Below are 115343 nucleotides of genomic sequence, written 5' to 3' on the forward strand. Positions count from 1 at the left end.
TGAGGAACTGATTCGCGACATCGGAGAAGGACTTCTTCTGCACGTCGACGCTCGCGTTGAGGCGGGCCATCGTGGGCGCATCCAGTTTCGCCGACAGCGCGTTGAGCAGCGGCCCGAGCGTGGGGTTCGCATCGAGCGTCGCCTTGCGGACTACGGGCGTCAGCGCATACGACGGGAAGTAGCCCTTGTCGTCCTTCAGCAAGACAAAGTTGAAGGCGGGAACGCGGCCATCGGTGGCGAAGACGAGCGCGACATCCACTTGATGATCCTTGAGCGCCTGATACGTGAGGCCCGTATCCATGCGCTTGACATCGCCCTGGCTGAACTCGAAACCGTATTGCTTCTGCAACGGACGCAGACCGTCAGGGCGCGCGTAGAACTCCGAGTTGCACGCGAACGTGAGTTCCTTGCCGCCCTTGATCGCCTTCGCGAGATCGCTCATCGTGACGATGCCGAGCTTCTTCGCTTCGTCCTGGTTCATCGCGAATGCGTACGTGTTGTTCGCTTTCGACGGGTTCAGCCACACGAGGCCCTTCGCCGCATCGAGTTCCTTGACCTTCTTGTAGGTATCGTCGGGCGAGAGGCGGTCATTGACCTTGTTGTAGGTGATGAGCGACGTGCCCGTGTATTCCCAGTACACATCGACCTGACCGTTTTCCTGCGCCTGACGCAGCACGGCGCTGCCCATGCCGTCCTTCTTCGTCACGGTGAAGCCCTTCGCTTCGAGATAGCGTGAGGTCATCTCGGCCATCAACTGCTGCTCGGTGAAGTTCTTGCCGCCGACCACCACCGATGCGGCGCTCGCGGTGAAGCTTGCAAACATCGAAATAAGGATGCCGAACGATACGGAGAATAACTTTTTCATGGTCTCTCTCACTGTTGCGAATGCGGGTTGATGAGTCAGGTTTGGGGATTCACGCCGCGCGATACCAGCATGCGCTGCATCTGGCCGATGAACGCGTCGGTGAAAATCGCGAGCAGCGCGGTCGGGACGGCGCCCGCGAGCAGCATGCCGAAGTCGTTCAGATCGATGCCGGTGAAGATCAGTTCGCCGAGCCCGCCGCCGCCGATCAGAAACGCGAGCGGCGCCGTGCCGACCGTGATCGCCAATGCCGTGCGAATGCCCGCGAAGATCACATAGAGCGCGTTGGGAAGCTCGACGCGCCAGAGAATCTGCCAGGGCGTCATGCCCATGCCGGTCGCGGCTTCGATCAGCGCGGGCGGCACCGCGCGCAGGCCTTCGTATGTGTTCAGCGCAATGGGCAGCAGCGTAGCGACCCACAGGCCGAAGATCGCGGGCACCGCGCCGATGCCCATCACGCTCATTGCGAGGGCGAGCAGGGCGAGCTTCGGCACGGCCTGTCCCGCGTTGAGCGACTGCATCACGATGGCCGCGCCGCGTTTCTGCGACGGACGGCTCAGATAGACGCCGGCCGGAATCGCGACGATGATCGCGAGCACGCCCGCCACGGCGACCATCATCATCATGTGCAGCCCCTGATACACGATGTCGCTGCGATACTGATCGATGCTCGCCCACCAGCTATCGGCGTGCGCCTGCGTGCTCAGCGCAGCAAGGAGCGCGGCTGACAATACGCGTTTCATGCGTGTTCTCCGGCGGGCAGCTTCAACATGTCGACGATGCGCTGCTGGCTCACATAACCGACGAAGCGGCCGTCGTCATCCACGGTGGGCAGCCACGAAGCGCCGTTCGCGAACATCGTCGATACGACGGTGCGCAGATCGTCCTTCTGGCTCGCGGTGGCCTGAACGGGAAGCGCGTGCGCCGCGGTGACCGGCCCTTCGACATTCAGCAAGCGGTCGATGGTGAGACAGCCGTGCGGCTTGTCGGCGGCATCGACGAGCACGATGCGGTCGATGCCGTGCTTCTCCATCATCGCCCTGGCGCGCGCACTGTCTTCGCCGACGCGCACGATGCAATCGCATGCGGAAAGCGCATCGCGGGCGCGCAACAGACGCAGACGCTTCAACGCGCGATCCGTGCCGACGAAACCCGCGATGAACGGCGTGGCGGGCCGCGCGAGAATGTTGTCCGGCGAATCGAACTGTTCGAGATGACCGTTGCGGAAGATCGCGATCTTGTCGGCCATCTTCACGGCTTCATCGATGTCGTGGCTCACGAACATGATCGTCTTCTTCACCTGCTTCTGAATGCGCAGGAATTCGTCCTGAATCAGCTCGCGATTGATCGGGTCGATGGCGCCGAACGGCTCGTCCATCAGCATGACGGGCGGATCGGTGGCGAGCGCGCGCGCCACGCCGACACGTTGCGCCTGGCCGCCGGACAGATCCTTCGGATAGCGCGTGAGATAGGTTGCGGGATCGAGCGCGACGATCTCGAGCAGTTCCGCCGCGCGGCGGCGCGTCTTCGCCTTGTCCCAGCCGAGCAGCGTCGGCACGACGCTGATGTTTTCCTCGACCGTCATGTTCGGAAAGAGGCCGATCTGCTGAATCACATAACCGATGCGGCGGCGCAATTCGACGACTTCGAACTCGTCGGTATCGCGCCCTTCGAGATAGATCTTGCCCGACGTGGGACGCACGAGACGGTTGATCATCTTGAGCGTCGTGGTCTTGCCGCATCCCGACGGCCCGAGCAGCACGCAGATTTCGCCCGCGCCCACTTCCATGTTGATGCCGTCGACGACCGGGCTCGCCGCGCCGTCATATCGCTTGGTAAGGTTGGAGAGCTTGATCATGATTTATTGCGCGTGTCCGGTTTGTTTGCGAAAGCCCGTCATGGCGGTGAGGCGCAGCGCGAGGCTGGCTGCGCGCGAAGGAGCGCGAAGTCCCTTCGGCGTGAGCCAGCGCTGCACCCACGAGAGACCGATATCGGCGGCGATGGCGAGCACGCTCACGAGGATCGCGCCTGCGATCAACTGGCGCGGGTCCGACTGCGAAATGCCGCGACTGATGAGCTTGCCGAGACCGCCCGCGCCGATATACGCCGCGATCGCCGCGATGCCCACGTTGATCACGACCGCCATGCGCACGCCGGCCATGATGATCGGCAGCGCGATGGGAATCTCGACCTTGCGCAGACGCTCGCCGGTGGTCATGCCCATGCCGCATGCTGCTTCGCGCAAGGCCGGATCGATGTTGGTGATCGCGGTATAGGTGTTGCGCACGATCGGCAACTGCGAATAGAGGAAGAGCGCGATGACCGTCGGCAGAAAGCCGATGCCCTGGCCGATCACGGAGAGGACGGGAATCATCAGGCCGAACAGCGCGACCGAGGGAATCGTCATGATGATCGCCGCGACATACAGCACGATCTTCGCGAGGCGTTCGTTGATCGTGATCGCGATGCCGAGCGGCACGCCGGTCAGGATCGCGAGCCCGACGCCGACGCCGACGATCTCGATGTGCTCGCCGGTCATCCTGGCGATGCTCGCCAGGTTGTCCCAGATGAAGGCAAGGGTTTCCACTATGTCTCCTGAGCTCCTTCGTTGAAGAGCCGTGTCTATGTTTGGGTCCTGCTATGGCCTAAACGATAGAGCGGAGTGGGGACATAGGGCTACCATCGACCCGACATTGTTTGTCACGAAAACGCCATGGCGTACGCGTGACCTAATTTTATCGTTTTAAATCAATTGCATACGAAACTACGTCGGCTGTACGGTCTGGTCATTGCGATGCTGCGTTGCGGCGAACGCCGATACCGCGCCATGCGAGCGCTGCAAGCGAAGCGGTGACGAACAATGCAAACAGATAGATGCCCGCGGGGCCGGCGCGACTCATCACGAACGAAGCCGCAATCGGGCCGATGCTTCCGCCCAGCGCGAAGGTCAACAGCAGTCCGGCGCTGACGGCCACGCGCTGACGCGGCGCGATCCAGTCGTTCGCATGGGCGACCGACACGCCATAGATCGTGAAGATGAGACTCACGTAGAGATACGCAACGGGCTGAACGAACGCTGCGCCATGAAACACGAAAAGCGTCGCGCTCGCGAACGTCAGCGCCGAAGCGATCGCGCAGATCACGCGCTTGCGGTCGAACCTGTCCGACAGATACGCAAGCGGCCACTGCGGCAGCAGCGCCGCAATCAGCGCGACGCCCATGAAGCTCGATATTTCTTCGACGGCATATCCGGCGCCCCGCATATAGACCGGATAGAGCGCATAGAACGTGCTGTTGAGCAGGCCCGATGCGAAGCATCCCCATAACGCGAGAGGGGCATCGCGCCAGAGCGTCGGCAGTGCCTTGAGCTTGGTTTTCGGCGGCGCTTCGAGCGGACCGGCCGGCTCGGGACGTTCATCGATATCGGCGACGGACACGCGCGCGAGACTCGCCGGCACGAGCGACAACGCGAACAGCGCGGCCACGAGACTGAACAGCTCGAAGCCGTTCGAATTCGCCACGCCGATGAGAAACTGCCCCGCGCCGACGCACAGATAGGTGGTGATGGAATAGACGGAGAACACGCGTCCGCGAAAGGCATTGGGCGCGACGCCGTTGAGCCAGCTTTCCATCACGGCGAAGATGCCGACAAGCGAGAAGCCCGTCATGAAACGCAGCGCCATCCAGACGGGCGGCTGGGACGTGACCGCATAGCCGAGCGCGCTCGCCGCAGCGAGCGCCGCGAAAACCGCGAACGCGCGATGATGCCCGACGCGCGCGATGATCGCCGAGCCGCGCCACGCGCCGAGCATGAAGCCGGTGTAATAGGCGGCCTGCACGAAGCCGATCGTCGCCGAGGGGAAATTCGCGTGCACCATGCGCAACGCGACGAGCGTGCCCAGCAGTCCGTTGCCCATGACGAGCAGCGCAAAGCCGAGCAATAGGCTGGCGATGGACGAAACGATGCGGCCAAAAGGAAGCCCGGCGTCGATGCGCTTATCGCATTCACCCGCCGGACTCATGCTGCCCAGTTCTTCAGTGCTCACGCTTTCGCCTCGAATGAATGCGCGCCGGATCGACGGCTCACTATAAGGACGGAGCGGCGCAGGCGTGTAGCACGGCAGCGACATCGGCTTGCACGCACGCGGCATTGTGCGGCGCTCGCGGTCAGGCGCGCGGTTTGCTCAACGATCGGTGACATCATCCTGTCATACGGAAATGGACCAATCACTGAAATGCCTGAGGGACAGAATCGCGAAGCAGATCGCGGAGCGTGAGGCAGCGCTCGTGCCCTTGCGCGAGGGCGCGCAAGAGGCCCGCACGAAACACGATCGCGAACGCATTCTTCTGACGCTCGCGGTGCTCGAAGACGAGCTTGCGGGCTGGAAGAAGATCGCGGCGCGCATCGAGCAGTCGGTTATGTTCGAGCCGCGGAATCATCGCGCGATCCGTATGCCCGCGTTACGATAACTCCACGTATCCGCCTTTCGAACCCTCCGACACACGCGTGCGCATTCCGGTCAAAATGATCGGATGCGCGCGTTTTCCATGGAGAACCACATGTCCGCATCCAACGGCCACAACGGCACGCCCGTCTGGTTCATCACCGGCTGCTCGACCGGCTTCGGCCGCGAGCTCGCCTGCGCCGTGATCGACAAGGGCTGGCGCGCTGTCGTCGCCGCACGCGATCCCGCGAGCGTCACCGATATCGTCGAACGTGCCGAAGGCCGCGCAATCGCGGTGCGTCTGGACGTCACGCACGCCGACGAGATCCGGTCCGCCATCGACGATGCCCACGCCGCGTTCGGTCATATCGACGTGCTCGTGAACAACGCGGGGTTCGGCTATCTCTCGGCCGTCGAAGAGGGCGAAGACGACGAAGTGCGCGCGATGTTCGAAGCGAACTTCTTCGGCGCAGCCGCGATGATCCGGACCGTGCTGCCGCGTATGCGCGAACGCCGCTCGGGACATATCGTCAACATCACGTCGGTGGGCGGTCTCGTCGGCAATCCTGGCAGCGGCTATTACGCGGCGACGAAGTTCGCGCTGGAGGGCCTCGGCGAAGCGCTCGCGCGCGAAACCGAAGGACTCGGCATCAAGGTCACGGCGGTCGAGCCGGGCCCGTTCCGCACGGACTGGGCGGGCCGGTCGCTCAGGCAGACGCGCAAGCCGATCGACGATTACGCGCAGACCTCGGGCACCCGGCGCGCGGCCATCGCGGAGCGCAGCGGCAGGCAGCCGGGCGATCCGGCGCGCGCCGCGCAGGTCATCATCGAAGCGGTCACGTCGCCCGAGCCGCCGGGGCATCTCGTGCTCGGCGGTCCCGGGCTGGAACTCGTGCGCGCCAAACTGGCGAAGCTGACCGCCGAGATCGACGCGTGGCAGGCGCGCAGCGAGTGGACCGATCATCCGGGACAATGATCATGAAGCGGCTTCGCGTGGAAGAACAACATATCCTTTCGCTCGTCGCCGCCGATGCCGCCGCGCTTCACGTCACGCCGCCGCACGTGCGTTTCGTGACGGGCTGCGCCGGGCCTTGCTACGAGGCCTTGTTCAATCGCATCGAAGTCGATCGCGCCACGCTGGCGCTGCCGGAACCGTTGCTTCGAATCGTCGTCGCGCATGAAGTCGGGCACGCGACGCAACGCAGAACGATGCTGCTCGATTTCGCATGGACGGTGCTGTCGGTGATGGCGCTGCTGGCGATACCCTGCATCGTTTTCGCGACTTCATCGGATGAAGACTTCTGGCGCGTGAGCGTCCCCGGATTCGGATTCGTGGTGGCGTTTTTCGCGTGCGGGAAAATCTGGCGAATGCGTAGCGCCAAACGCTCGGCCGCGTTCGAACTCGATGCGGACGCGAAAGCCGCGGCGCTTTGTGGCGCGGCATCCGCGCTGGCGGCGCTCGAAGTCATGGCGACGCGCGGCCATATCGACGCCGCGCGCCTCGACGCCATGCGGGCGCGTCTCGAAGCGGCCTGATCTCGCGCCGGGCGGCGCCAAAAGAAATGCACGGGCGTCCGTAACCGGATGCCCGTGCATTTTTATGATCAGTGCCGCGTTATTGCCGCGTTATTGCCGCGTTATTGCGTTTGCGATGCGGGCGGCGTGGTCGACTTCTTGTGATGCTTCTGGCCTTTCTTGTGATACGCGGGGCGCGGCTTGTTGTTCGGGTAGTCCGCCGCCGCGAACGACAGCGTCGGAGCCGCGAAAGCCGCCAGCACCAGAAGCACGAGGGATTTCTTCAAAGACTTTTTCATCGGAGACTCGCTTGGAGGAGATGGCCTTAAAAAGGGCAAAGCAACGCGTGGGCCGCCGCTTCGCACCGTAAGAAATATAAGACTCGATATTCCGGTGCAACTAGGGGAAAACCGGCTCGATCATGCTCATGCGTTTGTGATTCAGGCCGCGGCGGCGCGGTTCCTCCGCGTCGGGCGCTGCTGAGGCAACAGTATATTGCACAAAAAAGTGCAATTCATCGATGCGGGCGCATAAGACGTTGACGCAACGGCATTTTTGTCGATTTGCACTGCTTCGACAGATGTGCATCTGCTGCCTGTGGTCCGCGACAAATGTCATCGACTGCATCTACTATCGTGCCTGCTCTCAACTCAGGGACGATCCAGTGAAAGAAGACGACATCCGCAGGAATGCCTTCGCCATGCCTGTGCACAATCCCGCTTACCCGCGTCCGCCGTTCCGCTTTCTCAATCGCGAGTACTTCATCATCTCTTACGAGACCGATCTCGACGCGTTGCGCGCCGTGGTCCCCGAGCCGCTCGAAGTCGACAACGGCCTCGTGCATTACGAATTCATTCGCATGCCGGATTCGTCCGGCTTCGGTGACTACACCGAAAGCGGCCAGGTGATCTCGGTCATCGATCCGGATGGCAGGAAGGGCAGCTATACGCACGCGATGTATCTCGACGACGAAGGCCCGATCGCGGGCGGCCGCGAGATCTGGGGCTTTCCGAAGAAGCTGGCGTCGCCGCGCCTTTCCGTCGATGGCAAGGACACGCTGCTCGGCACGCTCGACTACGGCTCGCAGCGTATCGCGACGGGCACAATGGGCTACAAGTATCGTCCGCTCGATCTCGAAGCGGAGCGCAAGAAGCTCGCCGATACGCCGAACTATCTTTTGAAGGTGCTGCCGCATGTCGATGGCACCGCGCGCGTGTGCGAACTCGTGCGTTTCTTTCTGCGCGACGTGAGCGTGCTCGGCGCGTGGGAAGGCCCCGCCGCGCTGGAACTGCATGCGCATGCGCTTGCGCCCGTCGCGGATCTGCCGGTGCGCAAGGTGGTCGGCGCGCGGCACGTCATCGCGAATCTCACGCTCGATATCGGCGAAGTCGCGTACGACTATCTCGCGCCGCCGGACGAACTCAGGCTCGCCGTCAATCAATAACTTCGCATCACTTCGACAAGGGAAAGACACATGGCACTGCAAGGAAAAGTCGCGCTCGTCACGGGCGCAGCGAGCGGCATCGGCGAAGAGACGGCGCGCAAGCTCGCGGCCGATGGCGCGGCGGTCGTGATCGCCGATTTGAATCTCGCGAATGCGCAGAAGGTCGCGGACAGCATCGTCGCGGCGGGCGGCAAGGCGATCGCCGTATCGATGGACGTGACGAGCGAAGACGCGGTGAACGCCGGCATCGAAGAGACGGTGGCGAAGCTCGGCGGCATCGACGTGCTGGTGTCGAACGCGGGCATTCAGATCGTCGCGCCGATCGAAGAGTATGCGTACGCCGACTGGAAGAAGATGCTCGCGATCCATCTCGACGGCGCGTTCCTCACGACGAAGGCCGCGATCAAGCACATGTACGCGTCGGGCAAGGGCGGCTCGATCATCTATATGGGATCGGTGCACTCGCATGAGGCATCGAAACTGAAGTCGGCGTATGTCACGGCGAAGCACGGCTTGCTGGGACTCGCGCGCGTGGTCGCGAAGGAAGGCGGACCGCGCGGCGTGCGCGCCAATGTGGTGTGCCCGGGTTTCGTGCGCACGCCGCTCGTCGAGAAGCAGATTCCCGAGCAGGCGAAGGCGCTCGGCATTTCGGAAGAAGAAGTCGTGAAGAACGTGATGCTGAAGGAAACGGTCGATGGCGAATTCACGACTGTCGCCGATGTCGCGAACACGGTCGCATTCCTCGCGGGATTCGAATCGAATGCGCTGACGGGGCAGTCGGTCGTCGTGAGCCACGGCTGGTTCATGCAATAAGGAGAATCCATGCGCCGCAGTCAACGCAACACACTCATGCAGGCGAACCACGTCGCGCTGCCGGACTACGATGACGTTTGCCTCGTGCTGCAAGGCGGCGGCGCGCTGGGCTCCTATCAGGCCGGCGTGTTCGAAGGGCTCGCGGAAGTCGGCGTCGATCCGACATGGACGTCGGGCATTTCCATTGGCGCGCTGAATACCGCGATCATCGCGGGCAATGCGCCCGAGCACCGCGTGGCCGCACTGCGCGGATTCTGGAACACGATCTGCCAGCCCGCCGATCTGATCGGGCATGTCGGCGCGTTCGTGCCCGCGGCGTTCGGCTTCGCCAACATCGGCCGCAAGTTTTCGAGCATGTGGGCGGCGGCGCGCGCGCTGACCGAAGGGCAGAGGGGCTTCTTTTCGCCGCGCGTGCATGTGCCTGAACTCGGTCCGGGCACGAAGAGCAAGCGCCCGAACGAGGTGAGCTACTACGACACGTCCGCGTTACGCGCGACGCTGCTGCAATTCGCCGATTTCGACCGTATCAACGATGGCGCCATGCGTGTGTCGGTCGGAGCGGTCAATGTGCGCACGGGCAACCTCGTCTACTTCGACAATACGAAGATGCGTCTCGCGCCCGAGCATTTCATGGCGTCGGGCGCGCTGCCGCCGGGATTTCCCGCTGTCGAGATCGACGGCGAGTTCTACTGGGACGGCGGTCTCGTATCGAATACGCCGCTGACGGAGATCATCCGCGAAAGTCAGCACAAGGACACGCTCGTATTTCAGGTGGATTTGTGGAGCGCGCGCGGCACGTTGCCGGGCGATTTTCTCGACGTGAGCGAACGCACGAAGGACATTCAGTATTCGAGCCGGACGCGCGCCATCACCGATTTCGTTTCGCATAACCAGAAGCATGCGCGGCTCATCAAGGAACTGCTGGAGCATATTCCCGAAAAGACGCGGCGCTCGCATCCGCTGTTGCGCGAGGCGCAGAAAGTCGCGGATGGCGGCGCGGTGAACGTCGTGCATCTGATCTACAAGAACAAGTTCTTCGAAGGGCATTACAAGGACTACGAGTTCAGCAACGACACGATGGACGAGCACTGGGCGAGCGGGCTGGAAGATATTCGCCGCTCGTTCGCGCATCCTGAGTGGTTCGAGGTGCCGAGTCATGATCTGGGCTTCGTCACGCATGACGTGCATCGGTATGAGCCCGCGCCGCAGGCGACGGCGGAGATGCCGAAGGCGGTGGCGAAGAAGCTGGTCGATGTGGATGAGGTGGAAGGCGTTTGAAGCCGGCGCGGGTTTCCATTAACCTGATCAGCCTCGTTACGATGAATCGAGGCATCCCATGACCAACTGGAAACCCGCAACCTACCCCTCCATCAGCCCGTACCTCATCTGCGAAAATGCGGACGCGATCATCACCTTCCTGCAAAGCGTCTTCGAAGCCGAACTGGTCCGCCGCTTCGACCGTCCCGATGGCTCGCTGATGCACGCCGAAGTGCGCATCGACGACAGCATCGTGATGATCGGCGGCGGCGCGACGGATCAGCAAGCGCCGGGGCCGCATATCCACGTCTATGTGCGTGACGCTCAGGCCGTCTACGATCGCGCGATGCAGAACGGCGCGCAAAGCGTGCAGACGCCCACGCGCAAACGCGCCGACGACGACTTCAGAGGCGGCTTCCGCGACGCCGCCGGCACGACGTGGTGGGTCGCCACGCAATGACCGCTCAACGCTTTTTCCTCTTCGCGCGCGCCGCGGATGCGCCCAGACTGTCGCGCAACGCGTTCGTCAGCGTTTTCAGGAACTGATCGACCGCGGGCGGCAGACGGCGCTCGCGCATCACCGTGACCTGCAACAGGCGCTCGTTGAGCAAGGGCTCGTCGATGGGCGTGGCGACGAGCGTCGGCGGGCCGGGATCGCCTTCGAGCGCGACTGCGCTGCCGAGCGTGATCGCGCCCGTGAGCGCGGCGAAATGATGCATCGCGCTCGAATTGTTGCTCGTCAGGACCGGCTCCAGATGCACGCCGCGCGCCGAGCAGCACCAGTCGATCAACTGGCGCACGGTGGTGCCGCGGTCGAGCACCGCAGTGGGGTACTGAAGGACGTCGTCGAGCGTGATGCTCGCTTTGCCCGCCAATGGATGCGTCGGCGGCAGCAGCGCGCAGACCGGCGCCTTCACGCTGTATTCGATGCTCAACGCCGTCGATGTCGATGTCGAGAACGCGAGCCCCACATCGACTTCGCCGCTCGTCACCCAATGCTCGACCTGCCCGGGCGTACCTGAACGCATCACGAAGCGCGTGCGCGGATGCTCGCGATAATGCGTCGCCATCACGCTCGGCAAAAAGCAGCGCGTGAAACCCTCCGTGCAGCCGATGCGCACGATCCCGAGCCCGAGCGCATGCATCTCCGATATCTCGGCGAGCACCGCGTCGCCATCCATCAACGCGCGGCGCGCGTGCTGCACGAGCAATTCGCCCGCTTCGGTCAGGATCATGCCGCGCGCCATGCGCTCGAATAGCGGCGTGCCCGCCTGTTCCTCCAGCTTCGCGATCTGCCGGCTGATCGCCGACACCGCGACGTGAAGCTGTTCCGACGCCGCCGCGAGCGAGCCCGCGCGCGCGACTTCCACGAAGTATTTGAGTGCGATGCCATGCAGCACGGCGTGTCCCCGAGCGTTGCCTTTTTGGCAATGCTAGTCGCAAATATTGAAATTGTCGCGAATTTTTGATGTTCCTAGACTGGCCGGAATCGCAATGAACATTTTTCCGGAGACGTCGTGAAAGAACCCCAGAACATGCGCGAAAACGCGATCGCCATCGCTTGCAAGACGTTTGATTCGGGCGCGTTTTTCGCGGATTTGCAGCGCCGCGTCGCGTTTCGCACCGAGAGTCAGAACGGGCGCAATCCCGCGCTGAACGCCTATTTGACCGATGAAATCAGCGACGCGCTCGCGCGCCTCGGTTTCGCGGCGCAGGTCGTCGAGAACCCCGTCGCGGGCGGGCCGCCGTTTCTGATCGCCGAGCGTCACGAATCCGATCGTCTGCCGACCGTGCTGACCTACGGCCACGGCGATGTCGTGCGCGGTTACGACGAGCAGTGGCGCGCGGGCCTGAAGCCGTGGGAGATCGTCGTCGATGAAGACCGCTGGTACGGCCGCGGCACCGCCGACAACAAAGGCCAGCATTCGGTCAACTTCGCGGCGCTCGCTGCCGTCCTCGAGGCGCGCGAGGGCAAGCTCGGCTACAACGTGAAGGTGATCTTCGAGACCGGCGAGGAGATCGGCTCACCGGGCCTCGATGAAGTCTGCGCCGCGCACAAGGACGCGCTCGCGGCGGATGTGTTCATCGCTTCCGACGGGCCGCGCGTGTCGGCGGAACGTCCGACGCTCTTTCTCGGATCGCGCGGCGGCGTGCCGTTCGAGCTGACCGTCGATCTGCGCGAAGGCGGCCATCACTCGGGCAACTGGGGTGGCGTGCTGCGCAATCCGGCCGTCGTGCTGTCGCACGCAATCGCGAGTCTCGTCGATCGCAACGGACGTATCGCCGTCGAAGGATTGCGTCCGCCGCCGATTTCCGATGCGGTGCGCGAAGCGCTCGCCGATATCGAACTGGGCCGCGACGAAAGCTCGCCCGATATCGATCCGACCTGGGGCGAGCCGGGCCTCACGCCGACCGAACGCGTGATCGGCTGGAACGCGCTCGAAGTGCTCGCGATGAAATCCGGCAACGCCGATGCTCCCGTCAACGCGATTCCGCCGTTCGCGAAAGCGGTGTGCCAGTTGCGCTTCGTCGTCGGCACGGACTGGCAGAACCTGCAAACGCATCTCGAACGCCACTTCGCGGCGCATGGCTTCACGGAAGTCAAAGTCAGCGCGACGCGCGGCACGCCCGCGACGCGTCTCGATCTCGACGATCCCTGGGTGCACTGGGCGCTCGATTCGATGCGCGCGACGACCGGCAAGAAGCCCGCGCTGCTGCCGAACCTCGGCGGCACCGTGCCCAACGACGTCTTCGCGACCACGCTCGGCCTGCCGACGCTGTGGGTGCCGCACTCGTATCCCGCGTGCAATCAGCACGCGCCGAACGAACACGTGCTTGCGCCCGTGATGCGCGAATCGCTCGGGCTGATGGCGGGCCTCTGGTGGGATCTCGGCGAGATGGGCGCGGCGATCGTCGCCGCGCGCAACGCCCGTTGACAAGCCACTTCACATCCACGCGGACATCATGAACAAAAAGCCTCTGAGCCTGACACAGATCGTGCTCGCGACTTCGGTCGGCAATGCGCTCGAATGGTTCGATATCGCGATCTATGCGTTCTTCGCGGTGTATATCGCGAAGAACTTCTTCCCGGCCGCGAACGAGACGGCGTCGATGCTGCTCACGTTCGGCTCGTTCGGCGCGTCCTATCTGGTTCGGCCCATCGGCGGCATGGTGCTCGGCGCGTATGCGGACAAGCGCGGACGCAAGGCGGCGCTGATGATGTCGGTCGGTTTGATGATGATCGGCACGGCGATCATCGCGGTGATTCCGCCTTACGCGTCGATCGGTCTGATCGCGCCTGCGGGCGTGTTCATCGCGCGCCTGATTCAGGGCTTCTCGGCGGGCGGCGAGTTCGGCGCGTCGACGGCGATGCTGATCGAGCACGCACCCGAGCGGCGCGGCCTGCTCGCGAGCTGGCAGTTCGCGACGCAAGGGCTTGCGACCCTGCTCGCATCGATCTTCGGCTTCGCGCTCGCCAAGCTGATGCCCGCCGCCGAACTCGCCGCGTGGGGCTGGCGCATTCCGTTCTTCTTCGGTTTGCTGATCGGGCCGGCGGGCTTGTACCTGCGACGCTATCTGGAAGACGCGACCGATTACACCGAGGCCGAGCACACGGCCACGCCGGTCCGCGATGTCTTCACGCAGCAGAAGTCGTTGCTGCTCGTGTCGATCGGCGCGCTGACGGTATCGACGGCGGTGAACTACTTGTTGCAGTACGTGCCGACGTTCGCGATCCGCGAGTTGCACCTCGATGCATCGACGGGTTTCGCGGCGAGCACCGTCGCGGGTCTGATGCTGACCGTCGTCACGCCGTTCGCGGGGCATCTGTCGGACAGGATCGGCCGCGTGAAGCAGATGTCGACGGCGGCGCTGCTGCTCTTCGTGACGGGCTATCCGGCGTTCGCGTATGTCGTGTCGCACGTGTCGGTGCCGGCGTTGTTCGCGCTTGTCGCGTGGCTGGCGTTGCTCAAGGCGATCTATTTCGGCGCGCTGCCGGCGCTGATGTCGGAGATCTTTCCGGTATCGACGCGCGCGACGGGCATGTCGATCGGCTACAACATCGGCGTGACGGTGTTCGGCGGATTCACGCCCGCGATCATCATCTGGCTGCTGAGCGCGACGGGCAGCAAGGCCGCGCCGAGCTTCTACATGATGTTCACGGCGGTGATCAGTCTCGCGGCGCTGGCGGCGGTGAGCCGCGGAAAAGGGCCGATGAGGACGGCCGGCGCGGCGGCCTGAGCCGCGCATCCATCACTGCTCCAGTGAGCGAAGCAGTCTCGCGAGGTTGGTCGGATCGACATGAATGATCCCGCCTCGCGGACTGTCGATATCGGCGATCAGCGCGAGCGACAGCGCGACCGTCACCGGCAGCACCAGCACGAGCAGGCCCCACCGCAGCCTGCCTTTCGCGCCGTAGCCCTGCACCGCGCAGCCGCACAGTGCGATCACGATCATCAGAACCCACGCGCCGAGCGGAATGCGATTGTTGCGTGCGGCCTCCGAGTAGTCCTGCGAGTTGAGCACGTCGTTCATGCCGGCCACGACGAGCGCGCCGATCGGCGTCGGCATGTCCTTGCCGACCTGCGTCGCCATCTTCCATAGCGCCGACTGAAGTTCCGCCGTGTCGTGATTGACGCGCGCGAGTTCCGCCGGGTCGCGCGTCCGGTATTCGGCCAGCCGCAGGCGCACGTAGCGGGCCAGCGCGGCTTTCATCGGCGCGCTCATGCGGGCATCGGTCAGATCCGCGCGGGCGTATTCGGTGCCGATCGCATTGGCTTCGCCTTCCTCCAGATTCTTGCGCTGGTCGTACCGGTTGACGGCCATCGAAAGGCTGAAGCCGATGAGCAACGCGAGCAGCGTCAGCGTCGACGTCTGCACGACGCCGAAGTCTTCGCGTTCGTCGGTGGGGAGCGGCGCGAGGCGTCGCAGGATGAGCGCGCCGAAGACGACCGCCGCCACGAAAACCAGTATCAGAACCACGAACAGAATGTCCGGGTGATCGACGAATGCCGCCATGCGATCTCTCCTGGAAAGAGTCTCCATCGCTATCGATATTTCAATTGCGGCCGTTCGCGGATCGATTAATTCAATTGCAACCTCCGCGCGATAGCGATGTGAGATTTTGTCTTTCCAATATGCGATGAAAACCGCATTCCGGATGACTTTAGCGCACAGGGCTGTGAGAAAAAATCGACCCATTTCGGCGTTTCCACCTATGTCTCGCGTCCCTCCCGCGATGGTCTACTCATCACACCAGTTGACCACACCCGTGCGCTACGTCTGGAGGAGACATGAACGTTGCAGAAACGCAGTCCGTCGAGCGATCGGCGATCAGAAAAGTGTCGTGGCGGCTCGTGCCGTTCGTCGCGCTGATGTTCTTCATCAACTTTCTCGACCGGACCGCGATCTCGTTCGCCGGCCCGAACGGCTTGACCAAGGATCTCGGTCTCACCGCCGCGCAGTTCGGTTTCGCGGCGGGCGTGTTCTTCATCGGCTATATCGTGCTGGAGATTCCCAGCAATCTCGCGCTGCACAAGTTCGGCGCGCGCCGCTGGCTCGCGCGAATCATGGTGACGTGGGGCATCGTCGCGCTGCTCTTCACCTGGGTCAGCAGCGTGAACGGGCTCTATACGCTGCGCTTCCTGCTGGGCGTCGCCGAAGCGGGTTTCTTTCCCGGCGCGATTCTGTTCCTCAGCATGTGGGTGCCGGCGAAGCATCGCAGCCATATCCTCGCGCTCTTCTATCTCGCGCAGCCGCTCACGATCGTCATCGGCGCGCCGCTCGCCGCGCTGCTGATCGAAGCGCACGGCCTCTTCGGTCTTGCCGGCTGGCGCATCATGTTCTTCGGCGTCGCGATTCCGGCGATTCTCGTCGGCGTGATCGCGTGGTTCTATCTCGCCGACAAACCCGCCGACGCCAGATGGCTCACGACCGCCGAGCGCGACTGGCTCACGACGAGCCTCGACGAGGAAGACCGCGCGAAAGGCGCATCGGCGAGCAAGGGCCACGGCAGCCCCGTCGCCGCGCTGATGAGCGGCCGCGTCTGGCTCTTCGCGCTGATGTACTTCGGCCTGATCTACGGTCTCTACGCACTGGCGTTCTTCCTGCCGACGATCATCGGCGGTTTCGAGGCGCGCTTCGGCACGCACTTCAACGTGTTCCAGAAGGGTTTGATCACCGCGATTCCGTATCTGCCCGCCGCCATCGCGCTGTTCCTCTGGAGCCGCGACGCGACGAAGCGCGGCGTGCGCTCGTGGCATATCGGCGTGCCGGCGCTGATCGGCGCACTGAGCGTGCCGCTCGCGATGCAGATGGGCTCGCCTGCCGCGACCATCGCCGTGATCACCGTGACGGCCTGCGCGATCTTCTCCGCGCTGCCGAACTTCTGGGCGCTGCCGGCGCGCTTCCTGTCGGGTGCGGCTGCTGCTGCGGGCATCGCACTCATCAACACGGTCGGCAATCTCGCGGGCTTCGTCGCGCCGTACATCACCGGCATGGCGAAGGACGCGACGGGCTCGTACCAACTGCCGATGCTGATCGTCGGCGCAATGATGCTGATGTCGGCCGCGCTCGCGTTCGCCATCGGCCGCACGCGAGAGGAACGCGCGCCCGACGCCGTCGCGGCGAACGCACATTGAACACTCACCTCACACTGGAGTCATCGAAATGAAAGAAAAGATCGCGTTGTTCGGAGCAGGCGGAAAGATGGGCGTGCGCCTCTCAAGCAATCTGCTGAAGTCGGACTATCGTGTCGCGCATGTCGAGCCGGGCGCGGCCGGACAGAAGCGGCTGAAGGATGAACTCGGCATCGAATGCGTTTCCGCCGATGCCGCGCTCGACGGCGCGCAAGTCGTGATTCTCGCCGTGCCCGATACGCTGATCGGCAAGCTCTCGCACGAGATCGCGCCGAAGCTGTCGCCGGGAACGATGGTGATGACGCTCGATGCCGCCGCGCCTTTCGCCGGCCATCTTCCGGATCGCAAGGACCTGACGTACTTCGTCGCGCATCCGTGCCATCCGATCATCTTCAACTACGACCTCGACGAGAAATCGCTGCACGATCACTTCGGCGGCGCGCACGCGAAGCAGTCGATCGTCAGCGCGTTGATGCAGGGTCCGGAGGAAGCGTTCGATCTCGGCGAAGCCGTCGCGAAGGTGATCTACGCGCCGATCCTGCGTTCGTATCGCCTGAGCGTCGATCAGATGGCGATCCTGGAGCCGGGTCTCTCGGAAACCATCTGCGCGACGCTGCTCTACGTGATGCGCGAGGCGATGGACGAGACCATCGCGCGCGGCGTGCCCGCACAGGCGGCGCGCGATTTCCTGCTCGGCCACATGAACATACTCGGCGCGGTGATCTTCAACGAAATTCCCGGCGCGTTCTCCGATGCCTGCAACAAGGCGATCGAGTTCGGCAAGCCGCGCCTGATGCGCGACGACTGGAAGAAGGTGTTCGACCGCGAGGAAATCGCGGAGAGCATTCGGCGCATCACCTGAAGCGAGGAACTGACCGTGAGCGAACGCATCCACGCAACTTACTGGCTCGAAACCGGCGTCGATCCGCGCATTGCCGCCGAGACCATCGCGGGCGAGCAGTCGAGCGGCACCTTCATCGCGCTGCCCAACGAGACGCCCGAACTCAAGGCGCGTTCGGGCGCGCGCGTCGAACGACTCGACGTGCTGGACTACAGCGAGACGCCGAGCCTGCCGGGCGGCGCGGCTTCGAAGTGCTACACGCAATGCGTGCTCGAACTTTCGTGGCCGATCGAAAATTTCGGGCCGTCGCTGCCGAATCTGATGTCGACGATCGCGGGCAATCTTTTCGAATTGCGCCAGGTGTCGGGCTTGCGTCTGACCGGCCTGCGCCTGCCCAAGTCGTTCGCGGCGGCGTATCCGGGGCCGGCGTTCGGCATCGAGGGCACGCGCAGGCTGTCGGGCGTGACGCACGGGCCGCTCATCGGCACGATCATCAAGCCGAGCGTCGGGCTCTCGCCGGAGGAGACCGCCGGGCAGGTGAAGGAGCTGGTCGCGGGCGGCATCGACTTCATCAAGGATGACGAACTGCAAGGCGACGGCTCGCATTGCCCGTTCGATGAACGCGTGCGCGCGGTGATGCGCGTCGTGAACGATCACGCCGAGCGCACCGGCAAGAAGGTGATGGTCGCGTTCAACGTGACGGGCGATCTCGATCAGATGAAGCGCCGCCACGATCTCGTGCTCGAACAGGGCGGCACGTGCGTGATGGCGGTGCTCAATTCGATCGGTCTCGTCGGCATGACCGAACTGCGCAAGCACAGTCAGTTGCCGATTCACGCGCATCGCGCGGGCTGGGGCTATCTGACGCGCGCCGAAGCGCTCGGCTGGGACTATGCGCCGTGGCAGATGCTGTGGCGTCTCGCGGGCGCGGATCATCTGCACGTGAACGGCCTGCGCAACAAGTTCAGCGAATCCGACGAAAGCGTGATCGCGGCGGCGCGCGCCGTGCTCTCACCGGTGATGGACGAAGCGCCGTTGACCGCGATGCCCGTCTTCAGCTCGGGACAGACCGGCTTGCAGGCGGCGGACACGTATGCCGCGATCGGCTGCGCGGATCTGATTCACACGGCGGGCGGCGGCATCTTCGGGCATCCGGGCGGCGTGGCGGCGGGCGTCGAGGCGTTGCGCGAGGCGTGGGTCGCGGCGATGGAAGGCGTGCCGCTCGCGCGTCATGCCGAACGCAATCCCGCGTTGAAGCGCGCACTGGAGTTCTGGAAATGAGCACGCAATGGCCCGATGGCCTGCTGCTCGCGTACTACGGCGACGACTTCACCGGTTCCACCGACGCGATGGAAGCGATGACCGCCGCCGGCGTGCCGACGCTCCTGTGCCTGCAAACGCCCACGCCCGAACTGCTCGCACGCTTTCCCGACGTGCGTTGCGTCGGGCTCGCGGGATCGTCGCGCGGGCGCAGTCCGCAGTGGATGGACGACGAGTTGCCGCACGCCTTCGCGAGCCTCGCCGCACTGGGCGCGCCGATCCTGCAATACAAGGTCTGCTCGACCTTCGATTCATCGCCGCACACGGGTTCGATCGGCCGTGCGATCGATATCGGCGTCGGACACATGCGCGGGAAATGGTCGCCGATGATCGTCGGCGCGCCGCGTCTGAAGCGCTATCAGGCGTTCGGCAATCTGTTCGCTTCGGTGGACGGCGAGGGCCATCGGCTCGATCGTCATCCGACGATGTCGCGTCATCCCGTCACGCCGATGAGCGAAGCGGATTTGCGCGTGCATCTGCGCGGGCAGACCGAGCGGCACATCGGCCTGATCGATTTCGTGCAGTTGCGTGCGCCGGATGTTCGCGAACGCCTGAACGCGTTGACGAACGACGATGCGCCCGTCGTCATGATCGACGTGCTCGATGAAGAGACGCTCGCCGCCGCCGGAAAGCTCGTCTGGGAAGGGCGCGGCGAAGGCGTGTTCACGGCGTCGTCGTCGGGATTGCAATATGCGCTCGCGGCGCACTGGCGCGCGAACGGGCTCGTGCCGCAGACGCCGGGCCTGCCGGTTGCATCGCCCGTCGATGTGATCGCGGCCGTCAGCGGAAGCTGTTCGCCGGTGACGGCGGGGCAGATCCGCTGGGCGCGCGACAACGGCTTTCGCGTCGAGCGCCTGGACTTGCGCCGCGCACTGGATGCGCAATCGCGCGAAGCCGAAATCGAACGCGTGGTCGGCGTCGCCATCCGCGCCGTGAGCGATGGCCGAAGCCCGCTCGTCTTCAGCGCCGAAGGCCCCGACGATCCCGCCGTGCTCGCGTTCGACGACATCGCGTCGCAAGCCGGACTGAGCCGCGCGGAAGCGGCGCGCCGCGTGGGCGAAACGCTCGCCGATGTGATGCGCCGGCTGCTCGATCGCGCGCCGTTGCGCCGCGTCGTCGTCGCGGGCGGCGACAGTTCGGGCGAAGTGGCGGGCAAGCTCGGCATCACGGCATTGAGCGTCGCGGCGGGCATGGCGCCGGGCGCGCCGCTGTGCCGCGCGTGGTCCGGCGATGCCGCACGCGACGGCCTCGAAATCGTGCTGAAAGGCGGCCAGATCGGCGGCGCGTCGTTCTTCGGAAACGTGCGGGACGGCGCTTCGTGAGCGGAGGCTTCGTGATAAGGTCGTCGGCGGGATTCATCGAAGACAGGCATTTCCGATGGCTGACATCATTCAGCGGCGCAAGCTGTATCAGGACGTACTCGACCGGTTGATGGCGCGCATCCGCTCGGGCGAGATCGCGCCCGGCGCGCAACTGCCTTCCGAGCGCGAGTTGATGGAAGCGTATGGCGTCGGGCGCCCCGCGATCCGCGAGGCGCTGCAGACGCTCGAGCGCTCCGGCATCGTCGAGATCGCGCATGGCGAGCGGGCGCGCGTGGTCGTGCCGACGGCGCAGAGCCTTATCGCGCAAATCGCGATCGGGACCATGCACCTGCTGCGCACGCAGCCCGACATGCTTGAGCATCTGAAAGCGGCGCGGCTCTTTCTCGAAACGGGCACGGCGCGCATGGCGGCCGAAAAGGCATCGGAAGACGACATCGCGCGGCTCGTCGAGCGCGTCGAGGCGCAGCGCGCGGCGGTCGATGACCGCGATGCGTTTCTCGCCTGCGACATGGCGTTTCATCGCGAGATCGCGCGGATCACGGGCAATCCGATCTATCCGTCGATCGTCGAATCGATCTTCAACTGGGCCGCCGAATACTATCGGCCGATGGTGCGCGCGCCCGGCGCCGAATCGTTGACGCTCGCGGAACACGAACGCATCGTCGAGGCAATCGCCGCGCATGACGGCGACGCCGCCGCCGACGCGATGCACGCGCATCTCTCGCGTGCGAGCGCGCTCTACGGCACGCTCATCAAGTCCTGAGCGCTTCGCCGTCGCGCGTGCGCAGGAACGCGGTCATCTCCTTCAGGCTTTCGTTCATCGCTTCGATCAACCAGCGTTCCAGTTGCGCGACCTCGGCATGTGCGCGCAGATGCGGCGCGACCCACAGCACGAGCTGGCGCGGACCCGGCGCGAAGCCGAACGGCGCGACGAACTTGCCGGACATGAGATCGTTCATCACGAGCAACTGCGGCACGAGCGCCACACCCAGGCCGCACACGGCCGCCTGGATCAGCAGATAGAAGTGATCGTAGGCATCCGCGCCCGCACCGGCGAGCGGCGCTACGTCGGTCGCGCGATACCAGTCGGTCCACGCTTCGGGGCGCGTGCGGGTGGATAGCAGCTTCGCGCGCGCGAGATCGGCGGGGCTTGTCAGGCCGATCGACTGCGCATACTCCGGCGAGCACACCGGCCCGATCCATTCGTCGATGAGCGTGCGTGTGATCGCGTCCCTCGGCGGTTCGATCGTGTTCGCGCGAATCGCGACGCTGATCTTGTCGCGCACGAAATCGATCTGATCGTAGTTCATGTTGAACTTGAGCTCGGTCTGCGGATAGCGCCGATGAAACCCCGCGATCCGCGGAATCAGCCAGTTCATCATGATGGTCGCGGAGCACGACAGCGTGAGCGGCTCCGGCTTCAGTTGCTCGATGCTCGCGTCGATGAGATTGAACGCGGTCGTGAGGCCTTCGGCGAGGCGTCTGCCTTCGGGCGTCGGATCCGACGACTGCGCCGAGCGCACGAGCAGCGTGAGCCCGAGCGTGTCCTCCAGCGCCTTCACCTGCCGGCTGATCGCGCCATGCGTGACGCACAGCTCCTGCGCGGCGAGCGTCATACTGCGCAGGCGCGCCACGGCTTCGAACGCGCGCAGGGCGTTCAGCGAAGGGCGCGGGGTCTGCATGGTCTCCTCCCGGTGTGGTGCCGATTATTTCCCGTTTCGATACGGGCAAGCCGATTGTAGACGGCACGGCGTCTTTGTATCGCACTGTATCCGCACTGAACGCCGACACACGCCGTTTCATAACCGGCTTTCCACGAAACAAGCCAGATACGTCCGCCGGTTTTAATACCTCCAAGCCCGAACGATTCGCAACACAAGGCGGATCGACAAGACGGACTTCCATTACATTCTCTGGAGGTAAATCATGAAAGTCATTCAATCGCTCATCGTCGCTGCCGCTGTCGCGCTTCCGGCTTTCTCGTTTGCGCAGTCGAACCAGCCGGTCACCCGTGCGGAAGTGCGCGCGCAACTCGTCGAATTGCAAAAGGCCGGCTATGACCCGGCGAGCGACCAGACCCAATATCCGCAAAACATCCAGGCCGCCGAGGCGCGCATCGCGGCCGCGAAGGGCCTGAACGCATACGGCGCGCCGGCGAGCGGCAATGTCGACTCGGGCGCGCGTTCGGATACGAGCGTCATCGGTCTCGGTCCGGTTTTCGCGAAGCCGTAAGCGCGCGGATTCAGCCGCTTTCAGGAGCCCGGACGGAGCGCCCGTCCGGGCTCGATGCGTTTGCGCGAATAACGCGTTACGTCTCGAAATTACCGCCTCGCAGGCGATACACTCTCGCTTCAAAATCCCGATTTCGCCGGCATGTGACGTGCTGCGGAATGGCGGACGCGGAAAATGGGTATCATCCCTTTCCGCCCCGACGCGGATTAAGCCGAATGTAACAACGTATCGCAATTTTTCGAGTGCGACGCCATTGATTTTCGAGGCGCATATGCCCACAGACGTAGACATCATCACCGACGAACAGATCGCGTCGATCGCCGATCGCCTGACGCAAGAAGGCCGCAAGGTCACCCCCGTGACCGTCTGGACGGAAGCCGGGGGCGGCTCGGTCGTCGCCATCGCGGCGGGCCTGCAGCGCTGGCGCGAGGCGCATTCCCCGGACATGCCGCAGCAGCAGGCGCCGACCGGCCTCCCCGACGACCTCGCCGAGACGCTCGTGAACGTCGCGCGGCGGCTCTGGACCGTCTCGCGCGACGAAACCGAACGGATGTCCGGTCAGCGCCTGTCCGTCGTGAGCCAGCGGCTTTCGACCGCGCTCGCGGAGCGCGACGAGGCGCTCGCCGAGTTCCAGAAGACCGGCGACGAGGCCGCGAAGAACCGCCAGCAAACAACGGAAATGTTGAGCGCGTTGCGGGCATCGGAAGACTCGGTCGCGCGGTTGCGCCAAGAGTTCGAGGCAGCCACGGAACGTGCGCAGACGGCCGAGTCGCGCGTCGAGGAAGCGCAGCAGCGCGCATCGGCGGAACAGGCGCGACTGGAAGCGCTGAATGCGTCGCTCGACGAAGAGCGGCGCGCGAAAAACGCGCTGAACGAAGACGTCGCGCGCATTGCGCAAGAGCGCGATCAGGCGCGGCAGGACCATACGGAACTGCATGCGTCGATGTCGGGCAAGGACGAAGCGCTCGCGCGTATCGCCGGAGAACTCGATCAGGTGCGTCAGCAGCACGGGAATCTGCACGCATCGCTCGCGGGCAAGGATGAGGAACTCGCGCGTATCGCGCAGGAACGCGACCAGGCGCGTCAGGATCACGCGGAACTGCATGCGCTGATCGCGGGCAAGGACGACGAGCTCGCGCGCATCGCACAAGAGCGCGATCAGGTGCGCGAGCAGCACGAAGCGTTGAGCCTCGCATCGCAGGAAAAATCGGCTGAAGCCGAACGCTGGTCGCAGGATGCGAACGCCGCACATGCGCGCGCGCAGACTGCCGAAGCGCAGGCGAGCGAAGGCCTCGCGCGCGTCGCGGCGCTGGAAGCGGAGTTGAACGAAGCGCGCGGTGCGCTCGCGGCCGAGCGCGAGAACGCGGCTACGCTGAAGACGGAGATTTCGGCGCATCGCGATCACGCGGGGCGTGTCGGCGGCGAGCTGGACGAAGCGCGCAAGCAGATCAGCGCGCTGATGGAGCAGAAGGCCGAGCAGGGCGCAGAACTCGCGCGCGTGTCGAACGACGTCAACGCGTTGCGCGAGCGCGCCGAGACCGCCGAGAAGAACGCGACCGATCTCGCGAAGCGCCTGGTCGAGAAGGAGCAGGGTGAAGAGTCGGAGCTTGCGTCGCTGCAGCGTCAGATTTCGGCGCAGGCGAAGGCGCATTCGAAGGCCTACGACGACCTTCGCGCCAACGCCGAGCAATGGGTCACCTACGCGAAGGACTTGCGCCAGCGTCTCGATGTGGCCAACGAGAAGATTCTTTTCATCGATGCCCGCAGCACCGGCGAAGTCGCGCTGATGCGCAGGCTTGCGGTCGAACTGGAGCGCATGAAGCCGGATCACGAACTCGTGTTGCGCGAGGCGCAGCAGAAGGTGATCGGAGACAAGATGGCGCAGCAGCTCGCGCAAAAGGGCTATCGCTACGATCCGGCCACGGCGGTGATGTCGAAGATCGAAACGTGATCCTCATGTGACGATGGAAACGCGGACCCTCACCGTAACGATCGATCGCGACTGGCGTGAGCTCTACGACGCGATCTGGCGTCCGGAAGTCTTTCCGACGTGGGCGTCGGGACTCGCACAGTCGACGCTCGACGACATGGGCGACCACTGGCGCGCCCGCGGTCCCGAAGGCGACGTGACGATCCGCTTCACCGGTCACAATGCGCTCGGCGTGATGGATCATCGCGTCGGCCTGCCGAACGGTGACGAGGTCTACGTGCCGTTGCGCGTGTATCAGAACGGCGCGGGCGCTGAAGTGGCGCTCACGCTGTTCCGCCAGCCCGGCATGTCCGACGAGCAATTCGCCGCCGATGCCGACTGGGTCCGCCGCGACCTCGCCGCGCTCGCGGCGCGTTACGGCTAGCATCCGATATCGCCGTCAACGAAATGCCGGGAGCGGTAGCCGAGATGAACGAGCGCAAGAAGAAAACCGCGTCGGACTGGGTGAAACGCGCCGAGCCGACCGAAGGCATCGAGCGTATCGAAGCGTGGTTCGGCGGCAAGGCATACGGCCTGCACCGGCACGACACCTATGCGATCGGCCGCACGCTCGCGGGCGTCCAGAGCTTCAACTACCGTCGCACGCTTCGCCATAGCGTGCCAGGCCAGACGATGGTCCTGCATCCCGACGAACTTCATGACGGGCAAGCGGGCACCGGTGAAGGCTTCCGCTATCGCATGCTGTATGTCGAACCCGCGCTGATTCAGGCGATCCTCGGTGGCCGCGCGCTGCCTTTCGTCGAAGGCGGCGTGACGACGGATGTGCGCGTCTGCCGCGCGACGGAAGCGCTGCTCCAGCGCACGGAGGGCGCGCTGCCGCCGCTCGAACCGCTCGAACAGCACGACGCGCTGACCGAACTGGCGCTAGCACTCGCGCAAGCGTCCGGCGGGCAAATGATCGCCGATAGCGGCGACTATGCGAGCGCCGCGCGCGCACAGGAATTTCTCCACGCGAACTGCGACCGCATCATCACTCTGGATGAACTCGAACGCGTGACGGGTCGCGACCGGTTCGCCCTGTCGCGCGATTTCCGCAAGTTTTACGGCACGAGCCCGTATCGCTATCTGACGATGCGCCGGCTCGATCTCGTGCGCCGTCTGATGCTGACCGGCGCATCGCTCGCGGATATCGCGGCCCATGCGGGTTTCGCCGATCAGAGTCACATGACGCGCCAGTTCACGCGCGCGTTCGGCATGCCGCCCGCGCGCTGGCGGGCGATCGCACGCGGCGCGGAGTCGCGCTAAACCGCGCACGATCGTTCAAGACGTGCGCGATGTGCGGGCGTTAGCCTCGGCTGATTCATCGTCCAGGTCAAGGAGCTTCGCCATGACATCCACACCCGTTTCACGCGGTCAGCGTATCGCTATCGATCCGCTCGACAAGGCGCGCAAGATCGAAGGCTTCTGGCAGCAGCGCGTGATCGCCGAAATGAACGACTACCAGTTCAAGGTTGCGCGTCTCGAAGGCGATTTCGTCTGGCATCGTCATGCCGATACCGACGAGACGTTCATCGTCCTCGAAGGCGAATTGCGCATCGACTTTCGCGACGGCGCGATGCATCTGCGTGCGGGCGAAATCGGCATCGTGCCGAAGGGCGTCGAGCACAAACCCTATGCGGCGCGCGAAGTGAAGATCATGCTCATTGAGCCGCGCGGCGTCGTGAATACGGGCGACGAGCGCAACGAGCGCACCGCGCCGAACGATCTCTGGATCTGACGCCGGAAAGCGGCAATGAGCATGCTTGAAAGCGGGTCCCGTCGGGACTAGGCTTGGGCGATGGTCCGTCATTCGCATTCGGACCGTTCACTCGCGCGAGGCCCGTATGACCGCGAACGCTGCGCCATTCGATACCGAATTGACCCGTGTGCTCGGCTGCCGTTATCCGATCGTTTCCGCGGGCATGGGCGGCCCCGCGCGTGCAGAACTCGCGTCGGCGGTGTCGAATGCAGGTGGCTTCGGACTGCTCGGCATGGTGCGCGAATCGCCCGAGACGATCGCGAACGAAGTCGCCGCCGTGCGCGCCGCGACGGATCGGCCATTCGGCGTCAATCTCATTCCGGCGGGCACGAAGCCCGGCCTGCTGGCCGCCGAACTCGACGCATGCCTCGAATTGCGCGTCCCGGCGATGTGTTTCTTCTGGGACGTCTACCCCGATATCGTCGCGCGTGCGAAGGACGGCGGCGCGCTCGTGCTGTATCAGGTCGGCTCGCTCGAAGACGCGTTGCGCGCGGAAAAGGCGGGCGCGGACGTGATCGTGGCGCAAGGCGTCGAGGCCGGCGGGCACGTGCGCGGCTCGACCGGCATCATGACGCTGCTGCCCGAAATCGCCGCGCATATCGGCGTGCCGGTGGTCGCATCGGGCGGCATCGCGACGGGCGCGGGGCTCGTCGCGGCGCTGGCGCTCGGTGCGAGCGGCGTGCATTGCGGCACCGTCTTTCTGCCGACGCACGAATCCTATGCGCACGACTATCACAAGCAACGCGTGATCGATGCGCGCGCGGGCGACACGATCCACACCGACATCTACGCGATCAACTGGCCCGCCGGCTCGCCGGTGCGCGTGCTCGCGAACAGCGTGACGGATGCGGCGCGCGATCATCTCTTCGGCAACGATCCCTATGCGCTGCCGCGCGAGGTCATCGCGCATGACGAATGGGGGGCGGTCGAAAAGTACAGCACGATTTCGCCGCTGCGCTCGACCACGGGCGATATGGAAAAGATGGCGCTCTTCGCGGGGGAATCGTCGGCGCTGGTGAACGAGCGGACATCGGCGGGCGAAGTCATCGAACGTCTGATGCGCGAGGCGAACGAGGCGCTCGACGATCTGCTCGCGCGGCGCGACAAGAGCCTGAACATCGGCGGCGGCGAGTGACGAACGGCCATCGGCCCGACAAGCTATCATGTGCGCATTCCAAAACATGCCGCACGGGCTGGAGAATCATATGGCTGGACCTCAGGAAAGCGTCAGCATGGCGTTGTTCTGCGACTTCGAAAATGTCGCGCTCGGCGTTCGCGATGCGAAGTACGAGAAATTCGATATCCGGCCGGTGCTCGAACGCCTGCTGCTGAAGGGAAGCATCGTCGTCAAGAAGGCCTATTGCGACTGGGATCGCTACAAAGGCTTCAAGTCGGCGATGCACGAGGCCAGCTTCGAAATGATCGAGATTCCGCACGTGCGCCAGTCGGGCAAGAACTCGGCCGACATTCGCCTCGTCGTCGATGCGCTCGATCTCTGCTACACGAAATCGCATGTCGATACCTTCGTCATCATCAGCGGCGACTCCGACTTCTCGCCGCTCGTGTCGAAGCTGCGCGAGAACGCGAAGAAGGTGATCGGCGTGGGCGTGAAGCAATCGACGTCCGACCTGCTCGTCGCGAACTGCGACGAGTTCATCTTCTACGACGACCTCGTGCGCGAGCAGCAACGCGCGATCGCCAAGCGCGAGCAGCGCGAATCGAAGCGCACGCCCGACGAGGAACGGCATCCGAAGCAGGAGACGGAATCGCGCAAGTCGCAGGCAATCGCGATCACCGTCGAGACTTTCGAGGCGCTCGCATCGGAGCGCGGCGAGAGCGGCAAGATCTGGGCGTCGGTGTTGAAGAGCGCGATCAAGCGCCGCAAGCCGGGCTTCAGCGAAACGCAATACGGCTTTCGCGCGTTCGGCAATCTGCTCGATGAAGCGCAGTCGCGCGGTCTGCTCGAAGTCGGCCGCGACGATAAATCCGGCGCGTTCGTGTTTCGCTCCGCGCAGTCCGCTCAGGTCGCGGCTGTGGATGTGAGGCAGGCCGAAGCACAGGCCGCACCGAAAGAACACGAAAGCGCGGGAAACAGCAGGCGACGCGAGAAACGCGGCGCGAGGAAAACCGAGTTCGTGGCCGCGCCGGAGCCCGTCGTGTTCGAGGAAGAAGTATCGACGCCGGTCGTTCCGAAAGAACACGAAGGTTCGGCGAACAGCAGGCGCAGAGAAAGACGAGGTGCACGGAAAGCGGCTCAGGCAGCCGCGCAGGAAGACGCCGTGTTCGTGGAAGAAGCGCCCATGCCGGTCGAACGCGAGATGTTCGAACCGCAGGTTGAACCTGCGCCCGAGCCCGCACCCGCGCCCGCGCCGAAAAAACCCGCTACGCCGCGTCGCGCGCGCAAGACTGCTGCGAAGCAGAGCGATGCCGATGCATCGAACGAAGGCGTCACGACGGTTGCCGAAACGGCGAAGCCGCCGCGCAAATCGTCCTCACGCGGTAGTCGTTCGCGCAAGGCCGTGGTCGAGTAACCCGATATCGCTTCAACCGGTACGCTGCTCCGCCGACACCGACGCGTCTCCTTGCTCACGCGCCGCCGCATGTTCTTCGGCGCGCCAGCGCTTGCGCGAGCGATACATCGTCGCGACCGCGATGCGCGCCATCTTCACCCAGCCCGAGTGGCGCGGGTCCGCGAGCATGCTGAGCGCGCGCGCGTAATCGAGCGTGAGGCCCGGCGTCCAGGCCATCGTGGCGGCGCGCTTTCGCACTTGCGCCGCGACCCATAGCTCGGGCGTCGCCATGATGCGCACGAGCGGCTTCCATCCGCCGCCCTTGCCCCATACGCGCGCCGACGCGCCCTCGATCGCCGCTTCCAGCGCCCGCGCCACGGAACTCGAACAATTGCGATATGTGAGGTTATAGGTCGTGTCGCGCTGATACGTCTGCCAGAAGCGCGCGAGCCTCACCGGATCGTAATTGCGGATGCGCACCTGCTGCGTCGACGGACACCACGCTTTCGACTCGGTCTCGTAGTCGGGCTGAAAGAGGCCGGGCACGTCGTTCTCGCGCGTCGCGCGCAGCGTGCGGGTAAATTCGTTCGGCGAACGGTCGATCTCGACCGCGGGATACAGGCTGATGTACACGCCTTCGGGCGTCTCCAGCGCCGCGTGGCCGGTCGAAATGGTGCCGTTTCTGTCGATGGCGGCGATGTATCGATCGACGATCAACTGCCGCTTCGTCTGCGATTTCGCCGTGCCGACCGGCGTCCACACGTGCACGGTCAGCGCGGCTTCATCGGGCGCGGGCGGGCCGTCCCAGACCGCGCCGGCGAACGAGGGCGCGGCGGACGCCGGTTCTTCCTGCGCATTCGCGCTCGATTCGCCATCGACGGCAGGATTCGCCGCCATGCGCCGCACGCGCGCCGCGAGCAGGATCATGTTCCAGCCGCCGAAGAAGAGGCCGAACGCGACGCAATAGGCGACCGTTCCCGCGTAGTGATCGGGATAAGGCTGATAGAAAAAGATGGCGATGGCGATTTCGAGCACGCCGCCTGCCATCGCGAGGCGCCACTTTCGAAAGCGGACCACGCGCGCGGAGACGATCTGCAAGGCGCCATCGACGAGAAAGAGCGTGCCGAAGATGAGCGACAGCACGAAGTTGCCGTGCTCGCCGCCGAACAGCACGAGCAGCGCCGAGAGGCAGAACGTCGTGCCTTTCACATAACGCAGCTTGCGCTGGCCGCCCATGCCTGTCCATGCGACGGCGAGCGTGGCGAGGCCTTCGAACAGCATCATCAGCGCGAAGGGCACGATGGGAAAGTAGAGCGAACCGTCGAGCGCATCGGTGAAGATGACGCCGCCGAGCGCGATGCTGAGCAGCCCGAGCGTCAGCACCGCGCGCCATCGCGTGCGCAGATAGTCGACGCCGAGCAGAATCATCACGAGCCGAACCATCGATTCCTCCGTCTGATCATTCGATGCCTTGTGCGGGAGATGCGCGGCCACACACTATATAAGGCATTGACGGCGAAAGCGGCAAGAACGGGAAAACCACAGACGAATGCGCGCGGCTGCCGTGCGGGAACACGACAGCCGCGCGGTCACGTCATTTACTGCACCGCATGCTTCGCGGCATCTTCGATGACCGCCGCGACCTGCTGCGGCTTCGATTCGTACACGGAATGGCTCGCGCGCGGAATGACCGTCATGTGACTATGCGCGCGCTCGTAGTACCAGCGTTCGAGCTCCGGATTGATGATCTTGTCGCTGCCGGCCACGATGCCCCAGCTCGGCTTCGACGTCCACGCCGCGGCCGTCAGCGGCGTCGAGAAGACTTGCGCCGCCGTCAGAATCTGCGAGTGCGATTCGAACCGGGCCTGCCTGAGCGGCAGATCCGCGGCGAAGTCTTTCGGGAAGACGGCGGGATTCAGATACGTGTAGCCATCCGCTGTCTTTTCGACGGCGTCCGTCTGCTTCGCGAGAAAGCTGGGCGTCTTTTTGCCGAGCGCGCCTTCATCTTCGCCCACGTTCGGCGCATGCGCCGCGACATAGACGAGCCCCGCGACCTTCGGATGCACGCCCGCTTCCGTGATGACCGATCCGCCATAACTATGGCCGACGAGGATCGCCGGACCGTGCTGCAGGTCGAGCACGCGTTTGGTCGCGGCGATGTCGGCTTCGAGCGATGTCAGCGGTTCCTGCACCATCGTGACGTGATAGCCGTCGCGGGTCAGGATGTCGTAGACCGGCTTCCATCCCGAGCCGTCGACCCACGCGCCGTGAACGAGAACGATGTTTTTGACGGGCGCGTGGGCATCGGCGGCCGGGGTGGCATCCTGAGCCATTGCGCCGGTCGATGCGAACACACCGGCCGACAGCGCCAGCATCGACGCTGCTTGAAAGATTCGCTTCATGAAGGACTCCGCTTGTGCGAATGAGAGATCGTCGATCCGGACGCGCGGATCAGCTACCGAAGAACGGCTGGCAGAAGTCGATCGGCCCGACGCACGTGTTGTTCATCGATACATGTTTCGGCGCGCTCGATGCGCTCGTGCCGGTTTGCACGCCGCCGTAGGCCTGCATTGCGCCGGCATGTTGCGTGGCGACCTTCGCTTCCGCTGCCTGAATGTCCGACGGGTAGTACGGATCGCTCGCGAGCGCCGGGTTATAGCCTGCCTTTTCGACGGCGACGAGATCGGCGCGGACCTGTGCACGCGTGACGGGAGCGTTCGATTGCGCGAATGCGAGAGCGGGTGCGGCGAGCGTGGCGGCAACGAGGGTGAAGCTGACGAGATACTTTTTCATGTTCGACTCCGGGTGGATAATGATGAAGTTAATCTGGTATCCGAAATAAATATTTTTTTCGGTTTCCGTTGATAAGGCCGTTGGTCCGTGTTCATGCCGCGACCTTGACGACACTTTATCGACCGGTGCGCGCCGCGACTACACCTACGAAGGAGCGTGCCTGCAGCCGTTATCGGTGTATCGGCTAAACGTTCGCATGGCGCGCACAGCGGCGCTTCAACCGTGCGACGGTATTAAATGCGACGTCCGGATGAGCCGTCTCATCCGCGCGTGTTAGACGCTTATACGAAGGTGTTATCGCTTCGCCGATATCAAACCTTGATATAGGTTGAATCAACCATCAGGCGATGTCGTCAACCGTATGTACGGCTAGGCGCGTGGTTTCCGTTTGATTAACTTGGAGTCGTCGCGATGCCGGTCATCGATCGGCCGCACAGGCTTCAGTCAAGCAACGGACCTATCATGAATCTCAATCTCCTTTCGCATTCCGCGACGCCCGCGCGAGCGCCATTGATCGAACTGGAAGACCGGTGGCGCAGCCCGGCCGCCGTCCAGCCCGCGCGGCGTATCACGATGGCGCGCTGGCTGCATCATGGCGAATCGCCGCTCGAAGTGTCCAGCGACGGCAGCGGCACGTTTCATTGCGTCAGCCTGAATCTGAAGTGCGCGTCGCTGATCTTTCATCATGCGGGCCGCAAGCTGCTGCACGGGCGCGTGCCCGCGGGCGTCGTGCAGGTCACCGCGCCCGCGACACGTGTAAGCGCGGTGTTCCAGTCGGCGATGGACGTCCTGCATCTCTTCGTGCCGCAGGAAGCGTTGGCGGAGTGCCATGACGATCTCTTTCATCGTCCCCATGCGGGCGATATCGTTCTCGACGATCCGAAGCTGATTCGCGATCCCGCGCTCGAACGGCTCGGCCAGACGCTCGCCGTGTGCAAGACCGAAGGCGCGGCGCTCGGCAGCATGTTCATCGAGAGCATTGGTCTCGCGATCGTGTCGCGGCTCGTCGCGCGTCATTTCGCGGCGCCCGTTGCGCGCGGACGCGAGCCATCGGCGTTGCCGCAATGGCGCATCAATCGCGTATCCGAATTCGTCGATGCGCATCTCGCGGAGAACATCAGCCTCGCGGATATCGCGTCGAGCACGGGTCTCACGCGCATGCACTTCGCCGCGCAGTTCCGCCGCGCGACAGGCATGCGTCCGCACGAGTACCTGCTGCAAAAGCGCATCGAGCGTGCGCAGCAACTGCTGCGCACATCCAGGCACAGCATGCTCGATGTCGCGCTCTGCTGCGGCTTTCGTTCGCAGGCGCATTTCACGACGGTCTTCAAGCGACTTGTCGGCGCCACGCCGAAGCACTGGCAGACGAACACGCTCGACGCCGCGTGAGCGGAGCGATCAACGACTTTCTTCGATAAGGAGCCGGACATGGCTGAAGCTGCAATCGCACTCGATCCGTGGGCGCAGACGATCTTTCAACTGACGTCGCTGAATGACGGTGTGAACTTCGGGACGCCTTCGGCGAGGCGTCCCTTCACGCAAACGGGCGAGCGCCGCGTGACCGTGAAGCTGATCGAACGTCCGTCGACGACGACGGCGACGATCGAATGGCGCGACTCGACGCGCTGCTGCTACGGCGATCAGGTGTGGCGTGCGATGCGCGCGCGCACTGCTGGCGTGTGCGCGATGAGTGGCCGCGAGATTCGTCCGGGCGACCAGGTCTATGGGCCGAATCCGCGGCCGGTGCCGAGCAATGCAGGGGCGATGATTCTGGCGTCGGTGCTGGATCAGGCGGCGTCGTTGTGAATCGCTGATGCGCGCTGCCGCGAACGATCGGTCATTCGCCCGTGCGCATCCACAACGCTTCCACCAGCACCAGAAACGCCGACAGACTGATGGTCAGGATCGGCCAGAGAACATGAAACATCGCCGTCATCGCAAACTGCGCGCGCGACAGGTCGATTACGTGATCAGGCATATCGGACGTCTTCGCGTTGAGGTTCGACGATCGTGCGCGCGACTCTCACAGGCACCGACTTGTACGACGGCGTGCGGCTCTGCGGATCGAATGCGTAGAGCGGCACGAGCGGATTCACTTCCGGGTAGTACGCGCCGCAGCAGCCATCGGGCAGCGAGTATTCCACGGCCTTAAAGTTGCGGATCACGCGCTCGATCCCGTCATCGGCGATCGCGAAGATATCGACGCGATCGCCCGCATGCAGTCCGCGCTTCGTAAGCTCGCGCGGATTCATGAAGATCACGTCGCGCTGGCCGAACACGCCGCGATAGCGGTCCGAATGCGAATAGAGCGTGGTGTTGTACTGATCGTGGCTGCGCATCGTCGTGAGCGAGAGCGCATCGGGATCAATCGGTGCGGGGTCTTCGTCGAGGCCGTCGAAGACGAGAAAGTTCGCGCGGCCGGTGTCCGTGTTCCACACGCGTTCGCGCGCGGACGACGTCAGATGAAAGCCGCCCGGCACGCGAATGCGCGCGTTATACGCCTGGAAGATCGGGAACACGATCTCGATCGCATCGCGGATGCGGTCGTAGTTCGCGACGAGATGTTCCCACGGCACGCGCGACTGTTCGCCGAGCGTCGCGCGCGCGATGCCCGCGACGATGGCCGGCTCGCTCAGCAGATGCGGCGATGCGGGCTCGTTGCGCCCGGCGGACGCATGCACCATCGACATCGAATCCTCGACGGTGATCGATTGCGGTCCATCCGCCTGAATATCGATTTCGGTGCGGCCGAGGCAAGGCAGAATCAGCGCGTCGCGGCCATGCACGAGATGACTTCTGTTCAGCTTCGTCGCGATATGCACGGTGAGGTCGAGCTCGCGTATCGCGCCCTGCATGCGCGCCCAGTCGGGAATCGCGGCCGCGAAGTTGCCGCCGAGCGCGACGAATACTTTCGCTTCGCCGCGCATCATCGATTCGAGCGTCGCGACCACATCGTTGCCATGCTTCTTTGGCGGTGTGAAACCGAACGCGCGCTCGATGCCCGCGATGAGCTGCGCATTCGGCTTCTCCGTGATGCCGACCGTGCGATTGCCCTGCACGTTCGAATGCCCGCGCACCGGACAGATGCCCGCGCCCGGCCGTCCGACGTTGCCGCGCAAGAGCGCGAGATTCGCGATCTGCTGCACGGCTTCGGTGCCGCGACGATGCTGCGTGATGCCCATGCCGTACACGAGAATCGCATTGTCAGCGCGCATGTAGACGTTCGCGGCATTCGTGAGCGCGTCGCGCGTGAGGCCGGAGTGGCGCTCGATCGCGTCCCAGGGTGTAGCGCGCAAATCCGCGAGCAATGCGTCGATGCCGCGCGTATGGCCTTCGATGAACGCGATGTCCAGCACGCGCGGCGCGTCGCCGAGGATGGCTTCATCGTCCGCTTCGACGATCGCCTTCATCATGCCCTTCAGCGCGGCCACGTCGCCGCCCACGCGCACCTGATAGAGAAACGAGCTGATGTTCGTGAAGCCGAGCGTCGCCATTTCCACCGGGTTTTGCGGCGACGCGAAGCGTTCCAGCGCGCGTTCGCGAAACGGATTGAACGATACGATCTTCGCACCGCGCCGCGACGCCGAATGCAGATCGCTCATCATGCGCGGGCTGTTCGTGCCGGGATTCTGGCCGAAGATGAAGATCGCGTCTGCATGTTCGAAGTCTTCGAGCAGCACCGTGCCCTTGCCGACGCCGATCGATTGCGGCAAGCCCACGCTCGTCGCTTCGTGACACATGTTCGAGCAGTCGGGAAAGTTGTTGGTGCCGAACTCGCGCACGAATAACTGATACAGAAACGCCGCTTCGTTGGATGCGCGCCCGGACGTATAAAAATCCGCTTGATCGGGATGATCGAGCGCATTCAGATGACGACCGACGAGCGCGAAGGCCTCGTCCCATTCGATCGGCACATATCGGTCGGATGCGGCTTCATAGACCATCGGATGCGTGAGGCGGCCCGCCATTTCGAGGTCGTAGTCGTTCCACGCGGCAAGCTCGGACACGCTATGCTGCGCGAAGAACTCGGGCGTGCAGCGCATCGCAGTGGCTTCCCATGCAACAGCTTTCGCGCCGTTCTCGCAGAACTCGAACGACGACGTATGTTTCGGATCGGGCCACGCGCAACCGGGACAATCGAAGCCTTGCGGCTGATTCATATGCAGGAGCGTTTTCGCGCCGGACACGGGAATGCCCTGAATCTTCAGTGCCTCGCCCGTAGCCTTCAGCGCGCCCCAGCCGCCGGCGGGTTCGCCATAGATGCGGATAACTTTCTTTTCGCTCATGTCCTTCGCCTCGCAATCGATGCAATTCGTTGATTGCGATGATCGTCGTTCGGCGTGAGGCGGCTTTGCGTAATCGCGCGCCGCATTTGCGAAGCGCACGGGCGCCGCGCAGGCATAAAGTTTCCCGCCTCCGGGCCGATAGCGCATAAGGAACCAGGCGCCGCGCACCGTCGCGGCGCGGGCCACAGCCGAGTCGGGGCGCACGAAAAAGCAGTCGCAAAAGACTGATACGAAACGAGAGAGGGCCGATGACTGGTGTCTACAATCCGCTGCTGGTCAGCCTGTCGCTCGTGGTCGCGTTTCTCGCGTCCTACACGGCGATGGAGCTGTCCGGCGGCCTGAATGCGCTCGCGAGCGCGAAACGCCGCCCGGCATGGCTCGCCGGCGGCGCGGTGTCGATGGGCGTCGGCATCTGGTCGATGCACTTCATCGGCATGCTCGCGTTCTCCCTGCCGATCGCCGTCGGCTACGATTTTTCCATCACCGCTGCGTCGCTCGTTCTCGCGATCGGCGTGTCGTTCATCGCGCTCGCCACCGCGAGCCGGGGCGCGCTGTCCAGTTCGCGCCTCGTCGTGGCCGGCTCGATCATGGGCGTGGGCGTCGCCGCGATGCACTTCACCGGCATGCACGCGATGCAGATGTCGCCGGGCATCGACTACACCGTATGGAAGCTCGTGCTCTCCGTGGCGGTCGCGATCGTCGCGTCGATGGCGGCGCTCTGGCTCGCGTTCACGCTGCGCGCATCGGATGTCGAGAACCTCGTCGTCAAGCGGCTCGGCGCGGCCGTCATCATGGCGATCGCGATCACGGGCATGCACTATCTGGGCATGGACGCGGCCAACTTCGCGCCGGAGAGCCTGTGCCTCGCCGACGCCAAGCTCGACGCGAACTGGCTCGCGCTCGTCGTCACGGCGATGTCGTTCACGGTGCTCGTCGGCACGCTCGCCTTGCTCGGCTTTCATACGAGCAGCCTGTCGATTTCACTGAAGCGCGCGAACCGGCAACTGCATTATCTCGGCACGCACGATGCCCTGACGAACCTGCCGAACCGCCAGCAGCTTTCCTTGCGCATCGCGCAGGCGATCGCCGACAGCGCGCGCCGCGCGTCGCCGTTCGCGGTGCTGTTCATCGATCTCGACGGATTCAAGTCGATCAACGATTCGCTCGGTCACGGCGTGGGCGACGATCTGCTCCAGGTCTGCGCCGAACGCTTGCGCCAGGACCTGCGCCGTACCGATATGGTCGCGCGGCTCGGCGGCGACGAATTCGTGATCGTCGTCGAGAACGCGGCGGAGATATCGTCCGCCGTTGCGGTCGCCAATGGCGTGTTGCGGCGGCTGTCGCAGGAGATCGTGGTCAACGGTTTGCCGCTGCGCGTGAGCGCGAGCATCGGCATCGCGTTTCATCCGCGCGACGGCGCCAATGCCGAAGAAGTGCTGCATAGCGCGGACGCCGCCATGTACGCCGCCAAGCAGAGCGGGCGCAACACGTACCGCGTGTTCGAGCCGCAAATGAATCACACCGCGCTCAGGTCGCTGATCCTGCAGCGCGACCTGCATCGCGCGTTGAGCGACGACGAATTGAGCCTGTCGTTCCAGCCGAAGTTCAGCGTCGCATCGCAATCGGTGACGGGCGTCGAGGCGCTGATTCGCTGGCGTCATCCGGAGCTCGGCGAGATCGCGCCGCTCGAATTCATTCCGATCGCGGAGCGCTCGGGCCTCATCGTCGAGATCGGCGACTGGGTGTTGCGCGAAGTGTGCCGCAATATAGCGCGATGGGATGCCGATGGACTGCCCGCGATTCCCGTATCGGTGAATCTGTCGCCGATCCAGTTCAACGTGCCCGATCTCGTCGCGCGCATCGACGCGCTGATCGGCGCGGCGAGCGTGCAACCGTCGCGCCTGATGTTCGAGATCACCGAAACGACGGCGATGCAGAACGTCGAAAAGACGAGCCATACGATCGAGGCGCTACAGGCGCGCGGCTATGCCGTGGCCGTCGACGATTTCGGCACCGGCTATTCGAGCCTCGGTTATCTGCAGCGTTTTCGCTTCGACCAGATCAAGATCGACGGCTCGTTCGTGCGCGATCTCGATGCCGCGGGCAAGCGCGGCAGCGCGTTGCTGTCGGCGGTCGTGACGCTGGCGCGCGCGTTGCAGATCGAGGTCGTCGCGGAAGGCGTGGAGACGGAATCGCAATTCCGCACGCTCGGCGAGCTCGAATGCGATCAGATGCAGGGCTTCTTGCTGAGCCGCCCGATGCCCGCGGCGGAACTTCCGGGGTTCCTGAGCGGGATGGCGGGACGTATCGTCGGGGCGGGGCGCGTGTGCGTCGCGCCTGCCGTGTAAGCGGCGATCTCTACGTTCTTGCGCGCGCGAAGCGTTTGAAAAGCGCACGCCGCCATACGGTGCGGCACGGCGCAAGTCGCTGAATCGGACCGCCGTGCATACGCTAAAACACCGGTCGCATCGACAAGACCCGCATTCGATCGCCATGAATACTCCTTCCATACGCGGCACATCCGCCGCGTTATGCGCCGCGCCGTGCATGAACGGCGCCGCCCGATCCAGCATCTCGAAGGAGTCGAAGCAATGGCCACATTCACACTGAAAGACGGAACCGAACTGTTCTACAAGGACTGGGGCTCGGGCCAGCCCGTCGTCTTCTCTCACGGCTGGCCGCTCAACGCGGACGCGTGGGATTCGCAAATGATGTATCTCGCGGAGCGCGGCTATCGCGTGATCGCGCATGACCGGCGCGGCCACGGCCGTTCAAGCCAGCCGTGGGACGGCAACGACATGAGCCGCTATGCGGACGATCTCGCCGAACTCGTCGATCATCTCGACGTGAAGGATGCTGTGTTCGTCGGCCACTCGACGGGCGGCGGCGAAGTCGCGCGCTATATCGGCCGTCACGGCACGAAGCGCGTGAAGAAGGCGGTTCTGATCTCGGCGGTGCCGCCGCTCATGCTCAAGACCGAAGCCAACCCCGGCGGCCTGCCGCTCTCCGTGTTCGACGATATCCGCAAGGGCGTGATCGGCAATCGCTCGCAGTTCTTCAATGATCTGGCGACGCCGTTCTTCGGCTTCAATCGCGAAGGTGCGAAGGTGTCGCAAGGCACGATCGACTGGTTCTGGCTCGCAGGCATGCAATGCTCGATCAAGAGCGCGTACGACTGCATCAAGGCGTTCTCGGAAACGGACTTCACCGAGGATCTGAAAAAGATGACGATCCCGACGCTCGTGCTGCAAGGAGACGCCGACCAGATCGTGCCGATCGACGATTCCGGCAAGCTCTCCGCGAAGATCGTCCCCGATGGCTCGCTCACGATCATTCCCGGCGCGCCGCACGGCATGTGCACGACCCACGCCGATACGGTCAACGAGTACCTTCTCGCGTTCATCCGCAAGTGAAGGAGCGCGTCATTGCATCGCGTCTTCCACGAGTTCGATCCAGTGACGCACGCCGGTGCGTCCCGCTCCCGCGAGATGCGTCTGACAGCCGATGTTCGCCGTGACGATCATCTCGGGCGCGCCGCTTTCGAGCGCGTCCAGCTTACGGTCGCGCAGTTGCATCGATAGTTCGGGCTGAGTGATCGAGTAAGTGCCCGCCGAGCCGCAGCACAGATGCGCATCGGGGACGGCGGTCAGATCGTAGCCGAGACGCGTGAGAATCGCTTCCACCGCGCCGCCGAGCTTTTGCGCATGCTGCAACGTGCACGGGCAATGAAACGCGATGCGGCGTCGCTCGGAGGACTTGAGCGCATCAAGCGGCTCCGCGCCGAGCACTTCGACGAGATCGCGCGCCAGTTCGCTCACGCGCGCAGCCTTCGCCGCGTATTGCGGATCGTCGCGCAGCAAGTGGCCGTATTCCTTGATGAACGCGCCGCAGCCGCTCGCGGTCTGCACGATGGCTTCCGCGCCCGCTTCGATCGCGGGCCACCATGCGTCGATATTGCGCCGCGCGCGCATCAGTCCCGCTTCCTGCGCGTTGAGGTGATAGTCGGTTGCGCCGCAACAGCCCGCGCGTGGCGCATCGATCACGCTGATGCCGAGACGATCGAGCACACGTGCCGTCGCCGCGTTGGTGTTCGGCGACAGGGAAGGCTGCACGCAGCCTTCGAGCATCAGCACGCGACGCGTGTGACGAGCGGCCGGCCGCGACTTGGCCGCGATTGTCTTCGCGGGAATCTTCTGGCGCAACGCGGCCGGCATCAGCGGACGCGCGATACGGCCCGCCTTCAGGAGCGCATCGAACACGGCAGGGCGCGGTATCACATGACGCAGGCCGTGGCGCAACATGCGTTCGCGTGCGGGACGCGGCACGCGACGTTCCAGTTCAGCGCGGCCGATATCGAGCAGCGCGTGATACGTGACGCCCGAAGGACAGGTCGTTTCGCAGTTTCGGCACGTGAGGCATCGATCCAGATGCAACTGCGTTTTATCGGTGACGGGCTCGCCTTCGAGCATTTGCTTGATGAGGTAGATGCGCCCGCGCGGGCCGTCCAGTTCGTTGCCCAGCAACTGATACGTCGGGCATGTCGCGTTGCAGAAGCCGCAATGCACGCACGAGCGCAGGATGTCTTCCGCTTCCTTCGCACGCGCGAGTGTCTTTGCTTCGTCGCTGAGATTCGTTTGCATATCGATGCCTGTCGATAACGTCAGTAGTCGGCGTACATCCGGCCGGGATTGAACACGCCGTGCGGGTCGAGGCGCTGCTTCAACTGCCGATGAAAACGCATGAGCGGTGCGGCGAGCGGATGAAACGGATCGGCTGCGGCGCCCGGCGTGAAGCACGTCGCGTGTCCGCCCGCCGCGCTCGCGATGCCGCGAATGACATCGGCGCTCGCATCGCTCTTGAGCCAGCGTTGCGCGCCGCCCCAGTCGAGCATCACGGCGCCGGGCATGTCGATGAGCGGCGTATCGTTCGGCAAGGACAAGCGCCAGAGCGGGCGATCGTCGCTGAAGAAGGGCAGACGCTGATCGCGCAGAGCGGACCAGAACTGCGCGTCGAGATGTTCTCCGCCGATGCGATCCGTCGCCGCGCGCACCGAGCCCGCGCCGCCTTCCAGGCGCACATGCAGACGGCCATCGACATGACATGCGCCGCTCACGGGCAACGCCGCCTTGCGCCAGGAAGCAAGCTCGCGCATCGCCTCGGCTGCATCGAGCGCGAGCGACAGACACCGCGTTTCACGCGGCTTCGGCAGCACTTTCAACGACACTTCCGTGATGAGACCGAGACAGCCGAAGCTGCCGCTCATCAAACGCGAGACGTCGTAACCGGCGACGTTTTTCATCACCTGTCCGCCGAAACGCAGATGCTTGCCTTCGCCGGTGACGATGCGGCAGCCGAGCATGAAGTCGCGCACCGATCCTGCCCACGGCCGGCGCGGACCCGACAATCCCGCAGCAACGGCGCCGCCGATGGTCGCGGCTTCATCGAAGGCGGGCGGCTCGCACGGCAGCATCTGACCGGCTTCGTCGAGTATCGCGTTCAATTCGGCGAGCGGCGTGCCCGCGCGCGCCGTGATGACGAGTTCGCTCGGGTCATAGCTGACGATGCCGCGATGCGAGCGCGTGTCGATCTCGTCGCCGTGCACGGGCCTGCCGATATGCGCCTTGCTGTCGCCGCCGCGGATACGCAGTGGCCGCTTTCGCGCGATCGCGTCTTGCACTTGATCGACGAGTCGCGCGCTGTCGTCGATGGAGATGAGGTCGCGTCGCATCAGAAGCGCTCCAGTTCGGGATGAGGCAACGCGCCGTGATGCACATGCATCGCGCCGAACTCCGCGCAGCGATGCAGCGTCGGCACGTTCTTGCCGGGATTCAAAAGCCCCGAAGAATCGAATGCGGCTTTCACGGCATGAAAGAACGTGAGTTCGTCGCTGTTGAACTGGGCGCACATCTGATTGATCTTCTCGCGGCCGACGCCATGCTCGCCCGTGATGCTGCCGCCCACTTCGACGCACAGTTCCAGAATGCGCGCGCCGATTGCTTCGGCTCTGTCCATTTCGCCGGGCGCGTTGGCATCGAAGAGAATGAGCGGATGCATGTTGCCGTCGCCCGCATGGAACACGTTGGCGACGCGCAGTCCGTATTGCGCCGACAGATCCGCGATGCCGCGCAGCACGCGCGACAACTCGCGGCGCGGGATCGTGCCGTCCATGCAGTAGTAATCGGGCGAGATGCGGCCCACCGCCGGAAATGCGTTCTTGCGGCCCGCCCAGAAGCGCTGGCGTTCGGCCTCGTTCGCGGCGAGGCGGATCTCTGTCGCGCCCGCCGTGCGCAGCAATGCTTCGACACGCGCGCAGTCTTCGGCGACATCGGATTCCGCGCCATCGACTTCGCATAAGAGCAGCGCCTCTGCATCCACGGGATAGCCCGCGTGGATGAAGTCCTCGGCGGCGCGGATCGCGAGGTTGTCCATCATTTCGAGGCCACCGGGAATCACGCCTGCCGCGATGATCTGCGCGACGGCATCGCCGGCTTTCTCGATGTCGTCGAAGCTGGCGAGCAGCACCTTCGCGCTCTGCGGCTTCGTCAATAGCTTGACGGTCACTTCGACCACGACGCCGAGCATGCCTTCCGAGCCGGTGATGAGCGCGAGCAGATCGAAGCCGGGTGCATCGAGCGCTTCGGAGCCGAGCGTGAGACGTTCGCCGTCGATCGTCACGATTTCCACGCGCAGGATGTTATGGACCGTCAGCCCGTACTTGAGGCAATGCACGCCGCCCGCGTTCTCCGCGACGTTGCCGCCGATCGAACATGCAATCTGCGACGACGGATCGGGCGCGTAATAGAGGCCGTGCGGCGCGGCGGCTTGCGAGATCGCGAGATTGCGCACGCCGGGTTGCACGCGTGCGATGCAGGCTTGCGCATCGACTTCGAGGATGCGGTTGAATCGCGACATCACGAGCAGGATGCCTTTTTCGAGCGGCAACGCGCCGCCCGAGAGACCCGTGCCCGCGCCGCGTGCGACCACCGGCACGCCGTGCGCGTTCGCATACTTGAGCAGCGTCTGAACTTCGTCGATGGTGCCGGGGAGCGCGACGAGCATCGGCGTGATGCGATAGGCGGAGAGACCGTCGCATTCGAAAGGACGCAGGTCTTCTTTTGCGTGCAGCAGTTGAAGATCGGGAAGCAGCGCTTGCAGATCGCGCACGATCGCGGCTTTGTCGTGATCGGCGAGCGGCCCGTCGAGCCTTTCGTCGTAGGCGTAGGTCATGCGGTGTCTCCGGTGGGACGCGGGTTCGTGCCCACGTGTGCTTTGTGGCGATTCTTCCGGGTCTGCGACATCATGTCGATGGTTTTTCCACTGGTATTACCAGTTTTTGTGACGGGCCGTTATAGCGCGGATCGACGAATCTCATGCCGAAAAAGGCGAAAGGCAGGCAGATGACCGAGCGCCGTGCTACGATTTCGCAGTGGTAATACCAGTGGTGAGCGCGATGAAAGAAGCGGAAGAAAGCAAGCGGAAGCTGGCGGACGTGGTGGTCGAGCGTATCGAGGCCCTGATCGTCGATGGCGTGCTGAAGGTCGGGCAGACGCTGCCGTCCGAGCGGCGGCTGACCGAGAAGCTCGGCGTTTCGCGCACCGCGCTACGCGAAGGGCTGAAGATTCTGCGGGCGAGGGGACTGATCGAAACCTCGCAAGGCAAGGGCTCGTTCGTCGCGAAGCTCACGGCGGAGCCCGCACAGTCGCCGATGATGCATCTGCTCGGATCGCAACCGCGCACGCTCTACGATCTGCTGGAAGTGCGCGAAATGCTGGAAGCGGAGGCGGCGAGGCTCGCCGCATTGCGCGGCACGCAGGCCGATCACATCATGATCCGGCGGCGCTACGAAGAACTCGTCGCCGCCGATACGCACGACACCGATGCCTCCACCCACGCGCGGCTCGATCACGCGTTTCATCTCGCGATTTGCGAGGCGTCGCACAACGCGGTGCTCGTGCATACGCTCGGCATGTTGAACGATCTGATGCTGAGCGCGGTGTTCGCGTCGGTGAACAATCTCTATCATCGCGAGCCGCAGAAGCGCCAGATCGATCGTCAGCATGCGCGCCTGTACAACGCCGTTACCGGCAAGCTGCCGGAGCAGGCGCGGCGTGCGGCGAGTCTGCATGTCAAGAGCGTGCGCGAGAGTCTCGCCGAGATCGAGCAGGAGGAAGAGCGGCTGGTGCGCTCGACGTTGCGGCTGGAAGGGTGGGCGTGATGGCGTCGGCTCTCACGGCGCGATCCAGCCACGCCGAATCGGCCACGACAACACCTTCCGGTAGAGCGCGATCAACCACTGCATCAACGCATCGCCCATGCGCGCCCAGAGCGGCGCGATGACCGCATACGCCACGCAGGAGACGCCCACCGCGCCCGCCATATCGAGCGGAAAATGCACGCCGATGCGCACCCGTGCCCAGGCAATCATGACACCCGCGAGCGCGACCAGCCGTCCGCAACGCCGAAGCCCCGCAAGCAGGAACGTCAACGCGACGCTTGCAAACAATGTCGCGTGATCGCTCGGAAAAGATGAGTCCGGCGCGTGCTCGATGAACGTATGACCGAGACCGATCATGAACGGCCGCGGATGCATCCAGAGCACGCCGATCAACTGATTGAACCCGAGTGCGAGGAACGCGACGCAACACGCGCGAACGGCCGCGCTTCGTTGAAGGCTATCGCCGGATAGCCATAACAACGCGAGTAGCGCCGGGATCAGATAGAGAAAATCATTGGCGATAGTCACCGCGATTTCGATTTGCCATCGCGGTGTGGCGGGCGTCGCGTTGATCGAGAGGAACCACGCGTGGTTCAGCGCTTCGAGTGTATTCATGCGGCTGATCGTAGCGGCCGAACCTTATGTGACACTTAGCTGAGCGGTACACTCGTCTCAACGCTCCGCCTCATCATGCTCCACCCCCACGAGCCGCGCCCCGAGCCGCCGCGCAAGCGCCTCGCCGCCGCGCTGCATCACATAATCGTGATTCCACTTGAAGACCGGCCGCGCAATAGGCGCAAGCAGATTCATCCATCCGCGCCCGGTGCGCACGCGCCACTCATATCGCACGATGGTCACATCATCCCGCGATGAAAAGCGCCATTGCCCCGAACCTTCGACATCGCCGGTCGCTTCTCCTTCGAGCGACACGAGCGGCTCGACGCGCGTGACACGCATGTCGAAGCGCACGCGATACGGCAAGCGCCCCTTCCATGTATAACGATGCAACGCGCCGACGCCATCGCGCGCGCCTTTTTCCACTTCGATCACGCGTTCGACACACGCCCACCATTGCGGCCACGCCGCCGGATCGTGGATGGCGTCCCATACCGACCGAAGCGGCAACGCGATCTTCCAGACGGTAACGAATCGATATTCGCTCGCGCGCACGATCGCCTCATTTTGCCTTCGAGTTCTGCGCGATCGCTTCGTCGGTTTCCCAGCCGCCGCCGAGCGCGCGGAACAGGTTCACCTGATCGATCGCGACCTGTCCTTCGGCAGCCGCGACCTGTGCCGCGACGCCGGTCAATGTGCGCGTCGCGTCGAGATCGTTGAGAAAGGACTCGCGGCCCGCGCGATACAACTGGTTGGTTTCATCGGCCGACTGGATCGCGGATTTATACGCGGTGCGCAATGCATCGGCGCGCGTGGTGTCGGATGCGTAGGTCGCGAGGCTGCTCTGGGTTTCCTCCAGCGCCTTCAGCACGACGCCGTCGAAACGTGCGAGCGCGCCGCTCGTCGCCGCTTCGGCCTGATGCACGCGGGCGCGTTGACCGTTGATCGGAAAGCTCCAGCTGATGAGCGGCCCGAACGCCCAGCGATTCGTATTCGCGCCGAACAGGTCTTCGACGACGCCGACCGATCCCACCGACGCACCCAGACTCACCGACGGATACAAGGCCGCCGTCGCAACGCCGATGCGCGCCGTGGATGATGCAAGCTGCCGCTCGGCCTGACGCACGTCGGGGCGACGCTTGAGCAGCGCCGCGCCATCGCCGACAGGAATCGGCGCGCGCAGTTTCGGCAGCTTCTTGCAGGCGAGGGCGGCCTTCGGCAATTCGGCAGGCGCACGCGCGAGCAGCATCGCCAGCCGATATTGCGCGACGCGGCGGCGCGCGACGAAACGCGGAATGTCGGCGGCGAGCGTATCGGCCTGCGTCTGTCCGCGCGTGACTTCCGACTGATTGCCGCGGCCCGCGTCGCGCAGGCGCTGCGTGAGCTTCACGCGCTGCTTCTGCAAGTCGAGCGACTTTCGTGCGATATCCAGCTCTTCGGCCGCCGAGCACGATTCGACATACGCGCGCACGACATCCGCGACCACCGTGATGCGCGCAAGGTCCTGCGCGGCTTCGACGGCTTCATCGTCCGCGTTCGCCGCTTCGACGCCGCGCCTGAGCTTGCCGAAGAGATCGATCTCGTACGAAATGGAAAGATCGAGCGCGCCTTCGTTGACGACCGGAATCTTCTCAGTCAACAGATACTGTTCCGCCGATTCCTGCGCGCGCTGAAACGCCGCCGATGTCTTGCCCGAGAATCCGCCCTGCTGATTCGCGAATTCGACTTCGGCCCGCGAGCGTGCGAGATTGGCGGCGGCCACGCGCAGATCGGTGTTCGATGCGAGCGCGGCGGTCACGAGTTGATCGACGACAGGATCGTCATAGAGGCGCCACCATTTGGCCGGCACTTCGCCTTGCGTGACGGGCGCCTGATTCGCGCCGTCGATGGCCGCGTTCGCATAGGGCGCGTTGAGCGCGGCGTTCTCGGGCAGCGTGTAGTTCGGTCCGACCGTCGTGCAGCCGACGAGCACGATGGCGGACGAAGCGGCGAGGGCGATCGCTCTCATTGCGACGCGCCCGACACGCTCGAAGTCGGCGCAGGCGCGGACGCAGGCGACGTTTCCGACGCCGCGCGCTTGCCGATCTTCGGCCCGATGCCGCGCACCGACACCGTCGCGGTGCGGCCCGCGATCATGCGAAAGTCCGCCGGGATTTCATCGAGCGTCACACGCACCGGAATGCGCTGCGCGAGACGCACCCAACTGAAGGCGGGATTCACGTTCGGCAGAAGACTCGAACTTTGCTGACGGTCGCGATCCTCGATCGCCGCGACGATGCTCTGCACATGTCCGCGCAGGATGCCGGCCTCGCCCATCACCTTGATATCGACAGGCTGGCCGATATCGATCCCGCCCAGCTTCGTTTCCTCGAAATAGCCATCGACGCGGAACGAATGCATATCGACCACCGACAGCACCGCGCGTCCCGACGCCACGTATTCGCCCACGCGCGGCGCGCGATCGTTGAGATAGCCGTCGACGGGACTGAGAATCTCCGTGCGCTGCAGATTGAGGCGCGCCGTATCGATCGCGACTTCGGCATCGGCGAGCGCGGCGGTCGCCTGCTCGACGCGCGAATGCGTTTCCTCGACGACTTCCCGCGCGACGAGATTGCCGAGCGCGCGATTGCGCGTATCTTCGCGGCGCGCCTGATCGAGCGTCGCGCGGCGTTGCTGCGCGGTCGCCTGCGCGTTGCGCAGCGCGAGCGTGTAACGCGCCTGATCGATCACGAAGAGGACATCGCCCTTCTTGACCTGCTGGTTGTCCACGACCTTGACGTCGGTGATGAGGCCGGACACGTCGGGCGCGACCTGGATCACGTCGGCGCGCACGTGACCGTCGCGCGTCCACGGCGCGAACATGTAGTAATCGACGAGCTTCCACAACACGACGCACGCAATCGCGACGACGATGAGCGTAAGCAGAATCTGCCCGAGAGAGAACCAGGTTTTTTTCACGAGATGAGCCGCTGCGAAACGATGACGACAAAGCCCAGCACCAGAACATAGATGCCGAGATCGAAAATGGAACGGTGCCACACGAAGCGGTAGAAGCCGACGCGCGCGAGCACGGTGCGGATCGCCAGATTCAAAAGATAGGCGATGAACATCAGCACGAGCACGGCGGGCACGAACACGCCGAGAATGTCGATTTCGCCGATCATGTGTGGCGTTCCGATGAAAGTGGAAGGGCGAAGATCATGCCGGCTCCTCGCGCGGCGGCATGCCGTTCGCGGCGTCGGGCTGCGTCTGCGTCGCGGGCGGATGCAGCGACAGGCGCATGCCGACCAGCGCGTGCAGCGTATCGCGCAGCCATTTCTCCGCGACGACATCCTGCGACTGCGTGATCGCGCGTGACGTGACCTGAGCGCTCGTCGCATCGATGCTGCGAATGAGTTCGACGGGCACCGGCTGACGCGCGCGGCGCGCGATGCAAAGCTCGAAGTAATGGCGCAAGGCGTCGAGCACCGAGTCTACCGACGTCTGCAATTCGGCCGGCAGCTTGCGGCGCGTGCGGCGCAGATCGAGCGCATTCAGCGCGACGCGGAAATCGCGGAAGCTTTCGATCGACGGATGACGATGCGAGTCCGTCGCGGCATGGCGCGGCAGGAGTTGCATCAGCCTGTCGAGCATGCGCGCGTAGAGATCGCGCTGATCCGCGATGACTACCGTCGGCGACGCGCTCACCACGATATCCGCCCACGCCGATCGCGTGAGCCGCGCGGCGGCGAGTTCCGCGCCGAAAGGGCGCGTCATGCGCGTCCAGATGAACGCGAAGAGCAGGCCCGCGACACCCGCGAGATTGCTGTTGATGAACACGAAGAAGTTCGCTTCGTAGGCGCTCTGGATGCTGATGAACGTCGCGGTATTCACGGCGGTGAGCATCGTCACGAGCGTGAAGCGCGGCCGCGGAATGAGCGTGCCGATGATGAGAAAGGGCACCGCGAAAATCAGCACGAGCATCGGGAAGTCGTGCACTTTCGGCAGCACGGCGAACACATAGAGGCCGGCGAGCACGACGCTCAGGCAGGTCGCGAGAAAGAACGTGAACACTTGCGGCGCGGGCTCGTCGAGCGCGGCGAAGAAGCAGCACGCGACGGCGGCGAGCGTCACGGCGCCGGCGCCGTCGTTCCAGCCCGATTCGATCCACAGTCCGCACGCGACGATGATCGCGCTCACGGCGACGCCCGTCGAAAAGAGCATCATGCCGCGATCGAAAAAGCGCGCCGTGCCGCCGAGACGCCAGTGACGAAAGTGCGGACGCCATTCGCTCGTCTCGTTGAGAATCGCGGCACGCAGCGCGCGAATGTCCTGCCATACGTCGATGACCTGACCGAGACGCCACAGCGCATTCGAGAGCAACGCGCCGTCCGCACTCGCCAGCGCTTCGACGGATGGCCGCATCGCCTGGATGCGTTCGCGCAGCGCATCGGGCTCGCGCTCGTCTTCGACATCCTGTTCCGCACGCGGCATGGGCTTCCCGACCCATGCGGCCACATCCTTCAGGAGTTGTTCCAGGCCTTCGGGATGCGCGCCGTGCTTGGCGATCAGTTCGATGAGCGGATCGGCCATCGACGAAATCAGCGGCAGAAAGATTTGCATGCGGCCCTGCAACGCGCGCGCGCGGCGGATGATATCGGGCCGCGTGTGATCGTAGGTCAACTGGCTCAGCAGGAGTTCGAGGCCGTTGACCGTCGCCGCGAGCCGCTGGCGCGCCGCCGAAATCGATGCGCCCGCGATATGTCCCGAGAGCGTCTCGCAGGCATAGAACGCGGCATCGCGGAACCATGCGTCCGTTCGTTCGATGAGCGTCGGCGCGAGCCGGCTCGGAAACACCGCGCTACCGACGATGCTCGCCGTCACGATGCCGAGCAGAATCTCTTCGGTGCGGGTGATCGCGAGATCGAAGACGGTCGTCGGGTTGGTGACGGCGGGCAGCGCGATCAGCGGCAGTGTGTAGCCCGCGAGCAGGAAGACATAGCTGCGCGCGCTGCGGTCGAACATGGAGAGATAGAGCAGCGTGCCCGTCCATAGCGCGACGATCACGCTGAAAAGAAACGGCGACTCGACGAAAGGCGGCACGATCAGCACCGCGCCCGCCGCGCCGATCATCGTGCCGAGCGCGCGATAGAGCGCCTTCGAGCGCGTCGCGCCGACGAACGGATTCGACACGATATAGACGGTCGCCATCGCCCAATAGGGACGCGGCAATTCGAGCGCGAGGCCGATATACAGCGCGATCATCGCGGCGGCGAAGGTCTTCGCGGAAAAGAGCCACTCGCGCGCGGAAGGAAAGGCCATGGCGCTATGCTCCGCGCTTTGCCGCCGGGCGGGCCGGCTTCGTGGTGTCGTCGAGCGCTTCGAGCGCGGCGAGCAGCTTCGCATCCGGCGACGTGCTGAACGCATTGAGCACGCGCAAGGTCGTTTCGAGATCCTCGCGGCTCACGCCTTTCAGAAGCCGCGCGCGCAGCGTGACGAGGCGCTCTTCCATGCGCGCGGTGACCGCGCGGCCTTCATCGGTGAGCGTGATGGTCTTCGCGCGCTTGTCTTCCGGATCTTCGTCGCGTCGCACGAGGCCTGCCGCGCAAAGCTGATCGAGCAGCCGCACGAGCGACGGCCCCTCGATGCCGACATGCTCCGCGAGCGTCACCTGCCGCACCGCCTCGCCGAGCCGGTTGGCCGTGAGCAGCGGCACGGCGCATGCTTCGGACACGCCGTACGAGGCGAGCACGCCGTGGCTCGTGCGGCGCCAGCGTCGCGCGGCAAGCACGAGCGTGCTGCTCACGGAGCGGCGCAGAATGTCGAGTTGGGTCATGCGGCCGGATTATAGCGAGAAGTATATTCGTTAGCATGCTATCGACTTATGTTTTTTCTTTCAGATTGCGTACGCTCAATCGATGGCTGGGCACGCAAATTGTCGTGCTATCTTTTCGGCTCGACCCTTTCGCCCGCGCCGCCATGCCGATCGCCTATCTCCGGGGCCTGACGTCCCCCAGCCGCACCGATTCCGCCAACCGGCGCCTGGGCTGCGCGCTCGCCTTCGTCGCGGGCGCGGCGAATGCCGGCGGCTTTCTTGCGGTCGGGCAATACACGTCGCATATGTCGGGACTCGTGTCTTCCATCGCCGATAACCTCGTGCTCGGCCAGGTCGCGTTCGTCTTTTCCGCGATCGGCGCGGTCGGCGCATTTCTGAGCGGCGCCGCGACCTCGGCGGTGCTCATCAACTGGGGACGGCAGCGGCGCGCGCACAGCGTGTTCGCCACGCCGCTTTTGCTCGAAGCGGCGCTCCTGCTCGTGTTCGGGATGCTCGGCGCGAATCTGGAGACGCATCGCGTGTGGGACGTGCCGCTGACGGTCGCGCTGCTGTGCTTCGTGATGGGCCTGCAGAACGCGATGATCACGAAAATCTCGAAGGCCGAAATCCGCACGACGCACGTGACCGGTCTCGTCACCGACATCGGTATCGAGATCGGCAAGAGCCTGTACTGGAATCGCGGCATCGCGCGCGACGATGCCGGTTACGTGCGCGCGAATCACGGGCGGCTCGTGCTGCTGAGCTCGCTCTTCGCGATGTTCATTCTCGGCGGCTTCGCGGGCGCGATCGGCTTCGCGCATCTCGGTTTCGCCACGACCGTGCCGCTCGCCGCGTTGCTCTTGCTGTTCTCGTCCGTGCCGCTCGCGGACGATCTCGCCGCGGGCAGGCGTCGCGCGCAGCGTTAAAGCGCCGTCACGGCGCTTCGGCAGCCTGCGCGACGATCCAGTCGCGAAAGAGCCGCATGCCGTGCGAAAGCCGCCGCGACTTGAGCCAGGTGAGCCAGTAGCCGCCGGTCTTCACTTCGATATCGAACGGCTGCACGAGCAGGCCCGCCTGCAACTCGCGCACGAACATGCGCGGCGGCGCGAGCGCGACGCCCGCGCCTTGCACCGCCGCTTCCACCATCAGACGCGACGAATCGAAGACGGGGCCGTTCATCGTCCATGCATCGAGACCGGCGGCGTCGAACCAGTTGGTCCAGTCGTCGGCGCGATAGGAACGCAGCAACACTTCGTTCGCGAGATCGGATGGCTTGCCAAGGCGCCGCGCGATATCGGGCGCGCACAACACGGCGAGCGGCGCATCGAGCAGCAGCGCGTTGTGCGTCGCGGGCCAGATGCCCGCCCCGAAGCGGATCGCGAAGTCGAGTCCTTCCGACGCCGGATCGACGAGATTGTTATGCGTGAGCAACCGCAACTCGACAAACGGATGCGTCTCGCGGAACGCCTTGAGCCGCGGCATCAGCCAGCCGACTGCGAACGTCCCGACGACGCCCACCGTCAGCACTTCATGAAAATGCCCGCCTTCGAATTGCTTGAGCACGGCTTCGATGCGGCCGAACGCATCGCTCAGCACGGGCAGGAGCGCGCGGCCTTCGTCGGTGACGTTCAGGCCGCGCGGCAGACGTCTGAAGAGCGGCGTGCCGAGCCGTTCCTCGAGCGCGCGCACTTGCTGGCTGACGGCTGCCTGCGTCACGTTCAGTTCCTGCGCGGCACGTGTGAAGCTCAGATGCCGCGCCGATGCTTCGAACGCGCGCAGCGCATTCAGGGGGAGATGAGGGCGCATGGTTCGCATAAGATTTTCTATTGCGTGCGGCAAATTATCCTCGATTGTCGAAGCGCGAAAAAGAGCGGATATTTCGCTTCGTTCCAGACAAGCAAACCAGAACGAAGGATCAAGACAATGAAGTTTCGTGCGCTGAGTCTTTTGGCGACAGCCATTTTTTCTTTCGGCGCGATGTCCGGCGCCGCGTTCGCAGCCGATAGCGACACCGCGAAGATCAGGCGGACGGTCGATGAAACGATCAGGCCGCTGATGGCGCTCAATGGCATCGCGGGCATGGCCGTGGGCGTCGTGGTGGACGGCAGGCCGTATGTGTTCGATTACGGCGTGGCGTCGAAGGCGACGAAGCAGCCCGTCACGCGCGATACGCTCTTCGAACTCGGCTCGGTCAGCAAGACGTTCACCGCGACGCTCGCGTCCTACGCGCAGATAGAAGGCGACCTTTCGCTGAACGATCCGGTGAGCAAACATCTGCCGTCGCTCGACGGCACGGCGTTCGGCAAGGTGACGCTGTTGAATCTCGGCACGCATACGCCGGGCGGCTTGCCGCTGCAAGTGCCCGACGAGGTTCACGACAACGCTCAACTGATGCAGTACTTCAGGACGTGGCGTCCGGCTCAGCCGCCCGGCACGATCCGCACGTATGCGAATCCGGGCATCGGCACGCTCGGGCTGATCACGGCGAAGAGCATGAACGCGGACTTCGACACGCTGATGCAAACGCGCCTCTTTCCCGCGCTTGGGCTTACGCACAGTTATATCGACGTGCCCGCTTCGAAGCAGCGCGATTATGCGCAAGGCTATGCGAAAGACGACGCGCCGATCCGCATGAAAGGCGGCGTGCTGTCTTCCGAGGCCTACGGCGTGAGATCGACGGCCGCCGACATGACGCGCTTCCTGCAGATCAACATGAACATGGTCCACATCGATCCGGCGTACCAGCGCGCCGTCGATGCGACGCACACGGGCTATTTCCAGGCCGGTCCGATGACGCAGGATCTCATCTGGGAGCAGTATCCGTGTCCGGTCGCATTGCAGTCTCTGCTCGACGGAAACGCAGCGGCGATGATCATGAACGCGACGCCCGTCACGCGTATCGATCCGGCGCAGGCTCCGCGCGATGACGTGTGGATCAACAAGACAGGCTCGACCAATGGCTTCGGCACCTACATCGCGTTCGTGCCGAAAGAGCGCGTGGGCATCGTGATGCTGGCGAACCGCAACATCCCGAACGAAGAGCGCGTGAAGGCCGCGTACGCGATCATCACGTCGCTCGTCAATGGCCGCTAGCCATGCGCTGATTCGTCCATGCAGTAAAACGTGCGGCGTATCTCCAGCGATCAGGCAATGTGCGACCGCACATCGAAATAGCCCGCAACATATGCATCCGGCTTTTTCGTCGCGCCGTATGTAGCTTTGGACGCCGTACCCTCATGCCTTCAAACAGGTCTTTCGATCCGGCCTCCGCTTGCTTATCGCCAGCGTGAGCGCATCGTCGGACGGCATCTTTGGCCTTTCGCCCGCGCCTTGTTCGATTCATCCGAAAGTTATGGGAGAAAGGTCATGCCGAATGCGAAGCTTCTTATCGACACACTGGATCGCCGCGTCGAGCGGCGCGAGCATCGCCGTCAATTTTTCAGGAACGCGGGAGGGCTCGGGTTGGGACTGGTCGGCGGCACATTGATCAGCGCGTGCGGCGGCGGCTCGGGCAATAACGCGAACGCGAGTCCCACCGCGCCCACCGACGCCGAGATACTCAACTTCGCGCTCAATCTCGAATACCTGGAATCGCAGTTCTATTCGTTCGCGACGACCGGGGCGGGTTTGCCCGCGAGCATGACGGCCGGCGTCGGGACCGCGGGAACGGTCATCGGCGGACAGCAAGTGCCGTTTCAGGACCCGGTCGTGAAGGCCTATGCGAACGAGATCGCGAAGGACGAACTCGAACACGTGACGTTTTTGCGTTCCGCTCTCGGCGGCTCGGCGGTCGCGCAGCCTGCGATCGATGTCGGCGGGACCGATCCGAACGGCGCGTTCTCGATGGCCGCGCGCGCGGCGGGTCTGGTCGGCGCGGGCGTCGCATTCAATCCTTATCAGAACGACAACAACTTTCTGCTCGGCGCGTTCATCTTCGAGGACGTCGGCGTGACCGCGTACAAGGGCGCTGCGCCGCTCATCAGCAACAAGACCTATCTCGAAGCGGCCGCCGGCATTCTGGCCGCCGAGGCCTATCACGCGGGTCTCGTGCGCACCGTGCTCTATGCAAAAGGGATCGAGATGGCCGGCCTCGTCGCGGGCGCGAATGCGATATCGAAAGCGCGCGGCAGTCTCGATCATGTCGGCACCGACGATCAGGGCATCACCGGCGCGACGCCGGGCACGTCCAATATCGTGCCGCTCGACGACAACGGCCTCGCGTTCAGCCGCAACTACGCCAACGTGCTCAATATCGTGTATCTGACGAGCACGTCGGCGACCAAGGGCGGCTTCTTCCCGAATGGCGTCAACGGCACGTTGCAGATGAGCGCGTAGCGCGAAGGAGCGGGGCATGTCCCCGCTGATGCATCGTGATTCGCAACGGCTCATGACATACTTCGCCATTGGCCTTTGCACGTCACGCGAATGCGGATCGATCCCTACAGTCTCGAACTCTTCATCTCGGTCGTCGAGGAAGGATCGATCGCGCGCGCGGCGAGCCGCAGTCACATCGCACCGTCGGCATTGAGCAGGCGCATCGCGGATCTCGAAGCGGCCATCGGCGTCGCGCTCCTGATCCGCTCGCCTGCGGGCGTGCAACTGACCGAGGCGGGGCAGCACGCCTATGCGAGCGCGCGTTCCATTCATGGCCAGCTCGAAGGCATGGCGCGCGAAGTGCGATCGATGAGCGGCCAGATCGCGGGCGTCGTGCGCCTGCATGCGAACGCATCGGCGATCGTGGGCTTTTTGCCCGAGCGACTGACGCTGTTCAAGACGCGCTATCCGCTCGTCGAGATCGCGTTGACGGAACAGATCAGCGACGAAGTGATTCGCGCCTGTCTCGACGATCGCGCGGACGTCGGCATATCGGCGAGCACGAAGACGCATGCGGGCCTCGACACGTGGCACTTCGCCGACGATCCGCTGATGGTCGTCCTGCCGCCCGCTCACGAACTCGCGCAGGCGCAGCGCCTGAGCTTCGCCGAAGTGGCGCGCTTTCCGCTCGTCGCGTTGCAGGCGGGCGGATCGCTCGATCAGACGTTGAAGGAACACGCCGATGCCGCGCGCGTGCCGCTCAACGTGACCGTCACCGTCAACAGCTTCGACGCGCAATGCCGCATGGTCGAGGCGGGTCTAGGTATCGGCATCGTGCCGACGAGCGCGGCCTCCGCCTTCGCGGGTTCGCGCAACTTCGTGCGCGTGCCGCTTGCCGAAAGCTGGGGAAGCGGCCGCTGCCTGCATGTGCATGCGCCGCGCAAGTCCACGCGCCTGAAGGCCGTGCAGGCGCTCATCGATACGCTCGTCGAGTTCGAGGGTTAACACGGACATCGCATCTCGCGATGCCCCCTGTGCCGAACCAACACTTCGCAAACGCGCATGAGTGCGTCTAGATTGGCATCGGAGGAGAATGCGATGGCCAATCTGGAAGTGAGCGGGCGAATTCTGTTTCTTTGCGCGGACCCGGCGAAGATCGACCGGCAACTCGCGGGCGAAGACCTGACGCCCGAAGAAGCAGGCGCGCTGCGCGACGACGTTTCCACCGACGAGATCACGCCCATCAGCGTGCTCACGCGTTTCGACGAGCGTCTCGGCCAGTGTCCTTACGTCGGTTTTCATGCGGGCGGGCGCAATCCTGTCGGCATCGATGGCGTGCGTGCCGGCGGCTTTCAGGTGACCGTGGCGGGTACGCGCTACGGCAAGGGTTCATCGCGCGAACATAGCCCGCTCGCGGAATATCACGCGGGCATACGTCTCGTGATCGCGCGCAGCTTCGAGCGGATTTACCGGCAGAACGCGGACAATCTCGGGCTTTTCACGTCGACGGATTTCGGTTTGATCGAGCGCATCCGGCGCGGCGAGGCGATCGACATCGATGAACTTGTCGCGGATCGCGATCCATTGGCCGCGGCGATCCTGAAGAGCGGCGGCCTGCTGCGCTATGGAAAGCTGCACATGCAGCGAGTGAGCATCGGCGAAACATCGGTCGATGACACGCCGCGCACGCTCGTCGAAAAGATCCTCGCGCGCCATGCCTTGACGACCGATGTGACGAACGCGTCGCTGGAACCGGGCAACGGCATTTTCGTGCGCGCCGACTGGCGTTTCATCCACGAGTACTACACCGGCATGGCCGCGCACATGCTGCACGCGACCTTCGGACGTCCGCTCGCGCTGCACGACTCGCAAACGATGCTCGCGTTCGAGGATCATCTTTCGTATTCGCATCGCAGCGAGCTGCATGTGCGTAACGGCCTGCTGCCGAACGTGCGCGAGTTGTCCGACGCGCATCGCGCTTTCGCGCATGACTACGATGTGTGCAATCACGGCTATCTGAACGAAGCGAACAGTACTATCGACGAAGGCTCGGAAGGCATCTCGCACGCGATGATGGCCGAGCGCTACGCGTTGCCGGGACAGGTCGTCGTCGGAACGGATTCGCATACGCCGCATAGCGGCGCGCTGGGCTGCGTCGCGTTCGGCGTCGGCACGACGGACATGGCGAACGCGTTCGTCACCGGCGCGGTGCGCATGACCGTGCCGCAATCGCTGCGTATCGATCTGCATGGTCCGATTCCCCCGGGCGTGACGGCAAAGGACATCGTGCTTCATCTGCTCGCGGACGCGCGCATTCGCGCGGGCGCGGGCGTCGGCAAGGTGTTCGAGTTCGCGGGCACGGCCATCGCGAGCCTGTCCACCGACGAGCGCACGACGCTCACCAACATGACCGCCGAACTCGGCGGCTTCACCGGCATCGTCGCCCCCGACGATGAAACCGTGCGCTTCCTGAAGGAACGTCGCGGCATCGACTTCACGATCGAGCCGTGGATGAAGAGCGATGAAGGCGCGCGCTACGCCGATGTCATCGCGATCGATTGCGCGCGTCTCTCGCCGATGCTCGCCGCACCCGGCGATCCGGGCAATGGCATCGCGCTTGCCGCGCTCGATGATCGGCCATGCGTCGATATCGCTTACGGCGGATCATGCACGGCGGGCAAGCGCGAGGACTTCGATCACTATCACGACGTGCTCTCGTGGGCGGCAAAGCGCGGCCTGCGCGTGCCGGACAACGTGAAGCTCTATTTGCAGTTCGGCACGCAGGACGTGCGAGACTATTGCGTCGCGCAAGGCTATGTCGATGCGTTCGAGCGCGTCGGCGCGATTCTGCTTCAGCCGTCGTGCGGCGCGTGCGCGAACTGCGGGCCGGGTTCGTCGACACAGGCGGAGCAGGTCACCATCAGCGCGATCAATCGAAATTTTCCGGGCCGGTCCGGTCCGGGGAAGGTGTGGCTCGCCAGCCCGCCGACGGTCGCGGCGAGCGCGTTGCTCGGCCGCATCGCATCGTTCGCGGAGTTGCAGCAGCGCTTCACGAAGTAAGCACGATCGAGCCGCCATCGATGCGGCATCAAAATACATACAGGAGACGACAATGGCCATCATGCAGGGCACCTCGGGCATGCCCGACGCCGCCGGCCACGCGCTATCGAATGCGCCCGCCATCGCGGATACGGCGGGCATCTCGGCGCGCCTCGACCGGCTTCCCGCGACGCGCGCGATATGGAAGCTCATCTTCCTCCTGAGCCTCGGCTTCTTCTTCGAACTCTACGATCTGCTCTTCACGGGCTATATCGCGCCGGGTCTCGTGAAGAGCGGCATCCTCACCGCGACGACCGCGGGCCTGTTCGGCACGACGGGTGTCGCGAGCTTCATCGCGGCGTTGTTCTGCGGGCTCTTCATCGGCACGATCGCTTGCGGCTTTCTCTCGGACCGTTATGGACGTCGCGCGATCTTCACGTATTCGCTGCTCTGGTACGTCGCCGCGAATACCGTGATGGCGTTTCAGGACACGGCGCTCTGGCTCAACTTCTGGCGCTTCGTGTCGGGACTGGGCATCGGCGTGGAGCTGGTGACCATCGGGACATACTTGTCGGAGCTTTCGCCGAAGCATTTACGCGGCAGGGCGTTCGCGGTCTGTCAGGCGGTCGGGTTTTCAGCGGTGCCGGTCGTCGCATTTCTTTCGTATCTGCTCGTGCCGCGCGCGCCGTTCGGCCTCGACGGCTGGCGCTGGGTCGCGCTGGTCGGCGGCGTGAGCGCGCTCTTCGTGTGGTATTTCCGGCGCAATCTGCCGGAAAGCCCGCGCTGGCTTGCGAGCAAGGGACGCTTCGACGAAGCCGATGAAGTCCTGCGCCGCCTCGAAGACAAGGTTTCGGTTCAGTACGGCAAGCCATTGCCCGAGCCGGGCCCGTCCGACCCGATCGCGAAGAAGGCCGGTTTCGCGGACATGTGGAATCCGCCATACCGCAAGCGCACGCTGATGCTGATCGTATTTCATATCTTCCAGACGGTCGGCTTCTACGGCTTCGCGAACTGGGTGCCGACCTTGCTCGTCAAGCAGGGCGTGACGGTCACATCGAGCCTGCTCTATACCACCGTAATCGGACTGGCCGCGCCCATCGGACCATTGCTCGGTTACTGGATCGCGGATCGTTTCGAGCGCAAGCATGTGATCGTGTTCATGGCGGGCGTGAACATCGTCGCGGGCCTTCTGTTCAGTCAGGCGTCGGCGGCCGTGATGATCGTGACGCTCGGCGTGTTGCTCACGCTCGCGGGCAACATCATCTCCTTCACCTATCACACATATCAGCAGGAGCTTTATCCGACGGCGATTCGCGCCCGTGCGGTCGGCTTCGTGTATTCGTGGAGCAGGCTGTCGGCGGTGTTCAGTTCGTTCGTGATCGCATTCGTGCTCAAAGAAGCGGGCGTGACCGGCGTGTTCGGCTTCATCGCGGGCGCGATGCTGCTCGTGATGCTGTCCATCGGATTGATGGGACCGCGCACGCTCGGACGATCGCTCGAAAGCATCTCTCACTGAGCGCGCATCGCGCGTGCGTCAAGGTTGCATCAAGCGCCGCACGCGTGAATCAGGAACTGCTGCACGGCGGTCGAAGGGGCGCTCAGCGTCGCGCCCTTGCGCCAGATCATGCCCGCTTCCATGTGAGGAATGGCGTCGTTCACGGGCCGCGCCTCGATGCGCTTGCCTTCGAGCGACCACGGCCGAAACACCATGTCCGAGAGCACCGTGACGCCGAAGCCGTGCGCCACCAGCCCGCGCAGCGCCTCCATCGAACTCGTGCGAAACGCGATGTTCGGTTCGAGGCGCTTCTTGTGCCAGTAGCGCATCGTCGATTGCTCGCCTTCATCGACGGTGATGAGAATGTAAGGATGCGCGGCGATATCCTTCAGCGATACCGCCTGCTGCTGCGCGAGCGGATGCGAGGGCGCGACCCACAACTGCCGGCGCGAGCGCATCAGCACCTGAGTGTCGAAGCGATTCGGCCGCTGCAGATTCGATAGCAGCACGACGCCGATATCGACATCGCCATTCGCCACCGCTTCTTCGATTTGCGGCCGCTCCATGTCGCGCAGATCGAAGTCGATGAACGGATACGTCGCACGAAAGCGCGCGAGCAACTCCGGCAAAAAATACCCGAGCACCGTATATGACGCCGCAATGCGCGCGACGCCGCGCATGTCGTGCGCGCGAAACGGCGGCATGTGCATCGCGTCGCGAGCGGCTTCGAGCACGCGGCGCGCGTGGTTATGGAAGTCCTGGCCATCGGGCGTCAGCGCCACGCCTTGCGGCATGCGCTCGAACAGCTTGGTGCCGAGCGCGCTTTCGAGCGCCAGCACCGCGTTGGTGATCGCCGATTGCGATACGTGCTCGTTGGCCGCCGCCATCGAGAACTGGCCGGTTTGCGCGGCGGCCACGAAATAGCGCAATTGCCGGAGCGTGAGATCGAAGGCCATCTGATTTTCAGATACCAGAGTTGTTTATTCGTGATTTTACGATGTCGAATCGGCTTTCTATACTCGGCAAAAAACAAAATTCCCTTTCCCGGAGACGAGCCCCGATGAATGCACCCGACCGCGCCGCGCTAGAAGCCGCGACCATTTCCCTGGACGACAAATACACGCTGGAGAAAGGCCGCGTCTATATCAGCGGCACGCAGGCGCTCGTGCGTCTGCCGATGCTGCAAAAGGCGCGCGATCGCAAGGCCGGGCTGAATACGGCGGGCTTCATTTCGGGCTATCGCGGCTCGCCGCTCGGCGCGCTCGACCAGTCGCTGTGGAAGGCGAAGCAGCATCTGAAGGATAACGACATCGTGTTCCAGCCGGGCGTGAACGAGGATCTCGCCGCGACATCGATCTGGGGCACGCAGCAGGTCAATCTGTGGCCGGGCGCGACGCGCGACGGCGTGTTCGGCATGTGGTACGGCAAGGGCCCCGGCGTGGACCGCACCGGCGACGTCTTCAAGCACGCGAATTCCGCGGGCTCCGACAAGCACGGCGGCGTGCTCGTGCTCGCGGGCGACGATCACGCGGCGAAGTCGTCGTCGGTTGCGCATCAGTCGGATCATGCGTTCATCGCGGCGGGCATTCCGGTGCTGTATCCGTCGAACGTGCAGGAATATCTCGACTACGGCCTGCACGGCTGGGCGATGAGCCGTTATTCCGGCCTGTGGGTCGCGATGAAATGCGTGACCGACGTGGTCGAATCCACCGCTTCGATCGACCTCGATCCGGAGCGCGTGGAGATCGTCACGCCCACCGACTACGCGATGCCCGAAGGCGGCCTCAACATCCGCTGGCCGGATTCGCCACTCGCGCAGGAAGCGCGTCTGCTCGACGAAAAGTGGTACGCGGCGCTGGCCTACGTGCGCGCGAACAAGCTCAATCGCGTCGTGATCGATTCCGACAAGCCGCGCTTCGGCATCATCACCGCGGGCAAGGCGTATCTCGACGTGCGTCAGGCGCTCGTCGATCTCGGTCTCGACGATGAAACCTGCGCGCAGATCGGCCTGCGTGTGCTGAAAGTGGGCTGCGTGTGGCCGCTCGACGCGCAGGACGCACGCGCATTCGCGACCGGTCTCGAAGAGATTCTCGTCGTCGAAGAGAAGCGGCAGATTCTGGAATATGCGCTGAAGGAAGAGCTGTATAACTGGCGCGAGGACGTGCGTCCGCGCATTTACGGCAAGTTCGACGAGCGCGACAACGAAGGCGGCGAATGGTCCGTGCCGCGCGGCGACTGGCTGCTGCCCGCGCATTACGAGCTATCGCCCGCGCTGATCGCGAAGGCTATCGCGCGACGTCTCGCACGCGCCGATCTTCCCGCCGATGTGCGCGCCCGCATGCTGTCGCGCGTCGAAACGATCGAAGCGAAGGAGCGCGAGGCGATCAAGCCGCGCGTCGATGTCGAGCGCAAGCCGTGGTTCTGCTCGGGCTGTCCGCATAACACCTCGACGCGCGTGCCTGAAGGTTCGCGCGCGCTCGCGGGCATCGGCTGCCATTACATGTCGATGTGGATGGACCGCAAGACCGAGACCTTCAGCCAGATGGGCGGTGAGGGCGTCGCGTGGATCGGCCAGATGCATTTCTCCGGCGACAAGCACGTGTTCGTCAATCTCGGCGACGGCACGTATTTCCATTCGGGCTTGCTCGCGGTGCGCGCGGCTATCGCGGCGAACGCGAACATCACATACAAGATTCTTTATAACGATGCGGTCGCGATGACCGGCGGCCAGCCCGTCGACGGCGTATTGACGGTGCCGCAGATCGCGCATCAGGTCTTCGCGGAAGGCGCGAAGCGTATCGTCATCGTGACGGACGAGCCGCAAAAATACGATGCGAATGTCGCGTTGCCTCAGGGCGTGAGCGTGCATCATCGCGACGAGCTCGATCGCATCCAGCGCGAACTGCGCGATACGCAAGGCACGACGATCCTGATTTACGACCAGACCTGCGCGACGGAAAAGCGCCGCCGCCGCAAGCGCGGCACGTATCCCGATCCCGCACGCCGCGCGTTCATCAACGATGCCGTGTGCGAAGGCTGCGGCGATTGCTCGGTGCAATCGAACTGCCTCTCCGTCGAACCGATGGACACGCCGCTCGGCACGAAGCGCAAGATCAATCAGTCGTCGTGCAACAAGGACTTTTCGTGCGTGAAGGGCTTTTGCCCGAGCTTCGTTACCGCTGAGGGCGCGCAGGTTCGCAAGCCGAAAGCGGCGGGCGGCGCAAAGCCCGATTTCGATAGTTTGCCGTTGCCGGCATTGCCCGCACTGTCGAAGCCTTACGGCATTCTCGTGACGGGTGTCGGCGGAACGGGCGTCGTGACGATCGGTGGATTGATCGGCATGGCGGCGCACATCGAGCGCAAGGGCGTCACGGTGCTCGATATGGCCGGTCTCGCGCAGAAGGGCGGCGCGGTGCTGAGCCACGTGCAGATCGCGCCGGAGCCGCAGGCGCTGCATGCGACGCGCATCGCGACAGGCGAAGCGCGGCTCGTGATCGGCTGCGATGCGATCGTGTCGGCATCGAACGATGTGCTCTCGCGTACGCGGCATGGCATCACGCAGGCCGCCATCAACAGCGGCGCGACGCCGACCGCGGCCTTCGTCACCGATGCGCAATGGACCTTTCCCGCAGCGCAGACGGAGCAGGCGCTGTCGGACAGCATCGGCGCGGGCTGCGCATTCATCGATGCCAACGCGCTCGCGCTGAAACTGCTCGGCGACACGATCTATTCGAATCCGCTGCTGCTCGGCTTCGCATGGCAGAAGGGCTGGTTGCCGCTCGAACTGGCGAGCCTCAAACGCGCGATCGAACTGAACGGCGTCGCGGTCGAGAAGAACTGGCTCGCGTTCGACTGGGGCCGCTACGTCGCGCAACACGGCGCGGGCGATCTGCTCAAGTCCACGCAACATGCGATCGTCGTGAAGATGCCCGAGTCCCTCGAAAACGTGATCGCGACGCGTGAAGCCTTGCTGACCGCGTATCAAGGCGAAGCGTATGCGCGCTCGTATCGCAGTGTCGTCGAGCGTATGCGCGAGAAGGAAAAGGCGCTGAACGCGAAGCTGCCGCTCACGCGCGCGGTCGCGGTGAATCTCGCGAAGCTCATGGCCTACAAGGACGAATACGAGGTCGCGCGTCTCTACGCCGATCCCGCGTATCTCGACAAGCTGCGCGCGCAGTTCGAAGGCGAACCGGGCCGCGATTACAAGCTGATGTTCCATCTCGCGCCGCCGCTCTTCGCCAAGCGCGACGAGCACGGTCATCTCGTGAAGAAGACCTTCGGCGCATGGATGCTGCCCGCGTTCCGCGTGCTGGCGAAGATGAAAGGCTTGCGCGGCACATCGCTCGATATCTTCGGCAAGACGGCCGAGCGCCGCACGGAGCGCAAGATGATCGCGGATTACCTCGCGCTCGTCGATGAATTCTGCGCGACGCTCGATGAAGACCGCTTCGACGCCGCGCTGCAACTCGCGAAGCTGCCCGATGAAATCCGTGGCTTCGGCCATGTGAAGGAGCGCAACATGGCGGCGGTTGCGACGAAGCGCGAGCGTTTGATCGAGCGTTATCGGGCGACGGTGAAGATGGCCGCGACGGCCTGATCGGAGACGATAGGGTATCTTTACGCTCGGGGACACACTCGAAGCGTAAGGAGACATCGCATGAACGGAGTATGCAAGCTCGCTGTCGTCGGCATCGGCAAGATCGCGCGGGATCAGCACCTGCCCGCGATCGCCGCGCAGCCAGGATTCGAACTCGTCGCGTGCGCGAGCCGCAATGCGAGCGTCGATGGCGTGCGCAACTATCGGGATATCGGCGAGTTGCTCGCCGCCGAGCCCTCGATCGATGCCGTCTCGCTCTGCGCGCCGCCGCAGGTTCGTTACGAGCAGGCGCTGGCCGCGCTCGAAGCGGGCAAGCACGTCATGCTGGAAAAGCCGCCCGGCGCCAGCGTGAGCGAAGTCGCCGCCCTGGACGAGATCGCGCGGGCGCGCGGCTGCACGCTGTTCGCGTCGTGGCATTCGCGTGCGGCGAGCGCAGTCGAACCGGCGCGCGAATGGCTTGCGAAGAATGCGGACGCGATTCGGTCCGTCGAAGTGCGCTGGAAGGAAGACGTGCGCCGCTGGCATCCGGGACAGCAGTGGATCTGGGAACCGGGCGGCCTCGGCGTGTTCGATCCGGGCATCAACGCGCTGTCGATCGTCACGCGTATCCTGCCGCATGAAGTCGCGTTGCGCGGGGCCACGCTCACCGTGCCGAGCGATACGTCCACGCCGATCGCGGCGGAACTCGATTGCATCGCGACGAACGGCGCGCCGGTGCGCGCGGTGTTCGACTGGCGTCACGGTCCGGTCGAGGAATGGGATATCGATATCGACACGGACGCGGGCCGCCTCTCGATGCGCGAAGGCGGCAAGCGCCTCACCATCGCGGGCAAGGAGATCGATCTCGGACGCGAGCGCGAATATCCCGCGCTATACGAACACTTTCACGCGCTCATCGAATCGAAGACGAGCGATGTCGATGTGCGTCCGCTGCAACTCGTCGCCGATGCGTTTCTCAACGGCAGGCGTATCGAAACCGAAGCATTCGGGCGCTAGGCGGCGCGATATGCCGCGCTGCGTATCGCATTGATCGCGGAGACATCGCCCTCGGGCGCGGCGCTCACGTTCGCGTGCCGCGCAACGAGCGGGATGCGCCGCGTAGTGCCCGGCGCGAGGTGGAACCAGTCGATGCGCGCGAAGTAGTTGGGATCGACCACATGCACCCAGCGCGCAAGCTGCGCCGTTTCGACGACGAGACTCCAGCCTTCATCGTCTTTCTCGACGGTCGCATTCAGGCCGATATCGCGACGCTCGCCGATCGACGGATCGGGGAAATGGAACGCTTCCGACAGCACGTCGCCCGTGTCCGCATTGCGCAGGACGACATGCGTTGCGTCGTGCGCTCGCGGGCCGAAGCGGTATGCATACGCGATATCGAAGAACGCGCCGATCAGCGCATTCGACGACACACGCTGCACGCTGCGCGCCTGCAACACGACATCGCATGAACCGCCCACGACCTTGACCGCGCCTTCACGCAGGCAGGTCAGTTCGACGCGCGCCCGAATCTCGCGCGCGGTCTCGTTGACGAGATGCACGTCGAGGCCGTCGAGTCCTTCATCGAGGATCAGCGCCTGCACCGGTTGCAGCACGCGTGCGAGTCCATGCAGCGCGCTCTTCGGCGCACCGAGCACGTCGATGACGCCCCAGCCCGCACCCGGCCGCACATCGAGCAGATTCCATACGATGCCGCCCGCACACGTCGATCCTTCGCGACGCCACTCCGAGAACACCGCACCGATCACATCGGCGACGACGGCGCGCGATAGCTCCAGATAACGCTCGGGGTTTTCATAGCGCAAGCGCGGCACGTCCATGCGATAAAGCGTTTGCATGTAGTGCTCGCGTACATCGTCGAAGTCCCATGCCGAGCCGGGATCGCGCGGCACGCCCGCTTTCCAGCGCGGTTCATGCGCACGCGGGTTCGGTATGGCGTGTAGCGCGACATCGTCGGGCACGTTGGCGAACGCGAGACATTCCGATGCGAAGCGCACTTGCGCGCGGCGCACGTCATCGAAGGAACGCTGATACGCGGGCACGCCGTAGTAATGCGTGATGCCGCCGCGCGTACCGAACGGCATCGATACCGTATCGCCGGGCGCCGCGCTCGGCGAGTTCACGACGTACGCGACGTCGGGCCGTTGCATCGCGACTGCATTCGGCAGGAGTTCGTTGAAGAGGCGCTGCTGATACGCGTCGAAGGGCAGGCCGAGCATGGCCGCCTGCTGATGCACTTCGCTTCCCCCGCACAGCACCGCGAGCGACGCGAAGCGCCGCGTGCGCGCGAGGAACTGTTCGGCTTCGCGTTGCACGCTGGCGCGAGAGGCTTCGTCGTCGGGATAATCGAAGTTCGCGAACGCGAAGTCCTGCCATACGAGGACGCCGTGTTTGTCGGCGAGTTCGTAGAAGGTGTCGGACTCGTAGAGCGTGATGCCGCTCACGCGAACGATGTTGAGTCCCGCATCGCGAACCAGCTGGAAGATGTGGTCGAGCTTCTCGCGCGATGCATCGAGTGCAACGATATCCGCCGATGTCCAGCACGCGCCGCGCGCGAACACGGGCACGCCATTCACGACGAGCTGAAAGCCCTGCTTGTCCGCGCCGCGATCGACTTCGATCGTGCGAAAGCCGACTTCGCCGAGCGCGATATCGCCGAGCTTCACGGCATAACGTGACGGCTCGCCATGCGTATGCGGATACCACAAGCGCACGTCCGGCACGCGCAGCCGGCCCGTGAGCGTGTGCGCGTCCTGCCATTGCATCGTGGCTTGCGCTTCGCCGCATCCGAGCCGAACCGGGTTTTGCTCCTGCGCATGAAAGTAGCGCACGGTGACATCGAGAACGCCATCGGTGCCATCGACGCTCGTGCGCATGTCCACGTTATCGATGCACGCACGCGATTCGCCCATCACTTCGATCGCGCGCCACGGTCCCGCCGGTTGAATCGTCGGGCACCATCCGGACATATGCCCGAGCAGCGTCGTGCGCACGTTGCGCAGCGTGGCGGGTTGCGCGAGCTTCGGACGCCAGCGTGCGCGTCCGCGTTTCGCCGCCAGCGCGGGCGCGATCGAGCGAAAGCACAGATGAAGCGTGTGCTCGCCGTCGAGCTCGACATCGAGATCATGCGCGACGAACATCGAATCCGATTCGAGCAGCTTGCGATCGTCGAGCCATATCTCGGCGATGGTCGCGAGCCCGTTGAAGCGCAGACGCCGCCTGCCGTTGCCGCTCAGCTTCACGCGATACCAGTGATCCGAATGCGCGAACGGCTGCGCGAGCGCTTCGTCGCTGACGCCGCTCGCGCGCAAGGCGGACGCGATCGTGCCGGGCACGGGCGCGTCGATCCACTGCGTGAACGTATCGAGCGATGCGGGTGTCGTGCATGCGCCCGCGGGCGTGCTCACGCACTGCCAGCCTTCGGAGAGACGCCGCGGCGCGTGCGCGGACAGGACGTGCATGTGCCTACCTCGTCGATGGGATTCGAAAGAGAGCGACGCCAAAGCCGCGCGATCGACCGCGCGGCTTTGGCGTTCAGAGGAAGCGCGCGGCGAGCGGCTCGATGACCTTGTCGTACGAAGCCTGCATCGAATCGAGGCAATCTTCGCACGCGTCGGTGCGCGAGCGCATGCGGGCGCGCGCGAGACGGAACTGCATGACCATCGCTTCGCTCGCGAGCGTCTGCGCGCTCGTCTGGATGTCGCTCGGGACGTCCACGCCGTGACACTTCAGCCAGCCGAGATACTTCGACAGCAACTCGAAGTTCGAGCCGAGCTGACGCATCACGTTGAACGTGTAGAGGTGATAGTACGCGGGATCGCGTTCGAGCAACGCGCGCAAATGCTCGGGGAATGCGGCGCGCCATTGCGCGACCGGGTTCGTCGCAGGACGATCCGCGAGCCGCAACGCGAGCAGTTCGACCGAGCGTTGCACCATCGCATCGCCTTCGAGCGGCGCACGCGCGCGCTTCACGAACTCGACGTACGGGAAGAGCGCGTGCACATCGCCGGCGAGGCCCGGCATCAGGCGGAACACGCCATCGTAGTCCTCGCCCGATAACGCGAAATAGCCCGCGTTATGGAAGTACGTGATGCGCTTCGCGTCGGTGTCGATGGCATCGATGGCGATGGTCGTCTTCGTATGCGTCTGCCGATATGCGGTTGCACGCGTATCGGGCAGATAGTACGAATCCATTTCGACCACCACCATCTGCCCGCGCCGCGTCTGCTCGCGCACATGCGCTTCCAGCGTGTCGTAGATCGCGAGCTCCTGTGCCTGCAGGCCATAGAGCCGCGATATATCGTCGAGCGAGAACTTCGGGAACGTGAACTGATCGCCTTCGAACGCCTGCGTCACCGTGAAGCCGAGCGCCGCATGCGGATCGCAACCGTAGTGATGCAGCAACTCGATCCACAAGTCGACGTAACAGTTGGTCTCCAGCCACACGCGCTCTTCACGATGCAGCAGGTGCTGGCGGTACGCGCCGTCCGCGGACGCGGACGGTGCGGTCACGGCTTCTGCCGGCGAGCGTGCGTTCATGTCTGGCTTCCCAGATTCGCGAGACCTTCTTCGATGAGCGGCGCCTTGTCGCCCCACAGCAACTGACGCACTTTCTCAGGCCACGCCTTGACATCGAGTCCGTGGTGACGGAAGAGCGCGAGCGTCGTGCGTTCCATGCCGAAGCCGACGCATGCGGTATGCGCGACCTGCTCGTCCGCCTGACGAATGTGCCAGAGCTCGCCGAAATGGTCCTGGTGATAGTTGAACGACAGGCACGCGGTCGGACGGTCGGGCGTCGCGACGGGCACGAGCAATTCGAACTTCAGTTGCTGCGCGCGCTGGCTATCCGCGACGATCATGCCGCCGCGCCCGAAGAACGGGTCGTTGGCGAGGTCGATCTCGAAGGGCAGTTCGAGCAGGTTCACGAGCAGCGAGCCGCGCTCGATCCACTTCTGACGGAACGCCATTACCTGCTCGGGGCTGCCGACGCGAATGTATTCGCGCATACGGAACATCTGCATGCGGCCCGGATCGATGGACGGTTCGTGACGGAAGCAGTACGAGAACGCATCGAAGGTCGCGCCGTCTTCAGCGAGATTGCCGCGCTTCGCGACGAGCGGATAGATCGGATAGCATGCGGCCGGCGTGAGCACGAGGCGCGTGGGCTTCTGCTGATCCATCCATTCATCGGAACGCTCTTCTTCCTCGCCGATATGCACGACCTTGTCGAGCGCTTCGAGCAGGCGATGATGCCCGCGATCGTTGCCCTGGAACGAGTGAATCGTGCCCGCGAGATTCGGGAAGCTCTTCAGATACTCGCTGTCCTCGAAATCGCGGCGGCGCATCGCGGGCGGAAAGCGCAGCACTTCCGCGTGCTGGTCCGCGCCGAGCATCGTGATCGCCTGATTGAGGCGCTCGACGACGTCCTCGAACACTTCGCTGCGGCCGTAGAGACCGTCTTCGCCCGTGTCGAGCAGAATGCCCGCTTCGATCAGGCGATCGCGCAAGGTCAAGTCCGATTTGTCGTAAGGTGCCTGAGTCTCTTGTGCTCGTGCTTGTGCTTCGGCCTGCATCATGGCGGCCTGTTCCGTCGGCATGTTCATATCGTCAAAGGGTCCCCGTTGCGGCGCGCTGCGCAAGCAGCAGATTCGCCGTGTTCAATTCGATGCGATCGTTGCTGATCATGAGCGGCGCCGAGTGCAGATCGCGCAGATGGCGCCCCACGCTGAACGGCGTGTCGTTCTTGTAGCCGGCCATGCCGCAGATCATCAACGTTTCCTGCACGACGTGCACCGCCGATTGCGAAATCGCCAGCTTGAGCATGTTCAGGTCGGCATTGATGCCGATCGACGCCGTGAGCGGCGCGTCGTCGTCGTTGCTCTGGCTTGCCTTGCGCAGCGCGCGTTCGGCCTGAGCCGCTTCGACATTGGCGAGCGATTCGCGCAGACGCGCCTGCATCATCTTGATGAGCGTGAGCACTTGCGAAAGCCGCGCGGCCGAAGGCGGCAATGCGGGCTTGCCGCGCGCCTGATTGCGGAAGAACTGATGCGCGCGATTGGCCGCGTCGCTCGCGATGCCGCACCATACCGACGACCACAGGGTATGCGACACGGGCAGCATGCTTTCGTCGGCGATGCGCGAGAACGGCGCCGGCAGGATCTGCTCAGCGATACCGCTCGCGACGAGCCGATGTCCTTCGCTGCACGTGCCGCGCATACCGAGCGTGTCCCACGTGCCGCGCTGCTCCAGCGTGAACGTATCGCGCGGGGCGACGATCAGCACCTGATCGGAGGGCGGCGCATCCGGATGACGGCGCGCCGTCACGAGAATGCAGTCGGAATACTTGCCGTACGAGATGGTCGGCGCGAGCTTCTCGATGCTGAATGCATTGTCGACGAGATCGACCGCGCATGCGCTCGTGCGCATGTTGCCGCCGATATTCTCTTCCGACGTCGCCGATGCGAGCAGCAACTGCTCGCTGACCATGCGCGCAAGGAAGTCGCGCTGCCAGGGCACGTTCGCGCCATGATCGACGATGCACACGACCTGGCTCTGATGCATCGCATAGATCATCGCGGAGGACGCGCAGCCTTGCGCCAGGGCCTCGCACAAACGCGCGACGCTGGTCAGCGTCAGGCCGTCGCCGCCGTACATCTTCGGGATCATCGCGGAGAAGAGGCGCTCTTCCCGCATCGCAGCAACGGCTTCGGCGGGAAAGCGCGCTTCGCGATCGACCGCATCGGCGTGCTTTGCCGCGACGGCCGCCACGCGCTTCGCGGCTTCGATCAACTCGCTTTCGCTGCGCGCGCTCGCGCTTTGCGCGAGTTCGGCGATTTCAAGCTCCTGAGCCGGCGCGTTCATGCGGCCGCCTGCGAACGACGCAGTCCGTCGACGGCCGATGCGAGCGAATCGACGCTCGAGAAGAGCCGGCGCGTGAGCATGTTATCGGGAATCTCGATGCCGAATTCGTCTTCGATCGCCAGCATCACGTGGACCGTGGCGAGCGATGAGAGACCGGCGGCGTAGAGATCGTCGTTGTCGGCAAGCGTGTCGATAGGCACGTCGAGACGAGCGGACTCGGCGAGGATGCGACGCAATTCAGTTTTCATTTTCTGTGTTTTCCCTTGTACCCGGCCATTGGCGCAATAAATCCGGATTGCGACGATGAGTTCTTATCGAATGTCGCTAACTCCGGGGCGAATCGGCAGCGGTGTTGTTATGTCTCGTGAAGACGATTCCACGAGCGCCCTCGCACGCACTGTCTTCTTATGAATTTTGTTTGATCGTATTTAACGAATTTGCGGCCATATGCGTCCGTGCGATGGCGCACGGAGGGCCTCGAAGACAAAGCGCCGCTCTGTGCGATATCGAGCATGTCTCGATCCGGTGCGATGATTCACACTCGACGCGAGCCGCGCATAGGCGGCGAGCCGGTAACTACTGCGCATATTCAAATGAGAACGTTGCAATAACTATGCGCATCCGAAAGCCTTTTGAAAAATAACGAACGGGGTGAGGTAATTGGTACTGATCTCTTTGCTGGCGATATTCGTTGCGCTTTTCGTCGTCTGGAAAAGGCGGCGCGGCGCGATCCTGCTCGTCGCGGCTATCGTGTTCTGGTTGCTCGGCAGCGTGCTTCCCGGGCCGCTCGTGCGGCTCGCGAACGACACGTACGCGTCGATGAAAGACCCGAGCTTCGGCCCGCGCATGGCGATCGTCGTGCTCGGCGGTGGGACGTCGTACGATCGCGAGCGGCGTCTCGTGCCCAAGGGCGATGCGACAACGCGTATCGTGCTCGCGGCATCGCTCTACAAGCGCTGCGAGGAGATGGAGAAGGCGTGCTTCGTCATCGTGAGCGGAGGCAATCCGCAACATCACGAGCAAAGCGAAGCGGATGTGTATGGCGCTCTGCTGCTAGACGCCGGCGTCGCGCGAAAGGATCTGATCCTCGAAAACCAGAGTCTGGACACCTACGAGAACGCGCGCAATACCGAGAAAATACTACGTGCGCGGCAATACGATACGTCGGTGCTGATTACGTCGTCGCTTCATATGCGCCGTGCGATGCTCGCGTTCGATGCGTTCGATCTGCATCCGCAGCCCGCGGTTGCGTATATCCGTCCGGCATTGACATGGTGGCTGCCGCGCCGTAAAGGATGGTTCGATTCGAACAGCGCATTGCATGAACTGGTCGGCATCGCGCGCTTTTATGTGTGGCGATGGATCGGGCTGTATTGAGATGGAGGCGTTTGTGCGGCGCATATACTTTGCTTATTTGCCGCACAGGAGACCATTAATGAACCAACTGATCCGGGCCATCGCATTTGCCGCGGACAAACATCGCAATCAGCGCCGCAAGGACGCGGAGGCGTCGCCGTATATCAATCATCCGATAGCGCTTGCCAATGTGCTCGCCAATGAAGGCGGCATCGACGACGAGCGCGTGCTGCTCGCGGCCGTTCTGCACGACACGATCGAGGATACGGACACCACGCACGACGAACTCGTGCAATGGTTCGGCGAGGAAGTCGCGCGCATCGTCGCCGAAGTGACGGACGACAAGGCCTTGCCGAAGGCCGAGAGAAAGCGCCTGCAGATCGAACATGCGGCGCATATCAGTCGTGCCGCGCAGCTCGTGAAGCTCGCGGACAAGATCTGCAATCTGCGCGATATTCTCGCCATGCCGCCTGCGAACTGGAGCGAGGAAAGAAAGCGCGAGTACTTCGAGTGGGCCAGGCGTGTCGTCGATGGTTTGCGCGGCGCGCACGCCGGACTCGAAGCCGCGTTCGACGAGATGTATCGCAAAGGCGTGACTTCAGGGCACGCGGTCGCCTGAACCGAGCGCTTCCGTCAGATAACGCGCCGTGCGGCTCGCGGCATGGCCGGCGATACGTTGCGGCGTACCCGTCACGACGATGCGGCCACCATCCTCGCCCGCACCCGGACCGATTTCGATGACCCAGTCGGAGAGCGAGGCGACGCGCATGTCGTGCTCAACGACGACGACCGTGTTGCCCGCATCGACGAGGCCCTGAAGTTGCGCCATCAGCCGGTCGACGTCGGCGGGGTGCAGACCGGTCGTCGGTTCGTCGAGGATATAGAGCGTGTCGCCACGATGCGCGCGCTGCAATTCCGTTGCGAGTTTGATGCGCTGCGCCTCGCCGCCCGAGAGTTCCGTCGCGGGTTGCCCGAGCCGCAGATAACCGAGGCCGATGTCGCGCAGCACGGCGAGCGCGCGCATCACGTTCGGTTCATCGGCGAAGAACTCGCATGCGCTATCGACGGTCATGTCGAGCACATCCGCGATGTTCCTGTCGCGCCATGTGATCTCCAGCGTTTGCGGGTTGTAACGTGAGCCGTGACAGGTCGCGCACGAGGTATAGACGCTCGGCAGGAACAGCAGCTCGACGCTCACGAAGCCTTCGCCCTCGCATGTCGGGCAGCGCCCTTGCGCGACGTTGAACGAGAAACGTCCCGCGCCATAGCGGCGCTTGCGCGCGGCGGGCGTGTCGGCGAACAGCTTGCGCACGTGATCGAAGAGGCCGGTGTAAGTGGCGAGGTTCGAGCGCGGCGTGCGGCCGATCGGCTTCTGATCGACGCGCACGAGACGACGGATCGTCTCCATGCCTTCGACGATGCGTCCGCCAGCCGATGTGTCCGCTTGAGCGAAGAGCGGGTCCTGTTCGTCTTCGCTGGCTTCGTCGAGTGCGCGCCCGAGCCGCTCCGCGATGAGTTCCGGCAACGCCTGACTCACGAGGCTCGACTTGCCCGAGCCTGAAATGCCGGTGACGGTCGTGAAGGCGCCGAGCGGAAACGCGGCGTCGATGCCATGCAGGTTGTTGCGCGTGATGCCTTCGAGCCGCAGCCAGCCGCGCGGCTCGCGCGCCGTGCGCTCGATCGTGTGTGCCGGCGCGAAGAGATGCTTGCGCGTCTGCGATGCCTCGATCGATGCGAGGCCTTCGGGCGGTCCGCTATAGAGCACGTGTCCGCCTTGTTCGCCCGCGGCCGGACCGACATCGACGAGCCAGTCCGCGCGTCGCATCGTGTTCAGATCGTGCTCGATGACGAAGAGCGAATTGCCCGCGGCCTTCAGCCGCTGCAATGCGGCGAAAAGTGCTTCGTTGTCGGCGGGATGCAGGCCCGCGGACGGTTCATCGAGCACGTACACGACGCCGAACAGTTGCGATGCGAGTTGTGTCGCGAGCCGCAGGCGCTGCAGTTCGCCGGAGGAGAGCGTGGGCGTCGCGCGATCGAGCGACAGATAGCCCAGCCCGAGATCGATGAGCGTGCCGAGCCGCTCCAGCAAGTCGGCGGCGATGCGTTCGGCGGCGGCGCGTTTCTCGTCGGAGAGATTGGCCGTGCGGCGCACGTCGGGCGCGGCCTTGTGCGCGGAGCCGCCAGCCGCTACCCGCTTCGCCGTCGCCGCGATCCGGTCTTTCTTCGCAAGCGCGCGACTCGGCGCGTCGTCGTGCGAAGGCCACTCTCCGCGTGCGATGGGTGCAAGCAGATCGGCGAGACGGCTCAGCGGAAGACGCGCGAATTCGGCGATATCGAGCCCCGCGAACGTCACCGACAGCGCTTCTTTCTTGAGCCGCTTGCCGTGGCATGTGTGGCAATCGCTGCCGACCATGAAGCGCGACACGCGCTTTTTCATGAGCGCGCTTTGCGTGTGCGCGAAGGTATGCAGCACGTAGCGGCGCGCGCCGGTGAAGGTGCCCTGATAGCTGGGCTCGGCGCCGCGTTTCAGGGCCGCCTGCGTCTCTTTTGGCGTGAGGCCGGCATATACGGGCACGGTCGGCTGCTCTTCGGTGAAGAGAATCCAGTCGCGGTCCTTCTTCGGCAGGTCGCGCCAGGGTGTGTCGACGTCATAGCCGAGGGTGACGAGAATGTCCCGCAGATTTTGGCCGTGCCACGCGGGCGGCCACGCTGCGACGGCGCGCTCGCGGATCGTGAGCGAGTCGTCGGGCACCATCGACTTTTCCGTGACTTCGTAGACGCGCCCGAGGCCGTGACACACGGGGCACGCGCCCTGGACCGTGTTCGGCGAAAAGTCTTCCGCGTAGAGCATCGGCTGCTTCGGCGGATAACTGCCGGTGCGGGAATACAGCATGCGCACGAGGCTCGAGAGCGTCGTCACGCTGCCGACCGACGAGCGCGCATTCGGTGCGCCGCGCTGCTGCTGAAGGGCGACGGCGGGCGGCAAGCCCTCGATCGAATCGACCTGCGGCACGCCGACCTGTTCGATGAGCCGCCGCGCATAGGGCGCGACCGATTCGAAATAGCGCCGCTGCGCTTCGGCGTAAAGCGTACCGAATGCAAGCGACGATTTGCCGGAACCCGACACGCCGGTGAAGACGACGAGCGCATCGCGCGGCACGTCGACATCGACATTTTTCAGGTTGTGCTCACGCGCGCCGCGAACGCGCACGAAACCTGCTGTGGATGCAGATGCGGCTTCGTCGCGTTCGGCTGACTTGCGGGTGGTTTTGCGGACATCCATGAGTAAGGAGGGCGAATTTGATGGCCGTACGCGGCAATGGAAGTCAAAGGGCGAGCATGCAGCATGCCATATACCAGATGGCATTTTGCGTTACGCATCTTGAATGCGAAATGCGCGCCGACCGGTGATGAACCTGATCGACGAGGGAAAAAATGAGGACGACTGGATTGAGGCTTTTGATCGCGCTGACGGCGGGCGCAACAATAGGCGTGACGGGCGCGGCGATGGCGCAGTCAGGCGGCGGCAACGGCAATGGCGGTTCGGGTGGCGGCAACGCCCACGGAGCGGCGACGGCCGGACCGACCGTCGGCGGGGACAATACGTCCGCGGCCGGCAGCACGCACCAGGGTGGCTATCACTTCAAGCACAAGAAGAAAGCGAAGCCCGCGACGACGCCGACGCAGTGACGCGGCGATGTGAGCGTCGGGCGTCGCGGATCAGGCCGCGGCGCTTTCCACGTCGATATCGTCGGTGCCGAGGCGAGAGAAGATGTCGCACACGGCGCGCATCTCCGCTTCGTCGCGAATGCTTACGATCACGCGTGTGACGCTGCAAGCGAGGTCCGCGTCGCCGCCATCCGCGCCGAACGAGGGGAGGATGTCGTCGCTCGAAGCGTCCAGCCCGTACGGGTAGTCATGCGTGTCGACCACACCCAGATGCTCCCCGTGGCCCGCGTATTCCGCCGCGATCCACTGCGTCTGCGCGTTGTTGCTCTGTATCTGCGAAGCGTGGAAATCGGCGAAACCGCTCATGCTCGCCACGCGCACGCGATCGGCCGCGATGCCTTCCGCGCGCAAGTCTTCAAGTGCTTCATCCAGCTTACGGGAGCCGTGGAACGCTCCGATTACTTCACGCATCATTTGCTCGTCTCCTTGCCTGCCAACCTCGATGCCGCGCACCAGTATCGCTGCGAAATCTGCGATTGTGAATACGGATGTGCACCGGCTTTCGCCTGATCGATGAGCGAGACGCGCGAGAGGCGCAAGGCGCGTGGTGTAACGCATAGACACGCGCGGCGACGAGCCGGTGAACCGCTGTAATCAGGCTCGCGACTGCGCGAGATGATGGCGAATCCAACGGATGCGGCATGGATTCGCGAGCCTTGTTTCAAAACGATCGCGCCGCCGGCGCGCGGCTGATGCCGCCTGGCTGGCGCGATTTCACTTCATGCGGTACTTGAACTTTACGCCGCAACAGACGGTTTATCAACGCTTTGTTTTGGCCCTAATCGCATGATTTTGATGGGGTTTTCCATCATGGCCGGCGCGGCGCCGAATGCGGCCCGTGCGAATCGGCATTCGCTTCTCATTAAAGCGAGTCCTGCGTCTAGTGCTGCGCGCAGCGACGCAGCGCAAGTCAATAGTCATCGTACAAGCTGTGGCGCGCGCCCTATAATGAGCCATCGAGCACACAAAGACCGGTCTTTCAATGTCCCAAGCCCTCGCGTCCGGCGCGCTTCGCCGCTCCCGCAACCTCACCGAGGAAGTCGTCGCCGAGTTGTCGGAACGGATTCGCAGCGGCGCGCTTCAACCCGGCGACAAGCTGCCGACTGAATCGGAAATCATGGCGCAGCTCGGCGTGAGCCGCACGGTCGTGCGCGAGTCCATCTCGCGGCTGCAGGCGGGACGGCTCGTGCAGACGCGGCACGGCATCGGCACGTTCGTGCTCGAAGCGAGCGATCAGGACCGTTTTCAGATCGAGGCCGCGGGCGATCTCACCGTGCGCGATGTGATGGCGATTCTCGAATTGCGCATCAGCCTCGAAGCGGAGGCGGCCGGTCTCGCCGCCATGCGCCGCACTGATGAAAATCTCGCGCAGATGCGTCGCGCGCTCGACGACTTCGAGCGGCTCATCGAAGCGGGCGAGGGCAACGCCGTCGCCGCGGACGTCGCGTTCCATCTCGAACTCGCGAAGGCCACAGGCAACCGCTATTTCCACAGCATCCTGAGCCAGCTTGGCAATACCATCATTCCGCGCACGCGCGTCAATTCGGCGGCGCTGGCACACAACGATCCCGCCGGGTATCTCGATCGCGTGAATCGCGAACACGAAGATATTTACGATGCGATCGAGCGTCGCGATCCCGAAGCGGCGCGCGCGGCGATGCGCATGCATTTGTCCAATAGCCGCGAGCGGCTGAGGCGGGCGCAGGAGGCGTCGGCGAAGACGCAGGACGCGGGTTGATTCGTGCCCGATGCCGAATCATCCTCGATGCGCGCGCACGAAAGCGGCGATCGCATCGTTCACTTCATCGGCCGCATCGCGATGCGGTGAGTGCCGGCACTGCGTCAGCTTGACGAGCTGCGCGTGATCGACAGCCGCCTTGATCTTATCGATTTGCAGCATCGACGCATATTCGTCGTCATAACCTTGAATGGCGAGTAACGGCCGCCTGATCGACGATATCTCTTCCGTGATATCCCAATGCAGAAACGCGGGATTCAGCCACGCATCGTTCCATCCGTAAAAGGCTGAATCGACATCGTCGTGATAAGCCTGCAGCTTGTCTTTGAACGATGACGTTTCATACGTGCTGCGCGCTTTTTCGATGCCTTCGACCGTCATCGGTTCCACGAACAAATGCGGCGCCATGACGGCGAGACCGGCAAGCGCTTCGGGAAACGCGCTTGCGTAAAGAAGGGCGATCGTGCCGCCATCGCTATGCCCGATGAGCCACATGCGCGCGCGTTCTTCAGCGCCGATGCCGAGTGCATCGAGGAATGCGGGCAGCACCTCTTGCGCCTGCCGATGCAGAAACTCGACCGGCCATCGTTCGCCGGATCGACGTGGCGTGGAGCGGCCATAACCGGGCCTTGAATACACGAGACCCCGGCAATTCAGGCGATCGCAAAGCTGCTGCGGCCAGCCTTTCCATAATGCGATCGAGCCCAGGCCTTCATGCAGGAACAACGCGATGGGTGCATCGACGCGTTCCGGATTCAACCATTGATACTCGATCCGTACTGGATAAGCGCCGCCGTTGCATTCGATGAAACGTGTCGGTTCGATGCTTGTTGCTGAATCGGTCATGTGTTCGCGAAAGCTGAATCTGAAGCGCTCAAGGTTATCAGACGTCGCGTGCCGAAACGTTGAACAAAACGCGGGATTCATATCGTCATATTTTTTTCTCTGGACGCCGCTGAACTTTTTCTGCGAAAGTTATTCGTAAGGAACTCGCTGCACTGCAACGTAGATGCGGCCCTTATCGATTCTTTGCGTCATGCACCAAAGACGCGCCTGATCTGGAGAGAAATGCATGAATCGACCGAAACGAATGTTGTTGGAAAACATTGCCTGGGCACACGAAACCGCGCACGCCGATGCGCAATTCTTCACCCGTCTCGCGCAGGGGCAAAGCCCGAAGGTGTTGTGGATCGGCTGCGCGGATAGCCGCGTGCCGGCCGAGACGGTGACGAACGCCAATCCTGGCGATTTGTTCGTTCATCGCAACATCGCGAACCTGTTCTCTCCCTCCGATGACAACACCATGAGCGTGCTGGAATACGCGGTGCGCGTGCTGAAAGTCGATCACGTGATCGTATGCGGGCATTACGGATGCGGCGGCGTGCGCGCCTCGCTCCTGCCGCAGTCGAGCGACTTGCCGCACGTGAATCGCCGGATCGCGCCGCTGTGCGCTTTGGGGGAGCGGCATCGGCACGAACTCGATGCATTCGATGAACTCGATGCGCGCGCGAATCGCCTCGCCGAGCTGAACGTGCTCGAACAAGTGCGTCTCTTGCGGCAGCACGCAATCGTGTGCGAGCGCGACGAGCCGCCGCTCGTTCACGGCTGGATCTTCGGCCTTCACGACGGCCTCATTAACGTCCTCGCGTCCGGCTATGCGGACGAAGACGAAACGCGGGCCACCGAGCCCGCACCGATCACATCGCTGCGGGCCGCTTAAGCCCGCTCTTTCCATCGATCGCCTGACGATGCGATGTCGCTTTCGCGACGTTCGCAGGCCCCAACTCGTTCCAAGAAAAATCATGAACTCTGGTAATCGTATAGCCACTTTCCCGCGCGACATGTTCGCGGGCACTGTCGTGTTCCTGGTCGCGATGCCGCTATGCCTCGGCATTGCCAATGCATCCGGCGTCGAGCCGTTCGCCGGGCTGCTGTCGGGCATCATCGGCGGACTCGTCGTTGCCTTGCTGAGCGGCTCGCAATTGAGCGTGAGCGGTCCGGCTGCTGGCCTGATCGTGATCGTCGTCGATGGCATCGCCGGGCTCGGCAGCTTCTCCGCGTTCCTGCTCGCCGTGCTGCTCTCGGGCGCGATCCAGTTCGGCTTCGGCATGTTGAAGGCGGGGCGCTTCGCGGCCTATGTGCCTTCATCGGTCATCAAGGGGATGCTCGCCGCGATCGGCCTGCTGCTCGTCATCAAGCAGCTTCCGCTCGCCGCGGGCTTCGCCAACGAAGGCGCGCCGGCCGCGAGCGGGCCCGGCATGCTCGGCACGCCGTTCGGTCCTGTCTCCGCGGCGGCGTGCATCGTCGCCGTCGTATCGCTCGCGATGCTCGCAGGCTGGGAAACGCGCGCAATGCGCCGCTTCACGCTCGTGCGCGCCGTGCCCGCGCCGCTCGCGGTGGTCGCGTTCGGCATCGGCGCGACGCTGTTGCTCGACCTGTTCGCGCCGGGTTTCGCACCGCCCGCGCAACATCGCGTCGCGTTGCCGTCGCTCGAATCGTTCGCCGCGTTCACCCATGCGCTCGCGTTGCCGAATTTCTCGCAGTTCGTGAATCCCGATGTATGGCGGCTCGCGTTCACGCTCGCCATCGTTGCGAGTCTCGAAACGTTACTGAGTCTCGAAGCCGTCGAGCAGCTCGATCCGAAGAAACGCACGGCGCATCCCGATCGTGAGCTGAAAGCGCAAGGCATCGGCAACATGATGGCCGGTGCGATCGGCGCATTGCCGATCACGTCGGTCATCGTGCGCAGTTCGGCGAACGTGCATGCGGGCGCGCAGACGCGCTGGTCGTCGTTCGTGCATGGCGCGCTGTTGCTCGTGAGCGTGTTTGCGTTGACGAGCGTGATCAACCTGATTCCGCTCGCCTGTCTCGCGGCGATCCTGATCTTCACGGGCCTTAAGCTCGCCAAGCCTTCGTTGTTCGCGGCCGTGGCGAAGCAGGGCATCGAACGCTTTGCGCCGTTCATCGTGACGATTGCCGGCGTGCTGCTGACGGACCTGCTGATGGGCATTCTGCTCGGCATCGGCTGCAGTCTCCTGCTCGCGATACGCGCGAATCTCAAGCGCCCGATCACGATGACGCAGCACGACGATCATTACCTGGTGTCGTTCCGCAAGGACGTTTCGTTTCTCGGCAAGGTCACACTGAAGCATCAGCTGCGCACCATTCCCGATGGCGCGACCGTGATCTTCGATGCCTCGCGAGCCGACTATGTCGATCCCGACGTGCGCGAGGAAATCGACAAGTTCGTGGCGGCTGCGTCGTCGCGCGGCATGCATGTCGAATGCAGGAAATTGCCGCCTGCGTCGTCGCAAACGGGCGTGGCTGCGATGCGCGGCAGATGGCCCGGTCTGAGCAGGCAAGAGATGCCGTCCGAGTAAGCGATCAACCGGGCGTCGATGGCGTCAGTTGCGCGTACACATCGTGGGCGAGTTCGAGCATCACCTTGCGGTCGATGCCGCCCGATACCGCGTAACCGAAATCGCCATCGATCCAGTAGAACACGTTCACGGGGCCGTCCCGATACAGCTTGAACGCGGTGGTGTTGGTGCTTGTCTTGCGACGCGCGATGCAGAGCGTCACGCGCTCGCCTTTGGCGTCGCGATACATGAATTGCGCGGTCGGGCCGTTATCGCCGGGCAGAATGCGTCCGCCCATCAGTTCGAAGCCGCTTTTCGTGAGCAGCGGCGGATGCACGTCGGTGCCGAGTTTGTTCGACAGATACTGAACGAAGTCCTGCTCGCGGTCCTTGCCGATATCGTCGGGACGATCGACGGCGGGCATGTAGACGACATGCGCGAGCGCGGCCTGACGCGCCATCGCTTCCATTCCTTCGGCGCTCACGTCGCGCGTATTCGCTGCACTCGATGTACTCGTGCCCGCCAGCGACAGCGCATCGCGGCCCATGTTCGTGCCGATGCCAATGCCGATGCCTGCGACGAGCGCCGCCGCCATGCCCGCGAATCGCGGCCAGTTCGCCGCGCCGGACCAGCGCGCTTTCCTCAGCGTGCGCAAGCGCGCGGGGATGGGTTCGTTGAGCACGCGATCGTAGCGCTCATGGAACATGTTATTGAGCGAGAAGTAGTCGCTCACACGCGCGGCCAGAGCGGGATTCAGTTCGATGGCGCGCTCGACCTGTTCGCGGCGTGCGGCCGAAAGCGCGCCATCTACATACGCGTGCAGATCTTCTTCGCTGATCTGAGTCTGTTGGTCGTTCATCGCACCACCTTCAACTTCGCACTGGGTTGCGTGCCGGCCATCAGCGCGCGCAGGCGTTCGCGTCCGCGCGACAGGCGCGACATCACGGTGCCGATGGGAATATCGAGCGCGATCGCCACCTCCGCATAGTTCATTTCTTCCAGCCCGACGAGCAGCACGACTTCACGTTGCTCGGCGGGAAGACGCTGCAAGGCGTAGTCGAGATCGCGCACTTCGAGCGAGCGGATCTGGCCGCCGGGTATCGCGAACTCGCGCTCGCTCAGGTCTTCATCGTCGACGGACACGTGAATCGCACGCGCCGACGCCTTGCTTACCTGATTCACGAATACGTTGTGCATGATCGTGAAAAGCCATGCGCGCAGATCGGTGCCCGCTTCGAATCCTTGCGCGCGCGACAAGGCGCGCTCGATCGTATCCTGCACGAGATCGTCCGCGAGCTCCCGATTGTTCAGCAACGCGCGCGCATAGCGGCGCAGTCTCGGGAGGTGTTCCATCAAGTCGTCGCGGATGTCCATTTATTCCGCCTCTCGCGCCGTCAGCGTCAAGGCGTCGGCGGCGCGCATGACGCCGCGCGTGCCCGCCTGTCCCGCGAGCACATAGCGCGTGCCGCCGACAACCCATGTCAGCAGGCGGATTTCGCCGACGCGCCGCGCGCTCCAGTGCGGTGCGTCGCTCGTGAACGGCGCGGACGCGATCAGAAGAACGACGCTCTCGCCCTCCACGTTGCGGTAATCGTATTCGTCGATATGCGCGAACTTGCCGCCGCGCCGCGTCCGGGTCGCGATGAGTTCGAGGCCGACCGGCGTAAGTTCGATGAAGTGCGGATCGTGCGACACGAGCGGACGCACGTTCGTGCCGCGCTGGTTCGAAGTCTCCATCAACGCCATCACGGCGGCGGCATCGAGCATGTCGGCGGAGACGTGCGTTGCAGCGCACCAGCCGGCGACGGCGATGGCGATGCACGCGGCGACGAATGCGTGGCGCACGACGCTTCTCGTGCGCGTGGCATCGTGCGATGCGGCGCGATCGAAGGCACATTGCGCACGCCGGTTCTCCGGCCGCGCGCTGAGATATCGGCCGACGCGCGCCGCCCTCGCAGGCGACAGCACGCCGTCCGCGAAGGCTTGAATATCTGGTTCGGTGATCGGCTCGTCCATGTCGGCGCATCGTTTTTTTTGGGGCTCTCGATGCGCTAACCTTCTAAACGAGCGTTTTATTCCATCGGTTGCCGGGAATATTTACCAACAGATTGCTGAAGGCGCGATCACGACACGATCGAGAGCGAGAATCCGTCCCATCCCTTGCTCCCGACCGTCTGAATTGCCGTGGAGGAGACGTGCCCATCCGCGGCGAGCATATCCAGAAACGCGCGCACGCCGATCACGTCGGGGTCGCTGCTGTCCGCATCCGCGACGCGGCCCTGACGAATCACGTTGTCCGCGACGATCACGGTGCCCGGGCGGCTCAGACGCAACACGAGGCGCAGATACGTGGGATAGCTCTGTTTGTCGGCATCGAGAAAGATGAAATCGAAAGGCGGGATGCCATCGCGCACGAAGCCTTCGAGCGTATCGGCGGCATCGCCCACGAAGATCGACACCACGCCCGACAAGCCCGCGCGTTCGATATTCTTTCGCGCGACGTCCGCATGATGCTCGACGGCTTCGAGCGTGAGCAACGTGCCATCGGCGGGCAGGGCACGCGCGAGCCAGATCGTGCTGTATCCGCCGAGCGTGCCGAGTTCGAGAATGCGGCGCGCGCCGCGCAGACGCGCAAGCATCTGTAGCAGCTTGCCCTGATTCGGCGCGACGTTGATCGCGGGCAGTCCCGCTTCGACGCTGGACTTAAGCGCCGCATCGAGCGCTTCGTCCGGCGTTTGCGTCCGATCGCACAGGTACTCGTCCATCGCAATCCATTGCTGCTCGTTCATTGCATCTCCCTGTTCGTTGCAGTGATCGCGCTAACGGAACGATTGAATGTTATCGCGATAAACGATTTAGATGGCCCGGCTATCAGCCGGCGGTCCTGACGATGCGGGGCGATTCGCGGCGCAGTTCATGCCCGAGCTGATCGACGGTCAGGCGGATCGCATCGATCAACGCGCGTGCCGCCGGCGATGGCGTGCCGCCCGCGCGCATCGTGAGTCCGATTTCGCGCCGCGTGTTGTGCAGAGGAATGTCCATCACCACGAGTTGCCCCGATTCACACTCGTAGTGCAATTGCTGAACGGATACGGCGGCGAGCATATCCGTATGCATCAAAAGGCCGCGAATGACCGCGAGATCGGCGGTCTCGACGGTCGGCATCGGCGGCTTGAGCTTCCCTCGTTTGAACTGCGCTTCGAACATTCCGCGCGCGGGCGCCTGACTGCGCGGCAGGATCCATTGCGCGGCGATCAGATCCTTGAGCGTCAATCCGCTTTCACTTGCGAGCGGATGCCCGCGACGCGCGAGCACGACGATGTCTTCCGACATCATGCGCTCATTGACGAGACCGCTCGACGCATCGTTCTGGCGCAATGCGCCGAGCACGAAATCGATATCGCCCGCGCGTAGTCCGGCGACGAGTGTTTCGTAGGCGCTTTCGTCGGTCACGATGCGCACGCCGGGATATTGCGCGGCGACGCGTGCGATCGCGCCCGGCAAGATCAGCGTTCTGCCGAGCGGCAGCGCGCCGACCGTGACATAACCCTGAATCGTGCCGCGCAATGCCGCGAGATCATCGGGAATATGGCGCAATTCGTTCAGCGCGCGGCGCACGTGCAGGACGAAGGTTTCGCCTTCGCTTGTGAGCAGCAGCCCGCGCGGGCTGCGATAGAACAGTTGCATGCCCGCGCCCGTTTCCATGATGCGGATCGCGCTGCTGACGGCCGGCTGACTGAGGCCCAGGGTCTGCGCCGCGCTCGGCATATGACGATGGCGCGCGAGCGCAGAGAACAATTGCAGCCGCCGCGTGTTGAGCAGAAAGGCGGGAAGCGTGCCGTCCGACGCGGTTCGGCGGCGCGACTGTCGCGTCGCGCACCATTGCGCCAGCTCTTCCAGTTCCGCGAAGATGCGCTGGCAGCGCAACAACACGGCGCGCCCGGCGGGGGTAGGCAGCATGCCCGACGGACGGCGCTCCAGCAAGGTTTCGCCGACGGCCGCTTCGAGTTCCTGCAACGAACGCGTAACCGCCGATTGCGCGCGGAATAATGCAGCGGCGGCGCGCGTGGCGCTGCCCGTCTGCGCGACAAGACGGAACGCGCGCAGGTACGCGAGGTTGAGCAGTTCGCGATTGTCCATGATGAAAGGTAAATGGATGCCATCAGTTTGATTTATCGCATCGTAACGCCTTCCGAAACGCGCGCTCAGTTTGCGCTAATTGTCGGCGCCGATCATGACGTCATGAATAAACGACAGCCGCCCGCAAACGGCGCTGTCCAATGATCGGAGGGTTGCGCCATGAACCAGCATATTCTCGTCGCCGTGGGACCGAGTTTCAGCGAAGCCGCCTTATCTGCCGCCATTGCACGCTCGCGTGAAAACGATGCGCGTCTGACCGTGCTGCATGTGATCGAGTCGGTTCCGTCGTGGGCGGGCTGGCAGATGGAATGTCTTTGCGACATGCCCGCGCTCGTCAATCAGCTCGCGCTCGTGATTCGCCGCAACAGCGAAAAGATGCTTGCGCGCGCGGGCATCGAAGCGGACTGGCAAACGCGCACGCTGCCCGAAGACGGCCGCAGCATTGGCCGCGTGATCGCCGATGAAGCCGAGCGCCTCGATGCGGACCTCATCGTGCTCGGCGCGAGAAAGCCCGGAGTCTTGAACTGGGGCGTGAGCCACGTTCGCAATGTGGTGTGCCGCCATACGAATCGAGAGGTGTTGATCGCGACCACTAGCGTCGCGCGGAAGGCGCCGGTGATCGCCTTGCGCGATACGGCCTTGCACGCTTCGTGATCAGACGTCGAGAATCCTGAAGCGTTGCAGCGCTTCGATTTGCATCTGAAGATTGCGCGCGCGATTCTCGCGACATAGCGCTTGCGCCGCCGATACATCGCCTTGCCGCAGCGCTTCGACGATCGCGCGCAGATCGCGCGCTTGCGATTCGTCGGGATCGATCAGCCGCAGCGTCAATTCGCGCACGCGGCGCACCTGATCCGAGCATTCGCCGACGATCTGCGTGAGTCGCGGGTTATCGCTCATTTCGACGAGCCGCGCGTAGAACGCTTCACGCGCGGCCGACCACGCTTCGCGATCGTTCTTCGCGAACGCACGCTCCATTTCCGTGCACGCTTTCTCCAGCGCTTTCAGTTCTCGCGCGCCCGGCTTGCGCGCGGCGGCGGTCGAAGCCGCTGTCGCTTCGAGACTCGTCTGCACCTGAAAGACTTCTTCGATATCCGTCATCGACACATTGCGCACGCGCACGCCGTGGCGCGGAATGATCTGCACGAGATGTTCGTTCTGTAGGCGGATGAGCGCTTCACGCACCGGCGTACGGCTCACGCCGAACAGTTGTACGAGTTCCTGTTCGAGCATCTGCGTGCCGGGGCGCAGTTCGTTGCTGATGATCTTTTCGCGCAGCGCCTGATAAACCGTGTCGGTCGATTTCTCGCGCGTTTTGATAATCGCTTCGGCGGTCGGGGCTGGAGCCATGATGGGCATTCCGAAAACGTTGCCGTCGATGCACGGACGATATATCCGCCGGACCAGACGCAGGCGGATGGAATGCCTTCATTATATGAAAAGAAATTCGGCGTATTGCTCAACGTATACGTTAGCGCACGATAAAAAGAAGCCGCCCCGATGAAGGGCGGCTTGAACGGACTTGCGCGCCTGCCGTGCGACCGACAGAGGATCGATCACTTGTCCCAGACTTCTTCCGGCAGCGGCAAGCCCCCGAGGTCGTCCGCCGTCAAGGGACGATCGATCGTCACGCCGTCGCTCTCCAGCATCAGCGTGACTTGCCGCGTGTGTTGCGCGCTATGCCATGCGGTGCGTTCGAGCACTTCGTGCATCGAGCGGCGGCCATAGTAGGTCGGCACGTCATACGAGAGCGTGCGGTCGGATTCATTCGCCCACCAGTCGAGAAGCTTCTTCCGCACGCTTTCGCCCCAGCGCGCGATATCTTCCGCCTGCCATTCATCCGGCGGCTGATCGTCGAAGCCTTCGAAGCGCAACTCGATCTGATGCGCCGCCTGAACGCCCATTTCAGCCACGCGAAACACGTGAAATGTCAGACCGGCGGGCGTGCGATTGCGATTGCGAAAAGGCTTGCGAAAGTAATCGGCGCCGAATTGACGCGTGTAGCGCGCATTGGATTCGAGCACATGCGCGAGTTTGGCGACGAGCTCGGCGGGCGGCAGGGGCGGCGTCGGCGTGGTCTTGAGATCGAGGAAGCGGATCACATCGTTGATCGACTGGCATAGCGTGTACTTCGATCCCAACGCGACCACGGGCACGCTGCGCGCGCCGAGCGCTGCGAGCGCGGCGCGGCCTTCGGGATCGTTGTGCACGTCGATCGATTCGAACTCGATGCCCTGGCGTGCAAGGAATTCCTTCGTGCGCAGGCACGACGAACATCCCGGTTGCCAGAACACGCGGATTCGGGTTGCGGCGGCGGCTTCCTGCATGACGGTTCCCCTCGCGAGTGCCTGATTCAAGGCATTTTCCGCGCGCCGGGTTATGCGGCAAAGCTATGCTTCGTCATGCCGTCATCGTCATCTGCGATGGCAAGCGTTCTTTAAGTACACTGCGGACGTGCCTTACGAGAGAAGCCGCCGCCCATGCCGCCGATCGATCCGCTTTCGCTGAGACTCTTCCTCGCCGTCGTCGATGCAGGCACGATCGCCGCAGCGGCTCAGCGCGAACATATCGCGGCGGCGGCGGTGAGCAGGCGCATCAGCGAGATCGAGGCCATGTTCGGCGTGCCGTTATTGCGCCGCACGAATAAAGGCGTCGAACCTACGGAAGCGGGCGAACGGCTCGCAGCGCTCGCGCATCGTGCATTGCATCAATTCGACGACATCGCCATTCAGATGTGCGACTTCGCGAGCGGCACGAGCGGCATCGTGCGCATTGCTGCGAACATATCGTCGATCGTTCAGTTTCTGCCACGCGACATTCAATCGTTCGCGGCGCGTCATCCGAACGTGCGCATCGTGCTCGATGAAAAACCGAGCGCGCAAGTGGTGCGCGCCGTGGCCGACAATGCGGCGGATATCGGCGTGTTCACGTCCGTCCCTCACGGTCATGCGATTCACGCGATCCCGTATCGCACCGATAACCTCGTGCTCGCGACACCGCCGGGACACGCACTGGCGCAGGCACGCTCGGTTGCGTTCACCGATTCGCTCGATGAAGAGTTCGTCGCATTACCGGCCGATACCGCGATCAGCCAGTGCCTCACGCGTGCGGCGAACGAACTCGGACGCCCGGTGCGCGTGCGCATTCAGGTGTCGAGCTATGACGCGCAATGTCTGATGATCGAAGCGGGATTGGGTCTCGGCGTGATGCCCGAGGCAGTGGCGAAGCAACACGCGCTCGCCGTCGTCGCATTGACGGACGCATGGGCCGCGCGCGAATTGCTCATCGGCGTGCGTTCGCTCGATGCATTGCCCGAGGCGTGCCGCAAGCTCGTCGCGCACCTCACCAGCGTTTGACGCGGTGTTACCATCGGCGCAAGACGGAGATTCATCGGGGAGTGCAGGCATGGCCGCTTCATTGAACGACAAGCCCGTCGAGAGCACGAGACCCGCGAGACGCAACACGACCGAGCTTGCCTATCGCGAACTGCGCCGGCGGATCATCGAAAGCGAACTGACGCCGGGCTCGTATCTGCTCGAACAGGAACTGGGGCTGATGCTCGGCTTCAGCCGCACGCCGATCCGCGAAGCGGCGCTGCGTCTGCAAGGCGAAGGCCTCGTGCAGATCGTGCCGCGTCACGGCATCCGCATCGTGCCGACGTCCATCTCCGATATCAAACACATCTATCAGGTGCTGATCAGCCTCGAATCGACAGCGGCGGCGCTCGTCGCGTCGAGAAGGGATATAGAGCTCGCGCCGCTCGTTCACTCATGCGAGGCCATGACCGCCGCACTCGAACGCGGCGACATGCTTGCGTGGGCGGCGGCGGACGAGGTCTTTCACGAGACGCTCATCGCGCTGAGCGGCAATGCGCGGCTTCACGGCATCGTCATGAATTGCCGCGATCAGGTGCATCGCGTGCGCCGCTTCACGCAGATGGTGAAGGCGCATCCTCAGCCGTCGAAGTCGATACAGGAGCATTACGACATCATCGACGCGATGCGTTGCGGCGATGCAGCGAAAGCGAGCGAACTGTATCGCGCTCATCGCGAGCGCGGCTGGCGCGACCAGACCAACGTGCTGCAGCAATACGGCATCCAGCAAGCCTGAAACAAGAGTTGCGCCCGATGCGACGAGGGTATGTACGCCCTCGGCGAGTCTGGACTTTCGCTCATTTAATGCATACATTAACTTGCACGGTTATTCGGCAAGTAGCACGTCCAGAGCAGGTCAGTAAAACCACAGTGCGGCCGCATGCGCCGAGCACGCTGCGAGACCGCCGATCATGGATGGAGACCCTACATGTTTGCGCTTGGAAAGATCGGGAGCTTTGCGCGCGGTGCCTGTCTCATGTCTTTCGCGGCCGCCTGCGTTTGCGGCGCCAGCGTGCGCGCCGCGCCGCTCACCGTCACGCACTGGGGCGACGGCATGTACGGCGTGCCCTTCGCGGTCGCGATGGAGAAGGGCTTCTTCAAGGAAGAAGGCGTGGACGTGACGGGCTTCATCACGTCGGAAGGCGGCGGCACCACGGTGCGCAACGCGATGGCCTCCGAGATTCCTTATGGCGAAGTCGCCTTGCCCGCGGCGATCTCCGCCGTGAAGCAGGGTGTCGATCTGACCATCGTGCATGGCGGCGTACAGAGCCTCGCCGATCTCGTCTGGGTCGAAAAGAAGGACGGCACGATCACCGGCATCCAGCAGATGAAAGGCAAGACGATCGGCTATAGCAGCCCGAAATCGACGACCGATACCATCGTCACGATCGCGCTCGATCGCGCGGGGTTGACGGGGCAAGTGCAGCGCAAGCCCGTCGGCAGTTCGAGCGGCATGCTCACTTCATTGCAGCAGGGCGCGGTCGATGTCGCTTACATGACGGAGCCTTCGTACAGCGCGAAGAAGGATCAGTTGCGCATCGCGTTTCGTTCGACCGATATCGTGCCCAATGAAACGCAGACGGTCGGCATCGTGCGGACCGATTACCTGAAGACGCATCCCGAAGTGATCAAGGGGATCATCAAGGCGCGCCGCAAGGCGGTGCAATACATGGCCGCGCATCGCGACGAGTCCGCGCAGATTCTGGCGAAGCAGTACAAGATGGACCCGGCTGTTGCGTCTTCCGCACTGAACAACGTGCTTGAGTCCGATCCGAAGTACTGGAGCGAAGGCAGTTTCGATCGCAAGGGCATGGACGAAGTCCTGAAGGGATTGATACTCGTGAAGGCGATTCCCGAAGGCCCGTTCGACTGGTCGAAGATCGTCGACGAATCGCTCCTTCCCGCCGATCTGCAAACGAAGAAGTGAGGCCGCGATGAGCGTGTTGTCACGTCGCACGAAGATATCGGTCGTATCGCGCGATCCCGCCGCGCAGGATACGGAGCGCGTGCAGGCGCGTCTCACCGATGTCACGCGCATCTATCCCGGCATCGCGGGCAAGCCGCCGTTTCATGCGCTCGGGCCCGTGAGTCTCGAACTGCGCGCGGGCGAATTCTTTTCGGTCGTGGGCCCTTCGGGATGCGGCAAGTCCACCTTGCTCGACGTGCTCGCGGGTCTGAATCCGGCGAGCGGCGGCATGGTCGAGTTCGAAGGGCAACCGGTCGGACGCGAAGTGCCCGACGGCGTCGCGGTCGTGTTTCAGGAAGACGCGAGCTTTCCGTGGCTCAACGTGTTCGACAATGCCGCGTTCGCCGCGCGCCGCGCGGGCGTGCCGGAGAACGAAGTGCGCGAGCGAGTCGATCACGCGTTGTCGTTCATGGGCCTGAAGTCGTTTGCACGCGCCTATCCGGCACAACTTTCGGGCGGTATGCGTCAGCGTGTCTGCATTGCGCGCGCGATGGTCGTGCGCCCGCGTCTCATGTTGCTCGACGAACCGTTCGGCGCACTCGATCAGCAAACGCGTCTCCTGATGGGCGATGAAACGCTGAAGCTCTGGCGCGACACCGGCGCGACCGTGATGCTCATCACGCATTCGATCGATGAAGCCGTGCTGCTGTCGGATCGCATCGGCGTGATGTCGGCGTGTCCGGGCCGTTTTATCGCGACGATCGAAACAGGCTGGCCGCGTCTGCGCGACAGCAAGATCGCACTCGATGCGCGCTTCGGCGAACTCACGGCGCAAGTGTGGGGTCTGCTGCGCGACGAAGCGTTGAAAGCGCTCGGGAGCCAGCCGTGAACGAGGCGGCGCGCTGGCGCATCGGACTTGTCGTCGGGCTGATCGCGCTATTGGAAATCGCCACGCGTCTTGCGTGGATCAATCCCGTATCGTTCATTCCGCCTTCGCGCATGGCGATGAGCGCGTGGGACATTCTGACGTCGGGGCAATTCACCGTCGATATCGTGCAGACGCTCGGCAGCGCGCTGGCCGCCGTGGCGCTAGCCGTGATGGTCGGATTCGTCGGCGGCGTGCTGCTATTCCGCTTGCCGCGACTGCGCCGTGTGCTCGATCCCTTGCTGCTTTCGTACTATGCGGTGCCCGTGTTCGTTCTGTATCCGATTCTCATCGTGATCTTCGGGCTGAATCGATGGCCGCTCATCGGCATCGGCTTTCTGTTCGCGGTCGTGGCGATGGCCGTGAACACGCTCAACGGCCTCGAACGCGTGCCGCGCGTGCTGTTGCGCACCGCACGCGTATGCCGTCTCAGCACGCTCGACGAGATTCGCCTGATCACGTTGCCCGCGAGCCTGCCTTTCGTCTTCACGGGCATCAAGCTGACGGTGGTGTATGCGTTCATCGCGGTCGTCGCGGGCGAGTTCGTGTTGTCGGGATCGGGCTTCGGCTATCAGATCGCGTTCGCCTACAACGCATTCGACAACCCGACGATGTACGGTCTCATGGTCCTCATGCTGGTCTTCGTCACGACGATCAACGGCCTGCTGCGACAGGCCGAAAGGCGTCTGTACCGGCGCATCAGAAGGGAGGCGGCATGAGCACCGTCGTCATCACGCACGGCACGAGAACGCGGCACGCGCAGCGCTGGACCGATGCGCTCGTGCTGATCGTCGTGCTCGTCGCGCTATGGCAGATCCTGAGCGAAGTGCTCGGGCCCGATGTGCTGACCACGCCCATGCATACCGTGCAGCGCGCGGTGCATATCGTGAGCGACGCGGATTTTCCGGCGAGTCTTTATGTGACCTCGCTCGCGTTCGCATCGGCGTTCGCGATATCGGCGATCGCGGGCGTATGCCTCGGCTTGCTGCTCGGCGCGCGGCGCATGGCCGGCGACGTGATGGAACCGCTGATGATGGGCTTCTACTCGATCCCGAAGGTCACGCTCTATCCCGTCGTGCTGCTCGCGTGCGGCCTCGGCCTGTGGGCGAAAATCGTCTTCGGCGTGATGCACGGCATCGTGCCCATTACGCTCTTCACGATGAACGCGGTGCGCAACATGCCCCCGATCTACGCGCGCGCGGCCAGAACTTATCGCATGAGCCCGGGCGATTTCGCGCGTCACGTGTTGCTCCCCGCGTGCGTGCCGGAAGTGGTTTCAGGCTTGCGCATAGGCTTTTCGTTGACGCTGCTCGGCACGCTGATCGGCGAGATGTTCGCTTCTCAAAGCGGCATCGGACGCTTGCTGATGATCGCGATGAACCGCAACGAAACCAGCACGATCATGGCGCTCGCGCTGATGCTCTTCGTGTTCGCGACGCTCGTCAACATGCTGTTCCTCGCCTGGCAGCGCCATCTCACGCATAGCGACTGAAACATGAAAACGCTCTTCGACAAGCTGTGGGACAGTCACGCGATCGCGCATCTCGCTGGCGGCATCGATCTTCTGCAAGCGGATCGGCATCTGATGCACGAGCTTACGGGCGTCGAAGCGGTTCGCGTGCTCGAATGGCGCGGTCTGCAAGTAGACAGTCCCGCGCTGACGTTCGCAACGCTGGACCACGTGATCTCGACGATGCCGGGCCGAAGTGCGGGCGACGCCGACTGGAGCACCGAAATGGTCGACGCGATGCGCACGCAAACGACGCATCATGCGATTCCGATCTTCGATATCGGCAACGACGGCCGGCAAGGCATCGTGCATGTGATCGGGCCGGAACTCGGGCTGTCGCTGCCGGGGACGTCGATCGTGTGCGCGGACAGCCACACCTGTACGCACGGCGCGATGGGCGCGCTCGCATTCGGCATCGGCTCGACGGAAGTGGTGCATGTGCTTGCGACGCAAACCATTCGCCAGAAGCGGCCGAAGACGATGCGCGTGCGCTTCGACGGCCGCGTGCGCGAAGGCGTGAGCGCGAAGGACATGATCCTGTATGTGATCGGCAGGATTGGCGCAGCGGGCGGCACCGGGTATGCGGTCGAATATGCGGGCGATGCGATCGAAGAACTGTCGATGGAAGGGCGCCTCACGCTGTGCAACCTGAGCATCGAACTGGGCGCGAAGTTCGGCCTGATCGCGCCCGACGAGACGACCTTCGCGTATCTGCGAGACAAACCATATGCACCGCGCGGCGCGCAATTCGATGCCGCGCTCGCGGACTGGAAAGCGCTCGCGACGGACGAAGGCGCGCACTTCGATCGCGAGGTGATCGTCGATGCATCCGCGATACGCGTGCAGGTCACGTGGGGCACGAGTCCCGAGCATGTGATCGCGCTCGACGACACGATTCCCGATCCGGCGTCGCTCGCGGACGAATCGCGCCGGCAGGCCGCGCAGGATGCGATCGACTATATGGGCGTCCGTGCGGGGCAGCATCTCGATGAACTCGCCGTGGATCGCGTGTTCATCGGCTCGTGCACGAACAGCCGCATCGAGGATTTACGCACGGCCGCGCGTATCGTCGATGGCCGTCATGTGGCGGACAACGTGAAGGCGTGGGTCGTGCCGGGTTCGCTCACGGTCGCACGTCAGGCGCACGAGGAAGGGCTCGACGATATCTTTCGCGCGGCGGGCTTCGAATGGCGCGAGCCGGGCTGCTCGATGTGCGTCGGTGCGAATGGCGATGTCGTCGGGCGTGGCGAGCGTTGCGTATCGACGTCGAATCGCAATTTCATCGGCAGGCAGGGGCCGGGTGCGCGCACGCATCTGGCGAGTCCCGCAGTCGCGGCGGCAAGCGCGATCGCAGGGCATATCGCCGCGCCGCAAACAGGAGCATCGCGATGAAAGCCGTTACGACGATCATCGGTCCCGCTGCGCCGCTCCTGCGCGATAACGTCGATACGGATCTCATCATTCGCATCGAACGCATTTCGCAACTGAAGCGCGGTCAGCTCGGGCCTTATTTGCTGGAGACCTTGCGCTATCGCGGGGATGGACCGGAGAGCGGCGAGCGCGAAGACTTCGTGTTGAATCAGCCGGCCTTTCGTCATGCGTGCACGATGCTCGGCGGAAAGAACTTCGGTTGCGGCAGCTCGCGCGAAATGGCCGTATGGGCGCTGGAGGAAGCGGGCATTCGCTGCGTGATCGCGCCATCGTTCGGCGATATCTTCTATAACAACTGCCTGCAAAACGGCTTGCTGGCGGTGCGGCTCGATGCAGAAGTTATCGAGCGTATTGCAATGGCTTCGCGCGATGGAGCGAATGTCGAAGTCGATTTGCGCGCGCTCGAAATACGCGCGCCAGAAATCGATCCGATTCGCTTCGAGTTCGACGAAGCGCCACGCGCGGCGCTGCTCGAAGGACTGGATGAAATCGACCAGACGCGACGCATGAGCGAACAGATCGCGCAATTTCGCGCCGACGATCGCAAGGCGCGCGGCTGGGCTTATCTTGCCTGACTTCCGGAGACTCATCTTGACCCGTTCCGCACGCTTTCGCGAGTTGTTCAAGGAAGGACCTTTCGTCTGCATGGGCGCGCACGACGCCATCACCGCGATGCTGGCCGAGCAGGCGGGCGCCAAGTCCATCTATGTATCGGGCTTCGTCGCGTCGGGTGTCGTCGCGGGACAGCCCGATGTCGGCGTGCTGTCGCAAACGGAGATGTTCGAGCACATTCGCCGCATATGCCGCGTGACCTCGGTGCCGATCTTCGCCGATGCCGATACGGGCTACGGCGGCATTCTCGACGTGCAGCGCACGATGCGTCTCTGGGAAGAAGCGGGCGCATCCGTGCTGCATCTGGAAGATCAGGCGCTGCCGAAGAAGTGCGGGCACTATGCGGGCAAACAGCTCGTGTCGAAGGAAGAGATGGTGCTGAAGCTGCGCGCGATGATCGAAGCTCGGCGCGATCCGGATTTCTTTATCGTGGCGCGCACGGATGCGATCGCGGTCACGGGTATCGAGGACGCCATCGCGCGGCTCGAAGCCTATGCGCAAGCGGGCGCGGACGGGCTCTATGCCGACGCGCCCGAAAGCATCGAGCATATGCGCGAACTCACGCGCCGTTTGAAGCCGCTCGGCAAACCGATTCTCTTCAATCAGGCACGAACCGGAAAGAGCCCTTATGTGTCGATGAAAGAGGCCTACGAAATGGGCTTCGATTACACGTTGAGCCCCATCGAGCCGATGCTCGCGATGCACAAGGCCGTGAAGGATATGCTCGACGTGTTCATGCGCGAAGGTTCGACGGATGCCATCGCCGATCGTCTGACGCCGTTCGACGAGTACAACCGCTTCGTCGGGCTCGATAAAGCGGTGGATGTCGAAAAGCGCTTCGGTGGCCAATAAGGACGCGATGTGTCGTCGCGTGAGAGGGTGTCGATAGTCAAGTAAAGACTTCGTAAGCGCAGCAAGCGTCGGCGCTATACTGACCATCCCTCCACCGCATCCCGATCCGCCGCATCAACCGGCGGCGCACGTCCATAAATTGGCTGAACACGACCTAGAAAAACTCAAAATCGACCGGGGACCGTCCGCCGCGATGCCGCGACGCCGGCGCAACTGGCTTCGCTATGTGGTCATCGCCGCGATCCTCGTTGCGCTCATCGCCGTGGCGTTTCGTCTCGCTGGCCCGCAGTCTGTCGAGACCGCCACTGTCACGTCCGTCTACCCGTCGCAGAGCTATACGCTTCTGAACGCTACCGGCTATGTCGTGCCGCAGCGCAAGGCGGCGGTGGCGTCGAAGGGGCAGGGGCGCGTCGAATGGCTCGGCGTGCTGGAGGGCACGCCGGTGAAGGAAGGCCAGATCATCGCGCGGCTCGAAAGCAATGACGTGGCCGCGTCGCTTTTGCAGGCGCAGGCGCAGGTCAAGGTCGCGCGAGCCAATCTGGAGCTCCAGCGCGCCGAGCTGAAGAACGCGGAGGTGGACCTCAGGCGCTACAAGATTCTCGCCCCGCAAGGCGCGATTCCGGCGACGCAGTACGACGCCGCGCTCGCCCGCTTCGACAAGGCCAACGCGTCCATCAACAGCGACGAAGCCGCGATCGCTTCGGCGCAAGCCAACGCGCAGGCCGCGCAGGTGGCCGTCGATCAGACCGTGATCCGCGCGCCCTTCGACGGCGTCGTGCTGGAGAAGCACGCGAACGTCGGCGACAACATCACGCCGTTCTCGTCGGCGTCGGATAGCAAGGGCGCGGTCGTCACCATCGCCGATATGAAAACGCTCGAAGTCGAAGCCGATGTCGCTGAGTCGAACATCTCGCGCATCGCCGTCGAACAGCCGTGCGAGATCCAGCTCGACGCGCTACCCGACGTGCGCTTCGCGGGCCGCGTGTCGCGCATCGTGCCGACGGTCGATCGCTCCAAGGCCACCGTGCTCGTGAAAGTGCGTTTCGTCGATCGCGACGCGCGTGTGCTGCCCGAGATGTCCGCGAAGGTCGCGTTCCTGTCGAAGCCCGTGCCGCCCGAAGAGAAGAAGGCGGTCGTCGCGGTACAGCCAACGGCTGTCGTCACGCGCGACGGCAAGAAGGTGGTCTACGCCGTCGAGCACGACACCGCGCGCGAAGTGCCCGTGACGACGGGCGAGCGCATCGGCGATCTGCTGGCCGTGCAGGGCGTGAAGCCCGGCGACGTGCTCGTGCTGGCGCCCGGCGACAAGATCAAGGACGGCGCGAAAGTCACGCTGGCGAAGAAATAGCGTGAGCACGACGCCTCTCGTTCAGATCAGCCACGTCGCCAAGTCGTATCGGCGCGGCGTGCAGACGGTGCCGGTGCTGACCGACATCACGTTATCCATCGCGGAAGGGAATTTCGTCGCGCTGATGGGGCCTTCGGGTTCGGGCAAGAGCACGCTGCTCAATCTGATCGCGGGCATCGACCGGCCCGACAGCGGCGAGCTGCTCGTCGGCGGACTCGATATCACGCGCCTGCCCGAGGCCGCGCTCGCCAACTGGCGCGCGGCGAACGTCGGCTTCATCTTCCAGTTCTATAACCTGATGCCGGTGCTGTCCGCATTCGAGAACGTCGAATTGCCGCTGATGCTGACGCGCCTCACGCGCCACGAACGGCGCGAGCGTGTCGCGATGGTGCTCGACATGGTCAACATGGCGGACCGCATGAGCCACTATCCGTCGGAGCTGTCGGGCGGGCAGCAGCAGCGCGTCGCGATTGCGCGGGCGCTGATCACGGACCCGAAACTCATCGTCGCCGACGAGCCGACTGGCGACCTCGACCGCAACTCCGCCGCCGATGTCCTCACGATGCTGCAACGCCTGAACGACAAGCTCGGCAAGACCATTATCATGGTGACGCACGACGCCCACGCGGCGGGCGCGGCGAAGGCGCTCGTGCATCTGGAGAAAGGCGAGCTGATCGATGGAACCAGGCCCTGAACCATCATGTTCGTGCTCAAGCTGATCCTGCGCAACGCGCTGCGGCACAAGCTGCGCACCACGCTGACGGTGCTCGGTCTCACGATCGCGGTGCTCGCCTACGGCCTGCTGCATACGGTCGTCGATGCCTGGTATGCGGGCGCGGCGGCGGCGTCGAACGCGCGGCTCGTCACGCGCAATGCGATCTCGCTCGTGTTTCCCTTGCCGCTCGCCTACGAGAACCGCATCCGCGGCGTCGATGGCGTGACGCTCGTCGCGCGCTCGAACTGGTTCGGCGGCGTCTATCGCGATCCGAAGAACTTCTTCGCGCAGTTCGCCGTGTCGGACAATTATCTCGATCTCTATCCCGAGTTCGTCGTGCCGGACCAGCAACGCGCCGATTATCAGCGCGATCGCAAGGGCGCGCTGATCGGCCGGCAACTCGCGGATCAATACGGCTTCAAGGTCGGCGACGTCATTCCGCTCAAGGGCACGATCTATCCGGGCACGTGGGATTTCGTCGTGCGCGGCATCATGGAAGGACGCGATGAATCCACCATCACGCGACAACTCATCTTTCACTACGACTATCTGAACGAGACGATCCGCAAGACGACCAAACGCACCGTCGATCAGGTCGGCGTGTATGTGGTCGGCATCAAGGACCCGGACGACGCCGCCGTCGTGTCGCGCAACATCGACAACGTCTTCAAGAACTCGCTCGCCGAAACGCTCACCGAAACCGAACAGGCGTTTCAGCTCGGCTTCGTCGCGATGTCCAATCAGATCATCGCGGCGATACGCGTCGTGTCCTACGTGGTCATCCTCATCATCATGGCCGTGATGGCGAACGCCATGGCGATGAGCGCGCGCGAACGCACCACCGAATACGCGACGCTGAAGGCACTCGGCTTCGGCTCCGGCTTCCTTTCGATGCTCGTGTTCGGCGAATCGATGGCGATCTGCGCGATCGGCGGGGGCATCGGCATTCTGGCGACGCCGCCGATGGCCGAAGTCTTCAAGCACGCGACGGGCGGGGTGTTCCCGGTCTTCATGGTGTCGCACGAGACCATGATGTTGCAGGCCGCGTGCGCGTTCGTGGTGGCGATGGCGGCGGCGATCGTGCCGGCGGTGCAGGCGAGCCGCGTGCGCATCGTCGAAGGCCTGCGGGCGATCGGCTGAGGACGCGCGATGGCCATTCCCGTTTCCTACGTCGCACGCAATCTCTGGGCGCGCCGTCTCACGACGATGCTGACCGCGGGCGGCCTCGCGCTCGTCGTGTTCGTGTTCGCGACCGTGCTGATGCTCGACGCGGGCCTCAAGAAGACGCTCGTCTCGACCGGCGAAGCGGACAACGTCGTCGTGATCCGCAAGGGCGCGGAAACGGAGATACAGAGCGCGATCGACCGCAATCAGGCCAACGTGATGGAGATGCATCCTTCGGTCGCGATGAACGGCGACGGCGCGCCGCTCGCATCGAAGGAAACCGTGGTGCTGATCTCGCTCACCAAGCTCGGCACGAACACACCCGCGAACGTCGTGATTCGCGGCGTTTCGCCGATGGGCGTGCAACTGCGTCCGCAAGTGCAGCTCACGGCGGGGCGCATGTTCAGGCGCGGGTCGTCGGAGATCATCGTCGGGAGCAGCATCGCGAAGGGATTCGGCGGCACGCGCATCGGCGATCACCTGCGTTTCGCGCAACGCGACTGGACCGTCGTCGGTCATTTCGATGCGGGCGGCAGCGGCTTCGATTCGGAAATCTGGGGCGATGTCGATCAGTTGATGCAATCGTTCCGGCGCACGAGCTTTTCCTCGATGGTCGTGCGGCTCGCGCGCAGCGATGCGTTCGAGCGCTTCAGAGCCGATATCGACGTGGACCCGCGTCTCGCCGACGAAGCGAAGCGCGAGCGGATTTTCTACGGCGATCAGTCGAAGGCGCTGTCGACGTTCATCAATATTCTCGGCTTCACGCTGTCGGTCATCTTTTCCATCGCCGCGATGATCGGCGCGATGATCACGATGTACGCGTCGGTGGCGAATCGCGTCGCGGAGATCGGCACGTTGCGGGCGCTCGGCTTCAAGCGCTTCGATGTGCTCGGCGCCTTTCTGCTCGAAGCGTTGCTGCTCGGGTTCGTCGGCGGTGTCGCGGGACTCTGCTGCGCGGCGCTGATGCAGTTCGCTTCGTTCTCGACGACCAATTTCCAGACCTTCGCGGATTTGTCGTTTCGATTCATTCTCACGCCATCGGTCGTCGCGAAGACGCTCGGGTTCTCGCTCGTGATGGGACTGGTCGGCGGCTTCCTGCCGGCAATGCGGGCTTCGCGAATGAACATCGTCGACGCCTTGCGGGCGCGATGATCCGGTTTCCCCGAACGGTCGATGCAGAACTATTGAATTTTCAGCATTCATAGTGCGGCGTAGAGTGAATGCATTATTCATCGCTTTCGATCCGAAAGGAGAACCCTCATGCCGCTCGTCAGAATCTCGCTCGTGAAAGGCAAGCCGCGCGACCATATCCGCGCGATCTCGAACAGCGTCCACGAAGCGCTCGTCGAAGCGTTCAAGGTGCCCGCCGACGACCGCTTCCAGTTGATTCAGGAACACGAGCGCGACGACTTCATCTACGATCCCGGATATCTCGGCGTCGAACGCAGCGACGACCTCGTGTTCATCCACATCACCGCGAGCGACTGGCGCGACACGTCGACCAAGAAGGCGTTCTACAGGACGCTGGCCGCGAAGCTCGCGACATCGCCCGGCTTGCGCCCCGAGGACGTGCTGATCGTGCTCGCGCCGAATCGACGCGAAGACTGGTCGTTCGGACGCGGACTCGCGCAGTACGTGGAGGACGCGGCCTGAACGCAAACCGTAAGGGAGACACAGCAACGATGACCCCGACGATCCTCAAAGGCGCGTGCCATTGCGGCGCGGTGACCTTCGAAGTTCAGACGCCGCCCGAGCCGGCCGTGCGCTGCAACTGCAGCTTTTGCCGGCGGCGCGGCGCGGTGATGTCGCCGCCGTTCACCAGGGACAAGCTGCGCATCCTTTCAGGCGAAAGCGAACTCGCGCTCTATCAGTTCAACACGCAAGTCGCCAGGCACTTCTTCTGCAAGCACTGTGGAATTTATACATTCCACCAGACGCGCTCGAATCCCGACAACTGGCGCGTGAATCTCGGCTGCGTCGATGGCGTCGATGCCTATTCGCTCGACGCGCCCGTCGCGAACGGCGCGAGCCACTCGGTAGTCGAAAAACCATAACGGCGCGGCCATGTGAGTGAGGGCGCCGGGAACGCCATGTGCTAAACCCCGGCACCCACAAGCCGTTCGCGTTCGATGTCCCGATGCGCAACCGGGTTTGCAAACGAACGGCGTTCGATAACGACACTCACATGGTGCGCCGTCATGGCTCAGAAACCCTCGAACCAACCCGACGCGGTACGCCGCCGCCTGCTCGCCGCGCTCGCAGGCACAGCCATGCTGTCCGCATGCGGCGGCGGTGGCAGCGACGACAACTCCGGCACCATCACGCCGACGAGCCCCATCGGCAACATTCCGCCGGATCGCGCGAACCTGCCGCGTCCCGCGTTGCCCGCGCCGGCGACATCGGGCATCAATCACATCGTGCTCGTGACGATGGAGAACCGCTCCTTCGATCACATGCTCGGCTGGGTGCCGGGCGTCGAAGGCGTGCAGGCCGGCACGCAGTTCACCGATGCATTCGGCGAGGCGCACCCGACGTTTTCGCTGTCCGCCAACGCGGCCTTCGGTTTTCAGAGCTGCCAGTTCGCGGACCCCGATCACGAATACGACGCAGGCCGCACGCATCTCGCGAACGGCGCGATGAACGGCTTCCTGCTCACGCCCGACACCAACAAGACGCGCGGCGATCTGCTGCCGATCGGTTACTTCACGGGCAGCGATCTCGACTTCTATCGACAGGCGGTGTCGCAGTACACCGTCTGCGACTATTACATGAGCGGCATTCTCGCCGACACGTTTCCGAACCGCGTCTATCTGCATAGCGGCGAAACGGACCGTCTGAGCGATACGCTCGACACGTCGTCGCTATCGACGATCTGGGATCGGCTCGACGCGAAGAACGTGTCGTCGAAGTATTACTTTCACGACGTGCCGTTCACGGCGCTCTATGGAACGCGCTATGTCGGCCGCTCGAAGCTCTTTGCGGACTTTCTTTCCGATGCGGCCGGCGGCAATCTGCCGTCGTTCTGCATGGTCGATCCGAGCTTCGGCGGGGAGGCGAACGGCACTTCGAACGACGATCATCCGCACGCCGACGTGCGCAATGGCCAGGCGCTGCTCGGGCAAATCTACGAAGCGCTGCGCACGGGCCCGAACTGGAGCACGACGCTCATGATCGTCGTCTATGACGAGTGGGGCGGCTTCTTCGAGCATGTCGCGCCGCCGGTCAGGTCGCTGTCGTCGGCGGAACAGAAACTCGGCAACGATGGCCGCCTCGGTTTTCGCGTGCCCTGCATGCTGCTCGGGCCGCGCGTGCGCGCGAACAACGTGGCGCGCTATCCGTTCGATCCGAGTTCGATTCATCAACTGCTCGCGTGGCGCTTCGGGCTCGATCCGCTGGGCGCGCGCGGCAGCGATCCGACCACGTTCAACATGGCGTATGCGCTCGACCTGAGCGACGCGCCGCGCACCGACGCGCCGGCGATCACGGTGGCGCAGGGGCCGTTCGGCCTCGCGTGCTCGAACACGCCGGCCACCGGAACGGGCATCGGCACCGTCGATAAATCGCAGACGGCGAAAGCAGCGGAAGGCGCATCGCAAACACCGACGCCGGGCGGCCGCTTCGCCGACTTGCGCACCAAGGCGACGACGCTGGGATTTCCTTCGCAATGAAACGAAGCGGCTATCAGCGTCATCGACACTGATAGCCGGCGAATACGGCGTGATCCGCAACGATCGGAAAATCAATTCTTGAACGCGAAATGGACTGAAGTTCTTTAGGTGAATTCAAGCTCGTAGTCAAGCCGGCTCACGATGAGCCTGTCGCGTCGCGTGCGACTTTACAAAGCCGCTGGATTCCGATATTCCTGTCACCGCCCAAGAAAGGACGAGACCCGCACTTCGACCAACGACAGAGGGAACACGGCCATGACCCGTCTGACTCGAAAGATCGCGTGCCTCGCCGCGCTGGCATTGCTTTCGACATCGCTCGCGCTTGCGTGCACGCGTGCACTGTATGTCGGCGACAAAGGCCTCGTGATAACGGGCCGTACGATGGACTGGTCCGAGGACATGCGCTCGAATCTCTGGGTGATGCCCGCGGGCATCGAACGCGATGGCAACGCCGGGCCGCGATCGGTCAAATGGAAATCGAAGTACGGCAGCGTGGTGGTGTCGGGCTATGAGATCGGCACGGTGGATGGCATGAACGAGCGCGGGCTCGTCGCCAATGCGCTCTATCTTGCGGAAACCGATTACGGCAAGCCCGACCCGAAGCGCGATCCGATGTCGATCAGCCTGTGGGCGCAATATGCGCTCGATAACTTCGCGACCGTCGGGCAGGCGGTATACGTGCTTTCGCGTGAGCCGTTCCAGATCATCGCGCCGCCGCTGCCCAACGGCAAGCCGTTGACGATTCACTTGTCGCTGTCGGATGCGCGCGGCGATTCGGCCATCTTCGAATACATCAATGGCAAGCTTCTCATCCATCAGGGCAAGAAGTACAAGGTGATGACCAACTCGCCGATCTACGACGAACAGCTTGCCATCGATACTTACTGGAAGAGCGTCGGCGGTCTGGGTTTCCTGCCCGGCACGAACCGCGCGGCCGACCGTTTCGTGCGCGCATCCTTCCTGCTCGATGCGATTCCGAAGCAGGCCGACCCGAACTACATGGCGGGCGTGCCGCAGAAGTCGTACGCGTTTCAGGCGGTGGCGAGCGTGATGAGCGTGATGCGTTCCGTGAGCGTGCCGCTCGGCATCAGCACGCCGGAGCAGCCCAATCTTTCATCGACGATCTGGCGCACCGTATCGGATCAGCAGAACCTGATCTATTACTTCGATTCCGCGACGCGGCCCGATACGTTCTGGGTCTCGCTGAAAAAACTCAACCTGAATCCCGGCGCGCCCGTGATGAAGCTGACCATCGACGCGGGCCAGGTTTTCTCGGGCGAGACGGCGGGCAGCTTCGTCGCTACGCAGCCGTTCGCGTTCATGCCCGCGAAGACGCCCTGACGCGGCGTTCGCAGCCGCGTTGCATCGAATCGACAAGAAACGGGGCAGCGACTTCGCCCGCACAGGTAAAATAGTGTCCTTTTGCCCCCGGTGATACTGTGCAAGGCATGAAGCGCACGGCATTCAGCGGCCCGGCGCTCGTTCGGCTGCTGGCACATTTTGCCGATCTCGAAGTTCACGAACCCGCTCAATCGCTCGCGGACCGCCTGAGTCAATGGCTCGGCTGGACCGATGCGATCGCGCTGTCCACCGCGCTCGCGACCGATCCGCCCGCCATGTCCGGCGCGCGATCCGCGCCCCGCGACGTGGAGGAAGAGTGCGCGCGCGTGCGGGCCTCGCTCGCCGGCGCGTTCGCACGCGAGGAAGCGGCCGCGCGCCGCAGGCATCGCGCGCACGTAAAGCCGTCGCCGGACGATCCCCCGGCCGATTACGCGGATTTTCGCCAGCGCTACGTGTCCCTGCAACAGTCGATGGAATCCGACATCGGCGCGCTGCGCACGCGTTTGAGATCGATGCTCGCGGCGCGATCGCCGGATATGGCGCGCCTCGCCGTCGTCGATGCCGTCATGGAACAGGCTCTGAGCGCGCGCGAACGCAGTCTGCTCGCAAGCGTTCCCACCTTGCTCGGCAAGCATTTCGAGCGCTTGAAGCGCGCCCACGCTGCGGTGGAAACGCCGGTGGCCAACGCATGGCTCGACGTGTTTCGCAAGGATCTGCAAAGCGTGCTGCTCGCCGAACTGGATGTTCGTTTTCAACCGATCGAAGGCTTGCTCGCGGCTCTTCGCCCCCGCTAACTGGCTCGCTATGCCCCGAAATCTTTTGAACATCGTTGTCTTCTCGATTGGCCTCGCCGCGGTGCTGGGCATAGGCATCGCGTATATCGCGTCGAATGCGATCGCGTTCGCCGTCACGCTCGTGATCGCCGGATGCTATCTCGCGGGCGCGGCGGAATTGCGCCGCTATCAACAGATCACCGGCTCGCTCGAACAGGCCGTCGCGCAACTGGCGAGCGCGCCGCGCAGCTTCGCCGTGTGGCTCGACAGCCTGCATCCGAGTCTGCGCAATGCAGTGCGTCTGCGCGTCGAGGGTGAGCGCGCGGCGTTGCCCGGTCCCGTGCTCGCACCGTATCTCGTCGGCCTGCTCGTGTTGCTCGGCATGCTCGGCACGCTGCTCGGCATGGTCGCGACATTGCGTGGCACCGGCACCGCGTTGCAGAGCGCATCGGATCTCACGGCGATCCGCGCGTCGCTTTCCGCGCCGGTCACGGGCCTCGGGTTCGCGTTCGGCACGTCGATCGCGGGCGTCGCGACCTCCGCGATGCTCGGCCTGTTATCCGCGCTATGCCGCAGCGAGCGCCTGCATGTCACGCAGCAACTCGACGTGAAGATCGCGACGACGCTGCGCGCTTTCACGCAGGCGCATCAACGCGAGGAGACGTTCAAACTCCTGCAGCTTCAGACCGAACTGATGCCGAAGCTCGTCGATCGTCTTCAGTCGATGACCATCGCAATCGAGCAGCAAAGCATCGCGGCGAGCGAACGCCAGATCGCCGGTCAGGATGCGTTTCATGCGAAAGCGGAGACGTCGTACCGGCGGCTCGCGACATCGGTGGAACTGTCGCTGAAGCAAAGCGTCGCGGACAGCGCGCGTGCCGCGAGCGCCGCGTTGCAGCCCGTCATGCAGGCGACGATGGACGGCATCGCGCGCGAAGTCACCGCCTTGCATGGCAGCGTGGAGCACGCGGTCGCGCGTCAACTGGAAGGCTTGTCGAGCGGCTTCGAGGCATCGTCGGCGAAGGTCGCGGAGATCTGGAGCGAGTCGCTCTCGAAGCACGCGCAATCGAGCGCGGCGCTCGTGGGCGAGATGGGCATATCGCTCGATCGCTTCACACAAGCGTTCGATCAGCGCGCGACGCATCTCGTCGAAGGCGTGTCCGCGCAAATGGACCGCGTGTCGGGCGGACTGGAATCGTCGGTTGCGAAGCACGAGCAATCGAGCGATGCGCTCGTCGCACGCATGGAAGCATCGATGGCGCAATTCGCGCAGACCTTCGAAGCGCGTTCTACCGGTCTGATCGACGATGTATCCGCGCGCCTCGAAACGGCAACGGGCAACATGTCGCAAACATGGCGCGATGCACTCGAACAGCACGGGCGCGCCGGAGAGCAAAGCGCCGCGCAGAACCAGAGCGCATTGACGGCCGCGGCCGCCAGCTTCGAGCGACATGCGGCATCGCTCGTGCAATCGGTCGATCGATCGCATGCCGATCTGCGCGCGGAACTCGCACGACACGCGGAAGAGCGCCTTGCGACATGGAGCGGCGCGCTCGACACGATCGCCGTCTCGTTGCGCGAGCAATGGCAGGAGACGAGCGCGGTGGCGGCGGATCGTCAGAAGGACATTTGCGACGCGCTCGCGCAGACCGCACGCGACATGTCCGCGCAATCGCAGGCGCACGCGAGCGCGACCATCGCGGAGATCGAGCGTCTCGTTCAGGCGGCGTCGGAAGCACCGAAGGCGGCCGCTGAAGTCGTCGCCGAAATGCGTCAGAAGCTCTCCGATTCGATGGTCCGCGACACCGCGATGCTCGACGAGCGCAGCCGTCTGCTCGCGACGGTCGAAACGCTGCTCGATGCCGTGAATCACGCATCGAACGAGCAACGCGCCGCGATCGACGCACTGGTCGATACTTCGGCGACGCTGCTGCAACGCGTCGGCGCGCAGTTCACCGGCACGGTCGAAACCGAAGCCGGCAAGCTCGGCGCGATGGCCGCGCAAGTGACGACGAGCGCCGTCGAAATGGCGAGCCTGTCGGACGCGTTCGGTGCGGCCGTGCAGTCATTCGGGGCATCGAACGACAAGCTCGTCGCGCATCTCGAACGGATCGAAACTGCGCTCGACAAATCGCTCGCTCGCAGCGACGAGCAACTCGCGTATTACGTCGCTCAGGCGAAGGAAGTCATCGATCTGAGCATGATGTCGCAGAAGCAGATCGTCGAGGACTTGCAGCATATCGCGGGTCAGCGCGTGGCCGGAGCGCGGGCGGCATGAACGAGGAAATCGACGGCGGCGCGGAACACGCCGCGCCGATCTGGGCAGCGTTCGCCGACTTGATGTCGGTGCTGCTGGGCGCGTTCGTGCTGATACTCGTCGGCGTGATCGGCGTGCAGTTGCAGCTAGAGAACAAGCTCGACGAAGAAGTGAAGCATCGTCAGGAAGAAACGCAGCGCCGCAAGACGCTCGAACAGGCGCTCGCGGGGCCGCTCGCGTCGGGACGCGTGACGCTCGTGAACGGGCGCATCGGCATCAGCGGCAGCGTGCTTTTCGCGCTCAATTCCGATCAGTTGCAACCGCAAGGCCGCGATGTGCTGAAGAGCCTCGCCGGGCCGCTTGCCTCCTACCTGCACGCGCATGAGGAGGTTCTCATGGTGAGCGGTTTCGCCGACGATCAGCAGGTGCACGAAGGCAACCGGCGCTTCGCGGACAACTGGGAGCTCTCCGCGAAACGCGCGCTGACCGTCACGCGCGCGTTGATCGATGCGGGCGTGCCGTCGTCGTCGGTGTTCGCGGCTGCGTTCGGTTCCGAGCAACCCGTGAGTTCCAACGCCGATGAAATCGGCCGCGCGAAGAATCGTCGCGTGGAGATTTCCGCTGTGCCGCGATCATCGGATGGCGCGGTGAAGGCGCATGAATAACGTGGCGCCCACACGCGCGACGCTCGACGCATGGCGCGCGAATGGCGACGATCGTGCGAATCCCGTGCGCTTTCATCTCATCGATGCGCTCGACAAACGCGCGGCTGCTTACGACGGCGAAGCGCGTCGCATGCTTGATGCGCGCGTCGAGCAGTTGCTCGATCTTTATCGAAGCGATATCGAACGTGCCGTGTCGCAGCGCGCCGCGATTCAGAACGACGATGAACGCGGACCGCTTGCCACGCTCGTCAAAGATATCGCGCAGTCGTCATCGGCTCACACGACATCGCATGCCGAGTTGCTCGAATACTTCCGCGCGGTGTGGTCGAAAGTCAGCGCGGAAAAGCAGTTGCGCGATTCGCTCGCGCAAGTGCCGAGGAATGCGGGACCGCTCAATTCGAGCAGTCTCGTGCATCGTGCGTTGTCGCTCATGCGCGAAGTATCGCCGGGCTATTTCCAGCAATTCCTCGCTTATGCCGATGCACTCTCGTGGATGGAAGCGATGAACGGCCCGGGCGTGGTCGTCGCGAAAGATGCGGCGGGCGCGAAGAAAAGCGGGCGCAAGAAGAAGTGACAGAGGGCCGCGCGATTCATCGAATCGCGCGGCGCAGACTCATTACGCGAGCCAGCCTTTGATGGTGCCCGACATCACATTGGTCGAGATGCCATAGCGATCGTGCAGAGTCGGCAGCGCGCCCGCATCGAGAAACGCATCGGGCAGCGCGATCTGACGATACGTCGGCGTGACGCCAGCGGTAAGCAGGGCAGTCGCCACCGCTTCGCCCAGTCCGCCGATCGTCGTGTGGTTTTCGGCCACCACCACGAGACGGCCCGAACGCTTCGCTTCGCGGATGATCGTCTCCGTATCGAGCGGCTTGATCGTCGGCACATGCAACACCGCCACATCGACGTTATCGGCCTGCAATGCCTTGGCGGTTTCGAGTGCGCGCATCGTCATGATGCCGGACGAGATGACGAGCACATCGCGGCCATCCCGAATAAGCTTCGCCTTTCCCAGTTCGAACTGGTAATCGTATTCGTCGAGCACGGCGGGCACGTTGCCGCGCAGAAGTCGCGCATACACCGGGCCTTTGTGTGCGGCGATAGCGGGCACCATTTGCTCGATATCGAGCGCGTCGCACGGATCGATCACGGTCATGTTCGGCATCGCGCGCATCAGCGCGAGGTCTTCGGCGGCCTGATGGCTCGGACCGTAGCCTGTCGTCAAACCCGGCAGCGCCGCGACGATCTTCACATCGAGATTGTCTTCCGCGATCGTCTGATGGATGAAGTCATAAGCACGGCGCGTCGCGAACACCGCATAGGTCGTGACGAACGGCTGCGCGCCTTCATGCGCGAAGCCCGACGCCGCGCCCATCAGCAATTGCTCGGCCATGCCCATCTGGTAATAGCGCTCGGGAAATTCCTTCGCGAGGATATGCAGGTCGGTGTATTTGCCGAGATCGGCCGTCATGCCGATGACGTTCGATTTCGAACGCGCCAGTTCGACGAGCGCATGACCGAAGGGCGCGGAACGCGTGAGCTGTCCTTCGCTTGCAATCGACGCGATCATCGCGGAAGTTTTCAGACGGGTGCTCATGCTTGTCTCCCTGCTTCGAGTGCTTGAAGCGCCAGTTGCCATTCATGGGCATCGACGCGGATGAAATGGTTTTTCTCGCGCTCTTCGAGGAACGGCACGCCACAGCCCATCTTCGTATCGCACACGATGATGCGCGGCTTCGCGTCCTTCAAGTTGCGTGCGTTGTCGAAGGCTTGCTTCACGACGTCGATATCGTTGCCGTCGATGCGTTGCACATACCAGCCGAACGCTTCGAGCTTTTCGACGAGCGGCTCGAACGCCATGATCTGCGTCGAGGGGCCGTCGGCTTGCTGATTGTTCACATCGACCATCGCGATGAGGTTGTCGAGCTTCCAGTGCGCGGCGGACATGAGGCCTTCCCAGACGGAACCTTCGTCGAGTTCGCCATCGGAAAAGAGCGTGTAGACGAAGGACTTCGAGCCCTTGCGCTTCAGACCGAGACAACGGCCGACTGCAATCGTGAGTCCTTGCCCGAGCGATCCGCCCGACATCTCCATGCCCGGCGTGTAGCTCGCCATGCCCGACATCGGCAGACGGCTGTCGTCGCTGCCGTAGGTTTCGAGTTCTTCCTGCGGCAGGATGCCTGCTTCGAAAAGCGCGGCGTACAGCGCGATCGCATAGTGGCCGTTCGAGAGCAGGAAGCGGTCGCGCTCTTCCCAGTCGGGGTCTTCAGGGCGGTAGTTCATCGCGCCGAAGTAGGCGACGGCCAGCACGTCGGCGATATCGAGCGCTTGGCCGATATAGCCCTGGCCCTGCACTTCGCCCATCAGCAGGGCATTGCGGCGGATACGGTAGGCACGCTCGGCGAGCGTGACTTCCTCGATGACGGGAGTACTCATGTGTTGTCTCCTTGATTGAACTGGTTTCAGCGATTGACGGTCTTGGCGGGCACGAAGAACACGAGCACTGCGCCCAGCACGATTGCGATCGAAATAAAGATCAGGCCCGCTGTCGATTTCCCGGTGAAGTCGTTGAGCCAGCCGACGATCGCCGGCGAGAAGAAGCCCGCGAGATTGGCGAAGCAGTTGACCGCGGCGATGCCCGCCGCCGCCGACATGCCGCCGAGCACCGCGGTGGGCAGCGACCAGAATTGCGACGACGATGCGAGAATGCCGGCCGCCGCGATGCTCACGCAGACGATCGACGCGCCCACGCTGCCGAGCATCGGCAAGGTGGCGAAACCGGCTGCGGACACGAGCATCGGAATCGCGAGATGCAGGCGGCGTTCGCGGCGCTTGTCCGCGCTCGCACCGATCAGCGGCAGCGCGACGATCGCGCAGAGATACGGAATCGCGGTGAGAATGCCGACCCACAGCGGGTCCGCCACACCCGTGCGGCGGATGATCGTCGGCAGCCAGAACGTCAGGCCGTACTGACCCATCACGACGCAGAAGTAGATCGCGGCCATCAGCCACAGACGACGATCGCCGATGAACGCGCGGATCGATACATGCTTCACGGTCTGCGCGTTGTCCTTTTCGACATTGCGCTTGAGCAGAGCCTTCTCTTCGTCGGTGAGCCACTTCGCGCCGGCGATACCGTTGTCGAGATAAAAGAGGATCGCGATGCCGAGGAAGAGCGAGGGCAGCGCTTCGAGCATGAAGAGCCACTTCCATCCGGCGAGCCCGTGCATACCCTGGAACGCATGCATGATGTAGCCCGAGAGCGGACCGCCGACGATACCCGCGAGCGGAATCGCCATGAAGAAAAGCGAGAGCGCCTTGGCGCGTCGTGCGGCGGGGAACCAGTACGTGAGATAGAGAATCACGCCGGGCGCGAAGCCCGCTTCGGCGACGCCGAGCAGAAAGCGCAGGACATAGAAGGTCGTCGGCGATTTGACGAAGACGAAGCTCGCGGAGATCACGGCCCACGTCAGCATGATGCGCGCGAGCCAGTTGCGCGCGCCGACTTTATGCAGGATCACATTGCTGGGCACTTCGAACAGAAAGTAGCCGAGGAAGAAGATGCCCGCGCCGATGCCGTAGATGGTTTCGGAAAAGCGCAGATCGTTGAGCATCTGCAGCTTCGCGAAGCCCACATTCACGCGGTCGAGATACGCGCCGAGATAGCACAGCATCAGAAAGGGAATGAGGCGGCGTCCGACCTTGGCGTAGGTCTTCGCCTCGAAGCCGATGTCATCGTCGGAGGACGCGAATTCAGCCGTTGCCGCCGATGCGGCCAGTTTGGATTTCATAGATGTCTCCAGCCATGTTTGACGCCCCGGTTATCCGGGTGCGCCGTTACGTGCGATCAGTGAATCAACATGCCGCCATTCACATCGAGCGTCACGCCGGTGAGATACGACGACATATCGCTCGCAAGAAAGAGGCATGCATTGGCGATATCCGCTGCATCGCCGAGACGCGCGAGCGGAATGCCCTTGATGATGTCCGCGCGCATCTCGGGCGTGAGCTTGCCGCCGGTGATATCGGTTTGAATCAGGCCCGGCGTGATCGAATTCACGCGGATGCCGTCGCCGCCGAACTCGCGCGCCATCGCCTTCGCGAGACCCAGCACGCCGGCCTTCGCCGCGCTGTAATGCGGTCCGCCGAAGATGCCGCCGCCACGTTGCGCCGACACCGACGACATGCACACGATGCTGCCGCTCTTCTGCTTCTTCATGTGCGGAATCACGGCCTGCGACATATAGAGCGTGCCGAGCAGGTTCACGCCGATGACGGCGTCGAAGTTATCCGCGCCGATCTCCAGCGTCTTGATCGGCTGCGTGATGCCCGCGTTGTTGATGAGCACGTCGATGCGCCCGTACTTGTCGATCGTCGCATTCGCGGCGGCGACGCACGCGGCCTTGTCGGTGACGTCGCAGGCGAGGCCGAGATGGCCTTCGCCCAGATCGTTCGCGGCGCTTTGCGCGTCCGCTTCCTTCAGGTCCAGCACGACGATGCGCGCGCCCTGCGCCGCGAGCGCTTTCGCCGTCGCCTTGCCGATTCCGCGCGCCGAAGCCGCGCCCGTGACGATCACTACCTGCTTGTCGAGCAACATCGTTGTCTCCGTTGGTTGTCTGGTGTAGGCGCAGTTTCCGCGCCTTTGACCTGACGATCAACGCAGTTTGGTTCAACTATTGCTGAGAAATTTTCAGGTATTGGCGCGACGCTCGATTTGCTGGTCCATCCACAGCAGAAACTTGGCGACGCGCGGCAATCCGGCGTTCTGGCTCGGGTAAACCAGATGATGCGCGCCGACTTCGACGGCGTATTCCTTGCCGAACACGGGGACGAGCGAGCCGCGTTCGAGGTGATTGGACGCGAGCATCGTGCTCTCCAGCGCGATGCCGTGACCGAGCGCCGCCGCTTCGAGCGACATGTACGAGCGGTCGAAAGCGAAATCGAACGCCTTGCGCTTGGTCGCGACGCCGAACTTGCCGAACCATTGCTGCCACTGCACGAGCGGCGATTCGGAAAAGATCAGGCGACGGTCGAGCAGATCGTCGGGCGAGGAAACCGGAAAGCGTTCGAGATACATGCGCGACGCGAGCGGCGCGATGGTCTCATGACGCAGCGTCTTCACTTCGACATCGGTCCAGTGCGCATAACCGTGACGCACGTCGATATCGTAGTAACCCGAGGTGAACGACACGTCCTCATACGAGCACGCGAGATTCATCTGGATGTCGCCGTTGGCTTCCTGAAACGCGGCGAGACGCGGCAACAGCCACATCAGACCGAAGCTCGGGCTCGAATGAATCCGCAATATCTCGACCGATGTCTCGCTCGACGCGCGCTCGGTCGCGCGGTTCAGCTCGGCGAGCGCGCCGGTGACATCCGAGAGATATTGCGAGCCGGTCGGCGTGAGCACGAGGCCACGGCCCAGACGCGTGAACAATGGACGCCCGACGATGTTCTCCAGATTCGCGAGCTGATGGCTGACGGCGGAGGGCGTGAGGCCGAGTTCGTCGGCGGCGCGGTTCACGCTCTTCGTTCGCGCGACGCTCTCGAACGCGATGATGGACTTAAGCGGAGGCAGGCGCATGGCTTCTTATTTCGGCTCTTTCGGCACGCGCCCCATCAGAAAGAACTCATCGTTGGGGCGCATCGAAATCACGTTGGCCATGCGATTCGACAAGCCGAAGAACGCCGTGATCGCCGCGATATCCCACGCGTCTTCGTCGCTGAAACCATGCGCATGCAAGGCGGCGAAATCGGCGTCGTCCACGGTGCCCGATGCGCGGCATACCTTCAGCGCGAAATCGAGCATGGCCTTCTGACGCGGCGTGATATCCGCCTTGCGATGATTCACCGCGACCTGATCCGCGACGAGCGGGCTCTTTTCATAGATGCGCAGAATCGCACCGTGCGCGACGACGCAATAGAGGCAATCGTTCACCGCGCTCGTCGCGACGACGATCATCTCGCGCTCGCCCTTGCTGAGACCGCCGTCCTTCAGCATCAGCGCATCGTGATAGGCGAAGAACGCGCGGAACTCGTCGGGCCGATGAGCGAGCGTGAGGAACACGTTCGGCACGAAGCCCGCTTTCTCCTGAACCTCGAGAATGCGCGCGCGGATATCATCGGGCCAGTCTTGCGGATCGGGAACGGGATAGCGGCTGATGGGCTTTGACGTCATGACGTCCTCGAAGGCGTTGATCGAACGCCCATTGTAGAGCGGCGCTCTTCAACGCGTGACGGTCAGCGACAACAGGAGCTTCAGCAGGCTCTCGACATTCACCGGCTTCACGAAGTGATAATCGAAGCCCGCCGATTGCGCGCGCAAGCGGTCTTCCGCCTGTCCATAACCCGTGATCGCGATCAGCAAAGGCGTCGTGTCGCCCTTGCGGCGCAGGCGTCGCGCGAGCTCGTAGCCGTCGATGTCGGGCAGGCCGATATCGAGCAGCGCCACATCGGGTTGCAACTTCGGCGCGGCTTCCAGCGCTTCCGCCGACGAATACGCGACACGCGCGACATGTCCCTCCGATTCGCACAACATCGCGAGCGAGTCGGCGGCATCGCGGTTATCGTCGACGACGAGAATGCGCAGCGCAGCACGCGTCTCGCGCATACTCGTCTCCGAGAGCGCGAGCGCCGAATGCCTTTCGTGATGATGCAAACGCGGCAGCCGCACCGTGACGGTCGTGCCCAGACCCGGTCCGGGGCTTTGCACGGTGATCGTGCCTTTATGCATCTCGACGAGCTTCTTGACGAGCGACAGCCCGATGCCGAGCCCGCCGTTCGAACGGTCGAGCGTGCGCTCGCCTTGCGAGAACAGCTCGAACACTTTCGGCAGGAGGTCGGCCGAAATGCCGGTGCCCGTATCGGCGATGATGATCGATACCCATTCGTCATCGGCCTGCACGCTCACGGTGATACGGCCTTGCTCAGGCGTGTACTTGCTCGCGTTGTTGAGCACGTTGACGAGGATCTGCGAGAGGCGCGTGGGATCGCCGCAGACCCAGGTGGTGGCATCGGACACATCGACGTGAATGGTCTGCGAGCGCGACTCGACCATGCCCGCGATAGCCTCGACCGCGTGATACACGGCCGTGCCGACGAGAATCGGTTCGAGTTGCAGCGCGATGCGTCCCTGCGTGATGCGCGAGACTTCGAGCAGGTCGTCGACGATGCGCGTCATGTGCTCGACCTGCCTGCGCATCAGGTCGATCAGATCGCGCAGATGCGCGTCGCCATCCTGATCCTTCTGCAATAGCGCGATCGCCGTGCGCAACGGCGCGAGTGGATTGCGCAGCTCATGCGCGAGCATCGCGAGAAACTCGTCCTTGCGGCGTCCCGCCTCGCGCAGCATCAGCTCCATGTGCTTGCGCTCGGTGATATCGATTACGCTGCCGATAATGCGAAGCGGCTCGCCGTCCTTGCTGCGCTGAAGCAGCGCGCTGCCCTGCATCCATTGTTCGCCGTGCAGATTGCGCACGCGAAACTCGAAGTGGCCTTCGGGGTTTTCACCCGCCGCGATGCTGCGCATATAGCGATCGAGCGTCGCG

110 protein-coding genes and 1 pseudogene (2 of these 111 cut by a window edge) are annotated in these 115343 nt (G+C 63.8%); 63 read left to right on the forward strand and 48 right to left on the reverse strand.

The genetic code is table 11. From position 1 onward, the window contains the following. The 5 genes from QCE73_RS23230 to QCE73_RS23250 all read right to left on the reverse strand — a co-directional run. Positions 1-865: the 5' portion of a glycine betaine ABC transporter substrate-binding protein gene (locus QCE73_RS23230; RefSeq protein ID WP_035505815.1), read on the reverse strand. Its footprint begins 20 nt before the window's first position; 865 of the gene's 885 nt are visible here — the first part of the coding sequence; it begins with the start codon at positions 863-865; the stop codon falls past the left edge of the window. Between the two features lie 35 nt (positions 866-900). Further along, positions 901-1605, reverse strand: a complete 705-nt coding sequence (locus tag QCE73_RS23235) for an ABC transporter permease (RefSeq protein WP_035505818.1) — start codon at positions 1603-1605, stop codon at positions 901-903. Beyond that, positions 1602-2720 (reverse strand): ABC transporter ATP-binding protein, encoded by a 1119-nt coding sequence (locus QCE73_RS23240; protein ID WP_309883755.1) that lies wholly within the window; start codon positions 2718-2720, stop codon positions 1602-1604. The genes QCE73_RS23235 and QCE73_RS23240 overlap by 4 nt, the downstream gene beginning before the upstream one ends. 3 nt (positions 2721-2723) lie before the next feature. Next, positions 2724-3449 (reverse strand): ABC transporter permease, encoded by a 726-nt coding sequence (locus QCE73_RS23245; protein ID WP_309883756.1) that lies wholly within the window; start codon positions 3447-3449, stop codon positions 2724-2726. 199 nt (positions 3450-3648) lie between these two features. Beyond that, positions 3649-4908: an MFS transporter gene (locus QCE73_RS23250; protein ID WP_309883757.1), complete on the reverse strand. Its 1260-nt coding sequence runs from the start codon at positions 4906-4908 to the stop codon at positions 3649-3651. Between the two features lie 172 nt (positions 4909-5080). On the opposite strand from QCE73_RS23250, the gene QCE73_RS23255 reads away from it, so the two are divergent. The 3 genes from QCE73_RS23255 (at position 5081) to QCE73_RS23265 (ending at position 6843) form a co-directional block, all read left to right on the forward strand. Next, positions 5081-5332 carry a hypothetical protein gene (locus QCE73_RS23255; RefSeq protein WP_309883758.1) on the forward strand — a complete coding sequence of 84 codons (252 nt, stop codon included), beginning with the start codon at positions 5081-5083 and terminating at the stop codon, positions 5330-5332. A 90-nt stretch (positions 5333-5422) separates the two neighbouring features. Further along, positions 5423-6283, forward strand: a complete 861-nt coding sequence (locus tag QCE73_RS23260; protein WP_309883759.1) for an oxidoreductase — start codon at positions 5423-5425, stop codon at positions 6281-6283. Between the two features lie 2 nt (positions 6284-6285). After that, positions 6286-6843, forward strand: coding sequence for a M48 family metalloprotease (locus tag QCE73_RS23265; protein ID WP_309883760.1), 558 nt, complete (start codon positions 6286-6288; stop codon positions 6841-6843). 101 nt (positions 6844-6944) lie between these two features. On the opposite strand, the gene QCE73_RS23270 is transcribed toward QCE73_RS23265, so the two are convergent. Beyond that, entirely contained in the window at positions 6945-7121 is a 177-nt protein-coding gene (locus QCE73_RS23270) for a hypothetical protein (protein WP_238211193.1), read from the reverse strand. 365 nt (positions 7122-7486) lie between these two features. Between QCE73_RS23270 and QCE73_RS23275 the strand changes: the two genes are divergently transcribed. Genes QCE73_RS23275 through QCE73_RS23290 form a run of 4 tightly spaced genes read left to right on the forward strand, consistent with a single transcriptional unit; the run spans position 7487 to position 10796 of the window. Further along, positions 7487-8266 (forward strand): acetoacetate decarboxylase, encoded by a 780-nt coding sequence (locus QCE73_RS23275; RefSeq protein ID WP_309883761.1) that lies wholly within the window; start codon positions 7487-7489, stop codon positions 8264-8266. 30 nt (positions 8267-8296) lie between these two features. Further along, entirely contained in the window at positions 8297-9079 is a 783-nt protein-coding gene (locus QCE73_RS23280) for a 3-hydroxybutyrate dehydrogenase (protein ID WP_035505830.1), read from the forward strand. A gap of 9 nt (positions 9080-9088) precedes the next feature. Beyond that, the gene (locus tag QCE73_RS23285) at positions 9089-10357 is read left to right on the forward strand and encodes a patatin-like phospholipase family protein (RefSeq protein WP_238211195.1); all 1269 of its coding nucleotides are present in this window, start codon (positions 9089-9091) and stop codon (positions 10355-10357) included. Between the two features lie 58 nt (positions 10358-10415). Continuing rightward, positions 10416-10796: a VOC family protein gene (locus tag QCE73_RS23290; RefSeq protein WP_309883762.1), complete on the forward strand. Its 381-nt coding sequence runs from the start codon at positions 10416-10418 to the stop codon at positions 10794-10796. Between the two features lie 4 nt (positions 10797-10800). Here QCE73_RS23290 and QCE73_RS23295 read toward each other — a convergent pair whose 3' ends face one another. Next, entirely contained in the window at positions 10801-11736 is a 936-nt protein-coding gene (locus QCE73_RS23295; protein ID WP_309883763.1) for a LysR family transcriptional regulator, read from the reverse strand. Between the two features lie 117 nt (positions 11737-11853). Between QCE73_RS23295 and QCE73_RS23300 the strand changes: the two genes are divergently transcribed. Both QCE73_RS23300 and QCE73_RS23305 read left to right on the forward strand, forming a co-directional pair. After that, positions 11854-13272, forward strand: coding sequence for a M20 family metallopeptidase (locus QCE73_RS23300; protein WP_309883764.1), 1419 nt, complete (start codon positions 11854-11856; stop codon positions 13270-13272). Between the two features lie 25 nt (positions 13273-13297). Further along, positions 13298-14575, forward strand: a complete 1278-nt coding sequence (locus QCE73_RS23305; protein WP_309884188.1) for an MFS transporter — start codon at positions 13298-13300, stop codon at positions 14573-14575. Positions 14576-14587: 12 nt separating this feature from the next. Here the strand turns inward: QCE73_RS23305 and QCE73_RS23310 are convergent, their stop codons facing one another. Beyond that, entirely contained in the window at positions 14588-15352 is a 765-nt protein-coding gene (locus QCE73_RS23310) for a hypothetical protein (protein WP_309883765.1), read from the reverse strand. A gap of 275 nt (positions 15353-15627) precedes the next feature. Here QCE73_RS23310 and QCE73_RS23315 point away from each other — a divergent pair, with 275 nt between their 5' ends. From QCE73_RS23315 to nanR, 5 genes are read left to right on the forward strand one after another with little or no spacing between them, the layout of a single operon-like run. Next, complete coding sequence (locus QCE73_RS23315; protein WP_309883766.1) at positions 15628-16974, forward strand: MFS transporter; 1347 nt, start codon at positions 15628-15630, stop codon at positions 16972-16974. 28 nt (positions 16975-17002) lie between these two features. Beyond that, entirely contained in the window at positions 17003-17833 is an 831-nt protein-coding gene (locus QCE73_RS23320) for a phosphogluconate dehydrogenase C-terminal domain-containing protein (protein ID WP_035505846.1), read from the forward strand. Positions 17834-17848: 15 nt separating this feature from the next. Continuing rightward, positions 17849-19093: a ribulose-bisphosphate carboxylase large subunit family protein gene (locus QCE73_RS23325; protein WP_309883767.1), complete on the forward strand. Its 1245-nt coding sequence runs from the start codon at positions 17849-17851 to the stop codon at positions 19091-19093. Further along, positions 19090-20454 (forward strand): 3-oxo-isoapionate kinase OiaK, encoded by a 1365-nt coding sequence (gene oiaK / locus QCE73_RS23330; protein ID WP_309883768.1) that lies wholly within the window; start codon positions 19090-19092, stop codon positions 20452-20454. The genes QCE73_RS23325 and oiaK overlap by 4 nt, the downstream gene beginning before the upstream one ends. Positions 20455-20509: 55 nt before the next feature. After that, on the forward strand, positions 20510-21217 hold the full coding sequence (nanR, locus tag QCE73_RS23335; RefSeq protein ID WP_309883769.1) for a transcriptional regulator NanR: 708 nt from the start codon (positions 20510-20512) through the stop codon (positions 21215-21217). On the opposite strand, the gene QCE73_RS23340 is transcribed toward nanR, so the two are convergent. After that, positions 21207-22136, reverse strand: a complete 930-nt coding sequence (locus tag QCE73_RS23340; RefSeq protein WP_309883770.1) for a LysR substrate-binding domain-containing protein — start codon at positions 22134-22136, stop codon at positions 21207-21209. The genes nanR and QCE73_RS23340 overlap by 11 nt on opposite strands. Positions 22137-22380: 244 nt before the next feature. Between QCE73_RS23340 and QCE73_RS23345 the strand changes: the two genes are divergently transcribed. From QCE73_RS23345 to QCE73_RS23375, 7 genes are all read left to right on the forward strand, one after another. After that, positions 22381-22686, forward strand: coding sequence for a DUF4148 domain-containing protein (locus QCE73_RS23345; RefSeq protein ID WP_309883771.1), 306 nt, complete (start codon positions 22381-22383; stop codon positions 22684-22686). 271 nt (positions 22687-22957) lie between these two features. Then, entirely contained in the window at positions 22958-24637 is a 1680-nt protein-coding gene (locus QCE73_RS23350) for a DNA-binding protein (RefSeq protein ID WP_309883773.1), read from the forward strand. Positions 24638-24650: 13 nt separating this feature from the next. Further along, on the forward strand, positions 24651-25040 hold the full coding sequence (locus QCE73_RS23355; protein WP_309883774.1) for a polyketide cyclase: 390 nt from the start codon (positions 24651-24653) through the stop codon (positions 25038-25040). Between the two features lie 44 nt (positions 25041-25084). Further along, complete coding sequence (locus QCE73_RS23360) at positions 25085-25921, forward strand: AraC family transcriptional regulator (RefSeq protein ID WP_309883775.1); 837 nt, start codon at positions 25085-25087, stop codon at positions 25919-25921. Between the two features lie 82 nt (positions 25922-26003). Next, a complete protein-coding gene (locus QCE73_RS23365; RefSeq protein WP_309883776.1) occupies positions 26004-26393 on the forward strand; it encodes a cupin domain-containing protein in 390 nt (129 codons plus the stop codon). 106 nt (positions 26394-26499) lie between these two features. Then, a complete protein-coding gene (locus QCE73_RS23370) occupies positions 26500-27549 on the forward strand; it encodes a nitronate monooxygenase (RefSeq protein ID WP_309883777.1) in 1050 nt (349 codons plus the stop codon). Positions 27550-27619: 70 nt separating this feature from the next. Continuing rightward, the gene (locus QCE73_RS23375; RefSeq protein WP_309883778.1) at positions 27620-28945 is read left to right on the forward strand and encodes an NYN domain-containing protein; all 1326 of its coding nucleotides are present in this window, start codon (positions 27620-27622) and stop codon (positions 28943-28945) included. A 12-nt stretch (positions 28946-28957) separates the two neighbouring features. Here the strand turns inward: QCE73_RS23375 and QCE73_RS23380 are convergent, their stop codons facing one another. From QCE73_RS23380 to QCE73_RS23390, 3 genes are all read right to left on the reverse strand, one after another. Then, on the reverse strand, positions 28958-30367 hold the full coding sequence (locus QCE73_RS23380; RefSeq protein ID WP_035504118.1) for an HdeD family acid-resistance protein: 1410 nt from the start codon (positions 30365-30367) through the stop codon (positions 28958-28960). A 155-nt stretch (positions 30368-30522) separates the two neighbouring features. Continuing rightward, entirely contained in the window at positions 30523-31326 is an 804-nt protein-coding gene (locus tag QCE73_RS23385) for an alpha/beta hydrolase (protein WP_309883779.1), read from the reverse strand. Between the two features lie 49 nt (positions 31327-31375). Then, positions 31376-31717, reverse strand: a complete 342-nt coding sequence (locus tag QCE73_RS23390; RefSeq protein ID WP_309883781.1) for a DUF4148 domain-containing protein — start codon at positions 31715-31717, stop codon at positions 31376-31378. 462 nt (positions 31718-32179) lie between these two features. Here QCE73_RS23390 and QCE73_RS23395 point away from each other — a divergent pair, with 462 nt between their 5' ends. Beyond that, complete coding sequence (locus QCE73_RS23395; protein ID WP_309883782.1) at positions 32180-33106, forward strand: AraC family transcriptional regulator; 927 nt, start codon at positions 32180-32182, stop codon at positions 33104-33106. A 39-nt stretch (positions 33107-33145) separates the two neighbouring features. After that, positions 33146-33523, forward strand: coding sequence for a DUF3331 domain-containing protein (locus tag QCE73_RS23400; RefSeq protein WP_309883783.1), 378 nt, complete (start codon positions 33146-33148; stop codon positions 33521-33523). A 34-nt stretch (positions 33524-33557) separates the two neighbouring features. Here QCE73_RS23400 and QCE73_RS23405 read toward each other — a convergent pair. Together QCE73_RS23405 and QCE73_RS23410 are read right to left on the reverse strand one after the other, a co-directional pair. After that, positions 33558-33695, reverse strand: a pseudogene (locus QCE73_RS23405) (cytochrome ubiquinol oxidase subunit I); the annotation flags it as partial. After that, positions 33688-36003: an FdhF/YdeP family oxidoreductase gene (locus QCE73_RS23410; protein ID WP_309883784.1), complete on the reverse strand. Its 2316-nt coding sequence runs from the start codon at positions 36001-36003 to the stop codon at positions 33688-33690. The pseudogene QCE73_RS23405 and the gene QCE73_RS23410, both read right to left, overlap by 8 nt. Before the next feature lie 248 nt (positions 36004-36251). Here QCE73_RS23410 and QCE73_RS23415 point away from each other — a divergent pair, with 248 nt between their 5' ends. Continuing rightward, a complete protein-coding gene (locus tag QCE73_RS23415) occupies positions 36252-38351 on the forward strand; it encodes an EAL domain-containing protein (RefSeq protein ID WP_309883785.1) in 2100 nt (699 codons plus the stop codon). 243 nt (positions 38352-38594) lie between these two features. Beyond that, complete coding sequence (locus QCE73_RS23420; protein WP_035504126.1) at positions 38595-39416, forward strand: alpha/beta fold hydrolase; 822 nt, start codon at positions 38595-38597, stop codon at positions 39414-39416. Positions 39417-39425: 9 nt separating this feature from the next. Here QCE73_RS23420 and glcF read toward each other — a convergent pair whose 3' ends face one another. From glcF to glcD, 3 genes are read right to left on the reverse strand one after another with little or no spacing between them, the layout of a single operon-like run. Beyond that, entirely contained in the window at positions 39426-40643 is a 1218-nt protein-coding gene (glcF, locus tag QCE73_RS23425) for a glycolate oxidase subunit GlcF (RefSeq protein ID WP_309883787.1), read from the reverse strand. 20 nt (positions 40644-40663) lie between these two features. Then, complete coding sequence (gene glcE / locus QCE73_RS23430) at positions 40664-41731, reverse strand: glycolate oxidase subunit GlcE (RefSeq protein ID WP_309883788.1); 1068 nt, start codon at positions 41729-41731, stop codon at positions 40664-40666. Continuing rightward, positions 41731-43230 carry a glycolate oxidase subunit GlcD gene (gene glcD / locus QCE73_RS23435; RefSeq protein WP_309883789.1) on the reverse strand — a complete coding sequence of 500 codons (1500 nt, stop codon included), beginning with the start codon at positions 43228-43230 and terminating at the stop codon, positions 41731-41733. Before glcD ends, glcE begins: the two co-directional genes overlap by 1 nt. Before the next feature lie 223 nt (positions 43231-43453). Here glcD and glcC point away from each other — a divergent pair, with 223 nt between their 5' ends. Next, positions 43454-44218 (forward strand): transcriptional regulator GlcC, encoded by a 765-nt coding sequence (gene glcC, locus QCE73_RS23440; RefSeq protein ID WP_187604097.1) that lies wholly within the window; start codon positions 43454-43456, stop codon positions 44216-44218. A gap of 12 nt (positions 44219-44230) precedes the next feature. Here glcC and QCE73_RS23445 read toward each other — a convergent pair whose 3' ends face one another. Genes QCE73_RS23445 through QCE73_RS23475 form a run of 7 tightly spaced genes read right to left on the reverse strand, consistent with a single transcriptional unit; the run spans position 44231 to position 50648 of the window. Further along, on the reverse strand, positions 44231-44833 hold the full coding sequence (locus QCE73_RS23445; protein WP_309883790.1) for a phosphatase PAP2 family protein: 603 nt from the start codon (positions 44831-44833) through the stop codon (positions 44231-44233). Positions 44834-44890: 57 nt separating this feature from the next. Next, complete coding sequence (locus QCE73_RS23450) at positions 44891-45388, reverse strand: SRPBCC family protein (RefSeq protein WP_309883791.1); 498 nt, start codon at positions 45386-45388, stop codon at positions 44891-44893. 7 nt (positions 45389-45395) lie between these two features. Next, positions 45396-46841, reverse strand: coding sequence for an efflux transporter outer membrane subunit (locus tag QCE73_RS23455; protein ID WP_309883792.1), 1446 nt, complete (start codon positions 46839-46841; stop codon positions 45396-45398). Next, complete coding sequence (locus QCE73_RS23460) at positions 46838-47791, reverse strand: HlyD family secretion protein (RefSeq protein ID WP_309883793.1); 954 nt, start codon at positions 47789-47791, stop codon at positions 46838-46840. The genes QCE73_RS23455 and QCE73_RS23460 overlap by 4 nt, the downstream gene beginning before the upstream one ends. Then, a complete protein-coding gene (locus QCE73_RS23465) occupies positions 47788-47997 on the reverse strand; it encodes a DUF1656 domain-containing protein (RefSeq protein WP_035503993.1) in 210 nt (69 codons plus the stop codon). Before QCE73_RS23465 ends, QCE73_RS23460 begins: the two co-directional genes overlap by 4 nt. 34 nt (positions 47998-48031) lie before the next feature. Then, positions 48032-50134: an FUSC family protein gene (locus QCE73_RS23470; protein ID WP_309883794.1), complete on the reverse strand. Its 2103-nt coding sequence runs from the start codon at positions 50132-50134 to the stop codon at positions 48032-48034. A gap of 4 nt (positions 50135-50138) precedes the next feature. Then, the gene (locus QCE73_RS23475; protein WP_309883795.1) at positions 50139-50648 is read right to left on the reverse strand and encodes a MarR family transcriptional regulator; all 510 of its coding nucleotides are present in this window, start codon (positions 50646-50648) and stop codon (positions 50139-50141) included. A 143-nt stretch (positions 50649-50791) separates the two neighbouring features. Between QCE73_RS23475 and QCE73_RS23480 the strand changes: the two genes are divergently transcribed. Next, entirely contained in the window at positions 50792-51553 is a 762-nt protein-coding gene (locus QCE73_RS23480) for a YoaK family protein (RefSeq protein WP_309883796.1), read from the forward strand. A gap of 7 nt (positions 51554-51560) precedes the next feature. On the opposite strand, the gene QCE73_RS23485 is transcribed toward QCE73_RS23480, so the two are convergent. Next, a complete protein-coding gene (locus tag QCE73_RS23485) occupies positions 51561-52442 on the reverse strand; it encodes a LysR family transcriptional regulator (RefSeq protein ID WP_187604104.1) in 882 nt (293 codons plus the stop codon). Between the two features lie 108 nt (positions 52443-52550). On the opposite strand from QCE73_RS23485, the gene ampC reads away from it, so the two are divergent. The 5 genes from ampC to QCE73_RS23510 all read left to right on the forward strand — a co-directional run bounded on the left by ampC (position 52551) and on the right by QCE73_RS23510 (position 59496). Beyond that, positions 52551-53720, forward strand: a complete 1170-nt coding sequence (gene ampC / locus QCE73_RS23490) for a class C beta-lactamase (RefSeq protein WP_309883797.1) — start codon at positions 52551-52553, stop codon at positions 53718-53720. A 273-nt stretch (positions 53721-53993) separates the two neighbouring features. Continuing rightward, positions 53994-54962 (forward strand): ferritin-like domain-containing protein, encoded by a 969-nt coding sequence (locus QCE73_RS23495; RefSeq protein ID WP_309883799.1) that lies wholly within the window; start codon positions 53994-53996, stop codon positions 54960-54962. 90 nt (positions 54963-55052) lie between these two features. After that, the gene (locus QCE73_RS23500) at positions 55053-55946 is read left to right on the forward strand and encodes a LysR family transcriptional regulator (protein WP_035504001.1); all 894 of its coding nucleotides are present in this window, start codon (positions 55053-55055) and stop codon (positions 55944-55946) included. 93 nt (positions 55947-56039) lie between these two features. Further along, positions 56040-58001, forward strand: a complete 1962-nt coding sequence (locus QCE73_RS23505) for an aconitase family protein (protein WP_309883800.1) — start codon at positions 56040-56042, stop codon at positions 57999-58001. A 79-nt stretch (positions 58002-58080) separates the two neighbouring features. Beyond that, positions 58081-59496, forward strand: a complete 1416-nt coding sequence (locus QCE73_RS23510) for an MFS transporter (protein ID WP_309884189.1) — start codon at positions 58081-58083, stop codon at positions 59494-59496. 29 nt (positions 59497-59525) lie between these two features. On the opposite strand, the gene QCE73_RS23515 is transcribed toward QCE73_RS23510, so the two are convergent. Continuing rightward, positions 59526-60431 (reverse strand): LysR family transcriptional regulator, encoded by a 906-nt coding sequence (locus QCE73_RS23515; RefSeq protein ID WP_187604109.1) that lies wholly within the window; start codon positions 60429-60431, stop codon positions 59526-59528. Positions 60432-60535: 104 nt separating this feature from the next. Between QCE73_RS23515 and QCE73_RS23520 the strand changes: the two genes are divergently transcribed. After that, positions 60536-64072 carry an indolepyruvate ferredoxin oxidoreductase family protein gene (locus tag QCE73_RS23520; RefSeq protein ID WP_309883801.1) on the forward strand — a complete coding sequence of 1179 codons (3537 nt, stop codon included), beginning with the start codon at positions 60536-60538 and terminating at the stop codon, positions 64070-64072. Between the two features lie 60 nt (positions 64073-64132). Continuing rightward, positions 64133-65068, forward strand: a complete 936-nt coding sequence (locus QCE73_RS23525) for a Gfo/Idh/MocA family oxidoreductase (RefSeq protein ID WP_309883802.1) — start codon at positions 64133-64135, stop codon at positions 65066-65068. Here the strand turns inward: QCE73_RS23525 and QCE73_RS23530 are convergent. From QCE73_RS23530 to QCE73_RS23550, 5 genes are all read right to left on the reverse strand, one after another. Beyond that, on the reverse strand, positions 65065-67530 hold the full coding sequence (locus QCE73_RS23530; protein ID WP_309883803.1) for a glycosyl hydrolase 2 galactose-binding domain-containing protein: 2466 nt from the start codon (positions 67528-67530) through the stop codon (positions 65065-65067). The two genes, QCE73_RS23525 and QCE73_RS23530, sit on opposite strands and share 4 nt — an antisense overlap. Positions 67531-67603: 73 nt before the next feature. Next, entirely contained in the window at positions 67604-68608 is a 1005-nt protein-coding gene (locus QCE73_RS23535) for a DUF1839 family protein (RefSeq protein ID WP_309883804.1), read from the reverse strand. After that, the gene (locus QCE73_RS23540; protein ID WP_309883805.1) at positions 68605-69672 is read right to left on the reverse strand and encodes an amino acid--[acyl-carrier-protein] ligase; all 1068 of its coding nucleotides are present in this window, start codon (positions 69670-69672) and stop codon (positions 68605-68607) included. Before QCE73_RS23540 ends, QCE73_RS23535 begins: the two co-directional genes overlap by 4 nt. Positions 69673-69676: 4 nt before the next feature. After that, positions 69677-70930 (reverse strand): acyl-CoA dehydrogenase family protein, encoded by a 1254-nt coding sequence (locus QCE73_RS23545; RefSeq protein ID WP_035504018.1) that lies wholly within the window; start codon positions 70928-70930, stop codon positions 69677-69679. Next, a complete protein-coding gene (locus tag QCE73_RS23550; RefSeq protein ID WP_035504019.1) occupies positions 70927-71178 on the reverse strand; it encodes an acyl carrier protein in 252 nt (83 codons plus the stop codon). The genes QCE73_RS23545 and QCE73_RS23550 overlap by 4 nt, the downstream gene beginning before the upstream one ends. Positions 71179-71590: 412 nt before the next feature. On the opposite strand from QCE73_RS23550, the gene QCE73_RS23555 reads away from it, so the two are divergent. Further along, complete coding sequence (locus tag QCE73_RS23555) at positions 71591-72307, forward strand: YdcF family protein (RefSeq protein ID WP_309883806.1); 717 nt, start codon at positions 71591-71593, stop codon at positions 72305-72307. A 58-nt stretch (positions 72308-72365) separates the two neighbouring features. Continuing rightward, positions 72366-72905, forward strand: a complete 540-nt coding sequence (locus tag QCE73_RS23560; RefSeq protein ID WP_035504025.1) for an HD domain-containing protein — start codon at positions 72366-72368, stop codon at positions 72903-72905. Here QCE73_RS23560 and QCE73_RS23565 read toward each other — a convergent pair. Beyond that, positions 72885-75569, reverse strand: coding sequence for an excinuclease ABC subunit UvrA (locus QCE73_RS23565; protein WP_309883807.1), 2685 nt, complete (start codon positions 75567-75569; stop codon positions 72885-72887). The two genes, QCE73_RS23560 and QCE73_RS23565, sit on opposite strands and share 21 nt — an antisense overlap. A gap of 152 nt (positions 75570-75721) precedes the next feature. Between QCE73_RS23565 and QCE73_RS23570 the strand changes: the two genes are divergently transcribed. Further along, positions 75722-75976, forward strand: coding sequence for a hypothetical protein (locus QCE73_RS23570; RefSeq protein ID WP_238211265.1), 255 nt, complete (start codon positions 75722-75724; stop codon positions 75974-75976). A gap of 30 nt (positions 75977-76006) precedes the next feature. Here the strand turns inward: QCE73_RS23570 and QCE73_RS23575 are convergent, their stop codons facing one another. Then, on the reverse strand, positions 76007-76429 hold the full coding sequence (locus tag QCE73_RS23575; protein WP_035504031.1) for a hypothetical protein: 423 nt from the start codon (positions 76427-76429) through the stop codon (positions 76007-76009). Positions 76430-76997: 568 nt separating this feature from the next. Here QCE73_RS23575 and QCE73_RS23580 point away from each other — a divergent pair. Further along, on the forward strand, positions 76998-77753 hold the full coding sequence (locus QCE73_RS23580) for a FadR/GntR family transcriptional regulator (RefSeq protein ID WP_035504033.1): 756 nt from the start codon (positions 76998-77000) through the stop codon (positions 77751-77753). Between the two features lie 18 nt (positions 77754-77771). Here the strand turns inward: QCE73_RS23580 and QCE73_RS23585 are convergent, their stop codons facing one another. Further along, the gene (locus tag QCE73_RS23585; protein ID WP_309883808.1) at positions 77772-78599 is read right to left on the reverse strand and encodes an alpha/beta hydrolase; all 828 of its coding nucleotides are present in this window, start codon (positions 78597-78599) and stop codon (positions 77772-77774) included. Positions 78600-78825: 226 nt separating this feature from the next. On the opposite strand from QCE73_RS23585, the gene QCE73_RS23590 reads away from it, so the two are divergent. Both QCE73_RS23590 and QCE73_RS23595 read left to right on the forward strand, forming a co-directional pair. Continuing rightward, positions 78826-79473, forward strand: a complete 648-nt coding sequence (locus QCE73_RS23590; RefSeq protein WP_309883809.1) for a carbonic anhydrase — start codon at positions 78826-78828, stop codon at positions 79471-79473. 82 nt (positions 79474-79555) lie between these two features. After that, the gene (locus tag QCE73_RS23595) at positions 79556-81133 is read left to right on the forward strand and encodes a SulP family inorganic anion transporter (protein ID WP_309883811.1); all 1578 of its coding nucleotides are present in this window, start codon (positions 79556-79558) and stop codon (positions 81131-81133) included. Positions 81134-81137: 4 nt separating this feature from the next. Here QCE73_RS23595 and QCE73_RS23600 read toward each other — a convergent pair whose 3' ends face one another. The 5 genes from QCE73_RS23600 to QCE73_RS23620 all read right to left on the reverse strand — a co-directional run bounded on the left by QCE73_RS23600 (position 81138) and on the right by QCE73_RS23620 (position 85252). Next, a complete protein-coding gene (locus tag QCE73_RS23600; RefSeq protein WP_309883812.1) occupies positions 81138-81971 on the reverse strand; it encodes an anti-sigma factor in 834 nt (277 codons plus the stop codon). Beyond that, positions 81968-82486, reverse strand: a complete 519-nt coding sequence (locus QCE73_RS23605; RefSeq protein WP_309883813.1) for an RNA polymerase sigma factor — start codon at positions 82484-82486, stop codon at positions 81968-81970. Before QCE73_RS23605 ends, QCE73_RS23600 begins: the two co-directional genes overlap by 4 nt. Beyond that, the gene (locus tag QCE73_RS23610) at positions 82487-83128 is read right to left on the reverse strand and encodes an anti-sigma factor (RefSeq protein WP_309883814.1); all 642 of its coding nucleotides are present in this window, start codon (positions 83126-83128) and stop codon (positions 82487-82489) included. It abuts the gene before it with no gap. A gap of 107 nt (positions 83129-83235) precedes the next feature. Further along, positions 83236-83901 (reverse strand): O-methyltransferase, encoded by a 666-nt coding sequence (locus QCE73_RS23615; protein WP_309883815.1) that lies wholly within the window; start codon positions 83899-83901, stop codon positions 83236-83238. An 82-nt stretch (positions 83902-83983) separates the two neighbouring features. Beyond that, complete coding sequence (locus tag QCE73_RS23620) at positions 83984-85252, reverse strand: LysR family transcriptional regulator (RefSeq protein WP_309883816.1); 1269 nt, start codon at positions 85250-85252, stop codon at positions 83984-83986. 12 nt (positions 85253-85264) lie between these two features. On the opposite strand from QCE73_RS23620, the gene QCE73_RS23625 reads away from it, so the two are divergent. Both QCE73_RS23625 and QCE73_RS23630 read left to right on the forward strand, forming a co-directional pair. Beyond that, positions 85265-85396 carry a hypothetical protein gene (locus tag QCE73_RS23625; RefSeq protein WP_309883817.1) on the forward strand — a complete coding sequence of 44 codons (132 nt, stop codon included), beginning with the start codon at positions 85265-85267 and terminating at the stop codon, positions 85394-85396. A 15-nt stretch (positions 85397-85411) separates the two neighbouring features. Further along, a complete protein-coding gene (locus QCE73_RS23630) occupies positions 85412-85906 on the forward strand; it encodes a universal stress protein (protein WP_309883818.1) in 495 nt (164 codons plus the stop codon). On the opposite strand, the gene QCE73_RS23635 is transcribed toward QCE73_RS23630, so the two are convergent. After that, a complete protein-coding gene (locus QCE73_RS23635) occupies positions 85907-86602 on the reverse strand; it encodes a GntR family transcriptional regulator (RefSeq protein WP_309883819.1) in 696 nt (231 codons plus the stop codon). A gap of 206 nt (positions 86603-86808) precedes the next feature. Then, positions 86809-87609 (reverse strand): glutaredoxin domain-containing protein, encoded by an 801-nt coding sequence (locus QCE73_RS23640; protein ID WP_309883820.1) that lies wholly within the window; start codon positions 87607-87609, stop codon positions 86809-86811. Between the two features lie 123 nt (positions 87610-87732). Here QCE73_RS23640 and QCE73_RS23645 point away from each other — a divergent pair, with 123 nt between their 5' ends. The 21 genes from QCE73_RS23645 to QCE73_RS23745 all read left to right on the forward strand — a co-directional run bounded on the left by QCE73_RS23645 (position 87733) and on the right by QCE73_RS23745 (position 108367). Next, on the forward strand, positions 87733-88608 hold the full coding sequence (locus tag QCE73_RS23645; RefSeq protein ID WP_309883821.1) for a LysR family transcriptional regulator: 876 nt from the start codon (positions 87733-87735) through the stop codon (positions 88606-88608). A 49-nt stretch (positions 88609-88657) separates the two neighbouring features. Beyond that, positions 88658-89362 (forward strand): GntR family transcriptional regulator, encoded by a 705-nt coding sequence (locus QCE73_RS23650; protein ID WP_309883822.1) that lies wholly within the window; start codon positions 88658-88660, stop codon positions 89360-89362. 240 nt (positions 89363-89602) lie between these two features. After that, positions 89603-90553, forward strand: coding sequence for an ABC transporter substrate-binding protein (locus QCE73_RS23655; RefSeq protein ID WP_309883823.1), 951 nt, complete (start codon positions 89603-89605; stop codon positions 90551-90553). 7 nt (positions 90554-90560) lie between these two features. Next, positions 90561-91421 (forward strand): ABC transporter ATP-binding protein, encoded by an 861-nt coding sequence (locus tag QCE73_RS23660; protein ID WP_309883824.1) that lies wholly within the window; start codon positions 90561-90563, stop codon positions 91419-91421. Further along, on the forward strand, positions 91418-92176 hold the full coding sequence (locus QCE73_RS23665) for an ABC transporter permease (RefSeq protein WP_035504056.1): 759 nt from the start codon (positions 91418-91420) through the stop codon (positions 92174-92176). Before QCE73_RS23660 ends, QCE73_RS23665 begins: the two co-directional genes overlap by 4 nt. Continuing rightward, positions 92173-92949 (forward strand): ABC transporter permease, encoded by a 777-nt coding sequence (locus QCE73_RS23670; RefSeq protein ID WP_035504057.1) that lies wholly within the window; start codon positions 92173-92175, stop codon positions 92947-92949. Before QCE73_RS23665 ends, QCE73_RS23670 begins: the two co-directional genes overlap by 4 nt. Positions 92950-92952: 3 nt before the next feature. Next, positions 92953-94359, forward strand: coding sequence for a 3-isopropylmalate dehydratase large subunit (gene leuC, locus QCE73_RS23675; RefSeq protein WP_309883825.1), 1407 nt, complete (start codon positions 92953-92955; stop codon positions 94357-94359). Further along, a complete protein-coding gene (gene leuD / locus QCE73_RS23680) occupies positions 94356-94973 on the forward strand; it encodes a 3-isopropylmalate dehydratase small subunit (RefSeq protein ID WP_309883826.1) in 618 nt (205 codons plus the stop codon). Before leuC ends, leuD begins: the two co-directional genes overlap by 4 nt. Positions 94974-94989: 16 nt before the next feature. Next, on the forward strand, positions 94990-95862 hold the full coding sequence (locus QCE73_RS23685; protein ID WP_035504063.1) for an oxaloacetate decarboxylase: 873 nt from the start codon (positions 94990-94992) through the stop codon (positions 95860-95862). 193 nt (positions 95863-96055) lie between these two features. Next, the gene (locus QCE73_RS23690; RefSeq protein ID WP_309883827.1) at positions 96056-97210 is read left to right on the forward strand and encodes an efflux RND transporter periplasmic adaptor subunit; all 1155 of its coding nucleotides are present in this window, start codon (positions 96056-96058) and stop codon (positions 97208-97210) included. A gap of 1 nt (position 97211) precedes the next feature. Then, on the forward strand, positions 97212-97904 hold the full coding sequence (locus tag QCE73_RS23695) for an ABC transporter ATP-binding protein (protein ID WP_187604137.1): 693 nt from the start codon (positions 97212-97214) through the stop codon (positions 97902-97904). 6 nt (positions 97905-97910) lie between these two features. Further along, positions 97911-99065, forward strand: coding sequence for an ABC transporter permease (locus QCE73_RS23700; protein WP_309883828.1), 1155 nt, complete (start codon positions 97911-97913; stop codon positions 99063-99065). Positions 99066-99074: 9 nt separating this feature from the next. Next, complete coding sequence (locus tag QCE73_RS23705) at positions 99075-100241, forward strand: ABC transporter permease (RefSeq protein ID WP_309883829.1); 1167 nt, start codon at positions 99075-99077, stop codon at positions 100239-100241. A gap of 108 nt (positions 100242-100349) precedes the next feature. Then, positions 100350-100742 (forward strand): tautomerase family protein, encoded by a 393-nt coding sequence (locus QCE73_RS23710; protein ID WP_309883830.1) that lies wholly within the window; start codon positions 100350-100352, stop codon positions 100740-100742. A gap of 29 nt (positions 100743-100771) precedes the next feature. Then, positions 100772-101143, forward strand: a complete 372-nt coding sequence (locus QCE73_RS23715) for a GFA family protein (RefSeq protein ID WP_309883831.1) — start codon at positions 100772-100774, stop codon at positions 101141-101143. A 144-nt stretch (positions 101144-101287) separates the two neighbouring features. Next, positions 101288-102757, forward strand: coding sequence for an alkaline phosphatase family protein (locus tag QCE73_RS23720; protein WP_309883832.1), 1470 nt, complete (start codon positions 101288-101290; stop codon positions 102755-102757). A gap of 255 nt (positions 102758-103012) precedes the next feature. Beyond that, a complete protein-coding gene (locus QCE73_RS23725) occupies positions 103013-104098 on the forward strand; it encodes a linear amide C-N hydrolase (RefSeq protein WP_309883833.1) in 1086 nt (361 codons plus the stop codon). A gap of 107 nt (positions 104099-104205) precedes the next feature. Next, positions 104206-104892 (forward strand): DUF3348 domain-containing protein, encoded by a 687-nt coding sequence (locus tag QCE73_RS23730; RefSeq protein ID WP_309883834.1) that lies wholly within the window; start codon positions 104206-104208, stop codon positions 104890-104892. Positions 104893-104902: 10 nt separating this feature from the next. Continuing rightward, entirely contained in the window at positions 104903-107149 is a 2247-nt protein-coding gene (locus QCE73_RS23735; RefSeq protein WP_309883835.1) for a DUF802 domain-containing protein, read from the forward strand. Further along, entirely contained in the window at positions 107146-107793 is a 648-nt protein-coding gene (locus tag QCE73_RS23740) for an OmpA family protein (RefSeq protein WP_035504086.1), read from the forward strand. Before QCE73_RS23735 ends, QCE73_RS23740 begins: the two co-directional genes overlap by 4 nt. Beyond that, on the forward strand, positions 107786-108367 hold the full coding sequence (locus tag QCE73_RS23745; RefSeq protein WP_309883836.1) for a DUF2894 domain-containing protein: 582 nt from the start codon (positions 107786-107788) through the stop codon (positions 108365-108367). The genes QCE73_RS23740 and QCE73_RS23745 overlap by 8 nt, the downstream gene beginning before the upstream one ends. Positions 108368-108409: 42 nt before the next feature. Here QCE73_RS23745 and QCE73_RS23750 read toward each other — a convergent pair whose 3' ends face one another. From QCE73_RS23750 to QCE73_RS23780, 7 genes are all read right to left on the reverse strand, one after another. Beyond that, the gene (locus QCE73_RS23750; RefSeq protein WP_309883837.1) at positions 108410-109393 is read right to left on the reverse strand and encodes a transketolase family protein; all 984 of its coding nucleotides are present in this window, start codon (positions 109391-109393) and stop codon (positions 108410-108412) included. After that, the gene (locus QCE73_RS23755; protein ID WP_309883838.1) at positions 109390-110232 is read right to left on the reverse strand and encodes a transketolase; all 843 of its coding nucleotides are present in this window, start codon (positions 110230-110232) and stop codon (positions 109390-109392) included. The genes QCE73_RS23750 and QCE73_RS23755 overlap by 4 nt, the downstream gene beginning before the upstream one ends. Positions 110233-110258: 26 nt before the next feature. Next, a complete protein-coding gene (locus QCE73_RS23760) occupies positions 110259-111587 on the reverse strand; it encodes an MFS transporter (RefSeq protein ID WP_309883839.1) in 1329 nt (442 codons plus the stop codon). 56 nt (positions 111588-111643) lie between these two features. Beyond that, entirely contained in the window at positions 111644-112393 is a 750-nt protein-coding gene (locus QCE73_RS23765) for a glucose 1-dehydrogenase (RefSeq protein WP_309883840.1), read from the reverse strand. 93 nt (positions 112394-112486) lie between these two features. Continuing rightward, positions 112487-113380 (reverse strand): LysR substrate-binding domain-containing protein, encoded by an 894-nt coding sequence (locus tag QCE73_RS23770; protein ID WP_035499671.1) that lies wholly within the window; start codon positions 113378-113380, stop codon positions 112487-112489. 6 nt (positions 113381-113386) lie between these two features. After that, positions 113387-113974, reverse strand: coding sequence for a peroxidase-related enzyme (locus QCE73_RS23775; protein ID WP_187604153.1), 588 nt, complete (start codon positions 113972-113974; stop codon positions 113387-113389). Between the two features lie 48 nt (positions 113975-114022). Then, positions 114023-115343, reverse strand: the 3' portion of a protein-coding gene (locus QCE73_RS23780) for a PAS domain-containing protein (protein ID WP_309883841.1). Its footprint extends 1289 nt past the window's final position; the window shows 1321 of its 2610 coding nt (coding positions 1290-2610); its start codon lies off the right edge, out of view; its stop codon occupies positions 114023-114025.

The organism is Caballeronia sp. LZ029 (genome assembly GCF_031451275.1).
GTDB lineage: Bacteria > Pseudomonadota > Gammaproteobacteria > Burkholderiales > Burkholderiaceae > Caballeronia > Caballeronia jiangsuensis.

Bases quoted from the DNA above. Each gene is read 5' to 3' on its own strand.
- QCE73_RS23235 (WP_035505818.1), bottom strand. From the start codon at position 1,605: ATGAAACGCGTATTGTCAGCCGCGCTCCTTGCTGCGCTGAGCACGCAG.
- QCE73_RS23240 (WP_309883755.1), bottom strand. From the start codon at position 2,720: ATGATCAAGCTCTCCAACCTTACCAAGCGATATGACGGCGCGGCGAGC.
- QCE73_RS23255 (WP_309883758.1), top strand. From the start codon at position 5,081: ATGGACCAATCACTGAAATGCCTGAGGGACAGAATCGCGAAGCAGATC.
- QCE73_RS23260 (WP_309883759.1), top strand. From the start codon at position 5,423: ATGTCCGCATCCAACGGCCACAACGGCACGCCCGTCTGGTTCATCACC.
- QCE73_RS23265 (WP_309883760.1), top strand. From the start codon at position 6,286: ATGAAGCGGCTTCGCGTGGAAGAACAACATATCCTTTCGCTCGTCGCC.
- QCE73_RS23270 (WP_238211193.1), bottom strand. From the start codon at position 7,121: ATGAAAAAGTCTTTGAAGAAATCCCTCGTGCTTCTGGTGCTGGCGGCT.
- QCE73_RS23280 (WP_035505830.1), top strand. From the start codon at position 8,297: ATGGCACTGCAAGGAAAAGTCGCGCTCGTCACGGGCGCAGCGAGCGGC.
- QCE73_RS23285 (WP_238211195.1), top strand. From the start codon at position 9,089: ATGCGCCGCAGTCAACGCAACACACTCATGCAGGCGAACCACGTCGCG.
- QCE73_RS23290 (WP_309883762.1), top strand. From the start codon at position 10,416: ATGACCAACTGGAAACCCGCAACCTACCCCTCCATCAGCCCGTACCTC.
- QCE73_RS23310 (WP_309883765.1), bottom strand. From the start codon at position 15,352: ATGGCGGCATTCGTCGATCACCCGGACATTCTGTTCGTGGTTCTGATA.
- QCE73_RS23315 (WP_309883766.1), top strand. From the start codon at position 15,628: ATGAACGTTGCAGAAACGCAGTCCGTCGAGCGATCGGCGATCAGAAAA.
- QCE73_RS23320 (WP_035505846.1), top strand. From the start codon at position 17,003: ATGAAAGAAAAGATCGCGTTGTTCGGAGCAGGCGGAAAGATGGGCGTG.
- oiaK (WP_309883768.1), top strand. From the start codon at position 19,090: ATGAGCACGCAATGGCCCGATGGCCTGCTGCTCGCGTACTACGGCGAC.
- nanR (WP_309883769.1), top strand. From the start codon at position 20,510: ATGGCTGACATCATTCAGCGGCGCAAGCTGTATCAGGACGTACTCGAC.
- QCE73_RS23340 (WP_309883770.1), bottom strand. From the start codon at position 22,136: ATGCAGACCCCGCGCCCTTCGCTGAACGCCCTGCGCGCGTTCGAAGCC.
- QCE73_RS23345 (WP_309883771.1), top strand. From the start codon at position 22,381: ATGAAAGTCATTCAATCGCTCATCGTCGCTGCCGCTGTCGCGCTTCCG.
- QCE73_RS23350 (WP_309883773.1), top strand. From the start codon at position 22,958: ATGCCCACAGACGTAGACATCATCACCGACGAACAGATCGCGTCGATC.
- QCE73_RS23355 (WP_309883774.1), top strand. From the start codon at position 24,651: ATGGAAACGCGGACCCTCACCGTAACGATCGATCGCGACTGGCGTGAG.
- QCE73_RS23360 (WP_309883775.1), top strand. From the start codon at position 25,085: ATGAACGAGCGCAAGAAGAAAACCGCGTCGGACTGGGTGAAACGCGCC.
- QCE73_RS23365 (WP_309883776.1), top strand. From the start codon at position 26,004: ATGACATCCACACCCGTTTCACGCGGTCAGCGTATCGCTATCGATCCG.
- QCE73_RS23370 (WP_309883777.1), top strand. From the start codon at position 26,500: ATGACCGCGAACGCTGCGCCATTCGATACCGAATTGACCCGTGTGCTC.
- QCE73_RS23375 (WP_309883778.1), top strand. From the start codon at position 27,620: ATGGCTGGACCTCAGGAAAGCGTCAGCATGGCGTTGTTCTGCGACTTC.
- QCE73_RS23380 (WP_035504118.1), bottom strand. From the start codon at position 30,367: ATGGTTCGGCTCGTGATGATTCTGCTCGGCGTCGACTATCTGCGCACG.
- QCE73_RS23385 (WP_309883779.1), bottom strand. From the start codon at position 31,326: ATGAAGCGAATCTTTCAAGCAGCGTCGATGCTGGCGCTGTCGGCCGGT.
- QCE73_RS23390 (WP_309883781.1), bottom strand. From the start codon at position 31,717: ATGAAAAAGTATCTCGTCAGCTTCACCCTCGTTGCCGCCACGCTCGCC.
- QCE73_RS23395 (WP_309883782.1), top strand. From the start codon at position 32,180: ATGAATCTCAATCTCCTTTCGCATTCCGCGACGCCCGCGCGAGCGCCA.
- QCE73_RS23400 (WP_309883783.1), top strand. From the start codon at position 33,146: ATGGCTGAAGCTGCAATCGCACTCGATCCGTGGGCGCAGACGATCTTT.
- QCE73_RS23410 (WP_309883784.1), bottom strand. From the start codon at position 36,003: ATGAGCGAAAAGAAAGTTATCCGCATCTATGGCGAACCCGCCGGCGGC.
- QCE73_RS23415 (WP_309883785.1), top strand. From the start codon at position 36,252: ATGACTGGTGTCTACAATCCGCTGCTGGTCAGCCTGTCGCTCGTGGTC.
- QCE73_RS23420 (WP_035504126.1), top strand. From the start codon at position 38,595: ATGGCCACATTCACACTGAAAGACGGAACCGAACTGTTCTACAAGGAC.
- glcF (WP_309883787.1), bottom strand. From the start codon at position 40,643: ATGCAAACGAATCTCAGCGACGAAGCAAAGACACTCGCGCGTGCGAAG.
- glcE (WP_309883788.1), bottom strand. From the start codon at position 41,731: ATGCGACGCGACCTCATCTCCATCGACGACAGCGCGCGACTCGTCGAT.
- glcD (WP_309883789.1), bottom strand. From the start codon at position 43,230: ATGACCTACGCCTACGACGAAAGGCTCGACGGGCCGCTCGCCGATCAC.
- glcC (WP_187604097.1), top strand. From the start codon at position 43,454: ATGAAAGAAGCGGAAGAAAGCAAGCGGAAGCTGGCGGACGTGGTGGTC.
- QCE73_RS23445 (WP_309883790.1), bottom strand. From the start codon at position 44,833: ATGAATACACTCGAAGCGCTGAACCACGCGTGGTTCCTCTCGATCAAC.
- QCE73_RS23455 (WP_309883792.1), bottom strand. From the start codon at position 46,841: ATGAGAGCGATCGCCCTCGCCGCTTCGTCCGCCATCGTGCTCGTCGGC.
- QCE73_RS23465 (WP_035503993.1), bottom strand. From the start codon at position 47,997: ATGATCGGCGAAATCGACATTCTCGGCGTGTTCGTGCCCGCCGTGCTC.
- QCE73_RS23470 (WP_309883794.1), bottom strand. From the start codon at position 50,134: ATGGCCTTTCCTTCCGCGCGCGAGTGGCTCTTTTCCGCGAAGACCTTC.
- QCE73_RS23475 (WP_309883795.1), bottom strand. From the start codon at position 50,648: ATGACCCAACTCGACATTCTGCGCCGCTCCGTGAGCAGCACGCTCGTG.
- QCE73_RS23480 (WP_309883796.1), top strand. From the start codon at position 50,792: ATGCCGATCGCCTATCTCCGGGGCCTGACGTCCCCCAGCCGCACCGAT.
- QCE73_RS23485 (WP_187604104.1), bottom strand. From the start codon at position 52,442: ATGCGAACCATGCGCCCTCATCTCCCCCTGAATGCGCTGCGCGCGTTC.
- ampC (WP_309883797.1), top strand. From the start codon at position 52,551: ATGAAGTTTCGTGCGCTGAGTCTTTTGGCGACAGCCATTTTTTCTTTC.
- QCE73_RS23495 (WP_309883799.1), top strand. From the start codon at position 53,994: ATGCCGAATGCGAAGCTTCTTATCGACACACTGGATCGCCGCGTCGAG.
- QCE73_RS23500 (WP_035504001.1), top strand. From the start codon at position 55,053: ATGCGGATCGATCCCTACAGTCTCGAACTCTTCATCTCGGTCGTCGAG.
- QCE73_RS23505 (WP_309883800.1), top strand. From the start codon at position 56,040: ATGGCCAATCTGGAAGTGAGCGGGCGAATTCTGTTTCTTTGCGCGGAC.
- QCE73_RS23510 (WP_309884189.1), top strand. From the start codon at position 58,081: ATGCCCGACGCCGCCGGCCACGCGCTATCGAATGCGCCCGCCATCGCG.
- QCE73_RS23515 (WP_187604109.1), bottom strand. From the start codon at position 60,431: ATGGCCTTCGATCTCACGCTCCGGCAATTGCGCTATTTCGTGGCCGCC.
- QCE73_RS23520 (WP_309883801.1), top strand. From the start codon at position 60,536: ATGAATGCACCCGACCGCGCCGCGCTAGAAGCCGCGACCATTTCCCTG.
- QCE73_RS23525 (WP_309883802.1), top strand. From the start codon at position 64,133: ATGAACGGAGTATGCAAGCTCGCTGTCGTCGGCATCGGCAAGATCGCG.
- QCE73_RS23530 (WP_309883803.1), bottom strand. From the start codon at position 67,530: ATGCACGTCCTGTCCGCGCACGCGCCGCGGCGTCTCTCCGAAGGCTGG.
- QCE73_RS23535 (WP_309883804.1), bottom strand. From the start codon at position 68,608: ATGAACGCACGCTCGCCGGCAGAAGCCGTGACCGCACCGTCCGCGTCC.
- QCE73_RS23540 (WP_309883805.1), bottom strand. From the start codon at position 69,672: ATGAACATGCCGACGGAACAGGCCGCCATGATGCAGGCCGAAGCACAA.
- QCE73_RS23545 (WP_035504018.1), bottom strand. From the start codon at position 70,930: ATGAACGCGCCGGCTCAGGAGCTTGAAATCGCCGAACTCGCGCAAAGC.
- QCE73_RS23550 (WP_035504019.1), bottom strand. From the start codon at position 71,178: ATGAAAACTGAATTGCGTCGCATCCTCGCCGAGTCCGCTCGTCTCGAC.
- QCE73_RS23560 (WP_035504025.1), top strand. From the start codon at position 72,366: ATGAACCAACTGATCCGGGCCATCGCATTTGCCGCGGACAAACATCGC.
- QCE73_RS23565 (WP_309883807.1), bottom strand. From the start codon at position 75,569: ATGGATGTCCGCAAAACCACCCGCAAGTCAGCCGAACGCGACGAAGCC.
- QCE73_RS23570 (WP_238211265.1), top strand. From the start codon at position 75,722: ATGAGGACGACTGGATTGAGGCTTTTGATCGCGCTGACGGCGGGCGCA.
- QCE73_RS23575 (WP_035504031.1), bottom strand. From the start codon at position 76,429: ATGATGCGTGAAGTAATCGGAGCGTTCCACGGCTCCCGTAAGCTGGAT.
- QCE73_RS23580 (WP_035504033.1), top strand. From the start codon at position 76,998: ATGTCCCAAGCCCTCGCGTCCGGCGCGCTTCGCCGCTCCCGCAACCTC.
- QCE73_RS23585 (WP_309883808.1), bottom strand. From the start codon at position 78,599: ATGACCGATTCAGCAACAAGCATCGAACCGACACGTTTCATCGAATGC.
- QCE73_RS23590 (WP_309883809.1), top strand. From the start codon at position 78,826: ATGAATCGACCGAAACGAATGTTGTTGGAAAACATTGCCTGGGCACAC.
- QCE73_RS23595 (WP_309883811.1), top strand. From the start codon at position 79,556: ATGAACTCTGGTAATCGTATAGCCACTTTCCCGCGCGACATGTTCGCG.
- QCE73_RS23600 (WP_309883812.1), bottom strand. From the start codon at position 81,971: ATGAACGACCAACAGACTCAGATCAGCGAAGAAGATCTGCACGCGTAT.
- QCE73_RS23605 (WP_309883813.1), bottom strand. From the start codon at position 82,486: ATGGACATCCGCGACGACTTGATGGAACACCTCCCGAGACTGCGCCGC.
- QCE73_RS23610 (WP_309883814.1), bottom strand. From the start codon at position 83,128: ATGGACGAGCCGATCACCGAACCAGATATTCAAGCCTTCGCGGACGGC.
- QCE73_RS23615 (WP_309883815.1), bottom strand. From the start codon at position 83,901: ATGAACGAGCAGCAATGGATTGCGATGGACGAGTACCTGTGCGATCGG.
- QCE73_RS23620 (WP_309883816.1), bottom strand. From the start codon at position 85,252: ATGGACAATCGCGAACTGCTCAACCTCGCGTACCTGCGCGCGTTCCGT.
- QCE73_RS23625 (WP_309883817.1), top strand. From the start codon at position 85,265: ATGGATGCCATCAGTTTGATTTATCGCATCGTAACGCCTTCCGAAACG.
- QCE73_RS23630 (WP_309883818.1), top strand. From the start codon at position 85,412: ATGAACCAGCATATTCTCGTCGCCGTGGGACCGAGTTTCAGCGAAGCC.
- QCE73_RS23635 (WP_309883819.1), bottom strand. From the start codon at position 86,602: ATGGCTCCAGCCCCGACCGCCGAAGCGATTATCAAAACGCGCGAGAAA.
- QCE73_RS23645 (WP_309883821.1), top strand. From the start codon at position 87,733: ATGCCGCCGATCGATCCGCTTTCGCTGAGACTCTTCCTCGCCGTCGTC.
- QCE73_RS23650 (WP_309883822.1), top strand. From the start codon at position 88,658: ATGGCCGCTTCATTGAACGACAAGCCCGTCGAGAGCACGAGACCCGCG.
- QCE73_RS23655 (WP_309883823.1), top strand. From the start codon at position 89,603: ATGTCTTTCGCGGCCGCCTGCGTTTGCGGCGCCAGCGTGCGCGCCGCG.
- QCE73_RS23660 (WP_309883824.1), top strand. From the start codon at position 90,561: ATGAGCGTGTTGTCACGTCGCACGAAGATATCGGTCGTATCGCGCGAT.
- QCE73_RS23670 (WP_035504057.1), top strand. From the start codon at position 92,173: ATGAGCACCGTCGTCATCACGCACGGCACGAGAACGCGGCACGCGCAG.
- leuC (WP_309883825.1), top strand. From the start codon at position 92,953: ATGAAAACGCTCTTCGACAAGCTGTGGGACAGTCACGCGATCGCGCAT.
- leuD (WP_309883826.1), top strand. From the start codon at position 94,356: ATGAAAGCCGTTACGACGATCATCGGTCCCGCTGCGCCGCTCCTGCGC.
- QCE73_RS23690 (WP_309883827.1), top strand. From the start codon at position 96,056: ATGCCGCGACGCCGGCGCAACTGGCTTCGCTATGTGGTCATCGCCGCG.
- QCE73_RS23700 (WP_309883828.1), top strand. From the start codon at position 97,911: ATGTTCGTGCTCAAGCTGATCCTGCGCAACGCGCTGCGGCACAAGCTG.
- QCE73_RS23705 (WP_309883829.1), top strand. From the start codon at position 99,075: ATGGCCATTCCCGTTTCCTACGTCGCACGCAATCTCTGGGCGCGCCGT.
- QCE73_RS23710 (WP_309883830.1), top strand. From the start codon at position 100,350: ATGCCGCTCGTCAGAATCTCGCTCGTGAAAGGCAAGCCGCGCGACCAT.
- QCE73_RS23715 (WP_309883831.1), top strand. From the start codon at position 100,772: ATGACCCCGACGATCCTCAAAGGCGCGTGCCATTGCGGCGCGGTGACC.
- QCE73_RS23720 (WP_309883832.1), top strand. From the start codon at position 101,288: ATGGCTCAGAAACCCTCGAACCAACCCGACGCGGTACGCCGCCGCCTG.
- QCE73_RS23725 (WP_309883833.1), top strand. From the start codon at position 103,013: ATGACCCGTCTGACTCGAAAGATCGCGTGCCTCGCCGCGCTGGCATTG.
- QCE73_RS23730 (WP_309883834.1), top strand. From the start codon at position 104,206: ATGAAGCGCACGGCATTCAGCGGCCCGGCGCTCGTTCGGCTGCTGGCA.
- QCE73_RS23735 (WP_309883835.1), top strand. From the start codon at position 104,903: ATGCCCCGAAATCTTTTGAACATCGTTGTCTTCTCGATTGGCCTCGCC.
- QCE73_RS23740 (WP_035504086.1), top strand. From the start codon at position 107,146: ATGAACGAGGAAATCGACGGCGGCGCGGAACACGCCGCGCCGATCTGG.
- QCE73_RS23745 (WP_309883836.1), top strand. From the start codon at position 107,786: ATGAATAACGTGGCGCCCACACGCGCGACGCTCGACGCATGGCGCGCG.
- QCE73_RS23750 (WP_309883837.1), bottom strand. From the start codon at position 109,393: ATGAGCACCCGTCTGAAAACTTCCGCGATGATCGCGTCGATTGCAAGC.
- QCE73_RS23755 (WP_309883838.1), bottom strand. From the start codon at position 110,232: ATGAGTACTCCCGTCATCGAGGAAGTCACGCTCGCCGAGCGTGCCTAC.
- QCE73_RS23760 (WP_309883839.1), bottom strand. From the start codon at position 111,587: ATGAAATCCAAACTGGCCGCATCGGCGGCAACGGCTGAATTCGCGTCC.
- QCE73_RS23765 (WP_309883840.1), bottom strand. From the start codon at position 112,393: ATGTTGCTCGACAAGCAGGTAGTGATCGTCACGGGCGCGGCTTCGGCG.
- QCE73_RS23770 (WP_035499671.1), bottom strand. From the start codon at position 113,380: ATGCGCCTGCCTCCGCTTAAGTCCATCATCGCGTTCGAGAGCGTCGCG.
- QCE73_RS23775 (WP_187604153.1), bottom strand. From the start codon at position 113,974: ATGACGTCAAAGCCCATCAGCCGCTATCCCGTTCCCGATCCGCAAGAC.